Raw genomic sequence first — 115,343 nt, 5'->3', positions numbered from 1 at the left:
CTCCAAGGGATAAATCGGCTTGTAAACCCCAACCGTGAGACTTAATGTCACCATCGGCGTTTGTATCAAACCCATAATTCTGAATTCTTCCTCCTGGTACTGCATTGCCTATGATCGCATCTTTACCTGCGTCCGTTGTTGGATCGAATCCACTAACCGGATCAAAACCATCAACGTTCGTTCCATCGGTAGCATCTACTGCCTGACCAAAAGTGATTTCTGCAATAAAGTCCTGATAAGTACTGTGATAGTAATACGCGTCTAGCATCAAACGATCTTGAAAGAATAAGCCTCTATAACCAATTTCAAAAGTTTTGATTTTTTCAGTTTTGAAATCCTGATTCACTTTATCCGGTGATACCAACAAGTCCCTTGCATTAGCATCGCCTCCTGCAGCCGCAGCTCTTGCTGCTGCAATACTAGCCTCAGTATATACTGCATTGGTTCTGAAGTTGTATCTATCCACGAGTAATTGGTTACTTCCAATCAATCTTCTGGTTTGCACATCGAGGTCGATGAACTGATCCTGGGTAGTTGGAATTCTAAACCCTTTTTGGAATGATCCTCTAATGTTGTGGCTTCCCGCAATAGTACCTACTACAGATACTCTAGGTGAAAACTGTCCATCGAAGTTTTCATTTTTGTCATAACGTCCAGATGCTTGAACTTTTAACCTGTCTTCCATAAAAGCCTTTGAGATTTGCGCGTAGCCGCCAAATTCAGTAAATGACTGCTCGCTACCATCATCATTCAATGCGAATAGCGTACCCTCAGAGTCCAGGTTATATTGCCTCCAATTACCTCCTACTACAATTTCAGCAAAATCAACAACGTTCGAGAGGTTATAACTTCCTTCTACATGGTTCATGTTAGATCCGTCTTTGAATTTAGCTCCTCCATCGAAAATGGATGTTTTTCTCAATACTTCTGTCTCGGCATCCCATGTTGCGGTTCCCGGAGCGTAGGACAGTTGGTTATTATCAGCAAAAGCTCTAGCCGTTGCATGAGCTGTATTGATGTCAGCACCTTGTCCACGTGCACCTAGAAATCCAAGCGCATAATCTGGAATGTAGTGTGCCTGATTCATCAAAGAGGCCAAGGTATTGGCTGCATAAGTATCGCCAGAATCCTCATGGGTAGTATAAGCTCTTACGTAATAATTAGCGCCTTTTAATTCGACCTTAGCAGTCCAGATAGAGAAGTTGTCTAAAACAAATCTATCGTTGGCTGTATATACTGTGCTACCAGAACCCCAGTTGAACTGGCCAAAAACTTCCATATCGTCATTGATCCTGTAGTGAAGTGCTCCGCCAAATTTGAGACTTTCAGTAGTATTGTCCACATATGAAGATTCAGAAAACCCTGTAGGAGTAAATGCCCCATCAGCTCCACTTGGTAGTTGGCCTGAAACTGCCGCAAACGCTGGATCCAAAAGCGGGATCAAGCCTAAGCTGAAACCAAAATCTCCATAAACATTAGTTCCATCATAGGTGCGATTGCTGGCTCTGGTTCGCCCAGATGTTTCTACGGAACCACCATGCTCCACACCATTCGTATCAGTGCTTTGATCTCTGATATCCGTTCCAATAAAGTCTTGAGCACCTACATAAGAAGCCGTTACTTTAAAAGCGAATTTATTATTGAAGGCTTTGGCATAACGAATGCCATAGTCATTGTACAAGGAGGCGTCATGATCTTCTCCGTCTACATGATTTACACCGACTTTAGCATAAGCACTCAACCCTTGATATTCAAATGGACTTTTACTATTCATCAACAAAATGCCATTCAAGGCATTTGGTCCATAAAGTGCAGATGCTGCTCCCGGGATCATTTCCACACTCTCCAGGTCTAGGTCGTTAATACCCACAATATTACCTACTGCAAAATTCAAACCCGGTGCCTGGTTGTCAATACCATCGATCAACTGCACAAAACGAGTATTTCCGTTAGCTCCAAATCCACGTGCATTCACTGACTTGAAAGTCAAACTTTGTGAACTCATGTCTACGCCTTTGAATCCTGCTAGCGCATCATAGAAACTGACGGAAGGGGTGTTCTTTATAGCTAGCACATCCATTTTCTCAATCGATACAGGAGACTGCATTACGGATTCTTCTACTCTTGAAGCTGACACGACCACTTCTTGCCCCATAATAGTTGATTCTTCTAAACTCACCTCAAGACCTTGTACATTGGCGTCATTGATGTCAATTTCAGTGGAATTGAAACCCACCATGGAAAATATTAGGGTTAGGGGTGGCGCAGATGAAACGTTCAGTGAGAAGTTCCCATCGGTATCTGATATAGTGCCAACTACTTTTCCCTTGACCAAAATGCTAACGCCTAGCAAGGGATCCTTAGTGTTGCTATCTACAACACTTCCTGATATACTGGTTTGCGCTTGGGCACTTAAAATAACTAGTGCTACCAATGCAAAACTCAGATAAAATCGTCTAGTAAAAAGTTTACTCATATTAATCATTATTAAGTGTTTTGCTGATCATTACGTCCCGAAAAAATAATTACGGGTCTCTAATATTAAAGAAAAATTAATAAAAACAGCCTTGATTGACCACCTAATAGTGATTTTTGAGAAAAATTATGCGTGCATACTATTTTTCACTCAGATATTGCACCAATTTTTCGCACAAATTGGAAATTTCAGTTGACATAAATTCATCCCCTGTGGCAGACAAAAGTGTACTCGCAGAGCTGCCCAAAAGATTGACATGAAACTGTTTCATTTCATCTACATTCATGTCCTTTGTCCATAAGTCAAGCATCAAAGTGTCACGCTTATTTTCGTCCCAGATTCCTATAGAAATGGACTTGGTTTTTTGCTTCTCTGCTCCTGCATCTTCAGCTGACCACTGGATGTCTTCGGGTATATTTTGATCATCAAGTGTTACTTCGATATTGATTTTTGATTTCTTCATGACTTATGAATTTGAAATATCTGTTTTTAGGGAATTGCTCGCTATGCGGACATGAAGTGGCAAAGAGACTATGAAATTATCAATGAATCAACGATTTAGTGAATTAATGATCCAATGGTACAATGATCTAAGGATTTAGTGATTTAATGAGCTAAGGTTATGCTGATTAAATGGTTCACGGATTTAATCATTAATTCACTAAATCATTGGTTCAAAGTTGCATCTCAGGTATATCCCCCTCTACTATTAAAGTTCCTTCGGTGGCCTTTTGGACTTCTTCAACAGAAACACCTGGGGCTCTTTCTATCAGTTTAAACCCTTCCGGGGTAACATCCAATACCGCTAAATTGGTTACAATTTTCTTCACACAACCTACACCTGTAAGGGGCAGAGTACATCTTTTTAGAATTTTGGATTCACCGGCCTTGTTCGTATGCATCATGGCCACAATGATATTTTCAGCTGAAGCCACCAAATCCATCGCACCACCCATACCTTTAACCATCCGACCGGGAATCTTCCAATTGGCGATATCTCCATTTTCAGAAACTTCCATGGCCCCTAGTACTGTTAATTGTACATGTTGCCCTCGAATCATGGCAAAGCTCGTCGCAGAATCAAAAATTGATGCCCCTTTCAACAACGTGACAGTCTGCTTACCTGCGTTGATCATGTCTGCATCCTCCTCCCCTTCAAATGGGAATGGCCCCATGCCCAGAATACCGTTTTCAGACTGAAACTCTACCTCGATGCCTTCGGGTATGTAGTTGGCTACCAATGTGGGAATACCAATCCCCAGATTTACGTACCAGCCATTTCGTAGTTCTTGTGCTATTCTTTTAGCTATTCCTGTTTTGTCAAGCATTATTATTCAATTTGAAGATTCATTAATATGTTGATTTGGTGATTGTCTTCGTTTGGATGAGCCAATGATTTTTGAAAGCACCTTTGTAATTGATATGAGTTGCTCTGTAAGTTCTGGATCGAAGCAGTAGTTTTGAGAATGTCTACATATTTCTAGCCAATATCCTGTTTCATCAGCCTCTTTTGCGGCTATTTTTAACTTATGTATAAAATCGGCCTTGCTTTCTGCATTTTGAGCTTCTCTAACATTTGCACCAATTGATGTGCCCGATTTCAAAATTTGCCTCGCTACGACAAATTTTTTCCTTTCCTCCAGTTTTTCTGTAAACACAACAATGTCTAATGCAAATTGGAGTGTTAAGCTCACTATTAAATTCTCTTTGTCATTCCTCATTTCTAAAATCTGAAATTTTCAAATTGACTCATTATCAAATCATCTAATTTCGATTACGAACAGTTCTTTGTTCAATTCGTTTTTCATAATTCTGTCCTTGAAAAATCCTCTGAACAAAAATGCCGGGGGTTTGGATAAAATTAGGGTCTAACTCTCCAGGCTCCACTAATTCATCTACTTCTGCTATGGTTATCTTTCCTGCCATTGCCATTGGCGGGTTAAAATTTCTTGCTGTGCCCTTGTAAATCAAATTTCCAAATTTGTCTCCCTTCCATGCTTTCACAATTGCGAAATCTGCGGTAAGAGCGGATTCCAAAATATGAGGTTTACCATTAAAATCACGAACTTCTTTACCTTCAGCTACCTCTGTACCATAACCAGCCGGTGTAAAAAAAGCGGGTATTCCGGCGCCCCCTGCGCGACATCTTTCTGCCAAAGAACCCTGCGGAATTAGGTCAACTTCTAATTCTCCGCTAAGCATTTGGCGTTCGAATTCATCATTCTCCCCTACATAAGAAGAAATCATCTTCTTGATTTGTTTTTTCTGGAGCAATAATCCCAAGCCGAAATCGTCTACACCGGCATTGTTAGAAATACAGGTAAGGTCCGATATGCCTGCTGCATTGAGGGCAGAGATGCAATTTTCAGGGATACCGCATAGGCCAAAACCTCCAAGCATGAGGGTCATGCCATCTTCGATTCCTTGAATGGCCACCTGGGCATCAGCAACAATTTTATTCATAGTGGTAAAATGTTGTTTAAAGTATAATGATTCCCTACAAACTTAAGGTTTTTAGGGCTTTCACTCTAATCATTTTTACAACAACTAAATCAATATTCTTTCAGAACGGCTAAGGAAGACAGTTTATCCTTTTGGAGTTGTGTTTTGAGTTCTTCTAAAGAATCAAATTTTTTCTCATCACGAAGGTGTTTTACAAATTCAATTTGAATCGGCCGGTCATAAATCTCCTTTTTAAAATCGAACAAATGCGTTTCAATTACTCTATGTAATCCGCCAACGGTAGGACGAATACCGACATTCAACATCGCTTTGTGCCACACTTCATCCACTAAGACACGAACCGCATAGGCTCCGTCTTTGGGAATTAATTTAAAATCTTCTTCCACGCCAATATTGGCAGTGGGAAAACCCAACTCGGTCCCTATTTTTTTTCCTCTAATAACTGTACCTCTGAGACTGTAGTGCCTTCCTAAATATTCAGCTGCTAAATCAACTTCGCCATGAAACAAAGCCTGCCGTATCTTAGTAGAACTAACTCCGACGTCATCAATATCTTGTCTAGGTATTTCTTCAACTTCGAAGCCGAATCTCTCGCTATTTTCTTTGAGATATTCAAAGCTCCCTGACCGATTTTTCCCAAATCGATGATCATAACCAATGATGAGTTTTCTAGTTCTTAATTTCTCTACCAGCATATTTTGAATAAAGGCTTCGGAAGACTGCTGAGAGAATTCTCTTGTAAATTCGACTTTGATTAAATAATCAATTCCTACTTGTTTAAATAGCTGTGCCTTCTCTTCGAATGTCGTAAGCAATTTTAACGTCTTTTCTTCCGGAAAAAGCACAAATCGAGGATGCGGCCAGAATGTAAGCACCACGCTCTTACCATTTACTTCTTGGGCCGTTTTTACTATTTTCCTGAGAATTTTCTTATGACCGTAGTGTACGCCATCAAAGGTACCACTGGTTACAATAGCATTAGGAATTTTTGGAATGGCTTGGTGTCCTTCGATGATGACCATGCGTATAATTCAAATTAATGGTCGCAAAGCTAATCCCTTTGCAAACGAGATATAAAGTCTTCTAATACAAATGCATCCTCAACCTCAAAGTCTCCTATGGCAGTCCGGCGTAGTTCAGACATATAGGCACCGCATCCCAGGGCCTCCCCAACGTCTCTCACTAAGCTCCTAATGTAAGTCCCTTTGGAACATTGTATTTTGAATTTTACTTCGGGCAAACTGGAAGCATCGACTTTAAATAATGAAACCTGCACCGGCCTAGGTTTAAGTTTTACTTCCTCCTTTCTTCGGGCCATTTTGTAAACGCGCTCTCCGTCTACCTTTATAGCACTAAAGATGGGGGGCACTTGCATGATATCACCCGTCCATTGTGCAGCTGATTCCTCTACTTGTTTAGGAGTGATATGGTCAAAAGGATTTTCACTGTCAAACTCAGTTTCAAGGTCAACTGACGGTGTGGTTTTCCCTAAAACCATTGTGCCTGTATAGGTCTTACCAAGATCCTGATATTCGTTGATATTTTTGGTGGCTTTTCCTGCGCACACGATTAAAAGTCCTGTCGCCAATGGATCTAATGTACCGGCATGCCCCACTTTTTTGATCTTCAACCGACCACGAATTTTCTTCACCACGTCAAATGAGGTCCATTCCAAGGGTTTATCGATCAAAAAGACTTCACCTATTTCAAAGTCCATTTCTGAAATTAGAATAGGCTCTACCATAGTAGTCCTCCAATTACTGCCAATAAACCTACTACTCCACAGTAAATTGCAAAATAGACCAGTTTTCCTTTTTGCACAATTGAAATCATCCACCGACAAGCCAGAAGTCCAGACAGAAACGCAGCAATAAAGCCTACTGAGAGGTTTATTCCTGAAATATTTGATGCTATTTCAGGATTCTCCAAAAAATCTTTTGTTTTCAATAGCATGGCCCCTAGAATAGGAGGAAGTACCATTAGAAATGAAAATCTTGCCGCCTTTTGTTTGTTTACACCAAGGAGTAGAGCAGTTGAAATTGTAGCTCCAGAACGTGAAATCCCCGGCATGATGGCAACTGCCTGAGACAGGCCAATAAGTAATGCGTTTTTAAAAGTGATTTCCCCTTCATTCCTTTTGTTGAAATAAGTGAGCGTAAGCAAGATTGCTGTAATGAGCAGCATGAATCCAACTAATAAAATATTACCTCCAAAGAAAGATTCAATTTGGTCTTCGAAGAACAAGCCAATAATTCCGACTGGAATCATGGATAGTACAATCATGGAAGCAAATCGAGTAGCATCATTCCACTCGAATTTGAAAATTCCTATGATGATTTCAAGTATATCCTTTCTGAAAATTACGACAGTACTACAAGCTGTTGCCCCATGTAGAATGATTGAAAATAAAAGATTATCTTCTGATTGAACGCCGAGAAAATAGGTGCCTAGCTCTAGGTGACCACTGCTACTCACTGGAAGGAATTCTGTCAACCCTTGTATTATTCCAAGGATCAAAGCCTCAACAAAACTCATTTATTTTCTTTTGACCTATACAGAATGGCTACAAATTCTATGGCAAACCCCAATAGTACTGTAAGAGGTCCGAGGGTCAAACCTAAAAACCCAAAACCATATGGCTCAGTATCCAGGGTCATAATAAAAAAACCCAGAATCAGCACCACCACGCCAACTAGCATGATCATGTAGTTAATTTTTTGAAAAGCTAATTTATTCTTATCACTCATAATCTAATATAGTTCGTCTAAAGACATCTTCATGTACTTCCTGATGGCCGCAAATGTACTTATAAATCCCACAAAAATTCCGACCAGCACAATTGCCACACCAAGCACCAGGAGTTGTTCGTTTCGAAGCAGGTCCAACAATCCATCTACCTCAGTATTCATGAATCTAAGTAATGAACTAAGTAGGCCCACGGCAATCAAGCCTGATACAAAACCAAAGAGTGAGGCTCTAAACAAAAACGGTTTTCGTATGAAATGAGTTGTGGCGCCCACCAATTGCATACTTCGTATTAAGAATCTTTGTGAGAACAAGGCAAGTTTGATTGTGTTGTTGATGAGAATTACCACTACGATAAGGAGTATGACAGAAAAACCGATCAGCACAAAACTGACCTTTTTGACATTTTGCTGTATGCTATTCACCAAGCTCTCTATATAGGTAACTTCATAAACTCCTCTGATAAAACCAATTTCTTTTTTTATTTCCACTAGGTTCTGTCCTTCATGAAAGTCTGGATTGATCTTAATCACAATCACATCTCGAAGTGGATTGTCTCCTAAAAACTCCACAAAATCTTCGCCGGTTTCCTCATAAAATTCTTTTGCAGCTTCTTCTTTCGTTATATGAGCCACCTGCGCGACGCTTTCCTTTTTTATTACGTAGTCTTTTGAAGAAAGTGTTTTTATGATTTTAGTAATCTCATTTTGACTGAGGTTCTTATTTAAGAAGACCTGCATTTCCACATTTTCCTGAACGATGGTAGTCAAATTCTTGGTCATCATGAGTAGCAGACCAAATAACCCCATCACAAATAATGCAAGTGTAATACTGAATACAACACTCACGAATGGGTAGCTTCCAAGCTTTTTCTTTTTTCTAAATTTTTTTTCTTTTGCCATAAGCCTATGGCCAAAAATAGCTCAATTACTGAAAATACTCGGCTAGAGAAAAAAAATAATCTGAGGATGATTACCCTCTGCTCTTGAGAGCGTCAAGTTCATGAATCAACTCACGGTTTTCAATTTTAGAAAGTGGAGTGATTGATGATGCATTTTTCCTGAGTTGATAAAAATCTCCGTGATAGTAGAAAAACAACTTTTTACTCCCGGGAGTACTTATCTCAATGATTTCATAAGGAGACTCACTAAACTTACCATAAAGGAAGAGACGATTGTCCTCCAAACGATAGTGAAAATTGTATTTTCTTGAATTGATTGTTTGAATGTTGACCTTATCAACTTCAGAAATTCCGGATACTTGCTCAATTCGATCCATGGCATTAATATCTACTATCATACCATCAAAAGACTCTTCTTGACTTGTAGTTACTTCAGGAACCTCGAAGGCCAAGTTTTGAGCTACGGTCTCTTTTTTGCCATTAATTGCTCTTTTCTTCATCACCGGAGAAACATCCACGTAATCCATGATCTGCATATTCCCCTTAAATCTGTAATCTAAGCGCTTAAGAGCTGGCGTTTTTAGCTGGGCACCTAAAGAATATTCCGTTTTGGCATTAAGCTGTTCGATGTGATATTGAATCGCAGCTTCCTTATTGTAGAAGAAATAACTACCTGACGCAATCATAAATGCTGTCACTCCATACACCAAAGGTTTCATCATCGAACCTTGCATAAGAGTGCCTATCAAAGTTGGCTCAACGGATATGTTGTTTAGTCTCGTTTTGAGTTCTGCAGTTCTGTGGGCTTTCAAACCTTCAACAATATCATTTTGTCTCTCAAATTCCGTTTTGAGCATGGGATTGCTCTCCACTCTGGCTTCAAATAGAATCCTGTCAGTTTCTGACATTGCTCCACTGAAGTAGGCTTCTAATTGACTGCTGTATTTATTTATTCCCATTTTTTTTAATCTAGTACATCATGTGAAGAATAATTTCGCTTTACCATCAGGTCAAGCTTCTTCTTACATTTATACTTCTTTGTTTTAGCCGTATCAGTATTTGCAAAATTTAGTTTATCTGCAATATCTGACATAGATAATCCGTCGAAGTAGTGGTAGGTTAGTATTCTTCTACATGTATCTCCCAATTGATTGATACAATCGGTTATAATTTTAATTCTCTCATTCTTTTCATACTCCTGAAAAGTGGTCTGTTCAACTTCCTCGGAAGATAATCGTCCTTTTCGATCCAATTCTTTCCGCCAAAGATTCAAGCAAATACTATAAATGTATGTGCTAATTTTAGATGTCAATACCAACTTACCAGAAACGGCCTTCTGCCAAAACACCAAGAGCGCATCCTGAAAAACATCTTTCGCCTCGTCCTCTGTCCCGTTATTGTTCAATACAATACGAGTCATCATCTTGTAATGCTTTTTGTACAGGTAGTCCAATGCGGCCTCATCCCCCCTACTCACCCGTTCTAACACTTCATGATCTTTCATGACGGAAAAGCTCTCGCTCTAGTTTAAATACGACAATCTAACTAATTGTAACCCTTTAGGGTAGAATTAAGTCATCAGCCTCTCAATATAACCGATTTAAGACAAATATTCCAATTAGCTAACGTGAATAATCTTGTTTTCTGCTATCACAAAGATATTATCTTTTTTAGTAGGTCTAATTTTTGCCATTCCAGTGAATTGTCCAAAGGCTGGAAGGAAAGCATGATCGGGTCTGAAAAAGAAACAAGGCAACTTCAAAGATTGCTTGCCCTGCCCGATCATGGATACTGCCGGGTGTACATGACCTGAGATATTATACCACTCAGTTTCAACTTTTCTCTCATGTGTAAATTCAATATTTTGGATAACCAAATCATCCACTACTGTCAAACGGGAATTTCGATATAACTTATCAGGAAGGATGTCGTGGTTTCCCTTAATTAATATCATTTCTATCTCTTCATAGTTATGAGACCATGTAAAGAACAAGTCCCATTCCTGGTTGAAATCGCTATGAAAGAGATCCCCTACAAACAAGATCTGTTTTGGGTCGTACTCAGCTATAATGGCATCAAGCACAAAAAACTCGTTGATGTGGATATGTGAGGAAACGGGTACGCCGGCCTTACGAAAATGACTGGCCTTACCGATGTGGAGATCGGATAAGATCAAAGCACGCTGTTCTTCCCAATACATTACTTTATCAGGCAAAAGGTAGAAGGTCTGATTTTGGATGTTTGTAATGAAATGTTTCATAGAGAAGTGTGACTCTTGCCTAATGTAAACGTATCAAGCTCTTTCACACTTCTTTCCCTTTGATACCAGTCATTGTAGACCAAATCTAGTTTGTTAATGGTCATTTTACCGAAGGAATAATCACGAAAAGAACTTAATGTTTCAATGAATTTATCAATATTCTTAATTGGCTTTCTGAATCTTGCTATTGTGAAATGGGCTGTATTTATTTTGTATCTGGAGTCAATAGAGCTTTCCAATACAGAATCATTGAACTCTTCCCTGAGTTTATCCCTCAACAAGTTTAAATCATCTCTTTCTGGAAAGCCTTGAACCATTACTGCTGAAGGGCTTGCTGTCATTCCATGAAATTGCACTTCAATTGGATTGGCCAGACAACGTTCAATTACTTCCGAGTATTCAATAGAATTAATGCTTTCTAGTCTAAAACCTGAATAGCAAGAAATAATGGACAATATGGTCAAGTGTAAATCTTCAGAAGGATAATAGTACTGATCAGGATCAGCTTCTTTTAAGTTATTTTTAAAGTTATTGATTTTCGTCTCTATTTCACCTGTTGGCCTTGCCAGAAGTGTTATCCCTCTTCTGGCATCATTCAACGAATCAATAAAAGCATCGGTATTACATTGACCAAGCCGGAACTGCTTAAGTGCACCAGCCCACATTTCATCATAGTGCTTCTCAAGCTTTTCAGTCATATTTCAGCCATGTCTGTGTACGATAAAAGAATGCGATATAGCCCCTTAGTTTGAGATCCCCTTCTTCCAACCACAGCTTGCAATTGTAAACTTTCCCATTTTCCGGGTCCAGTATTTTCCCATCTACATATTCATCGCCATCTTTTTTGGCGCTTTTGAGGATTTCCATACCTCTCACTTTTTGCATATATCTTGGGTCATCTTCGTCACAATCATCACAAACAGGATCGGGGTCTTCGTGTGGTTCCAAAAACATGTCCACTACTTTTCCATAATAAAAATCGCCCTTCTTGTAAATTTCCACCACTGATCTGGGCTTGCCTGAATCATCATCTATGGTTTTCCACTGGCCTAATATCGGATCTTGAGCCATGAGGTCGAAGGATAATAATACTGTAAGTAGAAGACAGATGAGTTTCATTTTATTGTGGTTAAGATTATTCCATATTCAATTGCATTTTGGCGATACGATCTGAAAGGCTCTCTGAGCTAATTCTTTCGCGCATACCATCTACTAAAATAGGAAATGAAAATGGAGTTGGTTGAGTTGTCCGAATCAATTTAATTCCCTGCTTATTTATTCTCTCCATCGATTCGAGAAATCTTGCTTGCTCAAGCTGAATAGAGAGTACTTCTTCTTCGGCCTGCTTCAACAATAAATTTTCAGGGTCGTAGTCCGCAAGGGCCCGATAAATTATTCCAGAGTTCATTTGTAGATGCTTGCCACGGATGGGTTGGCCCGGGTAGCCCTGGAACACCAAACCTGCAATTGAAGCGATGTCCCGAAATCTCCTTCTTGCCATCTCAGACTGATTGATGGAAGAGGAAATATCAAAGAAGATGTCTTTTGTGGTGAACAAATCTTGTTCAAGGGCGTCCTCTATTGGTATTTCCTGATCTGACAACAGTTCGAACCCGTAGTCATTCATAGATATAGAGAATGTGATAGGCACTGATTGTGCCATGCGAAAAGCAACCACTCCAGCCAGCACTTCATGTACAGCCCTTCCTTCGAATGGAAAAACAAAAACATGGAATCCCTCCTTTGTCTGAGTTTTTTCGATCAGAAGTGTCCGGCTGTCTGGAATAATGGAAAGTTTCGATTGTAAATCAAGTAACGGCTTGAGACGTTTCATTTCGATGCAGTCATATGTTTCATTAGCTGCCAATTCAAACTTTTGTCTAAGTAATCGTGACAACTGTGAGGACAGCGGAATTCTACCTCCTCCCCACCTTGGCACAATTCCTTTCTTCTTTTTCCCCTTTTTGACAATAACTGTCAAATCTTTTATTCTGACAAATTCCAAGGTTTGTCCTGCAAACCAAAACACGTCTCCGGCATTGAGTCTGGAGACAAAACTTTCTTCTACGGTACCTATATAGCCCCCAGTGAGAAATCTCACTTTCAAGGATGGATCTCCTACAATGGTTCCCATACCCAGGCGATGTCTCATCGCTGTTTTTTGTCGGTTGACTTTGTATACCCCATTGATAATTTCTACTTTGGAGAACTCTTCGTATTGTGATAAGCTCTCCCCTCCTGTGGTAATAAAAGTCAGGCACCATTTCCATTCTTTTAATGTAATGTCCTGATAACAATTCGTAGTTTTTATCTCATCAAATACCTCATCAGGATAAAAGCCATTCCCTACTGCGAGCGTGACGAGATATTGTACCAATACGTCAAAGCATTGAGTCTGAGGCTTTCTGGGTTCATACAAATCATCTTCAATAGCAGATCTAAGTGCTGCCGCTTCCATCAACTCCAGTGCATGTGTGGGTACGAAATGCATACGGCTCGTCTCTCCAGGACCATGACCACTTCTCCCGGCTCGTTGAAAGAATCTCGACACACCCTTGGGACTTCCTACTTGGATAACCATATCTACAGGCCGGAAATCTACACCCAAATCCAGGCTGGAAGTGCAGATTACAAGTTTCAGTTTGCCCATGTTTAGAGCGTCTTCGACCCAGCGGCGAATGTTGTTGTCGATAGAACCATGGTGCATGGCCATGAGTCCAATCATTTCTGGATATTTATCAACAATTCCCTGGTACCATAATTCAGTCTGTGAGCGGGTATTAGTAAAAAGCAGGGTGGTGTTATTCTGATTCACTATGTCCATTACTTCTTTCATTAGGCGAATGCCTAAATGCCCGGCCCAAGGATAGTTCTCGATTTTCTTCGGGATCACCGATTTGATTTGAATTTTCTTTTGAATGTTGGCTCGAATAATCTCTCCTGATTGACTAGATCCAAGAAGAGCGCCCAATGCTTCGTCCATGTTGCCGACGGTAGCCGAAATACCCCAGGTTTTTAGTTCAACATCTGACCATGCTCTTAGTTTGGACAGGGCCAATTCAACTTGAACGCCACGCTTGCTACCCAATAATTCGTGCCACTCGTCGACAATAACGCATTGCAAATCACTAAAGTAATTGGGTGCATTTTTCTGACTCAACATGAGATGCAAGCTTTCTGGTGTGATGATTAATGCATCAGGTGCTGAATCGGTTATTTTCTTACGATCGATCGTTGATGTATCCCCTGTTCGAATGGCGATTTTTAGCCCCAATTGATTATCTGTATTAAACTCCTCAAGGGCCAATTTGATATCATTGGCCAGAGCCTTCAAAGGGGTAATCCAAATCACCTTAAGTTTCTTCTTTTGAGACTTGGCACGAAAGGCGTTGACAGCTGCTGGAATCCAAAGTGCAAAGGTTTTGCCGCTTCCGGTGGGTGCATTAAGCAGTCCATTGGGCAAATCAAAAAAGGACTGCCACATTTCTTTTTGAAATTTATAAACTTTCCAATTTTTCGAATGGAACCAGTTTACTCCTGTTTCTATGGCTTTTTTTGCGATCAATTCAACGAAAGTCTACAAATATTATGATATCTTGATATTTTCTGTTGATAAATTAACAAACATCCAAACAATAGTTGATTTCTTTACGAACCAATAATTTGAATTAGTCGTTCAACCTATTAGTTTTGCGAAAATTTTTAACACACACTAAATTATTAATCAATGATTAAAGTTGCTATCAACGGATTTGGGCGTATCGGAAGGTTGGCGTTCAGAGCATTATTGAAGAAAGAAAATGTAGAAGTGGTTGCGATCAACGACTTGACTGACACTAAGACGTTAGCACACTTATTGAAATATGACTCTACTCAGGGCAAGTTCGACGGAACTGTTAAGGCTGCTGAAGACGGAATCATTGTAAACGGAACTAAAATCGGTATTACTGCTGAGAGAGTTCCTTCTGATTTACCGTGGGGTAAATTAGGCGTAGATGTAGTATTGGAATCTACAGGTAGATTTGTAAACGAAGAGGGTGCAAGTCAACACTTGACTGCCGGTGCTAAGAAAGTAGTAATTTCGGCTCCTGCAAAAGGTAACATTCCAACTGTAGTTTTGGGCGTAAATGAAGATATCTTGACTGGTGATGAGAAGATCATGTCTAATGCATCTTGTACCACAAACTGTCTTGCTCCTATCGCGAAGGTATTGCACGACAGCTTTGGCCTTGAGCAAGGATTTATTACGACTATCCATGCTTATACTGCTGATCAGAACCTACAGGATGGTCCTCATGGTGACTTGAGAAGATCAAGAGCAGCCGCGATCAATATGGTACCTACTTCTACAGGAGCTGCTAAAGCTGTTGGATTGGTGTTGCCTGAGTTGAATGGTAAATTGGATGGTAACTCTATGCGAGTACCTACTCCGACTGGATCTATTACTGACTTGGTTGCTACTTTGAAAAGAGAAGTAACAGTAGAAGAAGTAAACGCTGCAATGAAAGCTGCTGCTGAAGGGCCAATGAAAGGGATCTTGAAGTACACTGAAGATCCTATCGTTTCTTCTGACATTGTTGGTGATCCTCACTCTTCTATTTTCGATGCTGGTATTACTTCAGCAAACGGTAAGATGGTGAAAGTGGCGTCTTGGTACGACAACGAAGCTGGATACTCTAACAGAGCGGCTGACTTGATTGCTAAGATTGGGTAATTAAGTGCTCGGTTCGTTAGGACACGAATCTTAGCTAAATGATATTGAAACCTCGGCCTATGGTCGAGGTTTTTTTATTTCCATTTAAGAAAGCAGATTTTCCTGCCCATCACCTACCTCGAGATTGTGCCAAACTTGCTGTACGTCGTCGTTGTCTTCGAGGACATCAATGAGTTTCATTACTTTTTGAAATTCCTCATCATTAAGCTTTTTGGTGTTGTTGGGAATTCTCTGAAGTTCGGCGTTTTCAGGTTCAATGTTTAATTCTTCGAATTTCTTATTGAGATTGCCGAAGTCTTCCAGAGCGCATGTCGCAGTAATGTAGTCATCCTCGATCACCATATCATCCGCACCTCCATCGATCACTTCCAGTTCGAATTCTTCGAGATCCATTCCATCAGATACCGGTAGTGTAAATACGCCTTTTCGGTCGAAGATGAATTCCAGTGATCCATTGGTACCCATATTGCCTTCGTATTTACTATAGGCAGCTCTTACTTCTTGTACGGTCCGGTTTTGGTTGTCAGTCAGGCACTCTACAAAAACTGCAATTCCAAATGGACCATATCCTTCAAAGGTTTGTTCAATATATGAGCTCGCATCACCGCCAGTTCCCTTTTTTATTGCCCGTTCAATATTATCCTTGGGCATGTTTACTCCTTTGGCATTTTGGATGGCCATCCGTAAACGTGGATTACCTTCAGGATCACCACTTCCACCTTCTTTCACCGCTACGGTAATTTCTTTACTGAATCGCGAAAATATCTTTCCTCGCTTGGCGTCGGCGGCACCTTTTTTACGCTTTATAGTCGACCACTTACTATGTCCTGACATATGGATTAAGATTCAAAGTTTAAGATTCAAAATTACAAATTCGGGTAAAAGAGTCAAGCCTTCTTAAATCTAAGGTTGAGAATGATACCAAAGATTACCAATACCATTCCCGCATAACTCATCCAATCATAAGTTTCGCCGAAAATGATAAAACCAAAAGCGAGGGAATAAATGATTCCCATGTAGTTGATAATGGATACTTTGGACAACTCTTCGGCCTGATAAGATCGTGTCATGAAGTATTGCGCGATTTGCGTAAACAAACCGACTAGCAGTAAGTACATCCAATCCCAATCCTCTGGCTGCACCCAATCGAAAATAGAAATCAATCCGGCTAAAGGCAGGGAGACCAAAGGAAAATAGAAGATGATAACCAGAGGGTGTTCGGAAGTCTTAAGTATCCGAATGCAGTTATAGGCCAATCCTGTAAAAATTGCTCCTCCAATACCAATTACAAAATGTAGAAGTGAAATACGCGCATCAAATCCCTGGATGATAATGATTCCTAAAAAGGATAGCAGAAAAAACAGATACTGCTTTGAACTCACTTTTTCTTTTACAATAAACACTCCTAAAATGGTGGTAAATATGGGAGCCATGTACTGCATGCTTGCAGCAGCCGCCAACGGTATCTTCTGAAGAATATAGAAATATGAGGCCAGTGCAATTGACCCAACAATTCCTCTGAGGATCAAAATTCTTTTGTTGTTGCCCCATGGAGAAATATTGTCTTTAAGAAAAAAAAAGAAGCAGATGATAATGGAGATAACAGAGCGAAAGAATATGATCTCTATCGCCGGAATATGTGAAATCGATTTCACACAAACTTTCATGAGTGCAAAGGTGAAGGTGGAGATGATCATAAATTGAACCCCCTTCGATAATTTCATAGACAACAATTTTTAGCTTACGATTTTTCCGTCCTGGATTATAATCTTCCTATCCGTCATTTCGGCCAAATCCTGATTGTGGGTGACTATGATAAAGGTCTGATTCAGCTCTTTTTGCAGTTGAAAAAATAAGTGGTGTAGCTCTTCTGCGTTTACCGAATCCAAATTGCCACTTGGCTCATCCGCAAAAATGAGCGACGGTTTATTTATTAAAGCTCTGGCTACTGCTCCTCGTTGAAGTTCTCCTCCGGACAGTTCTGACGGCTTGTGATCTCGACGATGTTGTATATGCAGTAGCTCCATCAATTGACCGGCATAGTCAGCAAGAGCCTTACCATTTTTACCATTGATGTAGGCAGGAATGCAAATATTCTCAAGAAGAGTAAACTCTGGGAGCAAGTTATGAAACTGAAAGACAAAGCCAATTTCTTGATTACGAAACGAGGCCAGAGATTTGGAATTCAGCTTGAATACATTCTGGCCATTGATTTCAACTAACCCACCATCAGGCTGATCAAGTGTGCCAAGAATCTGAAGTAAAGTACTTTTACCAGCACCAGATGCTCCTACAACTGAAATTACTTCGCCAGTTTCTACTCTTAGATCTATGCCCTTGAGTACCTGTAACTCCCCGTAAGATTTAACAATGTTTTTGGCTTGTAGCATTGAGTATTATGTTGTCCAGCAAATATAAGAATCCCGCGTTCAGAAGCAAGAGTCCATAATCAAAAGCTTCAAACCAGGCGATGGAATTGAAACCTTATTGCGCTATCCAGATTAAACAAAAGGCTGGCCAAAAAAGTGCATAAAAAAAGGCTGCCACTAGAGCAACCCTTTTAATCCACCTGTATTATCCCATTATCTTTAAGTCATTAAGCTGACTGTTTTTCTTCTCCGAGTACTTTGATCTCCGGTATTTCAAGGAAGTTGAATTCCATATCAAAGAAACTACATAAATCCTCTCCCGCCTCTTTCATATCCTCATCTCCATCTTCGTAGTACCAATTGATCAGTACCTTTTTCCCCATTTCATCAATTTTTGACAGCTTCTTCATGAAAATGTAAAGACATTTAGATGAACTTGTATTGAAATATTCAAATGCCAAGTTTGCTGTCATGGAAGAATTGCCGCTTTCGGCATATTTATCCAAACTATCAAGAACGTAATTATAAAATGCCAGCGGGTTTTCCGGACTCGATTTGCCTCTCATATCAAAAATCCCTTTTGTGGGGTTGAAGTATATTGAAGGCGTCACACGTGACGATCTTATAAAATATCCTTTCATAGCTTTTTCGTTTAGAAAACTGTGTCAAATAAACGGTAACTAACTACTTGCAGCGATTAATTACAATTCAAAAGTAGATCAGATATGGGTTAGAAAAAATAGAGGTTTTGCCTAATTAGATTTTTAGGAGAATTGGATGTTAAAAATTCACTCAGAGCTATATTTTGAAAGTATCAATTGTACTTTTTAAAGAAACAGTTGTAAAATAGAATATAATAAAATGCTACTGAATAATAGGAAGACGGCTTGTTTACCTAAGGTTCATTTAGGAGTACTTTGTAATAATAAGCGATTCCCCTACTAAGTTTAGGGGAAATGCTTAGATTAATCCAGTTCTATGATCTTTTCACGAATGGCGTACTTCACCAATTCCGCTGTGCTCTTGAGTCCAAGCTTCTGCATAATATGATTTCTATGAGCGTCTACGGTTCTTATGCTTATAAACAACTTGTCTGCAATTTCCCGATTGGAGAGGCCTGAAGCAATCTGGCGCAATACTTCCACTTCACGCTTACTCAAATCTTTGTTTTCATTAGCTACGCGCTCACCTTTGCTCTGATTATAGAAACCTTTGAAGATAACCTGCGAGATCTTTTGTCCGAAATATTGCTCGCCCTGCATCACCTTGCGGATCGCCTCAGCCAATATGTCCTTTTTGGTATCTTTCGCCAAATACCCTGCAACTCCAGCTTTGATAGCTTCAGATATGTGGTCCTGTGTCACTTCCATTGAAAGTATAATGATTTTTATACCTTCATGTTCTTCTCCAATCTTTTTTGCGGTCTCAATGCCATTCATTCCAGGCATATTGATATCCAAAAGTACGACATCCGGTGACTGGCTTGCAATTTTTTGCAAAGCTTCTTCGCCACTTTCTGCTTCTCCTATAATTGTGAAATCGTCATAGATTGAGAGCATAGTTATGACACCTTCTCTTACGAGAGAATGATCATCTACAACAAGAATAGTAATGTTCGACATGGTGGTTTAATTGTTTATTGGAAACCAGGATTTTACTACTGTTCCTTTTTTGGGTACTGAAGTTATCTCAAAATGTCCATTTTGCAAAGATGTTCTTTCTTTCATATTTTTTATACCATTCCATTTAATTTCTGTATCAAAACCTATTCCATCATCTCTAATTTCGAGTACAATGTTCTGATCTACTGGTTCAATACGAACAGATACGTTCTTAGCTCTGGCATACTTTATTATGTTATTGATTGCTTCCTGGGCAATTCTATAAATCGTATTAGAAAGTTCCAAATCATAATCATCGGGAATATCAATAATATGATCTACATGAAACTCGCCCATATTTTCAATCTCTTCAATCAAATAGTGCATGGTTTTACTCAAGCCAAATTCTTCTAAATGACGATTGGATAGATTCCTTGAAACACGCCTAACCTCATCTATAGTTGTTGCCAGCAGGTCTTCTACCTCGTCCTTCTTATGAGTTAATTCCTCCTCAGAGTGTGCTTCCAGAGAGGAAAGTTTAAATTTAGCCGCCACTAGCATTTGGCCTATTCCGTCATGAATATCTCGTGCCATCCTACTCCTTTCGAACTGCTGAGCATTAAATATTGACTTGCTAATCTCTCGTTGTTCGGTAATATCCTGCACCACTCCCAACACACTTGATATTTTTCCATCGCTGCGTGAAGTGATATTACCTGTGTTTCGTACGATCTTGGTTGTATCACCGGATAGAACAATCCTATGTTCAATGTCGAAAAAGTTTTTATCACCTATCAGCATCTCTTTGAAATAAGGTTTGTCCTGTTCGTGCATGGTATCCCGGATCAACCTGAATGCAGACACTTCTTCGTTTTCATTCAATTCAAATATCCGTCTGAATTCGGCAGAAATCACAAAGGCATTTCCTTTGGCGTTCCACTCATAACTTCCTACATGTGCGACGGACTCAGCATTTTCTAATATTGATTGGTTTTTTTTAAGCTGCTCTTCATAGACTTTCTTTTCCGTTATATCCAATAGCGTCCCTGACGCTCGTAAAGGTTCGCCAGTATGTGCCCTTCTTATAATTTTGCCTCTTGCGAGCACCCACTTCACAGCACCTGTTTTGTTTCTCACTGAAAACTCCTGATCAAAAAAAGGCACGTTCCCATCAATATGCTCATTCATTGCGTCAATCACATACTGCTGTGTCTCCGTATCATACTTTTGAAAATATTTAAAATCCTGTATGGCATCCTCGGGGTCAAAACCAAGAATTTCCAAACTCTTATTGTTATAGACAATGGCATTAGACATAAAGTCCAGATCCCAAATTCCTAAATCTGTACCCTCCAGAGCTAGCTCTAACCTTTCCTTACTTAAAATCAGTTCATGCTCGGCAGATTTCTTTTCACGGTTTACCTTCTGCTCATTGAGTGCCCGCTCAACTACAATTGGTAATCGAGACAGACTGTCTTTGGATACCAAATCTGTCACTCCTAACTTCAGAGCTTCTACGGCGTTTTCTTCTCCAATTATCCCGGATACAATGATGAATGGCAAGTTGATCTCTTTCACAAGATTAAATGCATCAATGGCACTGCATGCAGGAAGATTATAATCGGAAAGAACTACATGCGGTAAAAAATCAAACAGTTTGAATTTGAAGTCTTTCAAATTATCAACTCTGTGATATTCATAAAGGAATCCGGCACGCTTTAACTCGTATAAAGCTAGTTCAGCATCTTCCTCCACATCCTCAAGAATCAATATATTTAATTTCGTATCTCTCAAATCCTAATCAGGTTGACGGTGTAATATTGGTAACAAGCCAATAAAAGCCGACCTCGGCAATGGCTTTGGCAAAATTCTCGAACTCGACCGGCTTGACTATATAGCTGTTAACTCCTAAGTTATAGGTCTTCACTACATCCTCCTCTTCCTTTGATGAAGTCAAAACCACTACAGGAATTTTTTTAACGGGCTCACTATTCCGGATTTTCTCGAGCACTTCTATGCCATCAATTTTGGGTAGTTTTAAATCCAAAAAAATCACTTTGGGTAAATCATTAATGTTCCGATCTGCATATTCCCCTCTTGCCAATAAATAATCAAGGGCCTCCACTCCATCTTTTAACCAAACCAATTTATTTGCCAGACGGTGCTTCTTCAAGGATCGAATGGTAATCTCAGCATCATTGGGATTGTCTTCTACTAAGACAATATCAGCTTTGGATAAATCGGACATCGTAATTGATTTTTGAAAGAATTATGAAGATACGCAACACATTTATAATCTACAATTTTTGATTTCTATTTGGGTAGACTGAAGTAAAATACAGTACCCTTACCTTCCTCACTTTCCGCCCAAACTTTGCCATTATGCTTTATGATCACTTTCTGAACGATAGCCAACCCAACCCCTGTTCCTCTAAATTCGGTATCAGTATGTAGGCGCTGAAAAACACCAAATATTTTATTATAGTATGCCATGTTGAATCCAACTCCATTGTCTCTTACAAAGAATTGGTAATGATCCTGCTTATTAGAGCAACCAATTTCAATTTTGGGGTTTTCTTTCTTACTGCTAAACTTAACTGCATTTCCTATCAAATTGGACAACAATTGTTTCATCAGAGTTTTCTCTCCCCTGGCTTCTGGTAGCGTTTCAATTTCAAATAATTGAGTACCCAGAGCTTGTTCCTCGATAATGCTTGATACCAGGTCGTTAAAGTCGATTGGTTTGAATTCGGCCACCTTACGACTAATTCTTGAAAAGGTCAGCAGATCGTCTATTAAGGTGGCCATTTTACCACTGTTGTTAATAATCACATTAAGCAATCTTTTGCTTTCTTCGCTAAACTCATCTTTATGGTCCTCTAAAATGATTTTTGAGAACCCATCGATAGCTCTTAATGGTGCCCTCAGATCGTGTGAAACAGAATAACTAAACGCTTCTAGCTCTTTGTTAGCTATATCCATTTTCTCGACCTGTAATTCAAGTGCTTTATTGAGGTTATTTATCTTTTCTTCATTAGCCTTCTTTACAGTTATATCGTCAGCGATCATAACCGTGAAACGTACTTGTTCATTTTCATCCCGAATGGTTGAAACGGTTTTGCTAATATAAATCTGACGACCTTGCTTTGTTGTCTTCCTTTTTTCAAGAATGTAATGATCAATTTCCCCAAGTATGATTTGTTCATACAGCCGCAGGTCTTCACTGAGTTCGTCCAAATCGCCCGAATCGGAAATTGAATAGAAGGTATGTTGCTTCAATTCTTCCTCAGTAAACTCAAGCAATTCCTGAAGTGCTCTGTTGGCCATGACAATCGTGCCTTCCATATCGCATACACAGATACCCACATTGGCGTAGTCATATATACTTTTGAATCTCTTTTCACTCAATTGCAAGGCTTTATCTGCTACCTCATGGTGGTCTCTCCAAAGTCTCATGCTGATCAGGTGACTAATATTAAGAGCCATTAGTTCTATAATTTCAATCTCATATTCGCCGAATTTTTTTCTGGAGGACTCTTGAGAATAGAACAAAAGGACACCGTAATTTGAATTGTTCACCAATAATGGAGACCCGATGAAATAACCAGACGCCTCATCAGTTATATTCTTCTTGCTTAGATTATTCGAGCTTCTTGCCCTAAAAACAGTACTGCCTTGCTGTTCAATTTCGGCAAGTACGTGTTTATAATCATCAATTGATAGGTTAGCGACATTGGCATTCCTTATAATATCCTCCTTCTCTTTTGCCTCAATGATTAAACCTACTTCCATGTTAAACAATTTCGATCCAGAATTGAGATAATCCACCAGTACGTCATCAAGGTTGGTGTTTTGACTTAGGTTCAATCTGTGCAATTCTCGCAGACCAACATTGAACTCTGCTATCTTTTCTTCTTTCAAATCATAGTTGTACTTCAGCATCCACACCACAGATAAATTGACAAATGCCCCTATCACATACATGGCGGTGACATTAGGGCTCTCACCCCAAATCGGTAAGTCTTGCAAATAAAGTTCTGCCCAAACCAATCCTGCCTGAACAACAATTACAACAGCAAGCATAAGCTTACTGTACTTTCGAGGAGAAACAATGGTAACTATAAGGATGAAGGTAAAAAAGATCAAACCGCTTCCTTGCGAGCCCCCATCCTTGAACCAGAAAAAAGCACCAAAGACTAATGCCAAAACCAAGGACGGCATCACTATACGGTTCAAATACTTTCCCCGTTTGATCATTTTATAGACTAGCCCGCCAATTCCCATTCCTACCAAATAGACACTGAGAACTAAATACTCTTGATTGTACAATCGGTAAATAGAAAAAATGAAAAGCGTTCCGATAAAATACAAAACGGCTGCACTGAATACTCTATATGAAAGGGAATCTTGCTTCAATTTGTGGTCACTTGAAATGAGAGTCACCCCAAATTAAAGATTTTATTGAATAAATATGATACTCAGAGGTATCGACCTGAGATTCCACTTGAAAATGCCATGGTATTGCTGTAGCTTCGCGCCGAAGGCATCCCTACGGGACACAAAATTTATAGATATGAACATTCACGAATATCAAGCAAAGGAAATACTCAAAGGATATGGAGTAACTATTCAAGAAGGAATAGTGGCGGAAACTCCAGAAGAAGCTCAGGCTGCTGCAAAAAAATTAAATGCTGAAACAGGTACTGAATGGTACGTGGTTAAAGCGCAAATCCACGCTGGTGGCCGTGGAAAAGGTAAGGTAAACGAAACCGGTTCTAACGGTGTAGTACTGGCAAAAAGCCTTGATGAGGTTCCTCAAAAAGCAGGCGATATTTTGAAAGGGACTTTAGTCACTCATCAAACCGGTCCGGAAGGAAAGGTTGTGAACAAAGTATTGATTGCTCAGGATGTTTACTATCCCGGAGCATCTGAGCCAAGCGAATATTATCTTGGTATTTTGCTAGACAGGGCGAAGGGTTGTAATGTAATTATGGCTTCTACCGAAGGCGGAATGGACATTGAAACAGTAGCCGAAGAAACTCCAGACAAAATCATTAAGGAGTGGATTGACCCTTCTGTTGGGCTGCAAGCATTTCAGGCAAGAAAAGTAGCTTTTGCTCTGGGATTGGAAGGTGAGGCCTTTAAAGGCATGGTGAAATTTATCTTTTCTCTCTACAGAGCCTATGAAGCGACGGATTCATCTATGTTTGAAATCAATCCTGTATTGAAAACATCAGACAACAAAATATTGGCAGTAGATGCTAAAGTTGATATCGATGACAATGCTTTATACAGACACAAGGACATTGCTGAATTAAGAGATTACTCAGAAGAAGATCCTGCGGAAGTTGAAGCGGCAAAGTCCGGTCTTAACTACGTAAAACTAGATGGCAACGTAGGATGTATGGTGAATGGTGCCGGTCTTGCGATGGCTACCATGGACATTATCAAATTGTCTGGTGGTGAACCTGCCAACTTCCTCGATGTAGGAGGAACCGCTAATGCTGAAACTGTTGAAGCAGGTTTCAGAATTATCATGCAGGACCCTAACGTAAAGGCGATCTTGATCAATATATTCGGTGGTATCGTAAGATGCGACAGAGTGGCAAGTGGAGTAGTAGAGGCCTATAAAAACATAGGTGAGATCAGTATTCCAATTATCGTAAGACTGCAAGGAACAAACGCTGAAGAAGGTGCTAAGATCATTGAAGAATCAGGATTGAAAGTTTATTCAGCTATCGTATTGAAAGATGCAGCTCAGAAGGTGAAAGAGCTTATTTAAATAATTAAAATTCGAGATTTCAGATTTGAAATTCTAAATTTGAAATCTCGTTTACTGCACACGTAGTTCAACTGGATAGAATATCGGATTTCGGCTCCGAGGGTTGAGGGTTCGAATCCTTCCGTGTGCACAAAAAGACTGCTAGAAATGGCAGTCTTTTTTATTAAATGCCTTGGAAACCCTCAAGAGGATTCGCCGTACGACGGACCGATCTTTGCGTGTGCACAAAAAGACTGCTAGAATTAGCGGTCTCTTTTTTGTATTTAATAGGTGGGTCGAATTCTATGGTTTACGAATCAATACTCTTCACACATCTAAACCCAGTATGATTAAATCCGGAATCTTTGCTTGAGCTCATTCTTCTGGAAACCCGATATCCACTGCAGTAGCTATCATTACAAAGAAATGAACCGCCCCTGATGATGTGTTTTGGGGCATTGGGCTCTCTGGGGTCATTATATTTTTCTGAACCCTTGGGGTTAGTTTTTATGCCTTGTTGCAAATCATTTTGATAGGCTGCAACGTCATACTTGTCTAGACACCATTCCCATACATTTCCAGCCATATCATATAGACCAAACCCATTGGCCTTAAATGATTTGACAGGTGCCGTGCCAGCAAAACCATCCAATTCATAATTTTGATATGGAAATTTTCCTTGCCAAAAATTAGCTTTATCGGATGCCTGTTCTACCGGCTCATTACCCCATGGGTATTTGGCATCCGGCTTCCCTCCCATGGAAGCCCATTCCCATTCTGCTTCAGTTGGCAGCCGCTTACCAGCCCATTGAGCATAAGCTTGGGCATCTTCCCAGGCCACATGAATTACCGGATGATCCATTCTTTCTTCAATGGTGCTTCCAGATCCTTCGGGTTGCTGCCAGTTGGCCCCAATGGTCCACTGCCACCATTGACTATAATCGTTTAAATCAACAGGAGCATCGGTTTGCTTAAACACCAATGACCCTGCGCGCAAAACAGAATCGGGAGGCTTCGGTGTGCCAGGTGGCAGTTGAAGTCTAATGTCCTCCCAATCTACATCTCGTTCGGCCACGGTAATGTAGCCCGTTGCTTCCACGAACATTCTAAATTGAGCATTAGTCACCTCAGTCTCATCCATAAAGAAGGCAGAGATAGAAACTTCATGTCGGGGAAACTCGTCCTGAGCCGCCTGTTCAGACTTTCCTCCCATCGTAAACCGACCATCCGGAATGTATACCATACCGGAAGGGCTTTCAACCACTTGCTGCTGTGATTTTCTTTCTTGGCAAGCTGTGAAAATTGCCAGACCCATTATAATTTGAATTAGCCTCATTTGTCTACTTTATGAAAAGCTAAGTTATACAAGCCTTGCGAAGTTTATGGTAGCTTTAGAATAAGGTACTCCCATTTTTTCCTGGTCATATTTGCCCTTTAGCTTCACTTTTGTACAAAGTGATCAGCGCTCCAACGATAACTATGTTCTTAATTATGTATTGTCCAAGCAGGGTAAAGCAAAATGGCAGGCAAGTGAATACCTGATCTGGAAACAAGAATATTGGTGTAAACGTGAAGAACATATGGATCAAGGCCAGAATCACAACCTGCCTTCTATAGATATTCATTATCAGTAGTACTCCTATTAGCGTTTCAGAAACGGCTAATAAAACGATCGAGACCTGGGAAGGGATGAGACTAAAAGTAAGTAAATCAATGGTATTGGTCGCAAGGTCTTCTGCAGGACTAAACTCAGGGAAGTATTTTAAAACTCCGAACCAGAGATAGACCAGTCCAATGCAATTGGCTAAAACATGATTGTTAGATATTCTCTTTGCCAGATTCATGTTCCATTTATTTTAGTTAAGCATTTAGGCCTCCGGAGTTCATACTACGGGCATTGCCTTAGGGCACTCTCACGTACTGTACATTGCAACAGCGCTTCCGGCCCTATTCCAGCATATCCATCTGGTGTTACTACCTGCCCTGAGATGAGGTCTTCATACCAGGTCATCCAGGGAAAAGTATATCCAAACTTACCTGCTGCATGAACCACAAGACCATCATCATCCGGCACCACTTCCCCTCTATTGGGGTAAAACCGCTCTGCCACAGTATGCAACCATTCATGAACAAATACACCAGGGTCATTTTTTCTCGCATCTTCAATGGACGCCTTGATATCGTCATAGTATCGAATGGTATAATAAGATGATTCTGATGAAAGCTCTGTAACATCGAACCATGCAATTCCTATAAAGTTGGCAATAAAACAATCTTCCTGTTCTCCTCTGAAAAAAGTAATGACGAGATCATAATCTCCTTTATCTATATCCGTAATGTGATTCTCAAATATTGTGGGATTGATCAGATTATCCTCATCTAAGATCACAGTCTGATCAGAAATATCTCTTCTCTCAAATTCCCAGTCCATGGTATGATAGGAGAAGGGCTCAAGCTTCTCCTGAAAACTCCAATTCAAAAAATCGAATGCCAAATCCAATTCTTCAGTTGTATATTGAGTGATACAATCTTCTGTAGATTTGGATACTTTGTTCACTCCTACAAAAAGTGCCTTCCATTTTTTTGCCTGTTGCAAATCCGCCTCGCTCAATACTATCTCGTATGACTCTACTGTGTTTTCAATAGAAACGGTCTTCTTTAAATATTGCCGTGACCGATTCAACCCTACTCCAATAGTATGAACTCCACTACTTACATTTAGCACTGCCGGTGTTTGTTCTCCTGTATAAACTCCATTCAAATAGATGGCTGCTCCCTCTTCGCTTGCTGAAATGGACACCTTAGTCATAGAATCGACAGGATCGTTGCCATTAGATTTACAACTTTGGGCCACCAGAATACTGAGTATAATTGAATAAAAGACGCTACGCATGATCAATCCGTTTTTAGCACTTCATATTCAGGATTAACACATTTGTCACCCCATATTTCATACATAAATTTTAATCCTTCTATCCCTTCCGGGTATTGACCTTTATCATCAGTTGAAGTAATCCAGTTTTCTAGTATTTTTCTGTTCTTATCCAGTTCCTTCTTAAAATCAGGACTGGCAGCTAGGTTCACCAATTCATCGGGGTCATTTTTTAGATCATAAAGCTCTTCGGCCAGTCTTTCATCTTTCCAAAAACGAGCCTGAATTTCATTTAATTCACCATCCTGATAAGCTTTTCGCATTCGCTGAGTCACTTCCCATGCATCTCGATAGCTTGGTTGCATGTATGGGCGATCGGTGTTGAAATTTCGAATGTATTTGAAATTTTCTGACCTTACAGATCTGATGCGATCAATGGAAAAATCACAGCGATCCCGGGCCGATATTACATAGTCACGAGGTTGGTAATCATTGGCCAGAAAGTCTTTTCCTTCAGTGTAATCAGGTAGCGGAATATTGGCGAGTCCCAAGGACGTACTTCCAATGTCCAACCCGCTGATCAAGTCATCATTGACCGTGCCTTTTTGAATCTTGCCATCTTCTCCGAAATAAGTAAGAATGAAGGGCACCTTGATACCTCCTTCGTAAAGAAATTGTTTGTGCCTCCAAAGGCGCATGCCATGGTCTGAGAAGAAAAATACATACGTGTTATTGAGCATCCCGTCAGCTTCAAGCTTTGTCATAATATCACCGACAGTTTTGTCGGTCAGCTCTACGGATTCCAAATAGTTTGCCCATTCTTCCTGCATATAGTCTGTTTGTGGGTAGTAGACTGGTAGTTTTAGACCATCTGGATCGATTTGTCTTACTACTCTGTCCTGAAAGGTTTTGCTATAAATGTACTTGTTGCCATACAGCTGAATTTGGCCAAAATATGGTTGACCCTTTTTCCTCAAACTCCAATCAATTTCTTTTCCGACAAGGCCATACATCCCATTGTCTCTATATTCCCCTGAATACAGGCTGTCTCTTACATACTGAAAATTGTAATCGTCTTTTCCTTGATTGAAGGTGAAATAGCCTTCCTTTCTAAAAATTTCTGGGAGTGTTTTTACATGATCTGGCAGTTTGATCATAGAGGCTTCCGTTCTGGAACTGTGGTGATTGTGTGTGCCCAAAGTGGTTTGCATAGTCCCTGTGATAATAGCGGAGCGTAACGGCGAACAAACCGGTGCTGGCATGATGGTGTTTGTAAATCGCACCCCATTTTTGGCGAGCTTATCAATATTTGGTGTATTGACATTTGGATCACCGTAGCAACTCAGATTAGGGGATATATCCTCCACATAGAGCCACAGAACATTTGGCCGTTCTGCTTCTTTTTGAGGCTCTTCAAATGAGGATAAGAAAAACAACGATGCCAATATTGGCACTAATAGCACGCTGCGTCTCTTGCTGATACTTTTATTTGTTATTTTCATTTCTACAGTTTTTTCAATCCCTTATGATATTTTATTTTTTAGTAATTATGGCAGCCCATCCTCCTCCATTGGCGAGACTCGCCGGAATCACATCTTTGTTGGTAATATTTTTTACTACTCTTTTATAATCCTGCGCATACCTTTCCGCATTAACTCCGTCCTGAAAAATCTCAATGTTATAATTTCCATCTTCAAGAAAAGACAGATCTATAGCTATGGTTCTTGCTTTTTCATCCGTCATTGCTCCTAGATACCAGGAATCCCCACTCCTTCTGGCGAGTGCCACATAATCTCCAATTTTCGCTTCCAATACTTTTGTGTCATCCCAAACTGTCGGGAATTGAGCAAGGAAGGCGGTAGATTCATCTTCTCTCAAATAGTTGCTTGGGTTATCGCAAAGCATCTGCAAAGGGCTTTCAAAGATGGCATACATAGCCAGTTGATGACATCGGGTACCCATGCTCATGGGGCGATTCCAACTGATCCTAAAATTTTCTTCTTGTGCATTGATCATTGCACCAGGTGTATAGTCCATTGGTCCTGCCACCATTCTGATAAATGGCAAGGTTAAGTTGTGCTGGGGCGTAATGTAGCTGGCCCACTTGTTGTTCTCAGCTCCTTTCACACCCTCTCTTGTGAGTACATTGGGGTAGGTTCTTCTCAATCCCGAAGGCTTGTAAGATCCATGAAAATCAACAATCAGTTCCCGTTTGGCACATTCTGAAGCTATTCGCTCATAATAATTCACCATCCATTGATCGTCTCGTTGCATGAAGTCAACCTTAAGACCTTTGGCACCCCAAGCTTTAAAAGTGTCCAAAGCCTCCTGAAGTTTCTGATCTAGTGAACTCCACGTCACCCAAAGTACAATACCCACATTTTTTTCAGCTCCGTACCTCATGAGTTCTTTCACATCCACTTCTGGGACTATGTTTAACACATCGCCCAAAACGTACCATCCTTCATCAAGAATGATATATTCAATGCCATATTTTGATGCAAAGTCAATGTAGTACTTGTATGTATCCGTATTGACCCCAGCCTCGAAATCGACACCATAGATATTGTTATAATTCCACCAATCCCAAGCTACTTTGCCTGGCTTGATCCATGACGGGTCTTTGATTCTTGAGGGTTCCGCCAGCTGATAGGTCAACTGGTTGGTGATTAGATCGGCATCATTCTTTGCTATACAAACAATTCGCCAGGGGAAACTTCTTGCTCCCTCTGTTTTAGCAATGTAGTCGGCCTCCTTAGAGATTCTAATACTTCTATCATCTGTCCATCGCTTGTTATCTACTTTTTCTTCAAGTCCCGCTTGTGGGAATACGGCTTGCAGCGTATTGCCTGTTGCTCCAGTCAACCACATGCCAGGATAATCAAGCAGTCCTGTTTCCGTAACCAGCAGTTTGATCTTATCAGAAGATTCGACCAGTGTGGGTAGGCTGCAAAGGTCCTTTTCTGAAAGTGTATCCAGACTGTTGTACTCATAGAGGCGCTCATTGTGTGAAAAGAACTCACTTTCTCTCGGAAAATACACATTGTTATTACCTGAAAAATTAAACTCAGCCCTTTCAGAACGAACGATTAATTCCTTTTTATGACTAGTCTCAAATCTGTACGCAACGCCATTGTTATATGCTCGAAAAGTAACGCTATACTTTCCTTTGAAAACAAGCTCGAGCTCATTAAAATTATCCTGGATTTCCTCACTTTTCACCCTCAATTCCGGATACAATTTTTGATCGACGGATCGTTTGTTTTCTTTGATGACCTGAGGGTTTTGACCTAATACAGTACCACTCCCAACTGTCATTGACAAAGTCGAGGCATCCATAATTGGCTTGCCGTCCACCAATACAGAATAAGTAATGTTGTCATTAATGGTAATCGTTAATTTAACGGCACCGTCTGGAGAAACCAGGTCATAGCCCTTAGCAATTAGTGCATCATTCGCCCATAAGGCCAAGGTTAAGAGTATAATAAACGCTTTTTTCATAGGTATTGAATTAGTCTAGCTGTGTGAAGGAAATCAGTCCTGATGGCGGAACTTCAAAAGAGAAAACCCCTTCTTGTAAAGAGACTGTTTCACTGATGGTCTCTTTTCCCAGACAATCTTGTATGGTGTATTGAAATTGCGAGGACTTACCCTTCACATCAATTACTATTTTTTTTGAGGTTTTAGCGTTGATGATATCGAAGGCCATACCCGTCGAAATTTCCAGCGGCACTACCATGTTGGTGAAAACCGCGCTTATTTTTTTCTCGCTACTCCATCCGGATAACATGGGATAATTCATTAATGGATTCGAGGGATGAAATTGACCATCCAGCAACACCTCTCTATTCTTTAGCCAGTAGGCCGTATAAAACTGGATCATTTTGAAATGGTCTTCTGGAATATCTGCCAACCGAACAGAAATCTGCGGGACTGAAAACATGACGTTGAGTAATTGCAATGCTGCGGTCTCAACGGGCTCGTCGTAGTGCCACATAAGCATATCTGCATGAACAGCCGTATTTCCACTTAGCATTTTCAGGTCTGATGTTCCGATTCTGTTGATAGTTGCTACATTGGGGCAATCGTCGGCGCGGAACATATTACCATACTTCCGCATAGCCGGCCCTACGTAAGGCCTGCGAAATTCTATCATAATATCCGGCTTTATCTTTCGTAAAGCAGACATAAGCTCGGTCATCAGCACATCTGTAGCTTCGTTGACGGAGGCATAATCCCGACCATCATTGGCGACTAGTTTTGTATCCTTATTAGCGGTAAACCTTGCCATAAAATCAAGTTTAAAACCATCCAAATCCCAATCTTCAACGGCCTTTACATAAGTGGCTATAATAAATTTCCTAACCTCAGGAAAGCGTGGATCCAAAACATATGTGCCCTGACTCTTCCAATGGCTCAAGGTTTTCCCTTTCATTCTTTCAAAGGCCTTTGATTTTTCACCAACGAACGGTACGGCATACCAAAGGATAAATTTCATTCCCAGGTCATGGACTGCTTTTACAAATTCCTTCATCTCGGGAATTCGTTCTGGCTCCCAGTCCCCAGTATAGGCGTATCCTCTGTTGCTATCCATGGTTTGCCATCCATCGTCTATAATGATGGATTCAAACCCCATTTCTTTGGCGAGCTTGCATTCCTTGAGCAAGGGTTCCATGGCCACGTTCTGATGATAACTGTACCAGCTGGAGTACACTGGCATTCGGGCGACTTTGGGTACCTGGGCCGGCGTATATTGCTCAAATGAGGCCCACCAATCCGCTACATCATTAAGCGCCTGCGAATAAGGTACCGGACGACTGTCTAATCTGATCTCTACTCGATAGGTTGAAAGCGCTCTATTCTTTTCTGTGAAAAATTGAATTTCGTTGTACATCATACCGTCTTCTTCCCTCACCGCTGTAGTAGAAATGACTGTATTGAGTACCTCTGATACCGCAAAGGTCTGGCGATTGGAATCATCATGGCCAAAGAGACAGATGACAGGAGCTTCCCGTGCCAGCATGGATCGAACGGTGGATGGCCCCCAATCCGGAGCAACCGTTTTGTCCAGAAAACTATGACTACTCCAATAACCGGCAATATTGTTCGATGGCACCCCCCATTTTAAGGAAAACTTGGATGGGACAGCTTTCTGAGGGCTAGTAAGTGTAAGAGTAGCAATTTCGACGCCTGTCACTTCTTGCCTGACTTCAATCTCTAACTTAAAATCATTAAACTCACCATTTACGGCTACGTCATTACCGCCCAAATTAAAAACCTGGTTGGGGTTTTGAGCAAAGGTTGTATAAGCTGTAAAAGTCAGAATTATTACGACTATTCTTTTTAATTTAATTTTCACTTTCTGTTAATTTATTTATGACAAATCGTCCTAATTTTTTCCCCTGCCCCACTCCTTTTTCAATCGCTGGCATGTAGTGGATGCCACCATACAATCGGCTAATGGCTGCTTCATTTGATGCCTCAAAGAATGAATCAAAAGCTCTTATCGGCAATCCGAATGGCACTTCGGTTGAATCCTGAAAATGGTAGGCTTCACCAAAGAAATGCGTCAGTATTGTTGCGGCACTCGAAGATGCCACACTATGACCGCTCGTATGCTCCGGGAAAGCAGGTGTTTGTAAAATGGGCTGCCAGTCTTCATCTATGTATCTATTGATGTAGGTTTCCGGGCGAATGAGGCTGCTTCGATATTTTTCATCCCAACAACTGATAAATGCGTCTGCTAAAGTCAGGGACAATTTGGCAAGCACTTCGGCAGATTTAACTTCTGCCAAATCTTCTGCTTCTATCACTTGGCAAGCGATATGAATCCAGTGACCACCTGGTGAAATTTGCTGATCATAATACATCACATGCCCGTTAGTATGAGAAATGTTAGGGTTGCAATCCCAGAATTTAGCTATCGCGAATTGCTCTTCATTGATTGACCTGACCACCTGATAGACCTCAACAGCGCCTTGATAAAAGGCTGACTCCTGAGCGATATCAAATGAGGTGGGCGACCCGGGATTAAACTGGTTTGCTGAGTCCAAAAGGAATGGCCTCAATGTATTCCAATGTGGCTCGATTGCCTCCGCATAATCCGGTGGCGTAGGCTGCCATCTACCAGCTTCGGAGTTTACAATGTAGGCCATGTTGGATGTGCGTTGATTATACCCATCGGCATTGGCCCAATCAAGGATGTGCTCACCTATGCTTCTACCGAACTCAACTGATCGATTGTAAATATCTTCACCAATATCTGTCTTGGCTGCAAGACTTAGATAATTGGTCTCAATTTGTTCAATAGCTGACGCATCGTAGACCAAAGATCGCGCGGTAGTCATAAATGCTACGGCTCCGGCCATTTGAAAATCATATTTTGCTTGTTCGTTTGGAAGGGGAGGTGTGCTGAGTCCATTCAGTTTAACTGATAAAGAAGTGGATTCCTCATTTTCAAATCGATTGGCTTCATAGGCCGCAATATTTGCATAGGCATAAATCCTGCTAGCTACAGGTGGTGTGAAAATATCTGAAATAATTACATCACTCAGCTTTAAATTAAGCTCAGAAAGTTTAGGAATCGAAGTGAATAACGGCAATTCAGTATCTGCTTCTGTTTTACGCTTCGCATCACAACCTGCGACCAAGAGCCATCCAATAAGAATTATCAATATTCTCGTCATCCGCTTATTTATTGTCTTTTTTAATTACCCTGCCGTTTCCCAGATAGTCCACGACCTCTACCTTGATGGCATTTTTTGCCCAGGCCATTTTTCTGGTTGACTGTGTGAGATAGGAGGATCCATAATATATTTCCTCTCTGCTAATCTTGCCGTTTGAGTTATGGATGAGCACAAACCGATCTTGTGACCTTAAGTCAATCAGCTCCTGAATGGGAGTCTCTGTGGTATATGAAATAGATTCCGCGTCATTATTAAGCACCAAACAAATTGGGCGATGCTGGGTATCCATAATTTTTGCTATTCCTCTTGTATTTCCGTCGGCTACAAATCCACTTTGTGCCGAATTAACTGGCTGAAAAGCACCTTTGCCATTCCCTTTTAACAATAGCCCACTTTGTGCATCGTATTGTCCTACAGACACCTCTGCGCCATAAAAATTTCCAACCAACAAAACATCCAGGAAACCGTCTTGATCATAGTCATCTATACAGGTACCAAAGACTGGAGCAAATTGCGCTTCTATTGGAAGTGCCTTAATTGAAAATTCTCCATTTCCTAAATTTTCTAGATAGCTGCTTTCAAACCACTCACTTTTCAGAACGTATGCCTCAGTAATTTCCTGTGGAGACAAGGTTTGCTCAAAAGACGCATCGGCATAAGACTGGTAAGTTTTGAAACGAGGGCGCATGGCACTCATTTGAGTAATCATTAAGTCTCTGGGATGCATCACCTGCTTTTGTCCCTGAATGTAATAGGTCATCACAGGGTCTATTCGGCCATTTTTATCGAAATCACTGGCATAGATCTCGACTGGTTCGATAGCTGACGCCTTTAATCTTGAATTCAATCCCAAGTTTCCAACGATATAGTCCACATCTCCGTCCTGATCGAAATCGGCACCGTTGATGCTATTCCACCAACCACTACTCTCCTTTATTCCTGTATTGACCTCAACTAACTCACGGCCTGAGCTTCTAAAGAAGCGAATAGGCATCCATTCTCCAACGACGATAAGGTCTATAAACCCGTCCGTATTGAAGTCGGTCCATAGCGCTGAGGTAACCATCCCCACCTCAGATAGCGCTGGGCATATTTTTTCAGTTACATCTTCAAACTTTCCTCGGTTATTTTCCAACAGATAGCTTTTGGCTGCCATTGGATAGGAGCCTGGAACGACCCTACCTCCCACAAACAAGTCTAAATCTCCATCATAATCATAATCTGCGGCAACCACACAAGACCCACTGGAATTGATTTTGGGAAGTGCATTTTTGTCATGAAAAAACCGACCATCACCAACATTAAGATAGAGTCTATCCTGATACTCATCTGCATTTCCCAAATGACTACTTCCTCCGCTTACCACGTACAAGTCCAAATCACCATCATCATCAGCATCAAACAGAAGGCTTCCCATGTCTTCATAAAGGGAGTCTTGGTGGATTACATTATTCGAGAAACTACCATCCTCATTTTGCCTAAACAGGTGCCCCAAAGCGTTTGCTGCCCCACCCACATAAAAGTCATCATCGCCGTCCTCATCTATATCGCCAACCGCTATTCCGGGACCAAATTCTGAAATTTTATGTGGCAATAGTGGCTGCACCTTGAAATCAACAAACAAATTTTCTTTGTGGGCGAAATTTATGCCCCTACTTTGATCAACTCTTTTGAATAAAGTTTGTATATCTGTTTTTCTAGCAATTTCTTCGTTGTCATCGCGATAGGTGACGCTTAGCGTCTTATTTGCTTGAATGCTTCTAATGGTTTCCTTGCTTTGATAAGGCCATTGGACAATGACAGAATCTACTGCGTTAGCATTTCCTATTCCAAAGTGTATCTCATTGTTCATTGAAGATTGATAGCCCCGGGTCAATTGATGTTCGTAGTATTGCGGCTTTCCGTCGACCCAGAGCCAAATTTTGACACCTATTCCGGCCATATTTCCTTTAGGACCTCGTAAGTCGATTTTCAAATAATTTCCTCCGTCAAACAGGTTTGAATTGTTTTTATAAATGTGTGCCTTGTCTCCGATGTTGTTGATAACCATATCTAAATCTCCGTCGTTATCCAGATCGGCATATATTGCTCCATTCGAGCATGAGGGAACATCACCACCCCATTCCCAGCTTTTATTTTCAAAAGAGAGATTTCCTTTATTCTCATACAAATAGTTCGGCACTTTCACTTGAGGTAAGGCGAGCATCACCTTTTTCTTTTCGTCCAGTACGGCCTCTCTTGAGCCAAACGGGGAGGCGTTTTGACGTTGTTTGTAGTGCACATAGTCGAGATCACCAAGGTCTCTGTAGAAACCATTCGTGATTAAAAGATCCTTGTCGCCATCATTGTCGTAGTCGGCAAACAGTCCACTCCAACTCCAATCAGTGGCGTCGATACCGAGCAGTTGACCAACCTCATTGAACTTACCATTCCCGGCATTTAGTTGAAGGGTGTTTCTGGTGTATTGTGGATCGTAGCCGGTCTTTACGGCTATTTGAAATTTGTCATAGCTAGACGCAGGAATAATGGTTTTCCTTCTCTTGTTGTCTTCGGGAAGCATATCCAATACGAAAATATCAGGAAGTCCATCATTGTTGATATCCGCCACATCTGATCCCATTCCTGCGAAACTGGTGTGTTTTATGTATTTGGAAGTTTGGTCACTAAAGGTGCCATCCTTCTGATTTATGTATAAGATGTCATTGGTTAGAAAATCGTTGGCTATATAGATGTCAGGCCAACCGTCTTGGTTGATATCGCTAGTATTTACACTCAGGCTATAGCCTTCTATCAGAATACCGGCTTCTTTCGAAACATCCGTAAACGTTCCATTACCATTGTTTCTATACAGTTTATCCGTACTGGCAGCTTCTCCATTGATCCGTTTTTTTTGAATATAGTTTACATCCGTGAGCGTGTTGTCTATTGGGTTTAAAATCATGACCACATCAAGGTCTTGATCCAGGTCGTAGTCAAAAAAGCTAACCTGCATGACCTGATCTTTATTGGCCAACCCGTAGGCCTCAGCGGATTCGGTAAATGTTAAGTCACCATTATTAATATACAGCAGGTTGGACTTTCCAAAGGAACTGTTTTGCGGCCAGGAAACACTGACGTATACATCCAGCCAACCATCCTGGTTGACATCGACCATTGTGGCTCCAGTACACCAATCAGACGAGATCAAGCCCGCCGATTGGGTAATATCTTCAAAAGATAGGTTCCCTTTATTGATATATAACCGGTTTGACACATCGTTTCCTGTGAAAAAAAGATCGGTTAATCCGTCGTTGTTGATGTCCCCGCATGCCACTCCTCCACCATGATAGACATTCATGAAATTGTAGATGTTGAGCGTATCTGTTTCTATGATATCATTCGAAAAGTGGATGCCCGTAGCATCAGGGTTCATTAGTTCAAATCTCTTCTTCCTACTATCGCAAGACACAAATGAAAAGATGAACAGAATCAAAAAGAAATACTGAAGTTTCACGAGTGTCGAGACGAAGACCGTGCTGTTATTTCGGATAAACATGGGTACTGCTTTGTTCATTTCACTTTCTCTAAATCCGATTTTGACTGGTTTATTAGATGAGTAATAAGAAAAGAGGTAAACCTGAATCATCTCCAGGCCTACCTCTTAGGTTAATGTGTTAATACCCCGTGTTTTGATTCAGTACCCCACCACTACGGGTAATTTCTGAATCAGGAAAAGGAAACAATTCGTTTCTGTCATTCCAGCTAGCACCAAATACACTAGAACCAATGCCCCATCTTACGATATCGAACCATCGGTGAGGTTCAAAGGCCAATTCATGTCTCTTTTCTAACCTGAGTGCAACCGTAACGTCGCCGGTAAAAGCACCCAAACCGGCACGAGTTCTGATGTCATTGATCTGTATAGCCGCATCACCTGGCCGGCCTTGCTCTATCAATGCCTCTGCATACAAAAGCTTTAATTCGGCAAACCTGAACCACCTTTCGTTACTAAAATCTACTCTTCCATTTACATGATGGTTTCCGGAGACTACGTTGCGTTGACCTCTATACTTTTTGATGTTGTAGCTTGAAGATGACCAAGCCGGATCATAAGCTTCGACAGTATACCTACCCTGAGTATTGGTACCATACCACATATCACCGGATTGATAAATATCATTGGCCAACCTTAAATCTCCCACTTCATAAGAATTGACCAGATCCTGAGAAGGAATGTAAGCACCTAGTTTTCCTCCTGTCACAACTCTTGGGTCCCAATAATAAGGCCTCTCATGGCCTTGGCTAGCTTTGACTGCTTCTGAATGAATGTCATCAAACACCCAGTGGTTGTCATCAGAGAAAGGCCCGCCAAATTGGATTTCGAATATCGACTCCGCATTGTTTTCGTTGTCCCAGGCAAATACGTCAGCATAATTAGGCAACAATTGATATGGTCCATTGGTGATTACATCCTCGAAGGCAGTAATAGCCGCTGGCCAATCCTGTTTCCAAATGTTGACCTTACCGATGTAAGACCTCGCGGCCCAAGCTGTTGCTCTACCCAAACCGGCATCACCCCAAGTTTCAGGGAGACTGCCAGCCGCCTCAGAAAAGTCGCTCAAAATCTGCTCGAACAGTGCATCTTGAGTGGCGTTTGGTTGAGCCAAATCATTCAAGTCCTTCAGCACTTCAGTAACCAATGGGGGTGTTCCCCACATCTTTAAGGCCTGAAAATGTAAAAAAGCTCGTAAAAACTTAGCTTCTCCGGCGTATTGCAATTTTTCAGCATCAGTCAATTCATTTTCTTCCTCTACTTTTTCAATTACAATGTTGGCCCGAAGAATACCCTCATAAATCATAGAATAGATGGACTGAAAGGTCAGATTACTTGAAAGAAAGTTTTGCTCCTCAAGATCTCTATCCGTAAATCTGGCAGCCGGATCAACATCGACATCATCTGTAGTAGTCAGTGATATCTGCCAGTACTCAGCTCGCTCTCCTAATGTCTCAGTACTTGTACCCCAAAACTTTTGGATACTTGAATATGACCCGTAAATCGCGCCGTCAAAATCCTCTGTAGTTTTGTAAAACGCTGACTCGGACAACTGATCCAATGGGGCTAGGTCCAGGTCATTACAGCTATTAAAGAATAGCGTTATTGCTAATAATGCATATATTTTTTTCATGACAAATCTTTTTTTAATGATCATACAAACAACTGTTTAAAACTTGACTTGCCATCCGACCTGAAAAACTCTCGGCTGAGGAGAGTATCCTGAATCTTGTCCTGTGGCCAACGTAAAATCACCTTTTTGGAAACTTGTTCCTCTTGTCACCTCAGGATCAAATCCGCTATAGTTTGTGAACGTTGCCAAGTTTTGAACAGAAACATAGAACCTGGAATAGGTAATGAATCCGTCGAAAACACTGCTGAGTAATGATGTAGGAATAGTATAACCTAATTGAATGTTTCTAATTCTTAGGTGATCACCATCCTCTATCCATCTATCAGAATACCTTCTGTTGTTATTTGGGTCATCCCAATGTGCTCTTGGCATTGAAGTTGACGGGTTTTCCGGCGTCCAGCGATCCAGTACTGCTGTAGACTGATTGCCATAGCTATACATATCTTCGAAGCTTCTTCTGACCTGATTGTAAATCTGATATCCACCTACGCCTTGCAGAAGAACTGAGAGGTCGAATCCTTTGTAACCTGCAGATAAGTTGATGCCATAGAAGTAATCTGGAATAGGATCGCCCAAATTGGTTCTATCTTCAGCGTTGATCTCACCGTCTCCATTGACATCTACAAATCGAATATCGCCAGGTGCACGTTCACTGGAATTTACATCCGGCACTGCAGCATCTACTTCTGACTGCGTTTGAAAAATTCCGTCTGTAACATAACCGTAGAAATGGCCTATAGCTTCTCCTTCAATAGTTCTGTGCGTTTGCCCACCGCCTACACCAGTAATGATCTCAGCCTGTGCCAAATCCACGACTTCATTTTTTACTGTCGTTATATTTCCACCGATGGAATAAGTGAAATCTCCGGCTCTGCCTCTATATTGTAGATCAAGCTCAATACCGCTATTTTTGATAGTACCGGCATTGGCCTCTGCAGGAAGAAAATAGCCAGAAACACTCGGTATTGGTAAGGAAACCAAAATATCCTGAGTTTCTTTCTGATAATAATCAAAGGTTAAATCTAATGCCCCTTCCAACAAACTTATATCTGTTCCAATATCTATTTGAGTACTGGTTTCCCATTTAAGGTCTCTGTTTGCAAAACGAATAGGCACCGGGGCTCTTACCACGTTTTGTCCTGCTCCGACTACGTAATGAGGAGTAAGTGCAAGGGTACTCTGGTAAGCAAAATTTACACCCGTAAACTGGTTGCCCGACTGCCCCCAAGAGGCCCGAACTTTCACATCACTTATAAAATCACTCTTTGGAAAAAAGGACTCATTGCTCAACCTCCACCCTAAAGAGAAAGAAGGAAATATGTCACCTCGATTATCGGAAGAGAGCCTTGAAGAAAAGTCTCTTCTCACGTTTGCCGTGAATAGATATTTATCTTTATAGGCATAGTTGATACGTCCAAGAAACCCTCTTAATGCCCAGTGATCTGCTTCAGAATTGAGTTGCTGTGTTTCAGACAAAGTAAGTAATTTCAGATCACTATTTACCAAATTTCGGGCAGTAGCCCCGATATTCTCATACTCGAAATTAGTTTCTTCATGACCAATCATTGCTGTCAAAGAATGGTCACCAAATTGCTTAGTGTATGTCAAGGTATTCGCAATATTGGTTGTCAATTCTATTCCACGGCGCACAATCAAAACATCGTTGGTGTCGTCTCCTGGCTGCCCATCTGTGTCAATTCCTGCTGTGAAAAATGAATCTTGTCCAATGTTATAATCAATACCCGCGGAGAGTCTATATTTTAAACCTTCTATCAGCTTGACTTCGCCATAAACATTACCCAATATCTTTCGCGGTTTGGATAGTTGCTCTCCCACACGTTTGTCATTGAGGAGCAAGAAGTTTGTACCATTGGCATCTCCCACTATGTCATCATTCGTCAGGCTATATCCGAATGGACCATCTCCATAAACAGGATACCACGGTGCGTTCTTTGCTGCCGCGCTTCCTGTCAAGGCTACATCTTGATTCTGACTGTTTCTATCTGTAAAACTCACAAGAAGAGACTCTCCAAATTTGAACCTTTTACCAGCATTTATGTCCGAATTGACCTTAAAAGTGTAGCGCTCTAGTTGCTGGCTTGGTTCAATACCTTCGGATAACAAGTAGCTTCCTGAAATATTGAAGTTGGCATTTTCGGTACCTCCACCAATTGAAACATTGTGAGATTGCATTTGAGCATCTCTGAAAACAGCATCTTGCCAATCTACGAAAGGCTGACCTCTAAATTGACTGAAATCACTTGATCCTAACTCATCGTGAAGGTCAATATATTGCTCGGTGTTTAACACATCCCATTTTTTTCTGACCTGAGATATACCTGTGTACCCATCATACGAAAGCGTCATTCGCTCTCCTTTCTTGCCTCTTTTGGTGGTCACAATGATGACACCGTTTGCGGCGCGAGCTCCATAGATTGCGGCAGCCGAAGCGTCCTTCAATACATCTATGCTCTCGATGTCATTGGGATTAATCCCCATCAATGGATTTGACTCATCGGTAGAAGTCGAGGTAGCTGTAAAATTATTTGTCAATACCATTGGAATACCGTCGATCACCCAAAGTGGCTGGTTGTTTCCGGTAGTACCTACACCTCTAATTCTTACATTGATGGGTGCGCCGGGGTCACCACTTCTGTTAGTGATTTGCACACCAGCAATTCTTCCTGCTAAGGCCTGGTCTGCACTTACAATTGGTTTGTTGACAATATCTGCTGACGAGATTGAGCCTACCGCTCCAGTCAGGTCAACTTTTCTTTGTGTGCCATACCCAACTACTACAACTTCGTCGAGTTGCTCAGCATCTACCTCTAGCTGAACGTCCAATGTCGATCTTCCTCCAATTGAAAGCTCTTGCGACTTATAACCTACAAAAGAGATAACGATGATGGCATCCTCAGGGGCGGTCAACGAATAATTGCCATCCAAATCAGTGATGGTTCCATTTGTTGTGCCTTTCACCAACACTGATGCGCCTGGAAGTCCTTCTCCGTTTTCGTCGGTTACCTTACCCGTTAGGTCAACATCGGCCAGGGCCACAAGAACAGGTTTGTAGGATTCATTCTTTTTCACTTTAGTTACTGAAATATTGTTGTTGACCTGTCTGAACTTAAGTTTGGCCTGCTTTGATACACTCTCAAGAATATCGGCAACAGTGCCCTGCTGCTTGGGAATGAGAATCAACTTATTTGCATTCACATCCTTGATGTGGAAGTAGAAATTAAAATCAGTAGTTGATTCAATTTGAGCAAAAACTTCTGCTATAGAAATTTGCCCCGAATTTATGTTTGCTTCTACTTCTTTTACGCTCTGGTATTGTGCCTTTGCATCAGAAGCAACGACAATACTCATGAATAAGCACTGTATTATAAATACATAAAATGAGTATACAGAAGTCATTTTAATAATCCGTATAAATTTAGAATTCATATCTTTGTAAAGATTTGTGGAACATTTGTTTCATAATTCAACCCGCGTCCATGTGTAGATCTCGATAATTGCCTCCAAGCTATTTTGAGTGAACTACATTCGACGCCTAGCCTCGGACCTTGTCCGAGGTTTGTTTTTAACTTGTGTTTGCTTCAATATTCATTGTTTTTTGAATTTTAGTTATTATTCTTTTTTGAATTGAATGCTTAGTTTTTTGCCTTTAAGCTGATAATCAAAATTTCTGGAATGACTCATTATCTTCAGCACGTTTTGAAGACTTTGATTTTGAAACTCCCCATGAATACCATTGTATTTCGATAGATCAACAGCACCATAATCAACACTGATTGAAACATCATACCACTCTTCTAATACTCTCTTTACTTCGTCGAAGCTCTCATTTTCAAAGTATATGACGCCTTCTTTCCATGAGAGGATTTCTTTGGCATTGAAAGAATCTTTGGTAAAGTGATCGCTGACTGGATCGAATTTGATGGATTGCCCTGGCTTAAGAAAATAGCTCTGCTCGTCATTTCCTTTTACTCCATTTAAAGCAATTTTTGTTTTCCCGGTAACTAAAGAAATTTTCATTGCGTTTTCCGGATATGCTTTAATATTGAAGGAGGTTCCCAACGCAGTGGTAGTAATCTTACCAGTGGTCACATTGAATGGTAATTCTTTATTTTTTGCCACTTCAAAAAAGGCTTCCCCTTTCAGAATTATGTCGCGATTTTTCTCACCAAAATTGCTGTCATACTCGATTGAGCTTGATGAATTTAATATGACCTTTGATCCATCTCTTAAAAAGACTGTTGATTTTTGACCTCTCGGATTGAATTTTGTTATCTGAGAAGCTTGTGTAACCAGGCCAACAGGATCCGATTCATTTTTCACAATCCATAACATCAATCCGGCACAAACTAACAAAGTAAGGACAGCAGCTATTTTGAGACCCGAGTAATAAAATGTCTTTCTTTTATCAACTCGGTTGTTTGGATAAGTAGCAGATGGCTCAGAGCTAATTCGGCTCCATATCTCAGCTTTCATCCGTGATACACTAATTGAATCTTCGTAAGACCCGTTATCTGAAGATGCTTCCTGCCAGGTGTTCTTGAAAAAGTCAGTTACTTCGTCTTCCTCTTTGGCTGAGACAAGCCAATGGTAAATCTGTTGCAATTCAGCATCGGTACACCTGTCTTCCTTTAACTTTTTTAATAGCTCTATTTTTATCATAAGAATTATGGCTCTTACAACTAAATACAACAAACAGAGAGCGTCTGGTTACTCCCCTCTGAATTTTTCTAAAAAAAACACTTAACAGGTTCTAATGGAGCCAAATAAATAATAGGGGAACATACTCAATAAAAGTCCTAAGATGTTTAATGGATTTCTTGATTTGACTTTCAACGGTATGAATTGAAATGTTTAACTCTTTGGCTATTTCTTTATTTGAATAACCTTTTTCTCTACTGAGCTTGAATATTTCTTGTCTTTTTTCCGGCAGATCAGCAATAGCTTCAGAAAGCAATTCTTTCATCTCATTGAGGAATATCTGATCTTCTGTTTGATGGCTAAAGACCAGGCCTTGGGTAGCCGATGATATCGTTTCAGTCTGAAGCACCTTCTTCTTTAATTTATTCAAAAGTGCATTTTTTGCAATTCGGAAGACATAACCCTCAACTGACAATTCAAGGTTCAACTTGTCTCGATTCGTCCAGACGCTTAAGAAAACATCCTGCACGATTTCTTCGGCCTCTACTCTTGATCTGACATAAAGCAATGAGAAATTTAATAGTTTCTGACTATACAGGTCATAAAACTTACTAAAGGCTTCAAGATTGCCCTTTTTAATTCCAAGAAAGAGTTGATCATTTGAAGACAATTGCGTAATTATTAAGCGTACTTATTACAATTATAATCAATTTAATTCAAAGCCCCCTCTTTTTCGCCGCACATGAGCCTGTATGACAGGTCACAAAAAAGCGTCTACTTATATAAAACGGCATAATAAACACAGGTAAATCCTTCTTCCTTCTGATAAGGGAATTTTTGTCCATTGGTAGATTAAATTATTCCGTTCTCAGCACATCTATTGGATTGGCCAAAGCAGCTTTGTATCCCTGAAATCCAACGGAGCATATGGTAATTAGCAAAACTGCCAAACTTGACAGCCCGAAAACTGTAGCACTAATATTAATTCGGTAAGTGAAAGAATCAAGCCAATGGTTGGCCATCCACCATCCAATGGGCCAAGCTAGCATACTTGCTATGCCTACCAACATTAAATAATGTGTTGAAAGTTTTTGCGTAATACCGAAGACCGACGAACCCAGCACCTTACGAATTCCGATCTCCTTAACTCTTCTTTGCACAGAGAGACGAGACAACCCCAGCAATCCCAACCAGGCAACTATTATAGCAAAAGCGGAAGCTATGTTTGTTACTTTTCGCCAGCGGACTTCGTCTGCATATTTGGAAGCTAGCATTTCGTCAACAAAATTAAAAGTAAAGGGTTTATGCGGATGAGTCTTTTCCCAGCTGTGCTCTAAATAGTCTACGGCATCTATTAGATCACCTGGGCCTAAACGAATCACCATGGTATACAAATTTGGTGGCCAGACATAAGTCGAAATACCAAAAATACCACTCTGTATAGCCACAGGGTCAGTAGCCAGTATGAGCGGTTTTATTTCTTCATGCAACGAACCATAGTGAAAATCTTTCACCACACCGATAATACGGTGTGGCCGACTAAAGCCCTGACCTGGTATTTGTTCATCAAGCGGATTTTCCCAGCCCATCTTTTTGACCAACGACTCGTTTACAATAATATTTGTCGGCAGAATCGATCCAGCGGTATTAAATGCCTCCCCAAGTACGATTCCCATATTCATGGTCTTTAGATAATCCTCATCAACCTGGTTAAAGAAGTAATCCCTTAGACTCTCATCATCCTGTTTAAAACTTAGCTGAGTCCAGGGTTCTCTAAATCCGTTCATGCTGGCTCCTGCACTCAGAATTATCGGATTCTCTGCAATCAAAGTTTTATATCGCTGTATCGATCTCTTGGCCAATTCAGGGCGTTCCGAGGTATGCAGTGTGATTTCAATCAACCTATTTTGATCAAAGCCCAAATCTTTGCTTTGTATAAAATTCATCTGCTGATGAATAACCAGTGTGCCAATAACCAAAAGTACGGCCATGGTAAATTGAAAGACAACCACTCCTTGCGTCGCCAGGCTGCCTTTTTTTGTAAATAAAACAGGGCCTTTCAAAACAGAGATAGGTTTGAAACTGACGAGCACAAAAGCCTGTATCATACCGGTTACTGCACTGATCAAAAAGATCAATAGGACCATAAAGCCTAAATGAGAAACTAAGATCGCGTGATCAAGGGCACCTTCAATCAGGGAATTGAAAGCTGGTAAAAAATAAAAGGTGAGCGCAAGAGAAATAACTGAGGAAATGATGGAAATCATCAATGACTCTAGCATTAATTGCGCTTTGAGGCTGCTACGGCCTCCTCCAAAAATCTTTCTGAGTCCTATTTCTTTTACACGATGTAAAGAGTGGCCGATTGAAAGTGTTACAAAATTCATTAAAGCAATAATTAGTACTATGACAGAAAGTCCCCCTAATATCCAGGCCTTCTTTGGATTAGCTGCTGGATACATGCCTTGAATCTGTGAATCGTAATGAACATCTGTGAGTGGCTGAATACCGACCATTCCTTTGCCAGAATGAACATCCATTTTGTCGCCTATGACTTTCGAAAGCATATCACTTACGTCTAGAGATTGAGGCTCATCGAAAGTAACCCAAGTTTCCGTAAAACTGACGTCATAAGAATTGTACGTTTCATAAGAGGTTACCATTTTCATTCTCTCAAATGGAATCAAAAAATCGAACGGCAGGCTTGAGTTATTTTTCTTATTATCCACTACCGCAGCCACCAAAAAAGTAACCGCGCTGTCGCCAAGAATAAGTTCGAGAGACTGGCCCACAGGATTGAGCATCTCAAAATACTTCGCCGCCTTTTGCTCGGAAAGGACGATAGAGGCCGGTGCACCCAAGGCATTTTTTCCTCCATGGACAATTGGGAAATCGAACATCTCGAAAAAACCAGAATCCGCCATAGCAATTACCTCATCATATGGGATATTGTTTTTCAGAACCGTCCCTCCCACGCTACCGAGCCTGGTGTAATATTCTAGGTTCGGAATATGCTCTGCCAAGTCTTCTGCCAAAGGAATCGGCGTACACCCATTGTGATCTCCGTCGATAATAGCTCGTGAATCGGGGTCCATAGCATATCCATAGAGCCGATAGGTCCGGTCCTTTTTACTATGAAACTGGTCAAATGAAAGCTCATTTTGAATAAATAAGTAGCTGAGAAAAACAAAGGAAATGGCGAGAGCTAATCCTAAAATATTTACCGTTGCATAGAATTTGTACTTTTTCATACTTCTAAATGCCACTGTAATATGACTTTTGTATAATCCCATTGTTCTGAATTTTGTGACTTTCCTCCGGTTAGTAATAATGGAAGGATGAAACAATCGGATCACATGCCAGATGAATCGTAATTTGGCACGACGAATGCTCTTAGTCTTAACATCCTCATCAAATTGTTCGAGTAGGTCGCCAAGTGTTGCTTCAATCAATCGGTCTGAGCAAAACCAAGTCAAAAAATTAACTGCCCACACTGGCGGACGAATATGTTTGCCATCATTATCCATTTGATGATCCAAAATTGAGGTCAGGCAAAAGCTTCCACAATCTCCGTCGCTGCTCTTGCAAGGCGTATAATAAATTCAGACCACTTGAAGTGATTTTGAAGTATCGTTTTCGCCGTCCTCCGCGTGAAGAAGTAGCACCCCGCATTTCAGATTTGACGTGACCCTTATCTTCGAGACGATAAAGTGTAATATGAACGGCACTCAAATTCACATCTCTATCTAGTAGAGTCTTTATTTCTTTAACGATGCTATTTCCATAAGCTGCATTGTCCAAAACACCCACTATCGTCAATATCAGTTCTTCGAATTCTCCTAGCTGATCTTTAGACATATCTATATAATTTGTAAAACAAATATATAGATTTATTTGTATTTAATTTGTAAAACAAATGATTTTGTGAAATTGAACTATTAATAAGCGCTCTGTATCTATCAAAACCACGATGAAATCCAAATGGATTGACAAACCCATACTGCGCACTGTTCTTAAGGATTTGGCAGAATATTAAACAAAATTGGCATAATCCGGAGGTGTGGAAATAATATCATTGCCAAGTAAATTTGAATAATACAGCTATGATTGCATCCATTATAATACTTGCCTTTTTGATGAGCCTTTACATAGGAGCCATGAAATACCAATATGGCCAGGACACGAAGTCTAAAGCCTAAAATAGCTTCAACACGACTTTAGACTGGCTAATTAGGATTGTAAATTGAGCCGCGAAATTGAAGTTCAATATCGATAGCTTCACGAACATGCCTTCTAGGCCTCTTGGTGTTCCCGCCACATATTCTGATTATCTCGACTCAAAAGATTGGTGCCGTAGGGTCTGGTAGAGAATATAAAGACTTCTCATCAATCCTGACATCGCGTTGACCTACCAACATACCAACTGCATAACCAGCGCCATCTTTTCAGCCTCCTGTGTCGACAATTTAATTGATGACTTAACCGGTACTTTTCTAGATACCTTATGAGCCGTAGTGGGTGACTGGGCCTTAAATTTTTTATTCTTGTCCATATCTCTCGTATTTGCACAACTAATAGAATAAACTAATCACTCCAGACAAAGAAGAATCAGACGAACCCGGTATTACCAGGTGTGAATCAGGAAATATTCGGATGAAAAAATTATTTGTTGAGCCAATTTTTAAAATCTGTAGACCGATCGATGCTGACAATAGTTTCCTTTTTTGGCGAGGGTTCCAGGCTAATCTTCAGCCGACCCTTGCTGTAAGCAACCATATCGCTTATCGCACAGATTTGGATAATGAACTGTCGATTTATTCTGAAAAATTGCTCAGGGTCCAACTTGGACTGTAGTTTGTCCAGCGTGTAGTCAACGAGATGCTCATGTCCATCTGTATCTACCAGATACACGTATTTGCCCTCAGCAAAAAAATAGGCGACATCCTTTACTTCAATGGTCTTAACTCTGTCCCCTTTATACACCATGAATCTTTTCTGAAAAGTTGGTTCCAGGTTAGACTGAAGTCCTTGCAAAAGCGTCTGATAATCGACAGGCGTCTGCCTCTGTTGATTATCGTAGAATTTTAAGAGAGCCTCCTTGAGTTCGTTCTTGTTTACAGGCTTCAAAAGGTAATCCAGACTGTTGAGCTTAAAAGCTTTAATGGCATATTGATCATATGCGGTTGTAAATATGATCGGTGTCTTAATCTTTACTTTATCAAAAATATGAAAGCTCAGATCATCTCCTAGATGAATATCTAAAAAAATCAGATCAACTGAATGGTTAGTTAGAAATTCAACAGTGCTAGCTACTGAGTCAAGTTTGGCTACAATCTCCAATTCCGAATCAATGTTCTTAAGTTGGCGAATCAACTTTTCTGCAGCGAGTCTTTCGTCTTCAACTATAATTACTTTAGCCATTCTATATTTCTCTAATCAAAGGTAATTTGGCTATATATTCTCTTTCTGTTTGCAAGAATACGGGCTTAAGTTCAGCCAGCATTTCGTAGCGTGCATTAAGGTTATTCAAACCGATTCCCGTAGACTTTAAACTTTCCTTCCTGAGTTGCAAAGTATTTCTTACAACAACAAACCCATTCTCAGAGCAAATGTGAATTGAAAGAGGGTTTTCTTTGGTAACCTGATTGTGTTTGATAGCATTTTCGACCAAGAGCTGCAAGGACAAGGTGGGAATCATATTTCGTAATCGGCTCTCTGCCACGTCGATTGAATAGGTGAGACTTTCTCCAAATCTAATTTGCTGAAGCGACAAAAAAGAGCGTACAAAAGTCAGTTCATCTTTGAGTAGATGCAGGTTCTTCTCCTGATGCTCTAAAAGGAATCTGTAAATGCGTGAAAATTCATCTATGAATTCTTCAGCTTTTTCCGGGTCTTCATGTATAAGAGCTGAAACAGTATTCAGGCTATTGAATAAAAAATGTGGATTGATTTGGTTTTTTAATGCCTCATATCGGGCAGTCATGTTTTCTTTCTCTAGTTGCTCATTTTTGACTAGTGACATTCTCCAAAGGCTGAAAAAATAATAGCCTTCATAGATACCTACCAATATAAAATCCATGACCAGAGCTATAAACGAATTACCTATCAAATGATCTTGAAGTGAATCATGGTCATAGTCTATTCCAATAGAATAAGTCAAAACAGACAACGGCAGCATCGTTATCATAGCTACAATTGGAGTGATGAGAGAATTGGCGGCGAAGCGAACGTAGGCATTTTTATTCCATGGAAAGGCTTTATTGATCAACGCCAATACATACAGAACCACGCTGGCAACCAGTACAACCAGCACATATCCTTGAATGGCGTTGAGGAAGAAGTTCCCGCAGATATTTATTATGTCGCCCTGAAAATTATTATCCGCAAAACGCACCACAGTCATAAAAACAGAGGCAAGTACCCCTGCAAAGCCAAAGTACAATATGATCCGAAAATTGAACTTCATTCGCTGTAAAGAAAGTGGTTTTTAGGATACATCTGGCATATTAGGGAATGAACGCGTATAAATTGGGTATGAATCTGCCTTATGGCAATTTTTGACTTGTACTATTTCATATCATAAAAAGAGCACTAAAAGTCCATTTCAAGCTCAACTGAAAAGGATTACACTTCACCTAACAATTATTGAACCTCACCCATTTTTGCTTTCCCAGTCTCAATAATCCCGTTACTCTTGCCATATAATTATTGTTCACAACTAAACGATACTTCTATGAAAGCTAGTTTAAAAATCTTAGTAGTCGTGGCATTCACGACAGTTGCAAATGTAGCTTTGGCCAATGTGGACGGAGCAAATGACGAAAAAAGAGTTGAAGTAAGGGCACAGATCTTCTCAGCTAAAAATGACATGGTGTATGTGCAGCTTGAAAAAGCTGGAAAGGGAAAAGTATATATTCAAATTTCGGATCAAGACGGCCATGTGCTTCACTCAGAGTCGGTAAAAGAAGAAGTCAAGGTATTGAAGAGATTTGATGTCTCAAATTTACCGGCAGGGTCTTATTTCTATCAGGTTACTAACGAAAACTATACCCTGAGGAAGAAAATCGAAAAGGAATAAACCTTTTCACAATTCAATCTATTCCGTATTTACTAGTTATGAAAGTCCGTCCTTCCGACGGATTTTTTTGCGCTTAAAAGTATCTTATCTCTACTCTTCTGTTTTTGGCATGCGCCTCCTCAGAGTCGCTTGGATCTATAAGTTTGGTTTCACCATATCCGACCACTTTCGCCTTGTCTTTCTTTAGCCCATGTCCGAATAAAAACTCTCCTACAACGTTGGCTCTGCGAAGTGAGAGCCTTTGATTGTAAGACTGGCTGCCTCTTGGGTCAGTATGCCCACTAATCTCAACCTTATATTTTCCGTCTTTGAGCAAATCCTTATAGAGCTCATTTAACACATTTTTTACTGAGGGGCTCAAGTCTGAACTATTGAATTCTAAATAAACAGTCACCATACCCGGGCCTGGAGGTGCATTCGCAATCCTTACCTGCTCATAGTAATTCTTGAGGCTGTCTGACCAGCTGGAAATTTCATCTTTGGCAATAGACTTAATATAAGGCTTTTCTTCAAAGTCATTTTTCATCTCTACATGAATAAGCTGTGCACCACTTGTCGGAGGTGTAACTGCTCCAGCACTTGGAATCTCAAAATCAAAAGCCAGATTGTCCTGCTCTCTAAAGAAAACATCCAGAAAATACTCACCCTGTGATACTTTCTTTTTCCCATCCAGGACGGTTATTTTCATATTCTTATTGACCGGCACGAACATCTCATATTTTCCATCCTTGTCCGTGTATGTTCTGAAATACAGGGAATCATACACAATTTCTATTTGGGCATTTGGAATAGGATCCTTAGTTTGTTCATCAACGACGGTGCCATTAATCATAATCTCGTTAAAGAGAAGAATTCGATACAAATCCAATGAACCATAACCACCAACTCGGGTAGAGCTAATAAACCCAACCTTGCCATAGGTGGAGAAATAAATATCCTCAGATACCGTATTTATAGGGTAATCCAAATTTATAGGCTTCCGCCATTTCTTTTTCTTACTGTCGTAGGTGGTTTTAAAAACATCATATCCCCCTAGAGAATTGTGCCCTCTTGAACTAAAATATAATGTGCTATCTCCAGCCAGGAATGGAGAGTCTTCATCAAAATCGGTGTTTAATTCTGTGAGCGCTTCAGGCTCGCTCCAGGTATTATCCTCTTGCTTATAAGAAACAAAGAGATCCAAATCATGGCCAAAGGATTGGAAATCAGAAGCAAAAATAATACTCGACTCATCATCGGCTATGTGACAATGCGTATCTGTAGCTTCGACATCATGAAGTTCCAAAGGACCATCCTCCTCCCAAGTATGGTCCACAAGATGTGATTTAAATAGCCTTCCCTCATGAAAGGTAATGAGCTTTGTATGATTTCGATAAACCTGTACGGTGGCATCATGTCTTTTTTCATGACTCGTATGAAAATCAAAAGGATCTGCTACGTGCCACTGATTCAAACTGTCTATGGAGGTATCATGAATGGCCTCAAATGCCAAACCGTCGTGCGCAGTATACTCGCTCGAATCATTTCTGGTCGTAAAAAGTAGCTCTTTAAATCCATCGTACATGACAGGGGCATATTCGCGATATTTAGTGTTTACTTCAGAACCAAAATTCTGAATGACATAACCCTGCGCATCGTGATAATGATGAGCAACATCCTCCAATCGTCTTCGCATTTCATCGACATGAAAGGTAGCAGTGTCCGTCACCAATGAAAGTTCTCGTCTGGCATCGTCAAATTCCTCCAGGTAATAATGTGAAATTGCCAGTAAATAGTCTAAATCCTGATCTCTTTTCGGGGACAACAAGATCACGTCTTTTGCCGAATGTGGCTCGTGCAATTCCAGGTGCACCTGTGCCTGATAAGCGATCAAATCATTGTCCCTATACCCTGAATCCAGTAGCATTTGAAATTGTTCTTCGGCTTTAACAAAATTACCGTTCTTGAAAAGTCTTGCTCCTTTTTTGTAGCTTTTATGACTCGAGGCAGCATCTTGAACTTCCTGAGCATATGAGGAGTTGGTTATTACAGTTATAACCAAAAAAAAGAAAATGGGAATGGATCTTTTCATTGCAACTTGGGTGGATTGACTTTTACTTTAATCAGCGAATTTAAACCCATTAAATGAATCATAAAACAGTTATTTGCAAAATAAGAAGAAATAATTGTTGTTTTTGAAGATTGTTCAGAATATTCTACATCCGAAATATTAGCATGCGGCAACTAACCTAACATTTTACTAAGCATAGAACCCGAAGCCTGGCGTTGGGCACTGACATTAATCGCGCTTTAATTTTTTTCACAATAAGGTCTTTTTTTCTGCCTTTATGCAGGTCCAAATATTCGCTTTCTCAGGTACTGCTAATTCATTAAAATTATTCCAAATACTTCAGCATGGAGACGCTAAATTTCACCCATAAAATAATGAAGCTCACCGGTTTTGACTTTCGCAGGATTTCAGCCGCAGCTATCATTGCCTTGTAATAATTGTTCACAACAAAAAATACTGAAATGAAAGCTTTAAAATTATTGGTGCTCACAATCTTGACACTTTCTTCAGCAGCGTTGGCCCATGCGGACAAAGCAGGAAAAAATAAAACTATTGAAGTAGAAGCTCAAATCTTCTCGCATGATGACATGATATTTGTTCAATTGCAGAACCCAGTTGATAGCAAACTACAATTAACCATTGCTGATCAAAACGGAGTGATACTTCACAAAGAAATTATCAAAAAAGACTTGAAAGTGCTGAAAAGATATGATGTTTCTAAACTGCCAGCAGGGCTATATTCTTACAAGGTATCTGGCGATGCTTATACAGTCATCAAAAAGATTGAAAAGGAGTAATTCGTCAATGATCTAGCTAGCATCTACAGATAGCTCAAAAATTCTTAGTCGTTAAGTAGTTTTGTTTTTGTATCATGCTGAGGATTCTGGTCTGGCCACCAGAATCCTTTTTTTCTTTCCCTTTTATGAATCAATTTTTGCTCACACATAAGGACTTGTCTATCCACCGAACTCATGCCAGACGAAGTTTCAATTGGTGGCGGTGGCTCAGTATCCTACTCATGGGTATTGGCACTCAGTTTTTTGTTGATTTTATATATGGCCTCTTTTATGAAGCATACCTATTTCGTATTCAAGACTATCTAATTGCCATCGTCATAGCATTCATTATCCTGGAAGGCATACGTTTGATCAATCGCAAACTTGAAAGACAACTTCCCTGGATGGAACATATTTCAAAACGATTTCTTGTCCAGTCAGTCATCAACAGCATTTTTGTGGTACTCACTGTTACAGGCCTTAAGTTCTTTTTTAATCATTTATTAGGTGGAGCTAACGTAAAGCCAATCTTTGACGACATAGTGGTAATTACTACCACATTTTCTATCACTGTATTGGTTGTTTCTATAGAAATGGGCATTTATTTTCTTACCCGTTGGAAAAAGTCAATGATTGAATTGGAAAGGTTCAAAAAATCAAGTCTTGAATTTCGACACGAGATGCTAAAAACTCAGGTCAATCCGCACTTTCTTTTCAATAGCCTCAATACACTTTCTTCATTGGTCTATTCAGATCAGGAAACAGCCTATCATTTTATCCGACAACTGGCTAGCGTGTACCGAAATGTGCTGGAACATCGAAACAAGGGACTTGTCACACTCGAAGAAGAACTCAAAGCGACCGCTTCTTACATAGATCTCATGCGATTACGTTTTGGGAATAAACTCAACCTTCAATTTAACATTTCGGAGAATAAAAACTTTCATCAGCTTCCTCCTCTCATGTTGCAGCTGCTTATCGAAAATGCCATTAAGCACAATGTGGTCTCAGAGAAATACCCACTTTCACTCTGGATTACTTTTGAAGATGACCAAATTGTTATTAAAAATACGCTTCGGTTAAGATCTTCGAAAGGGTACTCGTCCAAAATTGGTTTAGATAATATTTGTAGCCATTATGACATTGTCACCAACAAAAAAGTAATCATAGAACAAACGGACGATTTTTTCATCGTTAAAATTCCGTTATTAGAACCTAAATATGAAGGTATTAATTATTGAGGATGAACGATTTGCTCAGGAGGAACTGTGCAGATTTCTGGAGCAAATTAAGGGGTATGAGATTGAGGTAGTGGGGTGCCTGGAATCCGTAGAAGATTCTATTAATTGGTTTGGTTCAAATCAGGAACCTGACCTGGTCTTTATGGATATTCAATTGTCTGACGGACTCAGCTTTGAAATATTTAATGCCACATCGGTTACCTGTCCGGTAATCTTCACTACGGCATTCGAAAATTATGCCATTCAAGCCTTCAAAGTCAATAGTATTGACTACTTGCTCAAGCCAGTAGGGCACGATGAGCTCAAAGCTGCTTTGAACAAATACAATACTATCAAAAATCAGTTTTCAGATCATAAAGAATCTGTACTCAATTCACAACAGGTAAAACAATTGCTCGACCTCAGCATGAAGGCAGTGGAGTATAAGAAGCGTTTCATTATAAAAACAGGGGATAGACTACGCCATGTCTCTGTAGACGATATCGCCTACTTCTATTCGGAAAACGATTATACCTACCTTGTGACTAAAGAGAATACCAAATTCATAATAGATTATAAATTGGACGAATTGCTTGAATTATTAGATCCAATAGAATTTTTTCGCCTATCGCGCAAATACATCTCTAATATCCACTCAGTGAAAATGGTGAATAAATATTTCAATAGCCGTCTGGAGGTTTTAATAGAACCTAGTCCAAAAGACCAGATTTTAATCAGTCGGGTACGAGTCCCAGATTTCTTGAAGTGGCTCGAAAGATAATATTCAATTAATCAACATCAGCTTAAATGTGGTTGATTCGTGTTAATTTTGCGTCACGAAAAATTCAAGACCATGAAACTAACAACTTTAACTATCAGTTTAACTATCAGCCTTTTTCTAGCATTTAATTTTATTCAGAACCAAAGTTTGGCTCAAACAGATGATACTATTTACTCCCTGGCCGATGAACAACCAAACTATCCTGGAGGCATGGCAGGTTTTTTCAAGTACATCCAGACAAATCTGCAATATCCTGAAGCCGCAAAAGCCAAAGGTATAGAAGGTAGAATTTTCGTAGAGTACGTGATAGAGAAGGATGGGAGTATTTCAGGTGCCAAAATATTAAAAGGTCTTAATGCAGAATGCGATAAGGAAGCCATACGATTGGTAATGAACGCCGAGAAATGGGTACCTGGTAAAATTGATGGCAAAGTCGTCAGAGTGAAGATGGCACTTCCTTTAAATTTCAAACTGCCGAACTAATCCTAGTTCTTTCCCTTTAAAATATTTTTGATCTCATTGAGTTTGAGCAAGGCCTCTACTGGTGAGATGGTATTCACGTCTAGTTTGTTGAGCAGTCCCAATACTTCTTCAAAATGCGGATCGCTTTCGAACATGCTTAGCTGAAAATTGTTCTTTGGCATCGATTCGATCTTCTCATCGTGCTGCTCTTTGATTTTATCTTTTTCAAGATGGCTTAAGATTTCATTAGCACGGATCACTACTTCATTAGGCATACCAGCCATCTGAGCCACATGGATACCGAAACTATGTTCACTTCCACCTTCCTTTAACTTGCGCATAAAAATCACTCGATTGTCTAATTCTTTAACTGAGACGTTAAAGTTTTTTACCCTTGGAAAATCCTCAGCTATCTGATTTAACTCGTGGTAATGCGTAGCAAACATCGTCTTGGCATGACACTTTGGATGATTGTGTAAATGCTCTACAATAGACCAGGCAATAGACACCCCATCATAGGTACTTGTACCTCGACCAATTTCATCCATAAGCACCAAACTGTTTTCGCTTAGATTGTTCAAAATACTGGCGGTCTCCGTCATTTCAACCATAAAGGTTGATTCGCCTTTTGACAAATTATCCGATGCCCCGACACGTGTAAATACCTTGTCGATAATGCCAATTTTGGCATAGGTGGCTGGCACGTATGCTCCCATCTGAGCCATAAGTACGATCAACGCTGTTTGCCTTAACAAAGCTGATTTACCTGCCATATTCGGCCCGGTAATAATCATTATCTGCTGAGAGATATCGTCCAGAAACACGGCGTTTGGAATATAATCTTCTCCGGCCGGTAGTTGTGTTTCGATAACAGGATGTCTACCCTCCTTGATATCTATTACCTTCTCATTGTTGACCGAGGGTCGACAATAATTCTGCTTAATCGCAACCTGTGCAAAAGAGAGCAAACAGTCTATTTGTGCTATGCTGCGCGCATTGATTTGAATTTCGGCAACATAGTCTGAGGTGAAGGCAACCAGTTCATTGAATAGTCTGAGTTCGATACTGCTTAGCTTATCCTCGGCATTAAGAATTTTTTCCTCGTAGGTCTTAAGTTCTTCTGTGATATAACGTTCGGCATTTACCAGGGTCTGCTTTCGAATCCACTCTTCAGGCACTTTATCCTTGTGCGCGTTGGAAACCTCCAGGTAATAACCAAAAACCTTGTTGTAAGCTATTTTCAAAGAAGATATACCCGTTCTTTCCTTTTCTCTTTCCTGGATTTGCAGCAAATAGTCCTTTCCCGAAAAAGCAATCTTCCTCAATTCATCCAACTCACTATCAATACCATCATTGATGATATTACCCTGGGTTGCATTTAGAGGTAGCTCTTCTTTCAGATTTACATCAATCTTTTCTAAAAGCTGAGCACAGGGGTTCAGTTTGTCTCCAAATTTCTTTAGGCTTTCATCCGTGGTATTTTCCAGGATTGTTTTGATCGGTGCAATGTTTTTCAGAGCCTTTTTCAGGTGCAACAACTCCCGAGGATTAATTCGCAACGCCGCCACCTTAGAAACGAGTCGCTCTACATCTCCTATTTGTTGCAAGTGTGACAGTACTTGCTCAGTGACCTCTGTTTCTCGAATAAGTGCCTCCACCACATTCAACCTCCCTTCGATTTCTTCCTTTTCTTTCAGAGGCAACACCATCCACTTTTTGAGCAATCGTGCGCCCATGGGTGTCTGTGTTTCATCCAGTACTGCAAGTAGCGGCACACCGTCTGACTGTTGGGGATAAACCAGTTCCAGATTGCGAATGGTAAACTTATCCAACCACACATATCTATCCGTATCTATTCTGGATATCGAAGAAATGTGGCTAATTTCTTTATGCTCAGTTTCTTCAAGATAGAAAAGTATGGCCCCAGCAGCACATATACCCTCCTTCGATTCTTCGATTCCGAAACCTTTCAGGTTTTTGGTATTGAAATGAGTGTTTAATTTTTCGTACCCAAAATCAAATCCATAAATCCACTCTTCCAGGCAAAAGGTGTTAAAATCTTCTCCAAATTGAGTTGCAAACTGTTCGCGGTTATTTTTACAGTAGACTACTTCTGACGGGTTAAAACCCTGGACCATCTTATCGATATAAGAAAGATCTCCGGAAGAAACCATAAATTCCCCGGTGCTCAGGTCCAAAAAAGCAATACCATGAACATCTTTCCCAAAAGCAATGGACGCGAGGTAATTGTTCTTTTTTTGATCGAGTACATTGTCATTCAAAGTCAACCCTGGAGTGACCAATTCTGTTACCCCCCTCTTTACGATGCCTTTGACTGATTTAGGATCCTCAAGCTGATCGCAAATGGCCACGCGATTGCCAGCTCTCACCAGCTTCGGCAAATACGTATCCAGTGAATGATGGGGGAAACCCGCTAGCTCTATATGGGAAGCAGAGCCGTTGGCTCGTTTGGTAAGTACAATATCCAGGATTTTACTTGCCTTTACAGCATCTTGCCCAAACGTCTCATAAAAATCCCCAACACGGAATAATAGCAATGCATCAGGGTGTTTGGCCTTGATGGCATTATACTGTTTCATTAAAGGGGTTTCTTTCTTTGCGGTCGCCATGCTACAGTTGGTTCAAACCACGAATTTAATAAGTCGTGCAAAGTATTGGGACATCACTGAGCAGAAATTCTACGAATCATATTTATTTGCACTTAAGCAAACCAAAAGCTCCGGTATTCATGCGCAAATTGAAAAATGAAGAACTTCAGCGTCACTCTGCTGAAGAGTACAAAGCAGTCAAGAAAAATGATGTGATTCTTATTCTTGACAATGTCCGTAGCTTAAACAATGTGGGCTCTGCATTTAGAACTTCTGATGCCTTCAATGTGAAGAAAATCTACCTTTGTGGAATTACCGGTCAGCCTCCACATCGTGACATCAACAAGACAGCGCTGGGCGCCACAGAGACAGTTGAGTGGGAGCATGTGGAAACGACTCTGGAGGTCATTGAAAAATTGAAACAGGAGAATTGGCAGGTGATGGCCGTGGAGCAGGCGGAGGGCAGCCTCATGCTCAATGAATTTCGTCCCATCGCTGATGAAAAGTATGCCTTTATTTTCGGTAATGAAGTGTTCGGCGTAGAGCAGGAAGCTGTTTCTGCATCTGACCGTTGCCTGGAAATACCTCAATATGGAACTAAACATTCTTTAAATATATCAGTTACAATAGGTGTAGTGCTTTGGCATTACATTTCAAAAATTACAGCTTAATCAACATAAAAAAAGACAAAGAAACCTGTCTATCTTTGTCTGAGTATTGCAAACAATAGATTATGGAATATAGAATCGAAAAAGACACTATGGGGGAGGTAAAAGTACCTGCCGAAAAATACTGGGGTGCACAAACCCAACGCTCTAAAATGAATTTCAAAATTGGTGGAGAGCACATGAAAATGCCAATTGAAATCATCAGAGCTTTTGCTATTTTAAAAAAATCAGCCGCTGAAACTAATACCGAGCTTGGCGTAATGGATAAGAATAAGTCAGATCTTATTGGACAGGTATGTGACGAAATTTTGGAAGGTAAGTTGGATGACCAATTCCCACTGGTGGTTTGGCAAACCGGATCAGGTACACAGTCTAATATGAATTCAAACGAGGTGATAGCCAACCGTGCCCATGTCATCAATGGTGGTTCGCTGACCGATGTGCAGAAAACCATCCACCCAAATGACGATGTAAATAAATCACAATCATCGAATGATACCTTCCCTACTGCCATGCACATCGCGGGCTATAAGATGCTGGTAGAAACTACCATCCCCAAAGTAGAAAAACTGCGAGATACTTTAGCTAAGAAGGTCGACGCCTTTAAGGACGTGGTTAAAATTGGAAGAACGCACTTTATGGACGCCACACCTTTGACTCTGGGCCATGAATTTTCAGGATATGTGGCTCAATTGAACTTCGGATTGAAAGCACTTAAAAATACACTGCCGCATTTGTCAGAACTGGCCCTTGGAGGAACTGCCGTAGGTACTGGTCTGAATACACCAGAAGGTTATGCAGAATTGGTGGCAAAGAAAATCGCCGGTCACGCCGGCCTACCTTTGATTACAGCCGAAAACAAATTTGAAGCGCTTGCTGCTCATGATGCCATAGTTGAATCAAGTGGAGCATTAAAACAATTGGCCGTGAGCCTGATGAAAATAGGCAATGACATTAGATTGTTAGGTTCAGGTCCAAGAAGTGGAATTGGCGAGATCACCATTCCTGAAAATGAACCCGGCTCTTCTATTATGCCAGGAAAGGTAAATCCTACACAGTGCGAGGCCCTGACGATGGTTTGCGCGCAGGTAATTGGCAATGATGTGGCCATTTCGGCAGGAGGGATGACCGGACACTTCGAATTGAATGTCTTCAAACCCATGATGATCTATAATTTGTTGAATTCTGCAAGATTAATCGGAGATGCTTGTGAGTCGTTCAATGACAATTGTGCGATTGGAATTGAGCCTAATTATCCTGTGATCGAAGATAAGTTGGAAAAATCACTCATGTTAGTAACAGCATTAAACACCCACATTGGTTATGAAAATGCTGCTAAAATCGCAAAAAAAGCACATAAAGAAGGGAAAACTTTACGTGAGGCAGCCTTAGAATTGGAATTATTAACCAATGAACAGTTTGATGAATGGGTGGTTCCTGCTGATATGGTAGGCAGTATGAAAAAATAATCAAACATTTCAAAAACTTGAAAAAGTACAATTATTGACTAAATTGACCTATATTTAGTTTAATTTTATTGTACATTAGTCATTATAAGTAGGATTAAATCATAAAATCATGAAGAATATACTAGCAGTTTTTTCACTTTTGATGTTTGTGGCCTTTGTGCCGACGGCGAATGCGCAGATGTCAAAACAGGAAACAAAAGAATGGAAGAAAAGAATTAAAGCGCTTAGCCCAGAGCAATACAAAGCACTTTTAGAGGAAAACAAGTCTCTTAAAGGTCAGCTAAGTAGCTTGAAGAAAGAAGTAGCCGGCGTTGACGATCGTGTCAAAGAAAAAGATGATCAGATCGCTGATTATCAAGATCAGGTTTCTAGCCTGAGAAGAGAGTTGGCTGATGCCAAAAAGAAAGCGGTTGCAGGCTTAGGCAGCGGATCTGCGTCGGGAAATACGCGTTCACTAGGAGCCATATCTGGAGTAGATGAAAAAGGTGTTCTTTTTAAAGTTCAAATTGGCGCTTTCAAAAAGAAGGATTTATCCGATTTCTCAAAAAACAATCCATCCTTCCAAACCGATGAAAAAGATGGTGTAATGAAGTACACCATTGGTCTTTTCAAAGATTACTGGGAAGCCGATACATTCAAGAAATATTTAAGAGAAATGGGTGTCAAAGATGCCTGGATCGTAGCTTTCAAAGACGGCAAGCGTGTACCTATCAAGCAAGTGCTTGAGGGTGTGATCTAAGATCAACAAAACATAAATTCAAAACCCGTCCCGTTAATACCGAGACGGGTTTTTTTGTTTAAATCATATACTTTTGCACTCCAATTACTGATAACAATATGATTAAGTATAAAACCAGGGAAGAAATAGAGTTAATTCGTGAAAGTGCATTGATTGTATCAAAGACCCTTGGACTGATGGCGTCAAAAATTCAACCAGGAATCACTCCACTCCAACTCGATGCCTGGGCAGAAGAATTTATTCGTGATCAGGGGGCAGAGCCTGGTTTTCTAGGACTATATGATTACCCAAACACAATCATTACCTCTGTCAACGAGCAGGTAGTGCATGGAATTCCGACTGACCGCCCTTTGGAAGAAGGAGATGTAGTCGGCGTAGACATTGGTGCCTTAAAAAATGGATTCTATGGCGATCATGCGTATACCTTCGAAGTAGGTGAAGTGGATCCAAAAACAAAAAAATTACTCCAAGTCACCAAAGAATGTCTGGATATAGGTATTGCTCAAGTAAAGAGGGGTAATCGCATGGGTGATTTGAGCTTTGCTATTCAACAGCATGCCGAAAAAAATGGCTACGGTGTAGTACGAGAGCTAGTAGGCCATGGTCTTGGCAAAGAAATGCACGAATCTCCTGAAGTTCCAAATTTTGGAAAACGAGGAAGAGGACCTCTATTCAGAGATGGACTGGTGATTGCGATAGAACCCATGATCAATATGGGCACCAAGAATGTCAAACAACTTTCTGACGGATGGACAATAATAACCGCAGACAAACAACCATCAGCACATTTTGAACACGATGTAGCCGTAATTGACGGGAAGGCAGAGGTATTGTCTACATTTGATTATGTAGAAGAAGCCTTGTCCAAAGTCAATGCCTAGACCATAATCACTTGTACATCATATTTTCTGATAGTTGAGTTCAAGTCCTATTTTTTTTCTTATCTTTAAAATGTGAATATTTATAGTTTTAAAAGAATATTATGAATCAACCCGATGCGTCTTTAGTTGAGATGTTGCATTATGCTCAATATCTTGCTGAATTTATAGCACTTATACTCGTTAGCGGATCACTTATTGGTTATCTGTTTTATTTTGGAGTGATCCAGGTAATATCAGGTAGGTCTACTAAATACCGTTTCAGAGCAAAAAATGAAATTAATGTACTCTGGACTGCTTCTTTAGGATTGGTAGCAGCAGTAGCCATTTTCGTCTCTGCCATACTTATTAAAGATAGAGACTTGACCAACACTATCGCCCTGGTAATGAAATTAATACTTCCACTTGGATTGGCATATTTAATTGGATCAGGAATCAATACTTATCTAAGAATTTATTACCCGTCAATTCTTGAAGATAAGTTGGCTAAAATTCGCTTTAAAGAGAGAAAGTCTCCACATGACGGTCGCCCTATGCGATTGCTTAATGAAGAAGAGGAAGATGCCTATTTGACTAAAGAGATGATTCATGAAGAAGAATTGAACCATTTTGATTATGATGTTTGGCTGGATGAAGCTACCAAGGTAACGGTGATTGAAAAATACGTCGGTAATCCTAATAAATTATGTCCTAGCTGTAAATTCAGAACTTTAAGATTAGAAAGCGAAGAAGACGAGGGAAGCTACACAACTCAAAAATACAAGTGTACCTACTGTGGTAATAAAGAGACCGAGACAGTAGAAAACGAAGTCTAGCCTTCAAAAAAAACTCCTAAAAAGGTCTTGAATTAAATATTCAAGACCTTTTTTATTATATCAGCTGTTTTAGTTAACCACTTCACCCTTAATCCTCAATGTAATCGGACCATTGTCCGTATTCGCATTGACAGTTACCGTCTTATTAAATGCGCCTACTTTAGCCGCATTATACGTAGCCGTTACTTCACCATATTCTCCTGGTAGGATTTCGCCTTTCGTATACTCGGCCACTGTGCAACCACATGATCCCTGAGCAGAAACAATCACCAATGGGGTATTGCCGGTGTTTTGGAATTTGAAATCTGCGGTAACGGGCTTGCTAAGCGCTATCTTACCAAAATCAACTTCTGTCGTGCTCCACGACATTACGGCAGCCACAGGGTTTTTCTCAATCATTGAAAAATTGAAAGAAAGAACGGCTATTGCCAACGTTAAAAATGCTAGGTACTTTTTCATTGTATTATTGTTTAAGTTTAAAAAAATTACCCTCCAAAGATGAAAATCAGTGCTCAGAAGCCTTGTTAACAGATTCCTATCAATTGTTAATGTAATGTTAAAGTCAGGGAAAAACAGGCCATTTTTGGATTAGAATGAGGTCATTTGAAGAGTAATTCAGAGCAATGAATAGAAAATCCTTTCGATTAGTAGTCCTCTTAGCCGTCGTTTCCATCAGCGGTATTCTTTTCATCCAGATCTTTTGGATGGGGAAAGCTTTCGACCTAAGCAACAAGCAGTTCGAGCATAATGTAAATCTGGCATTGCTCAACGTGACTACTACATTATGTGAAATCAACCAAAATGAAATATTGCCTGACCCCATAGAGCAGCTATCATCCAACTACTTCGTAGTCAACCTAAACAATAAGATTGCTCCGGGAATACTGGAGGCCATTCTCAAAAGTGAATTCCAAAAAAGAGAGATTGCAGAAGACTTTGAATACGGAGTTTTTGATTGCACAAACAAGGAGATGGTCTATGGTAGATATGTTGATCTAAAAGAAGACAATGCCTCAGAACCCACCTCCTCCCAATTTCCGCAACTCAATAAAGACGCCTATTATTTTGGCGTTTACTTTCCAAATAAGACTTCTACATTAGCCGGTGAAATGTGGATTTGGGGGTTTTCATCGCTGGTACTCCTAATAGTGGTTGTCTTTTTTGGTTACACACTTTCTGCCATTTTCAGACAAAAGAAACTATCAGAAATCCAGAAGGACTTCATAAACAACATGACACACGAGTTCAAAACTCCAATATCCACCATTGCGCTTTCTTCTGATGTACTCCAGTCCAAAGAGATTGTTCAACAACCGGAAAGATTGACACAGTACGCACAAATTATTAAAAAAGAGGCTACTCGCTTACAAAACCAAGTAGACCGGGTCTTGCAAATGGCTACGGTTGAAAAAAACACCATCAGCCTGACCCGACAGGAAATCAATCTGAACGAACTTATCGCGCAGTCCGTACAAAGCGCACAATTGAATTTGAAAGAAGGGGGTGAAATTCGATTTGAACCACCGGTCGAAGATATCATAATTAATGCCGACAAGGTTCATTTGACTAATATCATCTATAACCTACTCGACAACGCCGTTAAATACACTGAAAAGGCTCCAACGGTGGTTATAGCAGCCTCCTCTGACAACGATGGAGTTGTCATTTCAATTCAGGACGATGGCAAAGGCATTGACAAAAAGGACCATGAGCTTATTTTTAAGAAATTTTACCGCATCCCGACCGGGAATGTTCATAATGTAAAAGGCTTTGGACTAGGGCTTTACTATGTAAAAATGATCGTAGAAGCACACCAGGGAAAAATAACTGTAGACAGCTCTGAAAATGGTACTACATTCACCGTTCATTTACCAAAATCAATATGAGTAAACGAATACTATTGGTAGAAGACGACGAGAGTCTGGGATTTGTAATCAAAGACAATCTGGAAAATAAGTCGTATCAAGTACAATTAAGTCGAGATGGAGAAGAAGGACTAAAGAACTTCGATGCCCATTCCTTTGATCTCTGCATTTTGGATGTGATGCTTCCAAAACTAGATGGCTTCTCATTGGCGGAAAAAATACGTCAGCGTAGCAAAATGACCCCTATCATTTTCCTGACTGCAAAAGGCATGCAAGAGGACAAATTGGAAGGTTTTAAAATTGGAGGAGATGACTATATGACCAAACCATTCTCGATGGAGGAATTAATATATCGCATAGAAGTTTTCCTTCGCAGGGGAAGTTCACAGACTGATCACTCAACGCGCACCATTGGAAAGTATCTATTCGATCTCAACAGCTTTACGCTTAGTATCGATAATTACAATCAAAAATTGACCAGAAGGGAAGCTGAGATACTACAATACCTTTCAGATCGGCTAGATACGCTTGTGAAAAGAGAAGAGTTGCTGGTTGCTCTGTGGGGAGACGACGACTACTTCAAAGGCAGAAGTCTAGACGTTTTTATTTCTAAACTTAGGAAATACCTAAAACAAGATGAGCTCGTGGACATAGAAAACTACCATGGTGTAGGTTTCAAGTTGGTGGTAAAAAGATAGGAGCCAGAAGTATCTACTACTTCAGACTCCTGACTCATCAATCTATTTAATTCTATACCGCAATCCTGCGTAAGTGTTTCTGCCAAAGATTGGCCCCCATACCAAAGAGCTATCGAAATAGTCTCCAAATGGATCTTCACTGGCCAAAATGGGACTCTCTTGCTTATAGTTCAAAAGGTTCTCCACACCTACATAAACCTCGAACCGATCATTCCAGCCTTTGCTCACCTGCATATTCATCAGATAAAAATCCGGAGACTTCTGCTGCAACTGATAGTCTGTTGGATTACTTCCCGTAAACGGTATTCGCTTCTCTCCCTGCCAGTTGAAAGTATAATCAACCTTCCAATCGGTCCGGGATTCATACCCAAGATTCAAAAAAGCACGATGGGCAGAAACCAATGGTTTTTGCAAAGTAACATCTCCATAGGTCGTATTGACATCGAACCATCTATAACCGATGCGCATATCCAAACGCTTGATCAATTCATAATCCACCTGCGCCTGAAAACTGTTTGAATAGGATTGGCCACTCAGATTATAAAACAAGGCTTGTTGTGGATTCTGGTCCAAATCCACTACAATCTGGTTTTCAAAATTAGTACGGTAGTATTCCACACTAAAGCTTCCATCTCGATAATCCAACCGGAATTCCTGGGTTAAATTTATCCCATAGTTCCAAGCCACTTCTGCGTCTAATCCATACGGTTTGTCGCTGTTGTCACCCTGCACTATGATCTGACGAGAAGAGGCCAACAATCCAATATTTTCTGCAAAAATACTGGCCGTACGCTGACCTCTACCCATGGACGCCCTTAACACGGTATTGTCCGTCAGCGCATATCGCAGATGCAATCTCGGCGTAGCGAAAGTACCATAGATGTTGTGATGATCTATCCGCACGCCTGCCATAGCATTGAAACGCTCCAGCAGAGAATAGGAATATTCAAAATAGGCACCTGGTATGACCTCTGTCCGTCCGAAATCAACCGTATTCAAAAACTCATTATATCTATCATATTGTAAGCTTGCTCCGGTTTTAAATTTATGATCTGTACTACCAATCATACTTTGGTAAATGAAATTGCCATAAAAACTCTGCTGATCGGCATCATATTCATTCAATCCAAAATAAGAATCCTGGTCGTGATATACGCCGGACAATTGCACCCCAACCGATTTCCATGGCTGCTCGATATATACCTTGCCTATTTTGGCCCATCCTTCATATCGCTTGGTCAATAAATTCATGCCCCATGCATTAGTTGTACCTCTATCGCTATCCGGATCAAATGCTAACTGACCTCCCTGATTATCGATATAAGTACCCTTGACACCAAACTGCATCATCAAACCATTGTCACCAATATACTTCCAGCGGTTGAGCCCGATAAAATGCTTACTCAAAGGATTGTCGAGAAAGCCATCCTTATTTCGATCTCGCTCAATTGCGTTGGTCTTGGTGTGAAGCAAAAATCCAGTTGACCAATTTTCTCCGACTTTCTGGCTAAAATTCAGATTCGCTTCGAATCGTCCACCCTCGTTAGCATACAGATTCGCATATAGCTTGTCACTCTCTTCCGGCTTCCGCAACTCTACATTGATCTGCCCCGCCACACTTTCATAACCATTCACCACAGAGCCAGCTCCTTTATTGAGCTGAATACTCTCAATCCATGTTCCAGGTATATATATCATACCATATATGGCGGATAGACCTCTTACATCGGGCATATTTTCCCTGGTAATCTGAGTGTATGGCCCTGCCAGTCCCAACATTTGAATCTGGCGCGTCCCGGTAACTGCATCGGTAAAGGATACATCTACACTTGGATTCGTCTCAAAGCTCTCACTGAGATTGCAACAAGCGGCCTTCAGCAACTCTTTCTCGCTAATATGCTCTGACTTAAGCGGATTCAAGTAGTCAATCTGAACGGTCTTCCGTCGATATTCCACTTCTACCTCATCCAAGGTTCCATCAGCCAGTAACTGCACTGATAATTCCTGATTTCCAATTGCAGAAAGTGTATCGTTGCGATAGCCAATGTAGCTGACCACCACGTGGTCGACTCCCTCTACCTTTTTCAGCATAAACTCGCCTGAGGCATTTGACGGGACTCCTTTAGTAGTTCCTAGCCAGTATATATTGGCTCCTACAAGTGGAATCTTCTCCCCTTCAGAGTTCAATTCGTAAACTTTCCCACGTACCTCTGATTCATTGGCTTGCGCCAATGCTCCGGCAATCGACCCTAATATCGTTGCCACTATCAACATCATTTTAAGTCTCATGATGATCAGTGTTTATCTACGCCGTCATTATAAGCGCAACACTTCGGTAGCCTGTCGTATGCAGCTGCATTGGCTTGCACCTGATCCGTGGCATGTCCGACCGCTGCTATTGCTTCATGAATTTCTCTTTCTGAAATCTTATCTTTTCGATAGACAGCCTTTAATACACCAGTAGGCTGGTCCCATTCCGCCATTTTTACTCCACGAATCAAAGCCGCTTCCTCAATTCGTTCTTTACACATTTCACAAACGCCTTCTACGGTAAACTCACAGGTCGCAATTGATTTTTCTTTCTTTTGGGCATTCGCCAAAAAAGGAATTGCCACCAAAAACAGTGTATATATTATATTTTTATATGATTTCATTGTAGTTAATTTTTTTAGATAAATAATTAATTCCTCAGTTCTCAATTGTATGAATCAATACATATGTTGAACCGAATTAGATTACCAGAACATGTCGGTATTTCGACAGCTCGGTAAGGACGAATTGAATATCAAAAAATTAACCGTAAAAGGTAAAAGAGCAATGCTTGATGTAACTCGGCACCGTCAACAGTGGAGGTGCCACCCCTTCACCAAATTCTATCTCACCGGAATTGTTTGCTTCCAGCATAATGAGCGAAGGAAGCTCAATGACTTGAAAAAAATCGTTACTAAAAGAGAAGGTATAAGTACTAATGAGTTTGTCCTCACGATCCTGCGGTAAATCTACCGTCTCGTTTTCGCAACAACCACTGGTTTCCATGTCACCACAGCAACATTCTTTTTCTATTTGCCCAATATCAATGGTCTTTACTGCACCCATACACTTGTGTATAGCCACAGACGCCTCCGTTGCGAGGAGTAAATAAAAAAGTGATAATATGACAGCCGCTGCTTTACGCATGATTTAGTTTTGCTTACGTAAAATTACACAGAAGGATTTACATAATATCAATTCACCTGCCCATACAGGTGAATTGATATTATTTCATGTAATGAAAAATTCAATATAAGGTAATTATTCTCTCCTATTGGGCTGTTTTTACATCTCCCAACTGTGTAATCCTAAACCTATCGTTGACAGCAGGCCGGTGTTCGTCCACCATAATTTTTGCTATTTTCTTGACTACATCCGGGTTTTGGTCAGCTACGTCATTCTGTTCTGCAGGATCCAGATCCAAATTGTATAGCTCAATTTCCATATTGCCTTTGAAAATGTTCTTTCTGATACCCTTCCAACTACCATATCGTACAGCCTGCTGGCCATGATATGATGGGAATTCCCAATAGAGAAATTCATGCTTAGTTTGTTCTTTTCCCAGAAGTTCTGGCAAAAAACTAACACCATCTGAGTCAGGAGATTCTATTTCAGCCACTTCTGCAAGCGTGGGCATTACGTCCCAAAAAGCAGAAATCAGATGACTAGTCGAACCAGGTTTGATCTTGCCTTCCCAACTGGCAATCATAGGTACTCGTATACCTCCTTCGTGTGTGAAGCCTTTGCCCCAACCATATTCACTTTTGAATGGTTTGGCACTATCAAAGTAAGGGGAAAATGTACCTCCATTGTAAGTTGGTCCATTGTCACTACTGAATATGATCAAGGTATTTTCATATTGGCCGGTCTCTTTTAATTTTTCAACTATTTCTCCTACCTGGCTATCCAAATAGCTCACCATGGCCGCATAAGCTGCCTTAGGATACCGATTAGGAAAATAACCTCTGTCTCCAATGTATGGCTTTTCATCACCAAATTTCTCAACATATTTGAACACATACTCCTGTGGCACTTGTATGGGTGCATGAGTCAATGGCGTAGCATAGTATAGAAAAAAGGGCTGTTCTTGATTTTCTTCAATAAACTTAAGTGCTTCATCCTGCATCAATTTTGGAGCATAGTCTTTTTGAAAGTACTTGGCGTAACTCGCCAAATCGTTCGGATCTGCCAGACTATCTAATTTAGTTCCAGGGGCTACCAAGTCATTTTCCAACCAAACTTTTTCTCTATTCTTCCATAAATGCCGTGGTGTCAAAGTATGTGCCTGACGCTGGCAGTTGTAGCCATAAAAGAAATCAAAACCCCTGTTGTTTGGAATTCCATCGGTCAACGGCCCTCCTAGTCCCCACTTACCAACAAGTGCAGTTTTGTATCCTGCCCCTTGTAATACATTTCCAATGGTTGGGATGCTGTCTGGCATCGGCCATTGTCCTTCCAGATTCGGATCCTCCACCGCCTTGGCAAAATCCCACACATCACCCCTGGAGGCCCACTCATCATTGCCTCGAATATAGGCATGACCCGCATGCTGTCCAGTAAGTAACACACAACGCGAGGGAGCGCAAACCGGAGCTCCGGCATAATGTTGGGTAAAACGCATTCCCCGTGCGGCCAACGCATCCAGGTGAGGAGTTTCTATCAGTTGTTGGCCATAACTGCCCAATTCTGCATAACCCAGATCGTCCGCCAGGATATAAATAATGTTGGGCTTTTTGTTTTTTTCTTGCTTAGAACAAGCCGATAGCATAGTCAACCCCAATAAGGCAGACCATATGATTGGTAGAAATATTTTTTGCATGCTATATTTTTATTTACTCAATTATTATTTTTCTATGAACAAGCCCACTGTAGAATTGAACAATCAAAACGTAGGCTCCTTTCTTCAGCCCTGAAACATCCAGTTCTCCACTCTTACGCAACTGAACCTCCGAAATGACCTTTTGACCTAAAGTATTCATTAGCTTAACACCTTTAATAGATTCATGACTTTCAATTTTAATAATACCAGACGTCGGGTTTGGATAAATGCTTAGTTTTTGATTATTCTTTTTTTTTACATCTAACACCACGGGGTCGACTGTTATAAATTCGACCTTGCTAACTGCATCGGATCCTTTTGAATTGGAGACGGTCAGGGTGACTTTGTATTTACCCTCTTCTGCATACTCTACTGTGGGATGCCTATCAGTGCTTGCTGCAGGATTCCCTCCTTCAAATTCCCAACTCCAGGTTGTTGGACTGTCTGTTGATTCATCAACAAAATTCACACTTCCACCAGCATTGATAGTCGTCTGTTCTGCGTCAAACTGGGCAGTAGGCGGGATAGATGTACCCAACTCATCAATTTGTATAGCGCTGAGTGCCTCAGAATACACACGTATGTTATCCAAAGATCCTCGCCAATAATAAGTAGCGTTGTAGAGTACCGAACCGATCCGTACGGGATTGTTGGAATTGTCGGTGTTAATTATTTGTCCTGCGTTAAAGGAGTCAGGAGCATTAGCATCAAAAACACCATCCACATAAACTTTGATATCATTAAGCTGACCACCATCGGCTGGATCAAAGGTTACTGCCAGGTGATGCCATTGATCATCATCCAAGCCTACTACAGTGGAAAGTGTAGAGCAACTTCCTCCTTCTACTCTTATTCTTCCCCCTTGTACCATCACATTAAACATCTTACCCGCTTGATTATCTCCCCATGAAACGATTGTCTTTCTATCTCCCGCCGGAGGGGTTTTGAACCAAGCCATCACGGTGCGCGGTCCATTGCCACCAATGCCTTTATATCCTGTGGTCAGGTAATTACCTGTGATTGCTGGAGCCTCGTAGGCACTCAGGGCATTTGCTGCCTTATCGGCTACGAATGTTGGAGTATATCCTCCTGTAGCTACTAATGACCTTTGATAGGTAGATTCGTCGTTTAAATTTCCCTGAAAGTCATAATGCGCTTGTAAAGTGCCCGTGCCTGCATTGGCGGTCACAGTGATATAATCTATCACTTCTTTTGTATCAGTTCCTTTCGCGTTTGTGACGGTCAGAGATACTTTGTAGCTTCCTATCGTATTATAGGTCACATTGGGGTTTTGTTGGTCGCTGGTGGCGGGATCTCCACCTTCGAATGACCAGAACCATTGACTGGGTTCGTTTTCTGATGCGTCTTCGAATGATGCCAGGTTTCCCTGGAAAACTGATTGACTGACCGCTGTAAAATTAGCCACTGGGGGGATGAGTGTATTCACCGTGATATATCCTGGCTCAGATTTGGTCGTTGTCCCTGCATTTGTAGTATACTCAAGGGTAACGCCAAAAGAACCTAACGTTGCATAGGTCACCTCCGGGTTCTTGTCGATACTTGTGGCTGGATTGCCTCCTTCAAATGTCCATAAAAATGACCCTACAGAAGCATCGGTACTATTTATGAACTGTACTTTGCCGTTTTCGAAAATTGACGTTTTATCAGCGGTAAATGTAATTAACGGAGCTGAAGCGATTTCACCATTTAGTTCTGATCGCCAAAATCCTCTCCCGTCTGTAGACACAGTCAAAAAGCTTTCTGATCGGGTAGCCCCATAGTAGATATCCATACCTGAAACACGTACAGCAGGCAATCCATTGGAGTAGTCTATCCAACTGGCCATATCGGCGTCTTTATAATACACACCAATATCTGTCCCAACGTATATGCCTTCGTTACTTGACTTATCATACACCATTTCCAGCAAAGGAAGACCTGGCAAGCCACTTGACATATTGGTCCATGAAATTCCTTTGTTTGAAGATTTGTATACCTCGTTTCCTAAGGTGATGTAAACAATATTGACATCAGTGGGGTGCGCAGCAATATCATTGGCTACTCCAGCCGTTGGTAAATTGGCGGTGATATCTGAAAATGTTGGCACATCACTTCTTACGTTATCCGATCTATAGAACTTTCCTCCTTCTCTGGATACATAGAGAATGTTATGATCTGCGTCTGACTGTTCAATCTTTTGAATCCGGCTGCTACCGCCAAAGCTGGATATCTTAGACCAGGTCACCAAAGAGCTACTCGCTCTGGCGTTTTCGGTCCTTTCCACCTCAAACAAGCCTACATACAAGGTATTTACATCAGTCTTGTCCAAAACACCTGTCCCAGTATAGAAACCTCTGTCAGCTGAAGTAGGATTTATTCTTTGAAATGAAAACCCACCATCTACTGATCTACTAATTTTTTCGTATTTGAAATGGTAGACATATTTGTCATCTGAATAATCAAATAAGCAAGTAGCTTCATCTCCTCCCCAAGGGCTATACCAAACACCATTCCGGTTTAGCTTGATCCCGGCATGGAAGGTACCTCCGGCTACATTCTCTTTGTTGACTTGACTCTGCGTGCATTCCCAAACTTCAGCGATTGGCAAACCGTCTGTAATCGTCTGAAATTTACTGTCCTCGTTCAAGAAATAGATTCCACCGTCATTAACTGCATACAACTGGTCATTTACTGGAGAATAAGCCCAAGTCAATTGATCTAAATGAAGCCCAAACCCAAGTGCTGTTACATTGTTGAACGCTTGGGTCCAATTGACTCCTCCATCTACAGATTTCCAGGATTTGACCCCTCCAGCATAAATAATATCTGAATTGTTAGGATCTGATACGATAAATAAATTGTAGTTGGGTTGGCCTCGAGATATCGCTCCACTATCGTCATAACCAGTAATACATGGTGTATCTCCGGATTGTTTGGTGAAGGTTACGCCTGCATCAGTAGATTTGTATACTCCTTCAAAAGAATTCTGACCATCATAATCTCGTGTGTTGATCGCATAAACGTAATCAGGTTTGGCTGGAGTTACTGCCAGTTTCATAAAGGATCCATCACCAAAGTCTGTGCTGTTTTCTGTCCAAGTGACGCCACCATCCACAGATCTGAAAAATTGGGAATCCCGATCAGCAGTACTTCCATACCCGGAACCATTTGTACTTGCATAAATAATATTGTTGTTGGTAGGGTGTATTCTGAGTTCCTCTACAAGGCTTGCAGATTTAACCTGAGTAAAAGACTCTCCTGCATTTATGGATCTGTAGATTCCAACCTCGTTGCCCACAAGAATGATATCTTCGTTATCGGGTTTAATCAAAAGTGCATTGGTTTTGTATGTAGATAAGCCAGTACTGGCCCAGTCGGCACCCCCATTAATTGATTTCAACACGCCTAGATTTGTTCCTAAGTAAATCGTGTTAGGATCAGCTGTTTTTAACTTAGAAATATACACTTCTTCAGATAGGTGATCGGTCATTTGAGACCACGTGGATCCTGCATCCGTGGTTTTGAAAAACCCACTCTTAAAACAAGAAACATAAAAGGTATTGGGGTCGGTTGGATGAAAGGCAACGTCTTTTACCCTTCCTCCATTTCTTGGATCTCCGTCTACTGTTCGTCCTACATTTACCGGCCCATAGTTAAACCATTTGCCCTCCTGAGCAGCTGCTGTCAACTCCCTCATTCGCTGATATTCATTTCTTACCTGGGCAGCTGAAATCACATTTCCGTTTTGATCCAATCGCTTGCGATTCGCTTCGTACCAACGTTCGAATTTCTTTGATTTATCTCCCCTGTAATGCGCATGATTGTCCCAATAAGCATCAAAAGCTCGCGCGGCCTCTTCCAGATTGACATTTGGCTCTTCCATCATTTCCATCCAAATCGGATAGTCATCTTTGTCTAGCCTTGCAGTTTCCTTTGACCCTTCGAACCAAACGAAACAAACCAGACCTACTGAAAATAGAGATAATAAAATCCGTTTCTTTCTATTCCTACTCATATCCATTATTTTATATTCCTTTTCTAGCTGATTGTATATCAAACGCTCACTCTTGTTAGATTAAATCTGTCCGAGATCTTGACCCGGACAGATTCATATGTATTGATTGACTATTTATTCTTTGATGATTTTGTATTGTTCGACTCTCCCATCGATGCCTAATTCTACGATGTTGATACCAGGAGTTATCTTCTCCATGTCAATTTCTAACAACCCACTGCTAACTTCATAAACCTGGTTCAGCTGAAGCGTACCGAGTATAGAATAGATGGATACTGCCACCTCATGGCCACCTTTCATCTTTTCTCCAATTTTGATTTGCAGCTTACTCACTATTGGGTTTGGATAAAGCAGAATGTTATTAGACTGATCAGCTACGACTGATAAAACCTCAGGTGCTGATACAGTTATGTACCCTGCTTTGGTTTCTGTATCTGAGCCGCCAGAGTTAGTAACAGTAAGTGCTACCTGATAGGTACCTGCCGTGGCGTAGGTTACGCTAGGGTTCTGCTCAGTACTAGTGGCAGGTGTTCCTCCTTCGAAGGTCCAGCTCCATGAAGTCGGTGCATTGGTGGAAGCATCTGTGAAAGTGATACTTGTCCCTTCCTCCACCTCCGTTGCACTTGCACTAAAAGTCGCCACAGGTGCCTCTGTAGAGGCAGTAATGTAACCTACCTTAGTTTCAGTATCCGAACCTGCAACATTGGTAGCTGTCAGTGATACCTGATAGGTACCGGCTGCCGCATAAGTCACTACTGGATTTTGCTCTGTGCTCGTGGCCGGTGTTCCTCCCTCGAAGGTCCAGCTCCATGACGTCGGTGAGTTTGTCGAAGCATCCGTAAATGTTACATTGGCTCCTACCGCCACCGCGGTCTCTGCACTGAAATCGGCCGTCGGTGCCACAATTCCTGAAGCAGCTATAATATCGGCGGCGGAGAGCGCTGTACCATAAATACGTATATCATCCAATGAGCCCAGCCAAAAATAAGCGGCGTTGTATGCAGCATCCCCTACTCTCAAATCATTGGTAAGAATATCAGTATCTATTACTACCTCCTCAGAACGAAAGGAGCCATCCGTGTCAGAAGCATTTGCATTCAAAACTCCATCGATGTAAATTTTGACATCTTTTAGTTTGTCTCCATCAGCCGGATCATAGGTTACTCCCAAATGGTGCCACTTGTCATCATCCAAACCGGTGGTCGTGGACTTTAGAGAACAGGAGCCACCTTCAATTCTAACTCTACCGCCATCAATCATAACATTAAACATTTTGCCTTCAACATTGTTACCCCAGGCAACAATGGTCTTTCTGGTACCGTCTGTTGTGGTCTTAAACCAGGCCGTGATCGTACGTGCCCCATTGGCTCCTATACCCTTATAGGCTGCTGTCAGATATTTAGCCTCTTCTCCCGGAGATTGGTAGGCATTCATAGCACTTCCCAAGTGATCAGTCACGTACGTAGGAGTAAATCCACCTACTACAGATAAGTCACGGCTAAAAATAGATGCATCGGTCAATTCTGACTGAAACGCGTAATGTGCATGTAAATCTGTATTACCTACAGTGATATAATTCGCCACTGTTTTAGTGTCAGTCCCGTGAGCATTGGTGGCTGTTAGAGATACTTGATAATTGCCGATAGCGGCATAAGTAACTACTGGGTTTTGATCATTGCTTGTAGCAGGTGTACCTCCTTCAAATGTCCAAGACCATGAAGTAGGCACGTTAGTGGAGCCATCGGAAAAAGTGACCGTTCCTCCCTCACCAACGACTGTGATACTAGCTCCGAAAGCAGCAACCGGAGCCGCTACGCCTACAATGGTTGTTATCTCTCCAATGGTAAGCGCTTTCGAGTAAACCCGAACATCGTCCAAGGAGCCATCAAATGTATGTGGTGAGTATATGGCTGAACCAATTCGTAAAAAATTAGTAGCAGTATTTGTATTCAATACCGTGGTTTCAGAAAGGAATGAGCCGTCAGCATCTGCTAAATTAGTGGCTAGAATACCATCTATGTAGATTTTGCAATCAGCCAATTTATCTCCATCCAACGGATCATAAGTGACCGCAATATGCCTCCAGAGACCGCTATTAAGCGCCGAATTCGAGGTTTTAAGCGAGCTGCTTCCTCCTTCAATTCTGGGCACCCCGTCTTCTATCATTACATTAAACATTTCACCAGAAGCATTAGCTCCCCAGGAAATAATTGGCTCTCTGTCTGTTCCTGATGCCGTAGTTTTGAACCATGCAGTGACTGAGCGGGCTCCGTTTCCAGAGATACCAGAATAACCAGTAGCCAGATGATCTGCAAATACGCCAGAAGCAGTATATGCGTCATTAGTCCCCTCACGATCAGTAAAGGCGGGTGTCAAAGCACCACGAGCAACCAAACCTCGGCCGTAAGTGGACGCATCGGTCACATCGTTTGTAAAGTCATATTGAAGTTGTAAATCACCTGATCCTGCTCCTGCACTTACTGTGATATAGTCTGTTTTTACTTCGGGATCTGACCCTCCTGCATTGGTAGTCGTAAGTGTGACCGTATATGTTCCGGCTGCTTGATAGGACACTTCCGGGCTTGCTACATCAGTCGCCCCAACAGCAGTGGGGCTACCAAAGTCCCACAAGTAGGAGGTAATGGGCCCGTTAGTTGAGGCATCAGTAAACGCAATAATCTCTCCAACTGAAGGGGTGGTATTACTTGCAGAAAACGAGGTAACCGGTAAAGCAATAGCAGCACCAGTCGAGATGCTTGTAACCTGAGCGGCCGAAAGCGCAACGTCATAAACTCTTATATCGTCCAAAGAACCATTAAATACATATGGGGAGTATATGGCTGAAGCAATCCTTAAAAAGTTGGTGGTGGTGTTTGTATTCAATACAGTATTTTCAGAATTGAATGAGCCGCCAGCATCAGTTAAATTAGTTGCTAAAGCGCCATCCACATAGATTTTGCAATTAGACAGTTTGTCTCCGTCAGATGGGTCATAGGTGACTGCAATATGTCTCCAAACATCATTGTTCAAACCAGTATTCGAAGTCTTGAGAGAACTGGTACCAGCTTCAATTCTGGGCACACCGTTTTCGACCATTACATTGAACATCTGTCCAGCAGCATTGACACCCCAGGAAACAATCGTTTCCCTGCTTGTGCCCGCTGTTTTGAACCAAGCAGTAACCGTACGAGCACCATCTCCAGAAATACCGGGATAACCAGTGGCCAAATGATCAGCAAATACGCCAGAGGCAGTATATGCATCACCAGTTCCTTCTCGATCCCCAAAAGCCGGGGTCAATGACTCCTGAGCTACCAAATTTCGGCCATATGAAGATGCATCGGATACATCTCCGGCAAAGTCATATTGTAGTTGCAAATTGCCGGTACCTGCGCCAGCACTAACTGTGATGTAGTCTGTTTTTACTTCAGGATCAGAGCCACCACCATTAGAGGCTGTGAGTGTTACTGTATATGTTCCAGCTGTTTGATAAGAAACTTGTGGGTTTGCCACGTCGGTGGCCCCAATAACTGTAGCACTACCAAAGTCCCACAGAAAGGTTGTAGGTGTATTTGTTGAGGTTTCTGTGAATGTAACAACTTCTCCTATCGAAGGCGTAGCATTATCTACAGAAAATGCCGCAACCGGTGGGGTAATAGCTGCACCTGTTGAGACAGCCGAAATTTCAGTAGCTGAAAGTTCAACATCATAAATTCTAAAGTCATCCATTAACCCCTTAAATTTTCTTGCCCCATTTAGATCAGAACCTATGCGAAAACCACCTGCGGTGGTATTGGGAAAAGCAGCAGCACTTGTACCGCCGTAACCAACAATCAAAACACCATCGAGGTACAACTTAACGCTCGCTGAACTGCCTCCGGCCGGGAAAGTAATAGCCACGTGATGCCAGGTGCCGTCCGCTACAACTCCATTGGTCGCATGAGCGCGAGCGGTGGTACCTCCCGCCTCGAATCTCAATGTTGGATTTGAGGTTCCAAAATCTGCCACTCTTAGTTCAAACCCGACTAGATCTGCTTTGGTCCCCCATTCAAAAATGGTCATTCCACCAGCAGCTGTAACATCAGCACCAGCCATATTAACCCAAACAGCGACCGAACGAGCGGCTGTGCCTGTAATATTGGTCCAGGTGGATGAAAGATTATTGTCTGTTCCGTTGAAGGAATAGGCCTTCACTGTATTTGGGCTCGTATTTCCAGTTGTATAAGCAGCCGTACCTCCTCCTGCTACAGTCAAATCCGCTGCTGCTCCTTCTATACCTGCGTTAGTTAAAACGTCTTCAAAATTATATTGGGCAACCTGAGCGAAGGTATTATTAGTTCCTATCGCCAAGCAAACCACAACTAACAGAAGAACTCTAATCAGTAAGTATTTAGTTTTCATATTAATTTCATTTTGCTGAATTAATTGTTTCAATATTTTATGCTTCAAAAATGCCCACCTCGGTTTCCATCATTAAAGAGACTTCTTGGTTAACACCTCCTACTTATTCAAAAAAAAACGGCAGTGGAACTAGAACTAAATGAGCCATGGATACCACTGCCGGACCTGTGTTTGTTGTTGTGTATTTTGTTTTATCAAAAGACCAGGTAACCTCTTGATCATTCATATTCTCGATTCTGTGATGATGGACTATAGGCGTGTCATTCGCCATCAAAAGAATTCTTGGTCCGGGGAGTCTCACCTCATCCAAATACCACCAATCAATGTTTATATTCATCCCATGTTTATATGGAATACCTTTCGGCATTCGTTCATCACACAAGTCCTCGAACTTACCATCCAAACGCCTCTCATTTTAAAGATGAGGCGCTTAGAAGACTGAATCAGCCGGTTTGAAAAGACCCCAATTTCTCACTTGATCAGGGCTTATCTTTCCATTTATAAAAGGATAGATTGTTAAAAGGAATCTGAGCACAAATGCTAGTTTTAAATGTCAGATGTAGATCATTCTGTGCTCAGATTTATAGTTTATTTGATTTCGCTTAAGGTTTTAACCTCTGCCGGAGTCAATACAACATCGAATATTCTTACATCATCCATATCTCCAACATAGAGGGAGGTTCCTAATTGAGACCCAATATTTACATCTGTTTCTCCGGTATTACCAGTATCCAATGTATTGCCAGCCACAGAGATATCTTCCACTCCATCTACATAGATTTTGACTACATCGCCATCAAAGGTATAGGCGACATGATGCCATTCACCGTCATTCACGGTAGTAAGTCCGGTATGTCCGCCTCCTTGAAATTCATATCGAAGATGTCCTGTGTTTTGAAGTTTAAAGGATGAACGGCTCAATGTCCCTACATTTCCCCAATGCACTAAACCTACGATGGCATCATTGGTCGTTTTCAGCCATAAAGCAGCTGATCTCACTCCATTTCCATTAATACCCGTGTAACCTGGAATCGTTAGTGCATTGCTTCCACTAAAAGTAAAAGCTCCGCCTCCTCCGGGTCTAATCGTATAAGAAGGCCCTCCAGCAGACGTAGCCGCGGTTCCTGTCAAGCCATCATTATTAAGATTTTCATCAAAATTCAATCTTACCTGAGGTTCGGTATCTATATCGATCACTGGAGGTGCCGTCACCACGATATGTTTCTCCATGAGGATTTCGTCGCCTCCAAACTCATTACGAACCGTCAAGGTCACGTCATACTCACCGGCACTCTCGTATACCACTGTTACGCTTGACGCATTGCTATAACTAGGTGTAGCACCCGGCATATCCCAAGTCCACAGCGTAGGTGTATTTGTTGAAGCGTCCGTGAATGTAACAGATGAACCAAACTCTATGGCCGTAGCACTTGCGGTGAGTGCACCTTGTGGTTTTAGAGCATCATTAGTCTCCTCCTCATCGTCAGAGCATGAGAAGCAAGATATCAACACGGTCAATAGCAACACTGTGTGTTTTGTATATTTTCTTAAAGCTTTCATATTATGATATTTTTAAACCAAAGCTGGAAAACCAGCTTTGGTCTGTGTTTTATTTTTTTATTACCAGCTTGGGTTTTGTTCCATGCTTGTTAATACTATCTGGTCTGCTGGCAGTGGAAATAGGTAATAATGTTCGGGGAATGCCGGAGGTGTCCCTGGTACAAGTTGCACATACCCAGAAGCAGCGTCGCCCTGAATAGGAACCTCGTTACTTACACTTGCTGCCGTAATCCACCTTCCAAGTTTAACCTCAGTAGCATAATCCATATTTTTCCATCTTCTCAAATCTTCCCGTCGGAAACCCTCTGCCATCAATTCGACAGCCCTTTCCCTTCTGATTTCGAAAAGAACCGGGTCTACCGACGGATCACGAGTAGGGTCAAAAGCTGCATCAATAGTGGCTACGGTCATTGCGGCCACTCCCCCTCTAGCTCTTAATTCATTGATAGTAACGTCCGCAACAGATTGATCAAATCGACCCAATTCGAACATGGCTTCGGCATGATTCACCATTATCTCACCCATCCTAAAGATTGGTGCATCAGCGCCATCCCTGGACGACGCTCCTGTATTGCTCTGATTATAATGTCTCCAAACTCGGTAACCTGAAAAGGTTCTATTGTATGGCGTTACTCCCAATTGTGTGAAATTAGGAACCGCCGGCACTACATTGCCAAACCAGTTCAGGTCGGGTAGGGTTTTGTGATCTTCATCACTGATGCTTTCATATACAGAAAAATATTCTTCATCAGCAGCGTTCCCTGTGGACTGCCAAGTGGTATTTGTTAGTCTGTCCACCCTATAGGGTGCTGGTGTCATGTAGTACAGTCTGCGATCACGATTTCTAAACTCGGCAAAAGCATCGGTATCCCCTTGAAACAGTGGGCTGTTCCATCGGGTCTGACCATCAGTACATAAGAACTTATCTACTCCTTTTCTAGTGATATCCCATGTTGAGTTTGATGCCCTGAAAGTGGTAGACATATTGGAAAAATTTTCCAGGTTATCATATTCTTTGAACAAAATAATACCGCTTACTCCTTTTAAGGATTCATTATTGTGTAGTTCATCAAAGTTTGGATGTAACGAAAAGTCAGCATCAGCCAACAGTTTTTCTGAAGCTGTAACACTAGCTTCTAAGTAAGTATTTGCATCGCTAAGACCATGATACTTTCTCCACGTGCCTTCGAATAGACCAAATCGAGATATCAATGCATTAACAACACTCGCATCCACTTCTCTTTTTTCTGAGACTACACTTGACTTTATATGCTCCTCGGCCCAGGTCAAATCCCTCAGAATATTGGCTGCTACCTCATCCCTGGTCGATCTTCCTCCGTTGAGGATAAGTGTATCCTGCTCAGTAATTGCTGTTTCCAACCATGGAACACCTCCATACATTTGCAGGAGGTTAAAGTATTCGAATGATTTAAAGAATAACCCTACACTGATCCAATGATCTTTGTCCACATCGTCTAAATCTGAGTCTGGAACATTCTTTAGTAAAAGGTTTGCTGACCTGATGTACCGGTAAGGGGTATTCCAACTAGCTTCGGATTCGCCGGGTATTACCATTCTATTCCAGATATAGGCAGACCCGTTGGTAAGAACTCCATTCTGGATCAAATCTGCGTCAGCTTCAGCATTGAGGCCAAAAACATTAGCACTAGGATGTGAGCTTCCGCTTATTTCGAATGTTTGGTTATGCGCTTGAAATCTCTCATAAAACTGCCACGCATAGGCTCTTACAGAATTGTTTGTACTAAACGTATTTGTTTCTGCCAATGAGGTTTCTGGCAATTTATCCAGAATGTCATCGTCGCACGCCAATAGGCCGAACAACGGCAATAGAAATATGATTATTTTATATTTAGTTTCCATCGTTGATATGATCTAAATTAAAAGGAAAGTTGAGCGCCGAAAGCTATGTTTCTCATCACAGGATAAACCGATACACTCTGGTCCGGTAAAACACCTTCTGGTAAATCCGTAAATGTGTGCAGGTTTTCCCCACTTACATAAATTCGTATTTTGGTGAAGTTGATCCGCTCGGCAATGGACTCCGGAAAGGTGTAGCCTACGGTAATATTTTTTATCCGTAAATAGGCAGCACTATAGAGGTACTTTGTTTGCACCTGCTGACTAAACCCGTAGTTGCCCCGGTCTCCCGGATTAGCATTGATATCGCCGTACATTCTGGGATAAAAGGCATCCTGGTTATCAGGCGTCCAATAATCTAACTGATGCTTGAATAAATTATCAAATTGGGATATATAAGGGAAATCCAAATCACCGACTATATCTCGATCTCTTTTGGCCACTCCGGTTAGGTTAAAGGATAAATCAAACCCCTTGTACGACGCATTACCGGTGATGGCGTAAATGTATTTTCTACGAGAATTACCGATTATTTTTCTATCTCCCGGATCTTCCAACGTATTACTTCCGGCATCAATAATGCCATCCCCGTCTTGATCTACGTACTTCACATCACCGGGAAACGGAACACCTTGAGTTGGAAAACCAGCAACCACACCATCTTTAAGCTGCCTGTTGACACCAGAGAGGTGAGCATCTAAGGTCCCTTCTACAAAGTCATCGACCGTATAAAACCCATCGGTCTCGTAGCCCCAAATCTCTCCAATGGTTTGACCCACATAAAAATTTGAAATTAACCCTGCAGGATTATCGTATTTCGTGATTTCTGTTTCATTATCGTAGACATTGAACTTTAGTCCATATTTGACATCTCCGATCTTATCCTTCCACCCTGCTACAAATTCCCAGCCTTCAGTTTGCAGATCAGCTGCATTGGTCACTGGAGCATTAGTACCTAAGATCGCTGGTAACTCTTGAGATGGAAGAAGCATATTAATGGTCTTATTGCGAAATACCTCAGCCGTCACTGACAATCTGTGGTCGAGTAGCGCCAGATCCACAGCTAAATTCGTTTTTTGCACGGTCTCCCAGGTAAAGGACGGGCTTACCAGTAACCCTGGCCTGATCGTAGTCTGCCGTTCGCCGCCGTCATTGAGCAACCAGGTTTCTGTAGGGTTCCATTGTGATAGATATGGATAGGCGTCTGCTCCGGCTTGATTTCCAATCTGCCCGTATGAACCTCTAAACTTCAGAAAGGATAGCCAATCTGTGTTGGCCAGAAAACTTTCATTCGTAACCACCCAAGCGGCAGATGCAGAAGCAAATAGTCCGAAACGATCATCTGTAGGAAATCTCGAAGATCCGTCGTACCTCATATTGCCTTCTATGAAGTATCGCTCTTTGAAATTGTATTGCAGTCTTCCAAAATAACCCAACACCGACCTTTCAACAAAGCTATCTGAGCCTCCAAAGGCCCCACTGGCCGCATCCACTGATGGAACATCTGTCGATAATAAGTTTAACCTGTTGGTAGAGAATGCATTTACAAAACTGGATTCTCTATTGTACCCGATCATAGCACCCAGATTGTGTACTCCATTTAGGGTTTTATTATAGTTCGCATAAAGATTAATCGCATATCTTTCACTTTCTGCAAAAGCCTTAGAAACAGAAGTACCATCTGGGTTAACCGTATTTGGCAAATAGGTCAACCGTCTTACGGTTGGCAATTGAATATTAACAGCTTGAGTCCTCGTATTGCCTCTTTCAAAAGTAAAGTCACTTGTCAATTTGAGACCTTCGATTGGTTCATAGGTTATCCTTTCTATGATCCTTGCAACATCTTCTTTCACGGTAGTATGTGGCAGCAGGCGTTCTAGATTATCTGGTGAATCAAAGGGAAGGGTTCTTCCATCTTCTAAAGTATAAAACCCGGTTGGCAGCCATACCGCTTGTTCTATGGCTTGTTGGTAAAACCCTATCGGGTTAGAACGATCTCCTCTTCTATAAAAAATGTTGGTCATAGAAGTCAGATTCTTTGCAATGTCCACATCCATATAGGCATTAACATTGTATCTGGAATACCGATCGTTGTCAGTCACTATCACACCATTTTCTTTGGCGTAGCCAAGAGAAACTCTATAGGCAGCTTTTCCGCTCCCTCCGCTAATATTCAGATCATGCTTTTGGTAGACCCCTCTATCATCAAGAAGCTGCTTAATTGGGCGTGTTTCAGTCAATGAATAATTGAAGCCGTCTTCATCCAAAACCACTCCCGTTGGATAGTTTTGAGGGTTGGCATCATAGTCATCCAAATAATTCTTCCATGTCTGTACATCCTGACCAGACCAGTAGTTATTTATTCCTATTTCATCCAGTAGGGTCACGAATTCCCTTACTGTTGCCTTTTCAGGCAATGATACAGGTGAAGAAATACTCACTGTACTTCTATAATCAAATTTAATTTCCTGATCCCGTTCAGGCTTTTTCAGTTCAATCAGAACCACACCCCAGGCTGCGCGTGCACCATAAATAGAAGATGCAGCAGCATCCTTTAGTACAGTTACAGCCCCTACGTCAGCAGGATTAATATCGGCCAGGCTCATTTCTACATTATCAACCAATACCAATGGAGGACTTGCACCATTGATCGTTCCTCTACCTCTTATTTCCAGGCTGGTTTGCGTATTTCCGGGCTGGCCTGACGCAGTGACTACATTCAAACCGGCAGCTATTCCTTGCAACGCCTGATTTAAATTCACTATGGGTCTACTGGCTATTTCTTCTCCGACTTTTACAGAAACAATAGATCCTGATAGATTTGATTTTTTTTGCGTCCCAAAACCCACAACCACTACTTCCTCAAGTGCCTGCGCATCGACGACCATCTGAACATCGATTTGTGATCGGCCTGCGATCTCAATTTCCTGGGAGGTATAGCCTACAAAAGATATGGTTAGCACTGCATCATCGGGAACCGTAAGTTTATAGTGCCCCTCGATATCTGAAGTTGTTCCTGTGGCGGTACCCTTTATTATGATACTTGCACCAGGTAATCCGACTCCTGTCTCATCTGTTATAGTTCCGGAAATATTCACATCTTCCTTTACCAAAACCTCTTTGGTAGAATGCTTGCCATGTTTTTTATTGACATCCACAAGTATGTTATCGTTCACTCTCCTGAACTTGAGCCCAGCCTGGTCAGCAATTACATGCAATGTTTCGCTCAAACTTCTCTCTGCCCGCTCCAGCGTCAGTCTTTTTAGAGGAAGATCTTTTTTGTAGTAAGAAAATTCAAAAGAAGTTTCTGACTCAATGGTCTCAAAAATCTCCAGAAGCTGGCTTTTTTCGAACCCGACTGTTAGGTACACTTCGTTTATACTCTTGCTTTTTTGTGCGTTTCCTTCGGATGCCAGTAGCACAGTGATAAACAAACACTGCACAAACACACCATATAGGGACATTTTTGAAAGCATGATAATTAGAGGTAAAAATTTTATTTTCATATATTTGAATAGTTAGTGGAACCATATGTTTCATTAATGCTTGCTCCAATGATTGAACTTCGACCATTCCAATTGTTTCGGTTCTTGACTTGGAGCTTCTTTTTTTATATTATTCTTAGGTACTGTCGTATGTCATTTGCTTCATCCTATTTTTGATTGAACTGAATTGTAATTGTCTTTCCATCTATTTTGTAGGTAAATTTTTTTGAGTAGCTCATGGCTAGGAGTATGCTCTCTAAACTCTCATGATGAAACTTTCCCGAGAACCTAACAGCTTCCCTTTCTGGCCTGTTGATCACTTCAATTTGAACACCATACCAACGTTCCAATTCTTTCAGAATATCGAGGAAATCTTCATCGTCGAATATTAGAGTACCTTCTTTCCACATGCCAGCCTTCACTACATCGAATTCGCTTTTTTCAAAGCTGTTGTTGCCTTTGCTATAGGAGATCCGCTCTCCTGGTTTCAGAAATATATTGGAAGAGACATTCTCGTGATGGACACTTTGATATTGATCTACTCTTACTCTTCCTTCTATCAAGGAAACAATCAAATTGTCTTCTTCCGGAAATGCCTGAATGTTGAAGGAAGTACCCAGAGCGGTTGTTTTGAGATTGCCGGAGGTTACTATAAAGGCTCTTTTTTTATCTTTTTTTACTTCGAAATAAGCCTCCCCCAAGAGTTTAACTTCCCGTTTGCTCACCCCATAATCTGAATCGTACGCTAATGTGCTCTCCGAATTCAACCAAACAGCGGTACCATCGGGCAGTTTGAAGCTCGATTTTTGACCAGCGACGTTAGATTTTTGTGTTATAGTCTTGTCTCCCTTAAAGATTTGTTGAAAAAAGCTTCCGTCAGATAGATAGAGCCAAGAACAAACGATAAAAAACCCTAACGACGCGGCTATTTTTAGAAGAAAACCATTGGTCAGCCACCAAGGCTTATCCTCGGATTCGATTTTTGACAAGACGGATTGTAAACGACCCTCCTCATGCGGGTGGCGTGTCTCTATCCGTGTACTTTCCCAACTTTCTTTCAATAGATTGTAGGTTTGAAAGTTCTCCTGAGATTCTTCAATCCAGCTGTTCAACAACTCCCTCTTGTGTGGATCCGATGTACCTGAAAGTACCTCTCCTATAATTTGATATATTTCTTCCTTGCTCATTTCAACTATCGCTGCATTTTGATTGACACAGGTCGTGCCATCAAACCCTACCCTGGTGATTAAAAAAATTGAAAATTTTGTTTCGTGTAGTTCTCAAGCTCTCTGCAAAGGCATTGTAGATTTGAAGGTTCTCTTTCGATTCTTCAAGCCAATGATTCAACAGCTCCCTGCGGCCTGCCTCAGAGCTACCGGATAGCACCTCCCGCATGATTTGATATATTTCTACTTTGTTCATTTCAATCATTACTGCATACTGATTGACACAAATGCCTCTATCAAACCCTACCTGATGTTTGAAAAAAGTCGAGTGGTTAGCGTGGGCTAAAATTTGCCCGGGAAGGTTATTTCAGGTTTTTAAGATTGGTGTTTGACCGCCCTGTGTAGCCTGTCATCTCCTGGCGAATACGTCTAAGTGCTGTCCCCACATGTTTTTCGACCATTTTTACCGAAATCTTCAACATGGCTGCTACTTCCTTATAGCTCAACCCATCATCTTTCACCATGCGATACACTAGTCCGCATCTTTCAGGCAAAGAGGATACTGAATGTTCCATAACAGATAGCATCTCTTTAGAGAGCAGTTGTTCCTCAGGATTTCTTGCGATCATTTTTATTTTCAAATCGACATTGTCAATGGACATAAACTGACGGTCTGAATTTGTACGAATCTGATTTAAGGAATGATTTTTAATAATAGTATATAGGTAAGCCTCCAGGTTTTTTACTCCGCTCAGCTTTTTTCGTTTTTGCCATATTTTGACGAAGGTATCGTCGACTACCTCTTCAGCCAGCTCGTTGGATTTAACATAGTATCGAGCCAAACCGAAAAGCTTTCCATAGTATTCATGAAACATCCTCGAGAACGCTTCTTTGTCTCCATGTTTGGCAATTCTAACAATATCGTCTCTATGAAAAATCATTGAGTTTTACTTCATTTCTTTAAATACAATGATCAGATATCTAGAGCGATAGGAGGGTAGAATAATTAATCTAGGAGGAGGAAAATTTGATCAAATCATTTTCTCATGGTCTCCTAATAGACAATTCAGATTGAATCTATGAAATGGTACGCTAGCGGAATAACTTATACTGTGGCCTTGAAGTCCGATACGTAATCAGAAGGCGTAGTACCGAAATAATTTTTGAAGCACTTGGTGAAATACTTGGCATCATTGAACCCTACTCGGTAAGCTGCCTCACTAATACCCAATCGCCCATCCGTCACAAGTTTTGCCGCAATCTTAAGCCGGGTGATTTTGATAATATCCACAATCGTCTGCCCTGTGATGGCCATGCACCGTCGATAGAGCACCGAATGGCTCATGCTCATTTCTCGAGCTATCATTTCCACTTTTAGTTCGGGATCTCCCAGCTGTTCGTTGATAATGCGCATAATCTCTTGTAAAAACTCTTCGTCTTCGTCTCGGGCCTCTACGGCAGCAGGCTCAGAAATGAGTTCTTTGCGGATGAAGCGCTCAGCGCTTTCCTTAGTCTCAAGTAGGTTTTTTACTTTGAGTTTTAGCACTTCTACTTGAAATGGTTTCGTCATGTAATCATCCGCTCCTATCTCAAGCCCTTCAATGGTGTGTTTTCCCGTCGTTCGAGCGGTAAGCAATAGTACCGGAATATGGGACACTTTGGAATCGTTCTTAATATAATGCGTCATTTCAAAACCATCCATTTCAGGCATCACAACATCACTAATGATTACATCGGGCACCTCAGACCGCGCCAGGTCCAATCCAATCGATCCGTTCTCTGCTGTAATGACATTGTAAGATTCTATAAAAATGCTTTTAATAAAGTCTAGCATCTGAGGATTATCTTCCACCAACAAAAGTTTGACTTGCTTATTAGCCGGTTCGATATTGACTGATCCATTGGCCCTGGTATCAGCAGCCATGGGGATCTCCGTCTGATCGGTAGATCTGTAGATTTTTTCATGCTCGGTAAGATGAGCATCTCCCAGATGTAATCTAACCTCAAATGTTGTACCCACCCCTTCAGCAGATGACACTTCGATTTCACCTTTATGAAGTTTTACCAATTCACGGGTTAGTGCCAATCCTACTCCATGTCCTTCTTCGGTTTGTTTTTCTGAGCGATAAAACATATCGAATACGTGTTCCAGGGTGCTATCATTCATACCAATTCCTGTATCAGATACAGCGATATTTAACGCTCCTTTTTGATAATTGAGACTTGGTGGCTCCACAGCGAGCGTGAGCCTGACCTTACTCTCCGACAGGCTATACTTGAAAGCATTTGATAGTAGGTTGAACAAAATGTGCTCAACTTTTTCATGGTCATACCAAAAATCTCCAATTTGATCAGGAAATTGATGTTCGAATTCAATGTTCTTTTGCCGCGCCACCTCACTGAAGGTAGCAATGACTTCTTTCAGCAAAGCGGTGATGTCCTGATTGGTTGCGCGTAGCTGAAGCTCTCCCGTTTCATTTTTGCGCAAGTCCATGATCTGCTCTGTCAGATTAACCAGTCGCTGCGCGTTGGATTGGACTATCGAAATATAATTAGTGGCCCTGTAATTGTCCTGAATCATTTCTTTGATTCTCTCTATAGGACCAAGTATCAATGTCAGTGGAGTTCGGATTTCGTGGGACATCTTAGTAAAAAAATCCAATTTCATATTGTTGATCTCTTTCTCCTTTTCCCTGGTCAGTTTTTCATATTTCCATTGGTTTTTGAGCTTAGCCCATTGATAAGTGTACCGATAAGATAAAAATAAAAGAGACACTCCAATAATCACAAACAAGGTATATGCCCAATTTGTACGCCACCAGGGAGGAAGGATTACTATGTTCAGGCTTTTTTCTTTGGCTTCTTTCTCTATACCTGCACTCAGTTTCACTTTAAAAGTATATTCCCCATGAGGCAGATTTGTATAGGTTGCTAAGCGGTCTTCTCCTGCCTGTTTCCACTCCTGATCAAATGGAAACAATCGATAAGACAAAGCATGCTTGCCGTGCGTGAGAGAGCCTAATGCAGTGAACCCGAAAGCAAAATTTGATTGAGTATGTTCAAGCTCAATGTCGGTCGCCAATTCCATACCCACCTTTAAGAGGTTATGATTATAGGTTTCATCTGAGTTGTTGATAAAAAGATCGGTGAAGTAAATGTCCGTATTTGGGGCTGGCAGCTCATTCAATCGATCTGGCCTCAATTTGTAAAACCCATTGATTCCTCCGAAATAGAGCAGACCTTCCGTGTCCTTAAAAGACGATCGCTTCATATAGCGGTTGATAATATTTAATCGATCCGAATAGGCATTGAGTACTTTGTCCTTTCCATTCCACTCATAGAGTCCATTTGTAGTACCTATCCAGAGACGATCCTTATCAGTGGTCTCCAGGATGGTAATGAAACCATTTTGAAAGGCTTCGTGCCTGAATTTGGACAGTATTTGATTGTCCGGGTCAATGAAAAACAAGCCATGGTTCTGTGTACCTATCCAAATCATTCCATCGTCTTGCAATCTCATCACCATGACATCATGTTCGAAACGACCAACTGAAGAGTCAGTTTTTACCTTGAGTGGTGTTGGTTTGGAAAGGTTTTGATCGATAACGCTTAGCCCTCGTCCCATCGTGCCAACGATGATCTGGCCATTTTTCCTCTGAGCAAAATCAATGACCACTGAACATGAAAGATCTACATCATAACTAAATACTTTAATAATATTTAGTGCTTGATCAAGTACGTATAGTGCCTTTTCGGTGCCCATCCAAATGCGACCTTCCTTGTCCTCAAAGAGACTCCGGATGTCTTCCCCAACACTTTCCTGTTTGTTTTCATGGGCAAGAGAATTAATTTTTTTAAACTGACGAGATTGATAATCGAAGTAGGAGAGTCCAAAATCATAGGTACCTATAAGAATATCACCGTTTCGCAATTCAATCATTTTCTGAATGTAATTGCCAATCAGACCTGGATGAGTAGTTTTAGAAAACCTTTGCGTATTACTGCCGGATCCATTTTGGTGTAGAACGATACCTTCCCCATCAGTACCTGCCCAGATATCACCACTGCTGCTTTTAAGCAAACTGAGAATTCGATAGGATCGCCCCTTTTCAACCCCTTTATAATAAGTCACACCATGGCTCTGGTTGATCAGGACGTTAACCCCCCCAAAATTATTTCCCATCCAATAGTTTCCATGCCTATCCTCTTTCACACACATGACCGATTTGGATGTAAGCGAATTTTCATCTGCAGGGTCTTGGTTATAATTGGTGAGTTCTCCTGTTTTTACATTTATCCTAGCCACTCCACCTCCATCAGTAGATACCCACAGGTTTTCTTTCGAATCCAGAAAGAGCGACAGTATAAAGTCTGATTCAAGCCGTTGACCGGAAGCCATTGATGTACTATACCTCTTGGATTTTTTTGACTTCGGATCGTAATAGACCACTCCCTGACGGCCTGTTGCAAGCCACAAACCGCCCTTTGAATCTTTAGTTAGTTGTTCAATTTGAGCAGGATTTATAGCTAATTGTACCTTTTGAATACCCTGTAAAATACTCCATTTGTACAATCCGGTAAATGTTCCAACCCAGAGTCCTCCGCTTTCGTCAGGTTCGACACTATAGATAAAGTCATCAACCTTAACTCGCTCAATAGCTCCAGTAGATAGGTTTTTAATAATTATAGCTCCATTCTTGCAGGTAACATAAAGGTTGTTTTTGTCGAGCTTTATCTCTGTGATATTCTGTCCTGACCCGTCGACAACTTTGGTAAACTGTCCGGTATCATAACTATAGGTATAGACTCCGTAAAATTTTACAGCGATCCAGACCGTACCGTCATCATCCACCAATATGTTCTCCACCACATTGTTGGCCTCGGGCGTACCAATGCTTTCCAGGAAACTCACCTTTTCGAATCGATGCCCATCGAATCTATACAAACCATTGCTAGAGGCTACCCAGGCAAATCCAAGGTGATCAAAGGCAATATCTATTACCCGCTGAATAGGCGCTCCGTGCGCCTTTGTCAAGTGCATAAAATAAGGTGTGCCTTCTTCTTGTGCACGAAGAACTGACATGGGCACAAGTAGCCACGTAATTAGAAGGCAAAACCAGTTTAATCGATTCATCATTGTTTATCAACAATTTCGTGGCCGCCAAATTTAAGCACTTACGGCCTACAAGAACTCATAAAAAGGTTAGGGGCCATTTGCAAAATTATATCTTCTACCAGATAGCTCTTTGTTTGGCAACAATCGACAGTTATGTCTACCCTAATGCAGTCATTAATGAACTGCCTCTTTTGCATATTTTAATTTGAGATTTTCAATCATATCGGCTGTCATCGAATCCAGATCATAGGCAGGCACCCAGCCCCAATCTGCTCTGGCACGAGAATCATCAATACTTTGCGGCCAGCTTGCCGCTATGCTTTGTCTAAAATCCGGGTCATAACTGATTTCAAAATCAGGATATATTTTCTTTATGGCCAAGGCTATCTCTTTTGGAGAGAAACTCATTCCGGCCAAATTGTAGGAAGTCCTGGTTTTGATGTTCTCTTTTGGCGCTTTCATCAATTCAATGGTGGCCCGAATGGCATCGTCCATATAGATCATTGGCAACCTGGTGTTTTCTTCAAGAAAACAGGAGAACTCCTTTCCTTCAACCGCCTTATGATAAATATCTACCGCGTAATCTGTAGTCCCTCCACCTGGCAAGGATTGATAGCCAATAACACCCGGATAACGTATGGACCTCACATCCAATCCATATCTTTGAAAATAGTATTGCGCCCAATTTTCGCCGGCGGCCTTGCTAATTCCATATACTGTAGATGGATTGAGAAAAGAGGCTTGTGGTGTGTTTTGCTGGTCCACCTCGCTACCGAATACTGCGATTGAGCTAGGATAGAACACTTTCTTAACACCATTCAGCCGTGAAACTTCCAACACATTGAACAACGTTTTCATATTAATATCCCAAGTGCCCAGAGGATTTTTTTCTCCATTTGCAGAGAGAATAGCTGCCAAATGATAAATCTCCTCAATCTTATACTTTTTCACAACCTCTTCTATACGGTCAGCATCAGTAGCATCAATGACTTCAAATGGACCGGATATCTGATCCAGCATTCTCAAGTCAGATCGAACCACCTGATCATTTCCGTAAAGGTTACGTAGCTGCTGGGTCAATACGGTACCTAGTTGTCCTCCTGCACCTATGATTAAAGAACGTGCCATGATTATTAGATTTGGGTTAATACTTAACACTCATATTCCATACAATCATAGCACATATTCATTTCATTGTAAATATCTTCAGTAATAATAGCTGCTAACTGCTAATTATACCATACTTATTACTTTTACACATATATTGTTAAAACACAAAAAGTAAAACTTACGGTCTCATGGATGAAATAGACAAGATCATACTACGCATGCTACAGAAGGATGCAAAAATCACTGCTAAGGAAATTGCCAATAGCCTAAACCTTACTATTTCTCCCGTATATGAACGTATTAGGAGACTCGAAAAAGAGGGATATATAAAGAGGTATGCAGCTATTCTCGACAAGGAACTCATTGGGAGGTCTGTGACGGGCCTGTGCCAGGTTTCTATGCAATATCACAATGCAGCTTTTATTGACAATTTCGAAAAACAAATCCAGGATCTGGACGAAGTACAGGAATGCTATCACATGGCAGGACAAGTAGACTTTATTCTTAAAATCAACGTAAAAAGCTTGGAAGACTATCACGAATTCGTGCGATACAAACTGTCCAAAATTGACAATATTGGTGTGCTCAATACGACTTTTGTGCTCAAAGAGATAAAGCACACCTCAGAATACTACATCTAGCCTATTTGAATGAAACGATGAAGAGCTATTTTTTGGCATTTAGCTCATGAAAGGCAATTTATTACCGCCTGTTTGACGATTTATTCCACACACATCAAACAGACTTTCCCGATTATTGCCATTAGGTTTTATTTATAAAAAATGAATATGGGAAATAATAAGATACAGGAGAGGAGAGATTTTATGAAAAAATCAGCAATGGCTGGACTTTCACTTTCTCTTCTAAGTCCTACCATGCTTTTTGCTGAGAAAAAGGACAAAATCAAACTGGCCTTTATAGGCGTTGGGGCACGAGGGATCAATCATGTGAGACTTGCTACGCAAAGAAAGGACGTGATAATTACGGCAATATGTGATATAGACGAATTAGTACTCAATCGAGCCTCAGATATGGTGGAAAAGGCCGGCGGGAAAAAACCAACACTATTCAGTAAGGGTGACTACGCCTATAGAGAATTACTCAAAGGCAAAGATATAGATGCCGTGATTATTTCTACTCCCTGGACCTGGCATACGCCTATGGCCGTCGATGCCATGAATGCCGGAATAGCCGTAGGTCTTGAAGTAGCCGGAGCCGCGGATATCCAGGAGTGTTGGGATCTGGTGGAAACACAGGAGAAAACCGGTACCCCATTTATGATTCTGGAAAATGTAATCTATCGCCGCGATGTTATGGCCATCTTCAACATGGTGAAATTGGGCATGTTTGGAGAAATGATCCATTTAGAAGGAGGTTACCAACATGATCTACGACATGTCAAATTCAATGACGGAAAGCAGATTTATGGCGGTGGAGTTGAGTTTGGCGAAAAAGGAACCAGTGAAGCGCGCTGGAGGACAGAGCATTCAGTAAAAAGAAACGGAGACCTATATCCTACCCATGGATTAGGGCCCATACATATGATGACTGATATCAACAGAGGTAATAGATATTCTTATCTAACGAGTACATCCTCCAAATCTCGTGGTTTGCACAACTATATTGTAGATCATCCGAAAGGTGGCAAAAGTCATCCAAATGCTGAAGTTGAATTTAATCTTGGTGACGTAGTTACCACAGTAATCAAAACCGTAAACGGCGAAACTATTACGCTGAATCACGACACCAATTTACCAAGACCATACTCCCTTGGTTTTAGAGTGCAGGGTACCAAAGGTATTTGGATGGATTTGAACAAGTCTCTTCATATTGAAGGTGTAAGCCCATCTCACAGGTGGGAAAGTGATGAACCCTATATGAAGGATCACGATCACCAGCTCTGGAAAAAATATGAAAGTCAGGCTACGGGTGCAGGGCATGGCGGCATGGATTTCTTTGTCATTAATGCTTTCATCGAGGCCTTGAAAAGAGAGGCTCCAATGCCCCTCGACGTCTACGATTGTGCTACTTGGTCTGCTGTGACGTGTCTCTCGGAGGAATCTATTGCCAAAGGAAGTGAGCCGATGCCGTTTCCTGATTTCACCAAGGGCAGATGGATCAAACGCAAGCCTATTTTTGGTCAAAATGGTATTTATTAGTTGGTTTAGCGATAATAAAAAGCCTCGTGTTTGATCTCAGGCACGAGTGCTTTGTTTTTCATTTATCACAGATATGTATAAAATCATTAATCAGTCTCTCCATAGAGCTCTAATATGCGCAATCTTGGGTTTGGCCGGATGCTCCGGGGAAAGCGATTCAAGAAAGACCCTGTCGACATTTTCAGTCTCTATACCGGCTGGCGCCAATAGCTGGTTGCTCAACGATCCGATGAGAAGCGATGCTATTATTTCTGACGAGGGTATTCTCAACTGGACCAACGCTGAAGATGAAATTCAAACCTATTTTCGAACGAATAGAATTGGGACTTTTAGTTTAGGGATCAAAGTAGCCGTAAAGTCAGGCGTCTCCAGATTAAAGGTAACGCTAAATGGCATCTCAAAGGAAGTGACTATAGACAATACTACAGCTAAAAATATCTACGTCGGAGAGTTTGAGATCACTCAGATTGGCTACCAAACCATACATATTCAGGGGATTAGCAAAGAGTCTAATACATTTGCCGACATTACACAAGTACTACTGGATGGGGAAGCTGTGGACGGAGAAATACAATACATTAAAGAGGACGTTTACTTTGGCAGGAGAGGCCCTTCCGTACACTTGGTTTTTGATCAGCTTCCTACCTCAAATGATATCGAATGGTTTTACAATGAAATCACAGTACCCGAAGGAGAGGACGTCATTGGTTCCTACTATATGGCCAATGGATTTGGTGAAGGGTATTTTGGCATTCAGGTCAATTCAGAGACAGAAAGAAGAGTCCTGTTTTCGGTATGGAGTCCGTATCAGACAGATGACCCCAGCAGTATTCCAGACGAATACAAGATCGAACTACTAAAAAAAGGTGAAAATGTATACACTGGCGAATTTGGAAATGAGGGCTCCGGAGGTCAGAGCTATCTGGTTCATCCATGGAAGGCGGGAGTCACATACAAGTTCTTGCTAAAAGGAACTCCTGTGGAGAACAGCATGACCGACTATACAGCATACTTTTTTGACCCTGACTTAAACGAATGGTTGCTAATAGCCAGTTTTAGAAGGCCAAAAACGAATACCTATTTGACAAACTTATATTCCTTTTTGGAAAATTTCATTCCAAATGCCGGAGCAAACAGTCGCATGGCTCTCTACTCCAATCAGTGGGTTAGAGACACCACCGGTAGCTGGCATGAAATCACCAACATGAGGTTTGGTGCAGACGCTACAGCTAAAAAACAAGCTCGTCTAGACTACCAGGGGGGTATTGATGGCTCAATTTTCTTTCTCAGAAATTGTGGCTTTTTCAATGACAAAACCGTTATCGACACGCGATTCAATAGGTCAGCTACGGACACTCCTCCTAACATAGATTTTGCTGTATTGCCTCAGGCAAACTAGAGCATTTCTTTTTGGATCTTTGTTGACCGAATCGCACGACTTATCCCAATCGACTTAAAAAAATAATTTAGTCAGTTGAAACTTTCCCATAGGCTTTAGCATCTCACTAATATCAATACTACAATTGTGATATTGCGAATACTTTTTATATTAGCAATACTACAAAATAGATATTGAAGATATTAACTATGAAAGAGTACCAATTAGGAGAATTTGAAGAGATCGTTTTACTGACCGTGGGGGTGCTGTATGACGAAGCATATGGTGTAGCGCTGAAAAACGAAATAGAGGACAGAGGAAAAAGAAGAGTCAGTATAGGGGCGCTTCAATCCACGCTGCGTCGTCTTGAAAAGAAGGGATTCCTTGACAGCAAACTAGGAGAACCGGATAAGGAAAGAGGAGGCAAACCCAAACGATTTTTCAAAATAACCGCCTATGGAAAAAAAGCGCTGATCCATTCTAAAGATGTTCGCCTTGGATTATGGGACTCTATACCAGAGATAGCTCTTGACCTCAAAATGGAATGATAAAACAGTTAGCTTCAAAATTCTTCAAGTTCTATTGTCATGAGGACTATTGGCTGGATATTTCTGGTGACCTGGAGGAGATCTATAGATATAACCTCAAGGCCAACAGGAAATATCCGCAGCTCAGATACCTGATTCAGGTCGTTGAGCTCTTTAGGCCTTCTCTGATGAAATCAATAAGTGAAAACTCAAAAATCTCAAACCATACAATCATGTTAAAAAATTACTTCAACGTGGCTTTCAGAAGCCTGCAAAAAAACCGCCTGTATTCCTTCATCAATATTTTCGGACTCGCCATTGGACTGGCGGCCTTTCTAATGATCAATCATTTTGTAGCCTTTGAAAAGAGCTACGAAAATCATATTGTAAACAAAAATGATATCTACAGGGTACAGCTCGATGTGTACCAAAATGGCGAACTGATTTATAAAAGCTCGGAAAACTACCCAGGCGCCGGACCGGCCTTGCTTGAAGATTTTCCGGATGTCATCAGCTCTGCCAAACTGTACAACATGGGCTCTAAAAACAATGTGGTCATTACTTCAGAAAATGGCGAGGCCAATCCGCAAGCACTGAAGCATAAAAGATTTTTGTACGCAGAGGCTGCATTCTTACCCATGTTTTCTAATCAAATGATACAAGGAGACGCAGCCACCGCACTAGAAAAACCATTTACAATTGTCATCTCGGAATCCATGGCCAAAAAATATTTTGGAAATGAAAATCCGATGGGCAAATTGCTACGCCTGGAAGATGACGACTTCAACAATGAACTGTGCGAGGTGACTGGTGTATTCAAAGATGTACCCGAAAACACGCACCTCAAGTATGACGTGTTAATTTCGTTCAACACCCTATTTGCCCGAGACACCAGAGGAACAGGCTGGGCACAAACGCGATATGGAAACGGATGGAAAAGAAAAGATTTCTACACTTATGTTCAACTCCAGCCCAATACCGACCCTAAAAAACTAGAGTCTCAATTTTCTGCACTGGTAGACAAATACAAACCAGAAAACCAAGAGCGAAATATGAAAGATGTGCTGTCTCTTCAAAAAGTCAAAGACATCCACCTTTTTTCACAGCTTACCGACGAAGCCGAAGTAAATGGCAATGGCGACGGTGTGTTCTACATTTCCATCATTGCCTTCTTCATCCTTATTATTGCCTGGGTCAATTACATCAATTTGAGCACGGCCAGAGCTTTCGACCGAGGCCGGGAAGTAGGGCTGCGCAAGGTGATGGGATCGTACAGATCTTCCTTAATCACGCAATTTTTGGTAGAGTCCCTGGTCATCAATGGCCTGGCCATGTTACTCGCCTTTGCTATGATATTCATCACCACTAACTTTTTTCACAACCTGAGTGGTACTCCCCTTAGCTATGTGATATGGTCACAGTCCTGGTTTTGGATGCTGGTTGGGGGCATTATACTCATCGGATCTTTACTATCAGGTATTTACCCTGCATTTGTCCTGTCTTCGTTCAAGCCCGTGCAGGTATTACATGGCAAATTACGCACCTCTTCAGGAGGCGTGGCACTGAGAAAGGCACTGGTTATTTTTCAATTTGCCATGTCCGTAGCCCTAATCGTAGGGACAGCCACCGTGTTTGACCAGATGGAATACATGCAAAATCGCGACCTTGGATTTGATATGAACCAAACCATCGTGGTAGAGCGTCCGCCCAAACAGGACACTTCCCGACAAGTCAGAATTGCCAATGTCCTGTCATTTAAAACTGGTCTGAAACAAAGACCTGAGATTCTCTCTGTGGCAGGCTCCACGCTATTGCCTGGCAAAAAACTTCGATTTAAGACACCTATCCGAACCAGCCTGCAATCACAAGAAGAGGCGGTTCCTTTGAGTGTAGCGGGAATAGATTTTGATTTTGCCGAGTCTATGGATATGAAGATTATTGCCGGTCGTTCATTTTCGGAAGAACTCCGCGACGATCTCGACAGTCTGGTCATACTGACCGAAAATGCATCCAGAGCCATGGGGTTCGAAAAGCCCGAAGACGCCATTGGCAAACGCATAGAAATAGAAAGGTTCAGATGGAGCCCATCCATAGTAGGCGTAATGGCCGACTATCATCAGGAAAACCTAAAAGAAGAAAAGCCAAAAACTCTGATTTATTTAAGCGGTGGTGGATCAGAATATTTCATGATCAAGATAAACGCCAACAGTGCTTCTCAGGCCATTACCTCCATAGAAGAGCAATGGCACAAAAGCTTCGCGGGCAACCCGTTTCATTACTTCTTCCTGGATGAGTATTTCAATAGCTATTACGAATCCGAACGACAGTTCAAAGACCTATTCGCTGCCTTCTCTATCCTAGCCATTATTGTGGGGTGTCTGGGGCTGTTCGGGCTATCCTCATTCACAGCCATCCAGCGTGCTCGAGAAATCGCCATTCGAAAAGTACTGGGCAGTACGGTACTCAACATCATTCAATTACTATCTAAGGAATTTTTGATTTTGGTGGGTACGGCTACGCTCATCATCTGGCCGGTAAGTTATTACCTCATGGATCAGTGGCTGAGCAACTATCCCTATCGAATCAATATCGGCTGGAGCTCTTTCTTGTATTCGGGTGTAGTGGTACTGTTTGTTACCGCCGTGACCATCAGCTATCAGACCCTCAAGTCGGCTACTGCCAATCCGGTGGATGCGTTGAATCATGAGTAAGTAACATACGTCATTGCGAGGCCAGAGATCCGAACTAAAATAGGATACGTCATTGTGAGTACTGCAATTCGATGATAATCGAATGCAGAACGTGGCAATCTTAAGCTTAATTCCCAAAACAAGCTTAAGATTGCCTCTTCGATCCACTACTTCCTCTCATCGCAATGACGTCATATCGAGCGAAGCGAGATATCTCCATCGCTATTGCAGATGGGCAGAGACTCCAGGTGGTGTTCCATCGGGCAACGCTTGCTCAGTCCCTCCCATCCCTTTGATCCCTTCGTCAAAATAGCTACCTTAAGCTCTCAGTTCTGTTAGTTATGGGGATGATATGGCAGTCACCCTTATGTAGAAAATACAAAAATGGAAGAAGACGATAAACCAAGACTTTCGAGATTAACTGCCTTAATCACCCAACTCCAATCCAAAAGAATAGTCACTGCAAAGTATCTTGCCGAAAGGCATAATGTAAGTGTGAGGACGATTTACCGGGATATTCGAGCACTGGAAAAATCGGGAATACCCATTATCACCGAAGAAGGCAAAGGCTATTCTATCATGGAAGGATATCACCTTCCGCCTGTCCTGTTTACTGAAGACGAAGCCAATGCCCTAATCACTATGGAGCAATTGGTAATTAAAAACAAAGATCAATCATTAGTCGAAAATGTTTCCGGAGCCATAGAGAAAATAAAAGCCATTTTAAGGTACTCTCAAAAGGGAAATGCAGATCTGCTGACAGATAGAGTTTACTTTGGTGGTAATAATAATGAAGAGAAAACGAGCGACAACCTGATGCAGCTTCAATCGGCCATTATCCATTTTCAGGTCTTAAAAATTGAATACCATTCTTCTGAAAAGAAGCGAACCACCCGGGACATCGAACCTTTTGCCGTCTACAGCATCAACGGAAACTTTCTTCTCATTGCTTTTTGTAGATTAAGAAATGATTTTAGAGCATTTAGAATAGATTTCATCGAATCATTGGTCCCGCAAAACGAGACTTTTACGCCCCACGACATGACCTTGAAGGAGTATTTTGAAAAATATGTAAAAAATCAATGACACCCCTGACATACGGCTGTCACTACCTCATTTTAACTTTGTTTTTGTAGAAACTAAAAGCAATTAAAAATGGAAATTTTCAAAATCGTAACTCTATCCTTATCGGGTCTTATGTTATTCTTTGTTGGTGCCATGCGGCTAAGCAACCCCATAAAAACGTATGCAAAGAATTCCGGGATTCAACTCGAAAATGACGTCAACCTGCTAAACGAAATGAGAGGCGTAGGTGCAGTTATGTTATGTAGTGGGCTAATTATTTTACTGGGAACGGTTGTACCCGTATTAACCTTCACATCATTCATCGTTGCCACTTTGATATTTATAGGATTTGCCATCGGCAGGATATTGAGTATGGTATCAGATGGAAAACCCAATAAACAGCTCAGCCAGGGACTCGTTTTCGAGCTGGTCTTCGGCGCTTTAAATATTGCTTGCCTGCTCAGTACAATGGTTTAAGAATTTAGATTAAGTATAGCCCCTGGTTATAGGTGTATCAGGGGCCACGTCACTGCGAATAGAGAGTCAAACAAAGGACGTCAATGCGAGCCCGGAGGTCCGAACTAAAATAGGATACGTCATTGCGAGTACTGCAATTCGATGATAATCGAATGCAGAACGTGGCAATCTTAAGCTTAATTCCCAAAACAAGCTTAAGATTGCCTCTTCGATCCACTGCGTCCCGCTCCGTTCGCAATGACGTCATATCGAGCGGAGCGAGATATCTCCATCGCTATCGCAGATGAGCGGAGATTCCAGGTGGTGTTCCATCGAGCAACGTTTACCCTGTCTCCCCCTCTCTTTGATCCCACCTCCAAAATCGTTACCTTCATACCTCCGAGGCTGATCCAGCAGTCAGCTTCACACAGCACTTCTGAGAGATTAATTGTATTTATTGAAAGGTGGATGACATGCACAATACTACTAGTTAATGTGTCGAACGTCAGAAGCTTGTTATTTCCTCAAAAAACCGACTGCGATGAAATATTTAGTCCAATCTATTCTTCTCACTTTATCGGTAAGTACTTTTTTCTGTTTCACTGATGTTGACAGTAAGATTGATATTGATTCACCATTGTCAAATACAAATTCCTTACAGACCGATTCCATTGAAAACCCATTTAGAATGTTTAAAGGTGAGTGGCTGCTAAAGGATAATATTTTTGAGTCGGAATTCGATGGCGAGTACAACGCAAACGTCAATCCCAACATGAGCTTTATAGCCAAAGAGTTTAACACAAAAACCAGCATATTTTGGATAGAAGATCTGGGTAGCATAAGGGCCCAGATTTATTGGACCTACAATTCCAGAACACGTGAAGTCAATCACCTTTCCAGCAATTCGAACGGTGGGGGTGCCATTGGAAAAGGAAAGTTTAAGGAGAATGGAGATTTAGAACTGAAGTTGATCTTTAACAATGCATGCGAGGGCTGTTACCAGGTATTCTCCTACGAATGGAAATCGGAGGATGAACTTTTTTTCAGATCACGCCTTTTTGAGAATGACCAGTCTACCGGGAATTATTATGGTTTCACCCTTATTCGAAAAAACAATTGACAAGTCTCTCGTATCGGCCTACCTTCCCTTTGATCCCACCTTCAAAATCGCTACCTTCATACGTCCGAGGCTGATCCAGCAGTCAGCTTCACACAGCACTTCTGAGAGAGATTAATTGTTTTATTGAATGATAGATAGCATGCATAGGTGTATGTTATATTTAATATTAGACGCAATAGAGCCTACTCCATGGAAAAGACAATTATTAAAATACACGCAATTGGATTTGAAGGTAGTGAAGAGTTATCTGACTTATCACAAAGCCTTGATATTAAGTCAATAAATAAGTACGGGTTCGGAGGAATAGAGGATTTAATGACAATTTTCATTCTAGAGGTGGTAAAAAATGCCGCAAAAAAAACTATCAATAAAATCGAAGTTTTTGCAGTTGAGCTCTACAAGTCTCTTCAAGCTAATAAAACACAAGAATTACAAGAGATAATCGTCACGATCGAACATGAAGGTGATGAACTTTTTAAAAAAACATTAAGAGTAGAAGAATTATCTCAACTACCTCAAATTGTAAGCGACCAACTAAAAAAAGATCTTAATGGCCAATGAAGGGTTTACTAGGGAAGAAGTAAATCAATTCCTTTCGGGTTTCCGACATTATATGGAAGAAATCATTCCCATCTATTCTAGGTACAATGATATTATTTTACCCAATGAGGAATTACCCGTAATACAATTTTTCTCTACTGAAGCAAAGATCCATTTTCTTAAAATAAGAGACAAGGGTTACTTAGCTTGGGATTTACGATGGATTCAACATGTTCAGGGCTTTTTAAAGTGTTATTACTTTTTTCAACATCGTAGATCTGATTTTACCACTTTGGAGAAATTTGGTCAATCATCCAGATACAGGCTTGAAAGACTAACTTCTCAATTCCTTTTGGATAAGCTAAATCATAGAAACTCACAATTCTTGAAACTGAAAGAGGAAGATCGGTTATTACGAATTTCAACCTTTTTCTTTGAGAAATGTCAGCAGATTTTAAAGGAGGCAGATCCTAATGGCTTGACGTTTCCTCAAGAAAAATATGATGACCTTCACTGGGCAGCCGCAGCAATTGAATCACTCACGGTCGACCATGAAATTATTCATTATGCCGAATTAGGGGCAAAAGACGTGATTGATTTTGAGAAACTTGAATTAGAAAAATTTATCAAATTTCTTCGCGGTGCTGGTGAACATATGATTTTTAATGAGTTTGGTTATTTTGATTGGAAATATTTAGAACAAGTTGAGATTGGAGCTACTCTTAAAAAAGCACTAAATGTATTGGAATCTGGAAATAAGCAGATTCAGCAAGAGATTTATGCAGATTTAATAGCCGTCAGAGGAAGTATTAGATGGCTAATAAAAAAAAATAATTTGTTTAATTGTCCTATTGAACAGCAGGCTCCTGCCTATGCCCAACTTTATGAAGGTATTATGTTATGGCAAATAAGTCTGATCTATTTTGATGGCTTAAATTATGAGATTTCATCAGTTTTTGAGATGGAAAATAAACAAAGGTCATTTTCAAATACGGACATTGGGGCAAGAAAATTTATTGTAAATACGTATTGTTGGTTTTTCTTAATGTCCTATTCAGATATCAATCTTGCAAATCCCACAAGTAGTAAAAACTACAAGATAATGGAAGCTGAAATGCGAAAAGTGGAACAAAATATTCAAGGTTTTATGACCGTTTTTTCTCGCGTGGGAATGGATATCCATAGATATCTCGACTATTTGAAGTTAATCCATGGTCCTTTTTATGACAAGAAACAACTTACGAAAAAAATAATAGAGGCAAACAATTTCCCTACTCCTCAAAAAGCATCTAACAAACACCATCACTCATAAGCTAACCACCCCACTGGCACAGGTTTGCAACCTGTGCCATCAACCAAATAAAAGCAGGACCACCCACGCAGCCCTGCCCCCCTTTCACGCCTTCGCCATTTCCTCCAACCCTTCCCACAAAATTTTCAAATCGAAGAGTGCATTTTTCTCTGCCGTATCAAAGCATAAATCCGAGTGATACAAAGCAAAATCATGAATCATTTGTAGAGAATGAATGAACTCGTCTGCGCCTTTGAATCGAATGAGTTCTATGAATTCCTTTTCAGAAGAATTCACCAGATTCAGATGTTTGGATGCATCAAATGCACGGCTCACATCTTCCAGGAATTTGAGTTGATGGTACGAGAGCGTTTGTCCCTTTTTTAGATCGGTGATCAGTAGCCCATAGGGTGTTTGTACCAGGTGATCTTCGATACAAATCAATTGACCATTTGAAGTTCGCATAATGAAATGGTTTAAATGAATAAAAAGAGGAGAGGTCACTGCGAACTTCATCAAAGCGGTGCTTTAATTTGGTCTCGGGACTTACACCCGTATGCCTCTCCAGGATTTTTGGTTTAAACCGTAATTGTGATAGTAACACCATGATAATTTGATAAAATTCGCAATTCAAAGATACGACTTATAATGAAAATGGTGGAAGGAAAAACGGATAAGGGGAGGCTAAGCCTACTGGGTTCCTATATCAAACAGAAACCCTGGTGGCCCTCGGGAACTTGCTCATTCTCACTAGCATGCCACACCATCTCTTGCGAATCTCGTTTCGTTCGATTTCACTACTTTAGAAGAAATTTATCGAATCTATACGCACGCCTTCACGGGCATTAGCAATTATATAACCCATCCCAAATGAAATATCTTATCGCTACTATATTTTTTTCATTAGCACAATGCGGTCTTTCCCAACCACTAGCTGAAGAATGGTATTCGAACGTTGATTCTCTGATCGTTATGAATATTGAAAATGAGGAAGAAGAAATACTGACTACTGGTCAACTTGAGAATCTTGGGCTAAATAAACATTGCTATGAAGTGAAGCATCACTTCATATCGACTTCATCTAGAGACATTTTCAAGCTATTTCAGGAATTGAAATTTGAATCAACCACAGATATGTACTTCTGTGGTTACAACTATTCCATCACAGCTTTCAAAGAGGGCAAAAAAGCACTCGAAATCTCATTTAATTCTGAGTGTAATTTTGCCATTATTACCGAATTGGGTCGATTTAAAACTACAAATCTATTTGATAATCCTGCGTTGATGAAATTCAATGATTGGCAAGAAGAGACATGCTATTTTTTAGACCTTTATGAAAAGAAAAATCATTTTGACTCTCTGAAATCTATCAAGAATCTTAACATTATAGAATCAAATATGAACATTGAAAAATCTTCGCTGGATGAAGTAATAACATTAATAGCGAAGTATGAAATAACAAATCGCTAACAAAGTTTATCGCAACCTGTGCCAATCAACCAAAACATAAAGTCAGGACCAAATCTTAGCCTGTCTACTCAATTCGGTATTAGTCTAAAACCTGTCAACTTATTTTAAGACACCTCAATTAGTGCGCTTGCTTCATTGTAAAACCCACCTGCATCACGGAAAAATAGGTTTGTGTCACAGGAAAATGCATCTGTGTCATGAATAAATGCGTTTGCGTCACTCAGAAATGCGATTGTGTCACTAGAAAATGGGTTTGTATCACTCAGAAATGCATCTGTGTCACCAAAAAATGCGATTGTATCATTGAAAAATGAGTTTGTTTCATGAGAAAACACGATTGCGTCGTCAAAAAATGCATCTGCGTCACTCAAACCCCAACAGAAGTGACAGCTATAACCAAAAGCTATCGAACACTAAAGCCTGACTACCACTGATCCGGTGGAATCATGAATAAACCGGATACAAATCCAATAGAGGTAGTTTTTTAAATACTTCGAACGGACGCTCAGGGCTAGTTCTTCTGAGAACGGTAAGCTCGTACGCATCAAAAGTTCTGGTGTAGCTTTTGAATGAATATTCAAAGCAATACGCCTTATTGAATATTCGGCGTTCGAGTCCCTTGGCAATAGTCAAATGTGGTGTATGAATCATTCGACTCGATTTCCTTAGGTGGTATAGTGTGACCAGCTGACCAAAGGCCTCAGCAATTTTTTCAAAACTTTCACACGCTTCTAAATGAGCAAAAATAGTACGTGAATCAGCAAAAGCATCAAAGCCATCTATCGTAAACGTGAAGCTTTCTATTTCGCTGATAGACTCGACCAACTGAGCAAAAAATGGCTCCTCCATACCCGAAGGTATCCTTACATTTCCCACCGTAATGTGGCCAATGGAATGTACGCCATCAAAATACCCATACCGATCGCCAAACTGCCTTTTAAACTCAGAAATTTCATCTCTAACATTCACAGGAAGTGAAAAAATGATTGCGTATTCGTTTGGATAGCTCATGGATTCAATGATTTAGTTTACACTAATTTACTAATTATTTTAGTTATTACTATATATTTTAGTAAATTTGTCAGAAACTCTAAAAGAATAATGAACTACCAAAAGTCCATCGTACATATGGATCTGGACACCTTCTTTGTCTCCTGTGAGCGACTGATAGAACCCAGGCTCATAGGCAAACCCGTCCTTATAGGCGGCACATCAGATCGTGGCGTAGTAGCCTCCTGCAGCTACGAAGCCCGGGCTTTTGGCATCCACTCTGCTATGCCCATGAAAATGGCACGTCAGCTCTGCCCCGAAGCCATCATCATCAAGGGAAATTCCGGACTCTACACCAAAAAGTCGCAGGAAGTAACCGAAATTATAAAGGAGAACGTGCCCCTGTTTGAGAAGTCTTCCATCGACGAGTTTTACATCGATCTTTCAGGCATGGACCATTTTTTTGGCTGCATGCAATGGGCTTCAGAGATCAAGAAAAAAATAGTGAAAGAAACCCATTTGCCCATCTCTTTTGGGCTTTCGCAAAACAAAACGGTCTCCAAAGTAGCCACTAATGAGATTAAGCCCAACAACCAGTTGCAGATCATGCACGGCCAGGAAAAAGCTTTTCTGGCTCCTCTGTCAGTGAAAAAAATACCTATGGTAGGAGAGAAAACCTACCATGCACTTCGCCAACTCGGCATCCGCTATGTCCGGACACTCCAGGAGATGCCTGTAGAATTGATGGAAAGGACTTTTGGCCTGCACGGAGTGAAAATGTGGAAAAAAGCCCAGGGAATTGACAACACACCCGTCATTCCCCACCAGGAAAGAAAATCCATTTCTACAGAGCGCACTTTCGACAGAGATACCACAGATGTAACCAAACTCAAAAGCATCATGCTGGCCATGGCCGAAAACCTAGCCTTTCAGCTCAGAAGAGGGCAAAAACTGACAGCATGTATCACGGTAAAAGTTCGTTATTCTGACTTCAATACCTACACCCTGCAAAACAAAATCCCTCACACTTCTGCCGATCACATCCTGATTCCAAAAATCATGGAAATGTTTGACAGACTATATAATAAGCGCCTCTTGGTCAGACTTATTGGGGTTCGCTACAGCCACCTGGCAGAAGGTCATTACCAAATCAACCTCTTTGAAGACAGCGAAGAAATCATCCGTCTCTATCAAGCCATGGACAAAATCCGGGATAAGCACGGAGACAGAAAAGTGATGCGTGCTTCAGGCATTGAAGCCCGTACCATCAGCCGATTCAATCCATTTACCGGCGAGCCACCACCACTATTGGCTAACAGAAGAAATTAAAAACAAACCATGAGATCTGATAAAACTGATATGAATGCCACAATATTCGCCGAAAGATGGGATAGCTCATTCTTCAAGATTATTCGATCCAGCGGGAGGGAAGAAAATTTGGCGCGGCGGGGAAGGCATGTGAGTAAAGGCTTTAAAATTTTCTTGAACTCTTTGCTTACTTTCTGTTTCAAGACAGAAAGTAAGAGCCTGTCCGGCTTGAGGACATATCAATCAAAAGGTTTTGTACCCGTTAATTCAAAATGAGTCATGTACCTCAACACCCACTCATATTTCAGTTTCAAGTATGGAGTCATGTCCACCGATATGCTATTGCAAGAAGCGCAAAACAAAGAGATTTCGGCCTTTGCTCTCACAGACATCAATAGTACGGCCGGGTGTATGAGATTTGTCAGAGACGCTCCTAAATACGGTATCCGCCCTATCATTGGAGTAGATTTTAGAAATGGCACCCAACAGCAGTTTGTGGCTATTGCCAAAAACAATGAAGGCTTCCAGGAAATCAATATTTTCTTATCCAAGCACCTGCATCATGACATCGAAATTCCTGATCAGGCACCCGAATTCAAAAATGTTTATATAATCTACCCCTTTCTGTCCAACCCCACCCATCAGCTACTGGCTCATGAATACATAGGCATAACACCTCGTGAACTACTGAAGATCAATTTCTCCAAATGGAAAGACCAGTTGGACAAACTGGTCATGTTTCCAACCATTACCTTCAGAGATAAACGAGACTTCAATATTCACCGACTGCTACGTGCCATAGACAACAATACGCTACTAAGCAAATTGCCCAAAAACGAAGAAGGCTTGCCATCTGATCTGATCTACTCAAAGTCCGATTTGTTAGATCTGTACAAGAACAACGATCAGCTCATCCTGAATACAAAAGAGGTCATTGAAAGCTGCAACATCTACTTTGAGTACGGTGACAAATATCCACACAAAAACATTCAAACCTACACAGGGTCTGACGAAGAAGACTATCAACTCATTCGACGCAAGTGTCTGGACGGCCTATCCTATCGATATCGTGATCCGGGTTATAAAATATACAGAAGATTAGCCGCAGAACTTCAAATCATCAGACAGAAGGGTTTTGTTTCCTATTTTTTGGTGAATTGGGACATCATCGACTACGCACTGCGAAAAGAATATTTCTATGTAGGAAGGGGAAGTGGTGCCAACAGTATCGTAGCCTACCTGCTTCGAATCACTGACGTAGATCCTATAGAACTCGATCTCTATTTCGAGCGGTTCATCAATCTCTACCGCAAAAATCCTCCTGACTTTGATATCGATTTTTCCTGGCGTGACCGAGATGATATCACTAAGTATATTTTTGAGCGATTTGGTTATGACCACGTGAGCCTATTAGCCACCTACAACACTTTCAAGTTCAAAGCTGCTGTGCGTGAGCTAGGAAAAGTATGTGGACTACCCCCACATGAAATCAGTGTATTATCAGCCATCGACCGGGACCATCTCGAAACAGCCATCAAGAATTATGATGGCCTCGCTCGTTCGGTCTTAAAATATGCCTTTTTGATGGATGGGATCCCCAGTCATCTGAGTGTACATGCCAGTGGTATCATTATCTCTGAAAAACCCATCTATCATTTTACAGCCACCAGCATGCCACCCAAAGGTTTTCCCATTACTCATTTCGACATGGTAGAGGCTGAAGATGCCGGTCTTTTCAAGTTTGATATTTTGAGTCAAAGAGGCTTGGGCAAAATAAAGGATAGCCTGGCCATCATCAGGTATAACAATCCTGACCACGAGGAGATTGACATCCATGATACTAAAAGATTTTTTGAAGATGAAAAAGTCAAAGACCTATTTAGAAACGGTCGGGCGATCGGTTGTTTCTATGTAGAGTCGCCAGCCATGCGCATGCTTTTGAAAAAATTGCGTGCCGACCACTACCTGGGCCTGGTAGCAGCCAGCTCTGTGATTCGTCCGGGCGTAGCCAAATCAGGTATGATGCGTGAGTACATTCTCCGGTTTCGTATACCCGAAAGGCGTAAAGAAGCCCACCCGATACTAGCCGATCTCATGCCTGAAACTTTTGGGGTAATGGTATACCAGGAAGATGTAATTAAAGTAGCACACTACTTTGCCGGATTGACACTGGGAGAAGCAGACAGACTACGACGGGGGATGTCTGGCAAATACCGTTCTCGAGATGAGTTTAAAGAAGTAGAACGACAGTTTTTTATTAGTTGCAAAAACATGGGCCATGACGAAAAACTCACCCATGATGTATGGTATCAAATCATGAGTTTTGCCGGTTATGCTTTCGCTAAAGGGCACTCGGCTTCCTACGCTATTGAAAGCTATCAATGCCTGTACCTGAAAGCACACTATCCATTGGAGTATCTTGTAAGCGTGATCAATAACGGAGGAGGCTTCTATGGTATAGATCTATATGTTCATGAAGCCCGGATGCATGGTGCAACCATCGAAGCCCCTTGTATCAACACTTCTTATAACGAAACCATCATAAGAGGAAAAACCATCTACCTGGGGTTTCACATTGTGAAAGAACTCGAAAATCAAACGATAAAAGAAATCCTGAGCAAAAGAGAAGATTACGGACCTTTCCAAAACCTGGAACAATTTACCAACTGCGTAACCGTCTCTCTTGAACAACTTAAAATACTAATAAGAATTGGTGCCTTTAAGACTATAGACTCAAACAAAAAGAAACTACTGTGGCACGCTCATCTACTATTATCTAAAAGCTCCAAGTATACCGTTCCTACACTCTTTCAGGCCAGAGCAAAAAGGTATAAACTACCCGCGCTATATCATGATCCCAGGGAGGATGGCTTTGACGAAATGGAAATTTTGCACTTCCCGCTCAAAGATCCTTTCAGTCTCATTAAAGAATACGATGGCCAGGATATTATTCTAGCCGAAGAGATGGCTAAACACAAAAATAAGATGGTTACTATGCTTGGCTATATGATCACTCAGAAACGCACCAAAACTTCGAATAGTAAAAACATGAGTTTCGGTACTTTTATCGATCAGGCAGGTGACTTTATAGACACTGTGCACTTTCCTCCTTCTCTTCGCCAATATCCCTTTCGGGGAAAAGGCATTTATGAGATCAAAGGCAAAGTGGTAGAAGAATTTGATTTTGTGTCTGTGGAAGTAACAGCTATGATAAGAATCCATTATGTGAATATGGATGACCTGGAGCCTATGGCAGAACATCATACCCCTATACTTATAAAAGCTTGATCAGATACAGTTCCCTACGCATGGTCTGGGGAATCTTGTCTACCATCGCATTGGGGGAAATTGAGGGAACTGCGACCCTGGGTGACTTATACTTAAATTCAATAGTGGCCAACCAATAATAGCTAACGATCAGCCACCGTTTGAGATTGGGTTTATCTGATTTTGATAAATCTGTTTGAAATGGTCTTGTCATTAGGCAAGTAAATATTCAAGAAGTATTGTCCCTCGGTTAGATGCCGAATATCCATTTGTTGTCCATTTATATCTACCTTAACTTCCTTCCCCTCCAAGGAGTGTACATGGATTACTGCATTTGGAGAAAGAAACGGGAGATGAATAACATCCTTTGATGGTACTGGATAAATCACCTGACCAGCAGGAATAAATACGGCAGAAAAATTATCTGAAATACTTTCTGTGCCATCATAGTCCACCTGAATGAGTCGATAATAATTGATTCCAGCCTGTGGAAAATAATCTATCAAAGAATAGCGATGATGTACATGAGTAGTTCCTGAGCCATTTACTCGCCCCACGACTCCATAATGTTTATTATCTATGAGTTTTTGAACTTCAAAATATTCATTGTTTTCTTCCGCTAACGTGGACCATGTAATCAACAAATGTTGTCGATCTTGCTCGGCTTGAAAACTTTCATAATTAACAAAAAGTGGTGGCCCATGAAACAACGAGACGCCAGAGTAAGAAGCAGGATCAGGGCTATCTCCTCCATAATATTTTCCTTGTCCCATCGCATGAAGACAAAAGGTAAAAAGTACGCCATATAGAATCTTTTTCATCATACAGAATTTAAGGTGCGGTGCGTACCATACGCATAGTGTCATCATAGTATCTAATGTAATAAAATGAAGTAGCCATCCTTCGAGATGATACCCTCATATTTAAAGTCACTGGGCTAGGAAAATCGAATCCAGCACCTCTGTATCCGGCACCTATCACATCATCTACTCCATTTGATCCTGAGTGTCCCGGCCAGTCCAGATTAGTGGCATTACCAAGACTATTCAACTCACCATCACCATGAGTTCCCTCAAAGGCTCTGCCTTCTGGCCTCCCTACTGTGATTGCTCGCTCCCAGCAATTACCACTCATTTCCATGATGCCCCAATAGGTGGCGCCTGCTGACTCTCTTCCCGTATTATTGGGGTTAGCAGCAAATACGCCCGCTCTAATGGCAGCACCTAATGCGTTTACATTGTTGAACCAGGCATTTCCTGAGACTACACTATAACCGGCCGTAAGGCCTTCGTTCACCTGCCCAATACTCCCAATCGTTGGAAAAGTATTATTGAGATTAGTTGTACCCCAAGCGTATTCTCCAGGGACTGGTGTCAGCGTGCCTCTACAGGCCTTCTCAAACTCCAATTCGGTCATAGGCCTAAGTCCTGCCCAGTCTGCATACGCGGCCCCATCAAAATATTCTAAAAAAATAGCGGGAACATGAGGTGTCGTTGTAACTACATTAGGAACGGTACCCGTCAGCGTATATCTCCGTGCTGCTTCATCTTCCGACGCATGTGGATCTTCTTCAAATCGATTCTGAGCCTGTAGGTCGGATAATGTATTTATGAAAGCCACATATTCCCCCTGGGTCAACTCATATTTCATACAATAAAAAGCTTGATAGCCTTTGGGATAAGCAGCTGGTAAAATTTGAGATTGCGTATCATTGTAATCATCCATGGATATTGTATTGTAAGGTGCTGGAATAAAATCACCATTATTAGACATCCCGGCTCCATTGTTATTGCCTAGACTTCCTACAGCCCCGCCACCTAATACAATGGCAGATTCGGAAGTGACTTGATAAGCATTTCCTGATGTACCTGCCTCGAAATGGCCTTGCACATCAACAACCGACCCATCGCCTAACCAAAAATTACCTTGAGGAACATATACCATTTCGATCCCAAAGACATTCATGGTAAGGTCTTCGAAATCTGTAATTCCATCTTGACCATAATTCCACCTTAACCTTAGATTTTGAAAAGTTACAGTTCCAGTTCCTATGGCAGAACGATAGAGGAATACACCTTTGCCATCTGAAGGGGTTGTGATCGTACCTCCCATTGGTGAGGTATGCCCATCGGCCGACCCATCGACATAATTGAGTTCGGCATGATGCCAGGTGTCATCAGTAGTGTACTTAATGAATAACCAGACGGCGTCCCAATTTTCTGCATCTCGCCAAGAGTTTTCCCAGCTCACATCCATTTCTATAATGGCGAATTGATCCACGGCTTCTATGCTAATAACTTCCAAATTAGTGATCTGCATATTGTTGGCCCTCGAGAAAAAAGGAACTAATAATAAAAATAGCAAGTATGAGATTTTCATATTTTCTCTTTTTGCCATCCAATTTAGGATAAGAGGCTTTTTAACTCACCTATTAGGCAGTCTACAAATGGACTACAAGCGTAAAAAAATAGATTCTACCTTGACAAAACTCCTCTTTGAGGTCTTAGCCAGTCAGCGTTGAAAGCTGCACACAAAATGAGTTTGAATATATTGAGGCTTGTTGATAAAACCGGGGTGCACAGTCTGGCAACGATCGTTCGACGATGGCTACTCTCGTTCTGCGTACGGCCGCCTATTCCCTATTACCATAGTAGTTTTTGGGCATAAAAAAACCCTTACATCGTTGATGCAAGGGTTTTGATAAAAACTGGCGACGACCTAC

Annotated in this window: 92 protein-coding genes and 1 tRNA gene (1 of these 93 running past the window's edge); 28 read left to right on the top strand and 65 right to left on the bottom strand. The window is 41.1% G+C overall.

Annotated elements, in window-relative coordinates:
- The 16 genes from ABJD64_RS22265 to ABJD64_RS22190 form a co-directional block, all read right to left on the bottom strand.
- Window positions 1–2,476, bottom strand: the 5' portion of a protein-coding gene (locus tag ABJD64_RS22265; RefSeq protein ID WP_348181575.1) for a TonB-dependent receptor. 389 nt of this gene lie to the left of the window's left edge; 2,476 of the gene's 2,865 nt are visible here — the first part of the coding sequence; its start codon is at window positions 2,474–2,476; its stop codon lies beyond the left edge, outside the window.
- Between the two features lie 139 nt (window positions 2,477–2,615).
- Window positions 2,616–2,939 (bottom strand): gliding motility protein GldC, encoded by a 324-nt coding sequence (gene gldC, locus ABJD64_RS22260; protein WP_348181574.1) that lies wholly within the window; start codon window positions 2,937–2,939, stop codon window positions 2,616–2,618.
- Between the two features lie 211 nt (window positions 2,940–3,150).
- Entirely contained in the window at window positions 3,151–3,804 is a 654-nt protein-coding gene (locus ABJD64_RS22255; protein ID WP_348181573.1) for a CoA transferase subunit B, read from the bottom strand.
- Between the two features lie 6 nt (window positions 3,805–3,810).
- Window positions 3,811–4,197: a four helix bundle protein gene (locus ABJD64_RS22250; protein WP_348195304.1), complete on the bottom strand. Its 387-nt coding sequence runs from the start codon at window positions 4,195–4,197 to the stop codon at window positions 3,811–3,813.
- Between the two features lie 43 nt (window positions 4,198–4,240).
- Window positions 4,241–4,939 (bottom strand): CoA transferase subunit A, encoded by a 699-nt coding sequence (locus ABJD64_RS22245; RefSeq protein WP_348181571.1) that lies wholly within the window; start codon window positions 4,937–4,939, stop codon window positions 4,241–4,243.
- An 89-nt stretch (window positions 4,940–5,028) separates the two neighbouring features.
- A complete protein-coding gene (locus tag ABJD64_RS22240; protein WP_348181570.1) occupies window positions 5,029–5,961 on the bottom strand; it encodes a bifunctional riboflavin kinase/FAD synthetase in 933 nt (310 codons plus the stop codon).
- Between the two features lie 29 nt (window positions 5,962–5,990).
- Complete coding sequence (gene truB, locus ABJD64_RS22235; RefSeq protein WP_348181569.1) at window positions 5,991–6,656, bottom strand: tRNA pseudouridine(55) synthase TruB; 666 nt, start codon at window positions 6,654–6,656, stop codon at window positions 5,991–5,993.
- 20 nt (window positions 6,657–6,676) lie between these two features.
- Window positions 6,677–7,474, bottom strand: a complete 798-nt coding sequence (locus ABJD64_RS22230) for an undecaprenyl-diphosphate phosphatase (protein ID WP_348181568.1) — start codon at window positions 7,472–7,474, stop codon at window positions 6,677–6,679.
- Window positions 7,471–7,686, bottom strand: coding sequence for a DUF3098 domain-containing protein (locus ABJD64_RS22225; RefSeq protein ID WP_348181567.1), 216 nt, complete (start codon window positions 7,684–7,686; stop codon window positions 7,471–7,473). Before ABJD64_RS22225 ends, ABJD64_RS22230 begins: the two co-directional genes overlap by 4 nt.
- Window positions 7,687–7,689: 3 nt before the next feature.
- A complete protein-coding gene (locus ABJD64_RS22220) occupies window positions 7,690–8,586 on the bottom strand; it encodes a permease-like cell division protein FtsX (protein ID WP_348181566.1) in 897 nt (298 codons plus the stop codon).
- A 70-nt stretch (window positions 8,587–8,656) separates the two neighbouring features.
- On the bottom strand, window positions 8,657–9,544 hold the full coding sequence (locus tag ABJD64_RS22215) for a hypothetical protein (protein ID WP_348181565.1): 888 nt from the start codon (window positions 9,542–9,544) through the stop codon (window positions 8,657–8,659).
- Between the two features lie 5 nt (window positions 9,545–9,549).
- Window positions 9,550–10,089: a sigma-70 family RNA polymerase sigma factor gene (locus ABJD64_RS22210; protein WP_348181564.1), complete on the bottom strand. Its 540-nt coding sequence runs from the start codon at window positions 10,087–10,089 to the stop codon at window positions 9,550–9,552.
- 114 nt (window positions 10,090–10,203) lie between these two features.
- On the bottom strand, window positions 10,204–10,845 hold the full coding sequence (gene pdeM, locus ABJD64_RS22205; RefSeq protein ID WP_348181563.1) for a ligase-associated DNA damage response endonuclease PdeM: 642 nt from the start codon (window positions 10,843–10,845) through the stop codon (window positions 10,204–10,206).
- Window positions 10,842–11,543 (bottom strand): mutarotase, encoded by a 702-nt coding sequence (locus ABJD64_RS22200; protein WP_348181562.1) that lies wholly within the window; start codon window positions 11,541–11,543, stop codon window positions 10,842–10,844. The genes pdeM and ABJD64_RS22200 overlap by 4 nt, the downstream gene beginning before the upstream one ends.
- The gene (locus tag ABJD64_RS22195; RefSeq protein ID WP_348181561.1) at window positions 11,536–11,964 is read right to left on the bottom strand and encodes a DUF2147 domain-containing protein; all 429 of its coding nucleotides are present in this window, start codon (window positions 11,962–11,964) and stop codon (window positions 11,536–11,538) included. Before ABJD64_RS22195 ends, ABJD64_RS22200 begins: the two co-directional genes overlap by 8 nt.
- Window positions 11,965–11,980: 16 nt before the next feature.
- Window positions 11,981–14,410 (bottom strand): ligase-associated DNA damage response DEXH box helicase, encoded by a 2,430-nt coding sequence (locus tag ABJD64_RS22190; protein WP_348181560.1) that lies wholly within the window; start codon window positions 14,408–14,410, stop codon window positions 11,981–11,983.
- 162 nt (window positions 14,411–14,572) lie between these two features.
- Between ABJD64_RS22190 and gap the strand changes: the two genes are divergently transcribed.
- Window positions 14,573–15,559 carry a type I glyceraldehyde-3-phosphate dehydrogenase gene (gene gap, locus ABJD64_RS22185; protein ID WP_348181559.1) on the top strand — a complete coding sequence of 329 codons (987 nt, stop codon included), beginning with the start codon at window positions 14,573–14,575 and terminating at the stop codon, window positions 15,557–15,559.
- 84 nt (window positions 15,560–15,643) lie between these two features.
- On the opposite strand, the gene ABJD64_RS22180 is transcribed toward gap, so the two are convergent.
- The 8 genes from ABJD64_RS22180 to ABJD64_RS22145 all read right to left on the bottom strand — a co-directional run bounded on the left by ABJD64_RS22180 (window position 15,644) and on the right by ABJD64_RS22145 (window position 23,945).
- On the bottom strand, window positions 15,644–16,393 hold the full coding sequence (locus ABJD64_RS22180; RefSeq protein WP_348181557.1) for a YebC/PmpR family DNA-binding transcriptional regulator: 750 nt from the start codon (window positions 16,391–16,393) through the stop codon (window positions 15,644–15,646).
- A 53-nt stretch (window positions 16,394–16,446) separates the two neighbouring features.
- Entirely contained in the window at window positions 16,447–17,283 is an 837-nt protein-coding gene (locus tag ABJD64_RS22175; RefSeq protein ID WP_348181555.1) for a DMT family transporter, read from the bottom strand.
- Window positions 17,284–17,295: 12 nt separating this feature from the next.
- Window positions 17,296–17,949 (bottom strand): ABC transporter ATP-binding protein, encoded by a 654-nt coding sequence (locus tag ABJD64_RS22170; protein ID WP_348181554.1) that lies wholly within the window; start codon window positions 17,947–17,949, stop codon window positions 17,296–17,298.
- A 206-nt stretch (window positions 17,950–18,155) separates the two neighbouring features.
- Entirely contained in the window at window positions 18,156–18,569 is a 414-nt protein-coding gene (locus ABJD64_RS22165; protein ID WP_348181553.1) for a DUF1987 domain-containing protein, read from the bottom strand.
- A 324-nt stretch (window positions 18,570–18,893) separates the two neighbouring features.
- Complete coding sequence (locus ABJD64_RS22160; RefSeq protein WP_348181552.1) at window positions 18,894–19,550, bottom strand: response regulator transcription factor; 657 nt, start codon at window positions 19,548–19,550, stop codon at window positions 18,894–18,896.
- Window positions 19,551–19,556: 6 nt separating this feature from the next.
- Window positions 19,557–21,323 (bottom strand): PAS domain-containing protein, encoded by a 1,767-nt coding sequence (locus tag ABJD64_RS22155; RefSeq protein WP_348181551.1) that lies wholly within the window; start codon window positions 21,321–21,323, stop codon window positions 19,557–19,559.
- Between the two features lie 7 nt (window positions 21,324–21,330).
- Window positions 21,331–21,777 carry a response regulator gene (locus tag ABJD64_RS22150; RefSeq protein ID WP_348181550.1) on the bottom strand — a complete coding sequence of 149 codons (447 nt, stop codon included), beginning with the start codon at window positions 21,775–21,777 and terminating at the stop codon, window positions 21,331–21,333.
- Between the two features lie 65 nt (window positions 21,778–21,842).
- A complete protein-coding gene (locus ABJD64_RS22145) occupies window positions 21,843–23,945 on the bottom strand; it encodes an ATP-binding protein (protein ID WP_348181549.1) in 2,103 nt (700 codons plus the stop codon).
- A gap of 157 nt (window positions 23,946–24,102) precedes the next feature.
- On the opposite strand from ABJD64_RS22145, the gene sucC reads away from it, so the two are divergent.
- Together sucC and ABJD64_RS22135 are read left to right on the top strand one after the other, a co-directional pair.
- On the top strand, window positions 24,103–25,311 hold the full coding sequence (gene sucC / locus ABJD64_RS22140) for an ADP-forming succinate--CoA ligase subunit beta (protein WP_348181548.1): 1,209 nt from the start codon (window positions 24,103–24,105) through the stop codon (window positions 25,309–25,311).
- A gap of 56 nt (window positions 25,312–25,367) precedes the next feature.
- A tRNA-Arg gene (locus ABJD64_RS22135) sits at window positions 25,368–25,441 on the top strand.
- 159 nt (window positions 25,442–25,600) lie between these two features.
- On the opposite strand, the gene ABJD64_RS22130 is transcribed toward ABJD64_RS22135, so the two are convergent.
- From ABJD64_RS22130 to ABJD64_RS22050, 17 genes are all read right to left on the bottom strand, one after another.
- Window positions 25,601–26,605 (bottom strand): formylglycine-generating enzyme family protein, encoded by a 1,005-nt coding sequence (locus tag ABJD64_RS22130; protein ID WP_348181547.1) that lies wholly within the window; start codon window positions 26,603–26,605, stop codon window positions 25,601–25,603.
- A 106-nt stretch (window positions 26,606–26,711) separates the two neighbouring features.
- A complete protein-coding gene (locus tag ABJD64_RS22125; RefSeq protein WP_348181546.1) occupies window positions 26,712–27,134 on the bottom strand; it encodes a doxx family protein in 423 nt (140 codons plus the stop codon).
- Between the two features lie 44 nt (window positions 27,135–27,178).
- Window positions 27,179–28,183, bottom strand: coding sequence for a PEGA domain-containing protein (locus ABJD64_RS22120; RefSeq protein ID WP_348181545.1), 1,005 nt, complete (start codon window positions 28,181–28,183; stop codon window positions 27,179–27,181).
- 2 nt (window positions 28,184–28,185) lie between these two features.
- Window positions 28,186–29,664, bottom strand: a complete 1,479-nt coding sequence (locus ABJD64_RS22115; RefSeq protein ID WP_348181544.1) for a sulfatase — start codon at window positions 29,662–29,664, stop codon at window positions 28,186–28,188.
- Between the two features lie 31 nt (window positions 29,665–29,695).
- On the bottom strand, window positions 29,696–31,663 hold the full coding sequence (locus ABJD64_RS22110) for a glycoside hydrolase family 97 protein (protein WP_348181542.1): 1,968 nt from the start codon (window positions 31,661–31,663) through the stop codon (window positions 29,696–29,698).
- Between the two features lie 10 nt (window positions 31,664–31,673).
- Window positions 31,674–33,521, bottom strand: coding sequence for a glycoside hydrolase family 36 protein (locus ABJD64_RS22105; RefSeq protein WP_348181541.1), 1,848 nt, complete (start codon window positions 33,519–33,521; stop codon window positions 31,674–31,676).
- On the bottom strand, window positions 33,511–34,848 hold the full coding sequence (locus ABJD64_RS22100) for a vanadium-dependent haloperoxidase (protein ID WP_348181540.1): 1,338 nt from the start codon (window positions 34,846–34,848) through the stop codon (window positions 33,511–33,513). The genes ABJD64_RS22105 and ABJD64_RS22100 overlap by 11 nt, the downstream gene beginning before the upstream one ends.
- A gap of 4 nt (window positions 34,849–34,852) precedes the next feature.
- The gene (locus tag ABJD64_RS22095) at window positions 34,853–38,401 is read right to left on the bottom strand and encodes a VCBS repeat-containing protein (RefSeq protein ID WP_348181539.1); all 3,549 of its coding nucleotides are present in this window, start codon (window positions 38,399–38,401) and stop codon (window positions 34,853–34,855) included.
- A 100-nt stretch (window positions 38,402–38,501) separates the two neighbouring features.
- On the bottom strand, window positions 38,502–40,013 hold the full coding sequence (locus ABJD64_RS22090; protein ID WP_348181538.1) for a RagB/SusD family nutrient uptake outer membrane protein: 1,512 nt from the start codon (window positions 40,011–40,013) through the stop codon (window positions 38,502–38,504).
- 36 nt (window positions 40,014–40,049) lie between these two features.
- On the bottom strand, window positions 40,050–43,382 hold the full coding sequence (locus tag ABJD64_RS22085; RefSeq protein ID WP_348181537.1) for a TonB-dependent receptor: 3,333 nt from the start codon (window positions 43,380–43,382) through the stop codon (window positions 40,050–40,052).
- A 261-nt stretch (window positions 43,383–43,643) separates the two neighbouring features.
- Complete coding sequence (locus tag ABJD64_RS22080) at window positions 43,644–44,693, bottom strand: FecR domain-containing protein (protein WP_348181536.1); 1,050 nt, start codon at window positions 44,691–44,693, stop codon at window positions 43,644–43,646.
- A gap of 91 nt (window positions 44,694–44,784) precedes the next feature.
- The gene (locus tag ABJD64_RS22075) at window positions 44,785–45,342 is read right to left on the bottom strand and encodes an RNA polymerase sigma-70 factor (RefSeq protein WP_348181534.1); all 558 of its coding nucleotides are present in this window, start codon (window positions 45,340–45,342) and stop codon (window positions 44,785–44,787) included.
- Between the two features lie 187 nt (window positions 45,343–45,529).
- The gene (locus tag ABJD64_RS22070; protein ID WP_348181532.1) at window positions 45,530–47,965 is read right to left on the bottom strand and encodes an ABC transporter permease; all 2,436 of its coding nucleotides are present in this window, start codon (window positions 47,963–47,965) and stop codon (window positions 45,530–45,532) included.
- Window positions 47,966–48,191: 226 nt separating this feature from the next.
- Window positions 48,192–48,530 (bottom strand): helix-turn-helix transcriptional regulator, encoded by a 339-nt coding sequence (locus tag ABJD64_RS22065; protein ID WP_348181531.1) that lies wholly within the window; start codon window positions 48,528–48,530, stop codon window positions 48,192–48,194.
- A 550-nt stretch (window positions 48,531–49,080) separates the two neighbouring features.
- Complete coding sequence (locus ABJD64_RS22060) at window positions 49,081–49,224, bottom strand: hypothetical protein (RefSeq protein ID WP_348181530.1); 144 nt, start codon at window positions 49,222–49,224, stop codon at window positions 49,081–49,083.
- Between the two features lie 110 nt (window positions 49,225–49,334).
- On the bottom strand, window positions 49,335–50,093 hold the full coding sequence (locus ABJD64_RS22055) for a LytTR family DNA-binding domain-containing protein (RefSeq protein ID WP_348181529.1): 759 nt from the start codon (window positions 50,091–50,093) through the stop codon (window positions 49,335–49,337).
- A gap of 1 nt (window position 50,094) precedes the next feature.
- Entirely contained in the window at window positions 50,095–51,138 is a 1,044-nt protein-coding gene (locus ABJD64_RS22050) for a histidine kinase (RefSeq protein WP_348181528.1), read from the bottom strand.
- A gap of 267 nt (window positions 51,139–51,405) precedes the next feature.
- Between ABJD64_RS22050 and ABJD64_RS22045 the strand changes: the two genes are divergently transcribed.
- A complete protein-coding gene (locus ABJD64_RS22045; RefSeq protein ID WP_348181527.1) occupies window positions 51,406–51,750 on the top strand; it encodes a T9SS type A sorting domain-containing protein in 345 nt (114 codons plus the stop codon).
- Window positions 51,751–51,823: 73 nt separating this feature from the next.
- Here the strand turns inward: ABJD64_RS22045 and ABJD64_RS22040 are convergent, their stop codons facing one another.
- Entirely contained in the window at window positions 51,824–53,821 is a 1,998-nt protein-coding gene (locus ABJD64_RS22040) for an OmpA family protein (protein WP_348181526.1), read from the bottom strand.
- 440 nt (window positions 53,822–54,261) lie between these two features.
- Between ABJD64_RS22040 and ABJD64_RS22035 the strand changes: the two genes are divergently transcribed.
- From ABJD64_RS22035 to ABJD64_RS22020, 4 genes are all read left to right on the top strand, one after another.
- The gene (locus ABJD64_RS22035) at window positions 54,262–54,597 is read left to right on the top strand and encodes a T9SS type A sorting domain-containing protein (RefSeq protein WP_348181525.1); all 336 of its coding nucleotides are present in this window, start codon (window positions 54,262–54,264) and stop codon (window positions 54,595–54,597) included.
- A 125-nt stretch (window positions 54,598–54,722) separates the two neighbouring features.
- Entirely contained in the window at window positions 54,723–55,817 is a 1,095-nt protein-coding gene (locus ABJD64_RS22030) for a histidine kinase (RefSeq protein WP_348181524.1), read from the top strand.
- Window positions 55,798–56,577: a LytTR family DNA-binding domain-containing protein gene (locus ABJD64_RS22025; RefSeq protein WP_348181523.1), complete on the top strand. Its 780-nt coding sequence runs from the start codon at window positions 55,798–55,800 to the stop codon at window positions 56,575–56,577. The genes ABJD64_RS22030 and ABJD64_RS22025 overlap by 20 nt, the downstream gene beginning before the upstream one ends.
- A gap of 72 nt (window positions 56,578–56,649) precedes the next feature.
- On the top strand, window positions 56,650–57,060 hold the full coding sequence (locus ABJD64_RS22020) for an energy transducer TonB (RefSeq protein ID WP_348181522.1): 411 nt from the start codon (window positions 56,650–56,652) through the stop codon (window positions 57,058–57,060).
- A gap of 2 nt (window positions 57,061–57,062) precedes the next feature.
- Here the strand turns inward: ABJD64_RS22020 and mutS are convergent, their stop codons facing one another.
- Entirely contained in the window at window positions 57,063–59,669 is a 2,607-nt protein-coding gene (gene mutS / locus ABJD64_RS22015) for a DNA mismatch repair protein MutS (RefSeq protein WP_348181521.1), read from the bottom strand.
- Window positions 59,670–59,788: 119 nt separating this feature from the next.
- Here mutS and ABJD64_RS22010 point away from each other — a divergent pair, with 119 nt between their 5' ends.
- From ABJD64_RS22010 to ABJD64_RS21990, 5 genes are all read left to right on the top strand, one after another.
- Window positions 59,789–60,319 carry an RNA methyltransferase gene (locus ABJD64_RS22010; RefSeq protein WP_348181520.1) on the top strand — a complete coding sequence of 177 codons (531 nt, stop codon included), beginning with the start codon at window positions 59,789–59,791 and terminating at the stop codon, window positions 60,317–60,319.
- A gap of 62 nt (window positions 60,320–60,381) precedes the next feature.
- Window positions 60,382–61,785 carry a class II fumarate hydratase gene (gene fumC / locus ABJD64_RS22005; protein WP_348181519.1) on the top strand — a complete coding sequence of 468 codons (1,404 nt, stop codon included), beginning with the start codon at window positions 60,382–60,384 and terminating at the stop codon, window positions 61,783–61,785.
- A gap of 109 nt (window positions 61,786–61,894) precedes the next feature.
- A complete protein-coding gene (locus ABJD64_RS22000; protein ID WP_348181518.1) occupies window positions 61,895–62,524 on the top strand; it encodes an Ezrin/radixin/moesin family protein in 630 nt (209 codons plus the stop codon).
- Window positions 62,525–62,622: 98 nt separating this feature from the next.
- Complete coding sequence (map, locus tag ABJD64_RS21995; RefSeq protein WP_348181517.1) at window positions 62,623–63,405, top strand: type I methionyl aminopeptidase; 783 nt, start codon at window positions 62,623–62,625, stop codon at window positions 63,403–63,405.
- A gap of 101 nt (window positions 63,406–63,506) precedes the next feature.
- The gene (locus ABJD64_RS21990) at window positions 63,507–64,217 is read left to right on the top strand and encodes a hypothetical protein (protein ID WP_348181516.1); all 711 of its coding nucleotides are present in this window, start codon (window positions 63,507–63,509) and stop codon (window positions 64,215–64,217) included.
- Window positions 64,218–64,286: 69 nt separating this feature from the next.
- Here the strand turns inward: ABJD64_RS21990 and ABJD64_RS21985 are convergent, their stop codons facing one another.
- Window positions 64,287–64,676 carry a DUF1573 domain-containing protein gene (locus ABJD64_RS21985; protein ID WP_348181515.1) on the bottom strand — a complete coding sequence of 130 codons (390 nt, stop codon included), beginning with the start codon at window positions 64,674–64,676 and terminating at the stop codon, window positions 64,287–64,289.
- Between the two features lie 164 nt (window positions 64,677–64,840).
- Between ABJD64_RS21985 and ABJD64_RS21980 the strand changes: the two genes are divergently transcribed.
- Window positions 64,841–66,103 (top strand): HAMP domain-containing sensor histidine kinase, encoded by a 1,263-nt coding sequence (locus tag ABJD64_RS21980; RefSeq protein WP_348181514.1) that lies wholly within the window; start codon window positions 64,841–64,843, stop codon window positions 66,101–66,103.
- Window positions 66,100–66,780, top strand: a complete 681-nt coding sequence (locus tag ABJD64_RS21975) for a response regulator transcription factor (protein ID WP_348181513.1) — start codon at window positions 66,100–66,102, stop codon at window positions 66,778–66,780. The genes ABJD64_RS21980 and ABJD64_RS21975 overlap by 4 nt, the downstream gene beginning before the upstream one ends.
- Before the next feature lie 42 nt (window positions 66,781–66,822).
- Here ABJD64_RS21975 and ABJD64_RS21970 read toward each other — a convergent pair whose 3' ends face one another.
- From ABJD64_RS21970 to ABJD64_RS21900, 15 genes are all read right to left on the bottom strand, one after another.
- Window positions 66,823–69,069 (bottom strand): TonB-dependent receptor, encoded by a 2,247-nt coding sequence (locus tag ABJD64_RS21970; RefSeq protein WP_348181512.1) that lies wholly within the window; start codon window positions 69,067–69,069, stop codon window positions 66,823–66,825.
- 5 nt (window positions 69,070–69,074) lie between these two features.
- The gene (locus tag ABJD64_RS21965) at window positions 69,075–69,434 is read right to left on the bottom strand and encodes a cation-transporting ATPase (protein WP_348181511.1); all 360 of its coding nucleotides are present in this window, start codon (window positions 69,432–69,434) and stop codon (window positions 69,075–69,077) included.
- Window positions 69,435–69,573: 139 nt separating this feature from the next.
- Window positions 69,574–69,957: a hypothetical protein gene (locus tag ABJD64_RS21960; protein ID WP_348181510.1), complete on the bottom strand. Its 384-nt coding sequence runs from the start codon at window positions 69,955–69,957 to the stop codon at window positions 69,574–69,576.
- 124 nt (window positions 69,958–70,081) lie between these two features.
- Window positions 70,082–71,629 carry an arylsulfatase gene (locus ABJD64_RS21955; RefSeq protein ID WP_348181509.1) on the bottom strand — a complete coding sequence of 516 codons (1,548 nt, stop codon included), beginning with the start codon at window positions 71,627–71,629 and terminating at the stop codon, window positions 70,082–70,084.
- A 13-nt stretch (window positions 71,630–71,642) separates the two neighbouring features.
- Window positions 71,643–75,644 (bottom strand): PKD domain-containing protein, encoded by a 4,002-nt coding sequence (locus ABJD64_RS21950; RefSeq protein WP_348181508.1) that lies wholly within the window; start codon window positions 75,642–75,644, stop codon window positions 71,643–71,645.
- Window positions 75,645–75,758: 114 nt separating this feature from the next.
- Window positions 75,759–80,045, bottom strand: a complete 4,287-nt coding sequence (locus tag ABJD64_RS21945; protein ID WP_348181507.1) for a LamG-like jellyroll fold domain-containing protein — start codon at window positions 80,043–80,045, stop codon at window positions 75,759–75,761.
- Between the two features lie 103 nt (window positions 80,046–80,148).
- Window positions 80,149–80,448 carry a hypothetical protein gene (locus tag ABJD64_RS21940; RefSeq protein WP_348181506.1) on the bottom strand — a complete coding sequence of 100 codons (300 nt, stop codon included), beginning with the start codon at window positions 80,446–80,448 and terminating at the stop codon, window positions 80,149–80,151.
- A 185-nt stretch (window positions 80,449–80,633) separates the two neighbouring features.
- Window positions 80,634–81,605, bottom strand: a complete 972-nt coding sequence (locus tag ABJD64_RS21935) for a LamG-like jellyroll fold domain-containing protein (protein WP_348181505.1) — start codon at window positions 81,603–81,605, stop codon at window positions 80,634–80,636.
- 60 nt (window positions 81,606–81,665) lie between these two features.
- Window positions 81,666–83,486, bottom strand: a complete 1,821-nt coding sequence (locus tag ABJD64_RS21930) for a RagB/SusD family nutrient uptake outer membrane protein (RefSeq protein ID WP_348181504.1) — start codon at window positions 83,484–83,486, stop codon at window positions 81,666–81,668.
- Window positions 83,487–83,503: 17 nt separating this feature from the next.
- A complete protein-coding gene (locus tag ABJD64_RS21925; RefSeq protein ID WP_348181503.1) occupies window positions 83,504–86,989 on the bottom strand; it encodes a TonB-dependent receptor in 3,486 nt (1,161 codons plus the stop codon).
- 146 nt (window positions 86,990–87,135) lie between these two features.
- A complete protein-coding gene (locus ABJD64_RS21920; protein WP_348181502.1) occupies window positions 87,136–88,155 on the bottom strand; it encodes a FecR domain-containing protein in 1,020 nt (339 codons plus the stop codon).
- A 40-nt stretch (window positions 88,156–88,195) separates the two neighbouring features.
- Window positions 88,196–88,399 (bottom strand): hypothetical protein, encoded by a 204-nt coding sequence (locus tag ABJD64_RS21915; RefSeq protein ID WP_348195869.1) that lies wholly within the window; start codon window positions 88,397–88,399, stop codon window positions 88,196–88,198.
- Window positions 88,400–88,496: 97 nt separating this feature from the next.
- Window positions 88,497–89,075 (bottom strand): RNA polymerase sigma-70 factor, encoded by a 579-nt coding sequence (locus ABJD64_RS21910; RefSeq protein WP_348181500.1) that lies wholly within the window; start codon window positions 89,073–89,075, stop codon window positions 88,497–88,499.
- A 164-nt stretch (window positions 89,076–89,239) separates the two neighbouring features.
- The gene (locus ABJD64_RS21905; RefSeq protein ID WP_348181499.1) at window positions 89,240–93,271 is read right to left on the bottom strand and encodes a two-component regulator propeller domain-containing protein; all 4,032 of its coding nucleotides are present in this window, start codon (window positions 93,269–93,271) and stop codon (window positions 89,240–89,242) included.
- A gap of 153 nt (window positions 93,272–93,424) precedes the next feature.
- Window positions 93,425–94,378: an NAD-dependent epimerase/dehydratase family protein gene (locus tag ABJD64_RS21900; RefSeq protein WP_348181498.1), complete on the bottom strand. Its 954-nt coding sequence runs from the start codon at window positions 94,376–94,378 to the stop codon at window positions 93,425–93,427.
- Between the two features lie 170 nt (window positions 94,379–94,548).
- Here ABJD64_RS21900 and ABJD64_RS21895 point away from each other — a divergent pair, with 170 nt between their 5' ends.
- From ABJD64_RS21895 to ABJD64_RS21865, 7 genes are all read left to right on the top strand, one after another.
- A complete protein-coding gene (locus ABJD64_RS21895; protein ID WP_348181497.1) occupies window positions 94,549–95,001 on the top strand; it encodes an Lrp/AsnC family transcriptional regulator in 453 nt (150 codons plus the stop codon).
- A gap of 147 nt (window positions 95,002–95,148) precedes the next feature.
- Window positions 95,149–96,519: a Gfo/Idh/MocA family oxidoreductase gene (locus ABJD64_RS21890; protein ID WP_348181496.1), complete on the top strand. Its 1,371-nt coding sequence runs from the start codon at window positions 95,149–95,151 to the stop codon at window positions 96,517–96,519.
- Between the two features lie 73 nt (window positions 96,520–96,592).
- The gene (locus ABJD64_RS21885; RefSeq protein WP_348181495.1) at window positions 96,593–97,918 is read left to right on the top strand and encodes a DUF3472 domain-containing protein; all 1,326 of its coding nucleotides are present in this window, start codon (window positions 96,593–96,595) and stop codon (window positions 97,916–97,918) included.
- 188 nt (window positions 97,919–98,106) lie between these two features.
- Window positions 98,107–98,445, top strand: coding sequence for a helix-turn-helix transcriptional regulator (locus ABJD64_RS21880; protein ID WP_348181494.1), 339 nt, complete (start codon window positions 98,107–98,109; stop codon window positions 98,443–98,445).
- Entirely contained in the window at window positions 98,442–101,135 is a 2,694-nt protein-coding gene (locus ABJD64_RS21875) for an ABC transporter permease (protein ID WP_348181493.1), read from the top strand. The genes ABJD64_RS21880 and ABJD64_RS21875 overlap by 4 nt, the downstream gene beginning before the upstream one ends.
- Before the next feature lie 363 nt (window positions 101,136–101,498).
- Window positions 101,499–102,200 (top strand): YafY family protein, encoded by a 702-nt coding sequence (locus ABJD64_RS21870; RefSeq protein ID WP_348181492.1) that lies wholly within the window; start codon window positions 101,499–101,501, stop codon window positions 102,198–102,200.
- 69 nt (window positions 102,201–102,269) lie between these two features.
- Window positions 102,270–102,656 (top strand): DUF4345 domain-containing protein, encoded by a 387-nt coding sequence (locus ABJD64_RS21865; RefSeq protein ID WP_348181491.1) that lies wholly within the window; start codon window positions 102,270–102,272, stop codon window positions 102,654–102,656.
- A gap of 194 nt (window positions 102,657–102,850) precedes the next feature.
- Here the strand turns inward: ABJD64_RS21865 and ABJD64_RS21860 are convergent, their stop codons facing one another.
- Complete coding sequence (locus ABJD64_RS21860; RefSeq protein ID WP_348181490.1) at window positions 102,851–103,114, bottom strand: hypothetical protein; 264 nt, start codon at window positions 103,112–103,114, stop codon at window positions 102,851–102,853.
- A 62-nt stretch (window positions 103,115–103,176) separates the two neighbouring features.
- Between ABJD64_RS21860 and ABJD64_RS21855 the strand changes: the two genes are divergently transcribed.
- The 3 genes from ABJD64_RS21855 to ABJD64_RS21845 all read left to right on the top strand — a co-directional run bounded on the left by ABJD64_RS21855 (window position 103,177) and on the right by ABJD64_RS21845 (window position 105,607).
- The gene (locus tag ABJD64_RS21855) at window positions 103,177–103,755 is read left to right on the top strand and encodes a hypothetical protein (RefSeq protein ID WP_348181489.1); all 579 of its coding nucleotides are present in this window, start codon (window positions 103,177–103,179) and stop codon (window positions 103,753–103,755) included.
- 189 nt (window positions 103,756–103,944) lie between these two features.
- Window positions 103,945–104,316 (top strand): hypothetical protein, encoded by a 372-nt coding sequence (locus ABJD64_RS21850; protein WP_348181488.1) that lies wholly within the window; start codon window positions 103,945–103,947, stop codon window positions 104,314–104,316.
- Entirely contained in the window at window positions 104,306–105,607 is a 1,302-nt protein-coding gene (locus ABJD64_RS21845) for a hypothetical protein (protein ID WP_348181487.1), read from the top strand. The genes ABJD64_RS21850 and ABJD64_RS21845 overlap by 11 nt, the downstream gene beginning before the upstream one ends.
- An 84-nt stretch (window positions 105,608–105,691) precedes the next feature.
- Here ABJD64_RS21845 and ABJD64_RS21840 read toward each other — a convergent pair whose 3' ends face one another.
- Window positions 105,692–106,051, bottom strand: a complete 360-nt coding sequence (locus ABJD64_RS21840; protein WP_348181486.1) for a hypothetical protein — start codon at window positions 106,049–106,051, stop codon at window positions 105,692–105,694.
- A 405-nt stretch (window positions 106,052–106,456) separates the two neighbouring features.
- Here ABJD64_RS21840 and ABJD64_RS21835 point away from each other — a divergent pair, with 405 nt between their 5' ends.
- Entirely contained in the window at window positions 106,457–107,056 is a 600-nt protein-coding gene (locus ABJD64_RS21835; RefSeq protein WP_348181485.1) for a hypothetical protein, read from the top strand.
- Between the two features lie 104 nt (window positions 107,057–107,160).
- On the opposite strand, the gene ABJD64_RS21830 is transcribed toward ABJD64_RS21835, so the two are convergent.
- Both ABJD64_RS21830 and ABJD64_RS21825 read right to left on the bottom strand, forming a co-directional pair.
- Entirely contained in the window at window positions 107,161–107,427 is a 267-nt protein-coding gene (locus tag ABJD64_RS21830; protein WP_348181484.1) for a hypothetical protein, read from the bottom strand.
- A gap of 73 nt (window positions 107,428–107,500) precedes the next feature.
- Window positions 107,501–108,067 (bottom strand): 2'-5' RNA ligase family protein, encoded by a 567-nt coding sequence (locus ABJD64_RS21825; protein WP_348181483.1) that lies wholly within the window; start codon window positions 108,065–108,067, stop codon window positions 107,501–107,503.
- A gap of 90 nt (window positions 108,068–108,157) precedes the next feature.
- On the opposite strand from ABJD64_RS21825, the gene dinB reads away from it, so the two are divergent.
- Window positions 108,158–109,375, top strand: coding sequence for a DNA polymerase IV (gene dinB, locus ABJD64_RS21820; protein ID WP_348181482.1), 1,218 nt, complete (start codon window positions 108,158–108,160; stop codon window positions 109,373–109,375).
- 258 nt (window positions 109,376–109,633) lie between these two features.
- Window positions 109,634–112,642, top strand: a complete 3,009-nt coding sequence (dnaE, locus tag ABJD64_RS21815) for a DNA polymerase III subunit alpha (protein WP_348181481.1) — start codon at window positions 109,634–109,636, stop codon at window positions 112,640–112,642.
- Between the two features lie 152 nt (window positions 112,643–112,794).
- Here the strand turns inward: dnaE and ABJD64_RS21810 are convergent, their stop codons facing one another.
- Window positions 112,795–113,445, bottom strand: coding sequence for a T9SS type A sorting domain-containing protein (locus tag ABJD64_RS21810; RefSeq protein WP_348181480.1), 651 nt, complete (start codon window positions 113,443–113,445; stop codon window positions 112,795–112,797).
- A gap of 7 nt (window positions 113,446–113,452) precedes the next feature.
- Entirely contained in the window at window positions 113,453–115,000 is a 1,548-nt protein-coding gene (locus ABJD64_RS21805; RefSeq protein ID WP_348181479.1) for an SUMF1/EgtB/PvdO family nonheme iron enzyme, read from the bottom strand.
- Between the last annotated feature and the right edge of the window lie 343 nt (window positions 115,001–115,343).

This window comes from Reichenbachiella sp., assembly GCF_039944555.1.
Classification (GTDB): domain Bacteria; phylum Bacteroidota; class Bacteroidia; order Cytophagales; family Cyclobacteriaceae; genus Reichenbachiella.
This window is presented reverse-complemented; position numbering and strand designations above follow the sequence as displayed.

Excerpts from the sequence above, each read along its gene's own strand:
- gldC (WP_348181574.1), bottom strand. The coding sequence starts at position 2,939 with ATGAAGAAATCAAAAATCAATATCGAAGTAACACTTGATGATCAAAAT.
- ABJD64_RS22255 (WP_348181573.1), bottom strand. The coding sequence starts at position 3,804 with ATGCTTGACAAAACAGGAATAGCTAAAAGAATAGCACAAGAACTACGA.
- ABJD64_RS22250 (WP_348195304.1), bottom strand. The coding sequence starts at position 4,197 with ATGAGGAATGACAAAGAGAATTTAATAGTGAGCTTAACACTCCAATTT.
- ABJD64_RS22245 (WP_348181571.1), bottom strand. The coding sequence starts at position 4,939 with ATGAATAAAATTGTTGCTGATGCCCAGGTGGCCATTCAAGGAATCGAA.
- ABJD64_RS22240 (WP_348181570.1), bottom strand. The coding sequence starts at position 5,961 with ATGGTCATCATCGAAGGACACCAAGCCATTCCAAAAATTCCTAATGCT.
- truB (WP_348181569.1), bottom strand. The coding sequence starts at position 6,656 with ATGGACTTTGAAATAGGTGAAGTCTTTTTGATCGATAAACCCTTGGAA.
- ABJD64_RS22230 (WP_348181568.1), bottom strand. The coding sequence starts at position 7,474 with ATGAGTTTTGTTGAGGCTTTGATCCTTGGAATAATACAAGGGTTGACA.
- ABJD64_RS22225 (WP_348181567.1), bottom strand. The coding sequence starts at position 7,686 with ATGAGTGATAAGAATAAATTAGCTTTTCAAAAAATTAACTACATGATC.
- ABJD64_RS22220 (WP_348181566.1), bottom strand. The coding sequence starts at position 8,586 with ATGGCAAAAGAAAAAAAATTTAGAAAAAAGAAAAAGCTTGGAAGCTAC.
- ABJD64_RS22215 (WP_348181565.1), bottom strand. The coding sequence starts at position 9,544 with ATGGGAATAAATAAATACAGCAGTCAATTAGAAGCCTACTTCAGTGGA.
- ABJD64_RS22210 (WP_348181564.1), bottom strand. The coding sequence starts at position 10,089 with ATGAAAGATCATGAAGTGTTAGAACGGGTGAGTAGGGGGGATGAGGCC.
- pdeM (WP_348181563.1), bottom strand. The coding sequence starts at position 10,845 with ATGAAACATTTCATTACAAACATCCAAAATCAGACCTTCTACCTTTTG.
- ABJD64_RS22200 (WP_348181562.1), bottom strand. The coding sequence starts at position 11,543 with ATGACTGAAAAGCTTGAGAAGCACTATGATGAAATGTGGGCTGGTGCA.
- ABJD64_RS22195 (WP_348181561.1), bottom strand. The coding sequence starts at position 11,964 with ATGAAACTCATCTGTCTTCTACTTACAGTATTATTATCCTTCGACCTC.
- gap (WP_348181559.1), top strand. The coding sequence starts at position 14,573 with ATGATTAAAGTTGCTATCAACGGATTTGGGCGTATCGGAAGGTTGGCG.
- ABJD64_RS22180 (WP_348181557.1), bottom strand. The coding sequence starts at position 16,393 with ATGTCAGGACATAGTAAGTGGTCGACTATAAAGCGTAAAAAAGGTGCC.
- ABJD64_RS22175 (WP_348181555.1), bottom strand. The coding sequence starts at position 17,283 with ATGAAATTATCGAAGGGGGTTCAATTTATGATCATCTCCACCTTCACC.
- ABJD64_RS22170 (WP_348181554.1), bottom strand. The coding sequence starts at position 17,949 with ATGCTACAAGCCAAAAACATTGTTAAATCTTACGGGGAGTTACAGGTA.
- ABJD64_RS22165 (WP_348181553.1), bottom strand. The coding sequence starts at position 18,569 with ATGAAAGGATATTTTATAAGATCGTCACGTGTGACGCCTTCAATATAC.
- ABJD64_RS22160 (WP_348181552.1), bottom strand. The coding sequence starts at position 19,550 with ATGTCGAACATTACTATTCTTGTTGTAGATGATCATTCTCTCGTAAGA.
- ABJD64_RS22150 (WP_348181550.1), bottom strand. The coding sequence starts at position 21,777 with ATGTCCGATTTATCCAAAGCTGATATTGTCTTAGTAGAAGACAATCCC.
- sucC (WP_348181548.1), top strand. The coding sequence starts at position 24,103 with ATGAACATTCACGAATATCAAGCAAAGGAAATACTCAAAGGATATGGA.
- ABJD64_RS22130 (WP_348181547.1), bottom strand. The coding sequence starts at position 26,605 with ATGGGTCTGGCAATTTTCACAGCTTGCCAAGAAAGAAAATCACAGCAG.
- ABJD64_RS22125 (WP_348181546.1), bottom strand. The coding sequence starts at position 27,134 with ATGAATCTGGCAAAGAGAATATCTAACAATCATGTTTTAGCCAATTGC.
- ABJD64_RS22120 (WP_348181545.1), bottom strand. The coding sequence starts at position 28,183 with ATGCGTAGCGTCTTTTATTCAATTATACTCAGTATTCTGGTGGCCCAA.
- ABJD64_RS22115 (WP_348181544.1), bottom strand. The coding sequence starts at position 29,664 with ATGAAAATAACAAATAAAAGTATCAGCAAGAGACGCAGCGTGCTATTA.
- ABJD64_RS22110 (WP_348181542.1), bottom strand. The coding sequence starts at position 31,663 with ATGAAAAAAGCGTTTATTATACTCTTAACCTTGGCCTTATGGGCGAAT.
- ABJD64_RS22100 (WP_348181540.1), bottom strand. The coding sequence starts at position 34,848 with ATGACGAGAATATTGATAATTCTTATTGGATGGCTCTTGGTCGCAGGT.
- ABJD64_RS22095 (WP_348181539.1), bottom strand. The coding sequence starts at position 38,401 with ATGAACAAAGCAGTACCCATGTTTATCCGAAATAACAGCACGGTCTTC.
- ABJD64_RS22090 (WP_348181538.1), bottom strand. The coding sequence starts at position 40,013 with ATGAAAAAAATATATGCATTATTAGCAATAACGCTATTCTTTAATAGC.
- ABJD64_RS22085 (WP_348181537.1), bottom strand. The coding sequence starts at position 43,382 with ATGAGTATTGTCGTTGCTTCTGATGCAAAGGCACAATACCAGAGCGTA.
- ABJD64_RS22080 (WP_348181536.1), bottom strand. The coding sequence starts at position 44,693 with ATGATAAAAATAGAGCTATTAAAAAAGTTAAAGGAAGACAGGTGTACC.
- ABJD64_RS22070 (WP_348181532.1), bottom strand. The coding sequence starts at position 47,965 with ATGGGATTATACAAAAGTCATATTACAGTGGCATTTAGAAGTATGAAA.
- ABJD64_RS22065 (WP_348181531.1), bottom strand. The coding sequence starts at position 48,530 with ATGTCTAAAGATCAGCTAGGAGAATTCGAAGAACTGATATTGACGATA.
- ABJD64_RS22060 (WP_348181530.1), bottom strand. The coding sequence starts at position 49,224 with ATGGACAAGAATAAAAAATTTAAGGCCCAGTCACCCACTACGGCTCAT.
- ABJD64_RS22055 (WP_348181529.1), bottom strand. The coding sequence starts at position 50,093 with ATGGCTAAAGTAATTATAGTTGAAGACGAAAGACTCGCTGCAGAAAAG.
- ABJD64_RS22050 (WP_348181528.1), bottom strand. The coding sequence starts at position 51,138 with ATGAAGTTCAATTTTCGGATCATATTGTACTTTGGCTTTGCAGGGGTA.
- ABJD64_RS22045 (WP_348181527.1), top strand. The coding sequence starts at position 51,406 with ATGAAAGCTAGTTTAAAAATCTTAGTAGTCGTGGCATTCACGACAGTT.
- ABJD64_RS22040 (WP_348181526.1), bottom strand. The coding sequence starts at position 53,821 with ATGAAAAGATCCATTCCCATTTTCTTTTTTTTGGTTATAACTGTAATA.
- ABJD64_RS22035 (WP_348181525.1), top strand. The coding sequence starts at position 54,262 with ATGAAAGCTTTAAAATTATTGGTGCTCACAATCTTGACACTTTCTTCA.
- ABJD64_RS22030 (WP_348181524.1), top strand. The coding sequence starts at position 54,723 with ATGAATCAATTTTTGCTCACACATAAGGACTTGTCTATCCACCGAACT.
- ABJD64_RS22025 (WP_348181523.1), top strand. The coding sequence starts at position 55,798 with ATGAAGGTATTAATTATTGAGGATGAACGATTTGCTCAGGAGGAACTG.
- ABJD64_RS22020 (WP_348181522.1), top strand. The coding sequence starts at position 56,650 with ATGAAACTAACAACTTTAACTATCAGTTTAACTATCAGCCTTTTTCTA.
- mutS (WP_348181521.1), bottom strand. The coding sequence starts at position 59,669 with ATGGCGACCGCAAAGAAAGAAACCCCTTTAATGAAACAGTATAATGCC.
- ABJD64_RS22010 (WP_348181520.1), top strand. The coding sequence starts at position 59,789 with ATGCGCAAATTGAAAAATGAAGAACTTCAGCGTCACTCTGCTGAAGAG.
- fumC (WP_348181519.1), top strand. The coding sequence starts at position 60,382 with ATGGAATATAGAATCGAAAAAGACACTATGGGGGAGGTAAAAGTACCT.
- ABJD64_RS22000 (WP_348181518.1), top strand. The coding sequence starts at position 61,895 with ATGAAGAATATACTAGCAGTTTTTTCACTTTTGATGTTTGTGGCCTTT.
- map (WP_348181517.1), top strand. The coding sequence starts at position 62,623 with ATGATTAAGTATAAAACCAGGGAAGAAATAGAGTTAATTCGTGAAAGT.
- ABJD64_RS21990 (WP_348181516.1), top strand. The coding sequence starts at position 63,507 with ATGAATCAACCCGATGCGTCTTTAGTTGAGATGTTGCATTATGCTCAA.
- ABJD64_RS21985 (WP_348181515.1), bottom strand. The coding sequence starts at position 64,676 with ATGAAAAAGTACCTAGCATTTTTAACGTTGGCAATAGCCGTTCTTTCT.
- ABJD64_RS21980 (WP_348181514.1), top strand. The coding sequence starts at position 64,841 with ATGAATAGAAAATCCTTTCGATTAGTAGTCCTCTTAGCCGTCGTTTCC.
- ABJD64_RS21975 (WP_348181513.1), top strand. The coding sequence starts at position 66,100 with ATGAGTAAACGAATACTATTGGTAGAAGACGACGAGAGTCTGGGATTT.
- ABJD64_RS21970 (WP_348181512.1), bottom strand. The coding sequence starts at position 69,069 with ATGAGACTTAAAATGATGTTGATAGTGGCAACGATATTAGGGTCGATT.
- ABJD64_RS21965 (WP_348181511.1), bottom strand. The coding sequence starts at position 69,434 with ATGAAATCATATAAAAATATAATATATACACTGTTTTTGGTGGCAATT.
- ABJD64_RS21960 (WP_348181510.1), bottom strand. The coding sequence starts at position 69,957 with ATGCGTAAAGCAGCGGCTGTCATATTATCACTTTTTTATTTACTCCTC.
- ABJD64_RS21955 (WP_348181509.1), bottom strand. The coding sequence starts at position 71,629 with ATGCAAAAAATATTTCTACCAATCATATGGTCTGCCTTATTGGGGTTG.
- ABJD64_RS21950 (WP_348181508.1), bottom strand. The coding sequence starts at position 75,644 with ATGAGTAGGAATAGAAAGAAACGGATTTTATTATCTCTATTTTCAGTA.
- ABJD64_RS21945 (WP_348181507.1), bottom strand. The coding sequence starts at position 80,045 with ATGAAAACTAAATACTTACTGATTAGAGTTCTTCTGTTAGTTGTGGTT.
- ABJD64_RS21935 (WP_348181505.1), bottom strand. The coding sequence starts at position 81,605 with ATGAAAGCTTTAAGAAAATATACAAAACACACAGTGTTGCTATTGACC.
- ABJD64_RS21930 (WP_348181504.1), bottom strand. The coding sequence starts at position 83,486 with ATGGAAACTAAATATAAAATAATCATATTTCTATTGCCGTTGTTCGGC.
- ABJD64_RS21925 (WP_348181503.1), bottom strand. The coding sequence starts at position 86,989 with ATGAAAATAAAATTTTTACCTCTAATTATCATGCTTTCAAAAATGTCC.
- ABJD64_RS21920 (WP_348181502.1), bottom strand. The coding sequence starts at position 88,155 with ATGAGCAAGGAAGAAATATATCAAATTATAGGAGAGGTACTTTCAGGT.
- ABJD64_RS21915 (WP_348195869.1), bottom strand. The coding sequence starts at position 88,399 with ATGATTGAAATGAACAAAGTAGAAATATATCAAATCATGCGGGAGGTG.
- ABJD64_RS21910 (WP_348181500.1), bottom strand. The coding sequence starts at position 89,075 with ATGATTTTTCATAGAGACGATATTGTTAGAATTGCCAAACATGGAGAC.
- ABJD64_RS21905 (WP_348181499.1), bottom strand. The coding sequence starts at position 93,271 with ATGATGAATCGATTAAACTGGTTTTGCCTTCTAATTACGTGGCTACTT.
- ABJD64_RS21900 (WP_348181498.1), bottom strand. The coding sequence starts at position 94,378 with ATGGCACGTTCTTTAATCATAGGTGCAGGAGGACAACTAGGTACCGTA.
- ABJD64_RS21895 (WP_348181497.1), top strand. The coding sequence starts at position 94,549 with ATGGATGAAATAGACAAGATCATACTACGCATGCTACAGAAGGATGCA.
- ABJD64_RS21890 (WP_348181496.1), top strand. The coding sequence starts at position 95,149 with ATGGGAAATAATAAGATACAGGAGAGGAGAGATTTTATGAAAAAATCA.
- ABJD64_RS21885 (WP_348181495.1), top strand. The coding sequence starts at position 96,593 with ATGTATAAAATCATTAATCAGTCTCTCCATAGAGCTCTAATATGCGCA.
- ABJD64_RS21880 (WP_348181494.1), top strand. The coding sequence starts at position 98,107 with ATGAAAGAGTACCAATTAGGAGAATTTGAAGAGATCGTTTTACTGACC.
- ABJD64_RS21875 (WP_348181493.1), top strand. The coding sequence starts at position 98,442 with ATGATAAAACAGTTAGCTTCAAAATTCTTCAAGTTCTATTGTCATGAG.
- ABJD64_RS21870 (WP_348181492.1), top strand. The coding sequence starts at position 101,499 with ATGGAAGAAGACGATAAACCAAGACTTTCGAGATTAACTGCCTTAATC.
- ABJD64_RS21865 (WP_348181491.1), top strand. The coding sequence starts at position 102,270 with ATGGAAATTTTCAAAATCGTAACTCTATCCTTATCGGGTCTTATGTTA.
- ABJD64_RS21855 (WP_348181489.1), top strand. The coding sequence starts at position 103,177 with ATGAAATATTTAGTCCAATCTATTCTTCTCACTTTATCGGTAAGTACT.
- ABJD64_RS21850 (WP_348181488.1), top strand. The coding sequence starts at position 103,945 with ATGGAAAAGACAATTATTAAAATACACGCAATTGGATTTGAAGGTAGT.
- ABJD64_RS21845 (WP_348181487.1), top strand. The coding sequence starts at position 104,306 with ATGGCCAATGAAGGGTTTACTAGGGAAGAAGTAAATCAATTCCTTTCG.
- ABJD64_RS21840 (WP_348181486.1), bottom strand. The coding sequence starts at position 106,051 with ATGCGAACTTCAAATGGTCAATTGATTTGTATCGAAGATCACCTGGTA.
- ABJD64_RS21835 (WP_348181485.1), top strand. The coding sequence starts at position 106,457 with ATGAAATATCTTATCGCTACTATATTTTTTTCATTAGCACAATGCGGT.
- ABJD64_RS21825 (WP_348181483.1), bottom strand. The coding sequence starts at position 108,067 with ATGAGCTATCCAAACGAATACGCAATCATTTTTTCACTTCCTGTGAAT.
- dinB (WP_348181482.1), top strand. The coding sequence starts at position 108,158 with ATGAACTACCAAAAGTCCATCGTACATATGGATCTGGACACCTTCTTT.
- dnaE (WP_348181481.1), top strand. The coding sequence starts at position 109,634 with ATGTACCTCAACACCCACTCATATTTCAGTTTCAAGTATGGAGTCATG.
- ABJD64_RS21810 (WP_348181480.1), bottom strand. The coding sequence starts at position 113,445 with ATGATGAAAAAGATTCTATATGGCGTACTTTTTACCTTTTGTCTTCAT.
- ABJD64_RS21805 (WP_348181479.1), bottom strand. The coding sequence starts at position 115,000 with ATGAAAATCTCATACTTGCTATTTTTATTATTAGTTCCTTTTTTCTCG.